The organism is Pedobacter sp. ASV1-7 (genome assembly GCF_040203335.1).
Lineage (GTDB): Bacteria > Bacteroidota > Bacteroidia > Sphingobacteriales > Sphingobacteriaceae > Pedobacter.
Genome location: NZ_JBEHBV010000002.1, coordinates 115,344 through 230,686 on the forward strand (window position 1 = coordinate 115,344; position 115,343 = coordinate 230,686).

Annotated in this window: 80 protein-coding genes and 1 pseudogene (2 of these 81 cut by a window edge); 21 read left to right on the plus strand and 60 right to left on the minus strand. The window is 36.5% G+C overall.

All coding sequences use genetic code 11. From position 1 onward, the window contains the following. The 6 genes in view from ABDJ41_RS05650 to ABDJ41_RS05675 are tightly spaced (at most 49 nt apart) and all read left to right on the plus strand, a layout consistent with a single transcriptional unit that may run on beyond the window. Positions 1 to 225 carry the 3' end of a S8 family serine peptidase gene (locus tag ABDJ41_RS05650; protein ID WP_349784837.1) on the plus strand. It extends 1,386 nt beyond the left edge of the window, so only the last 225 of its 1,611 coding nucleotides appear in the window; its start codon lies off the left edge, out of view; its stop codon occupies positions 223 to 225. Between the two features lie 49 nt (positions 226 to 274). After that, positions 275 to 2,581, plus strand: a complete 2,307-nt coding sequence (locus ABDJ41_RS05655) for a S9 family peptidase (protein ID WP_349784838.1) — start codon at positions 275 to 277, stop codon at positions 2,579 to 2,581. Positions 2,582 to 2,592: 11 nt separating this feature from the next. Then, complete coding sequence (locus ABDJ41_RS05660; RefSeq protein ID WP_349784839.1) at positions 2,593 to 5,976, plus strand: SusC/RagA family TonB-linked outer membrane protein; 3,384 nt, start codon at positions 2,593 to 2,595, stop codon at positions 5,974 to 5,976. Between the two features lie 9 nt (positions 5,977 to 5,985). Further along, entirely contained in the window at positions 5,986 to 7,365 is a 1,380-nt protein-coding gene (locus tag ABDJ41_RS05665) for a RagB/SusD family nutrient uptake outer membrane protein (RefSeq protein ID WP_349784840.1), read from the plus strand. A gap of 11 nt (positions 7,366 to 7,376) precedes the next feature. Next, positions 7,377 to 7,568 (plus strand): hypothetical protein, encoded by a 192-nt coding sequence (locus ABDJ41_RS05670; RefSeq protein WP_349784841.1) that lies wholly within the window; start codon positions 7,377 to 7,379, stop codon positions 7,566 to 7,568. Between the two features lie 38 nt (positions 7,569 to 7,606). Further along, complete coding sequence (locus tag ABDJ41_RS05675; RefSeq protein ID WP_349784842.1) at positions 7,607 to 8,884, plus strand: hypothetical protein; 1,278 nt, start codon at positions 7,607 to 7,609, stop codon at positions 8,882 to 8,884. 176 nt (positions 8,885 to 9,060) lie between these two features. On the opposite strand, the gene ABDJ41_RS05680 is transcribed toward ABDJ41_RS05675, so the two are convergent. Then, a complete protein-coding gene (locus ABDJ41_RS05680) occupies positions 9,061 to 10,926 on the minus strand; it encodes a glycoside hydrolase family 2 protein (protein WP_349784844.1) in 1,866 nt (621 codons plus the stop codon). A gap of 97 nt (positions 10,927 to 11,023) precedes the next feature. Here ABDJ41_RS05680 and ABDJ41_RS05685 point away from each other — a divergent pair, with 97 nt between their 5' ends. The 4 genes from ABDJ41_RS05685 (at position 11,024) to ABDJ41_RS05700 (ending at position 14,397) form a co-directional block, all read left to right on the plus strand. Beyond that, positions 11,024 to 11,686 carry an HAD family hydrolase gene (locus ABDJ41_RS05685; RefSeq protein WP_349784845.1) on the plus strand — a complete coding sequence of 221 codons (663 nt, stop codon included), beginning with the start codon at positions 11,024 to 11,026 and terminating at the stop codon, positions 11,684 to 11,686. A gap of 137 nt (positions 11,687 to 11,823) precedes the next feature. After that, positions 11,824 to 12,642 carry a universal stress protein gene (locus ABDJ41_RS05690; protein WP_349784846.1) on the plus strand — a complete coding sequence of 273 codons (819 nt, stop codon included), beginning with the start codon at positions 11,824 to 11,826 and terminating at the stop codon, positions 12,640 to 12,642. Between the two features lie 83 nt (positions 12,643 to 12,725). Further along, positions 12,726 to 14,183: a L,D-transpeptidase family protein gene (locus ABDJ41_RS05695; protein WP_349784848.1), complete on the plus strand. Its 1,458-nt coding sequence runs from the start codon at positions 12,726 to 12,728 to the stop codon at positions 14,181 to 14,183. 40 nt (positions 14,184 to 14,223) lie between these two features. Continuing rightward, complete coding sequence (locus ABDJ41_RS05700; RefSeq protein WP_349784849.1) at positions 14,224 to 14,397, plus strand: hypothetical protein; 174 nt, start codon at positions 14,224 to 14,226, stop codon at positions 14,395 to 14,397. Positions 14,398 to 14,549: 152 nt separating this feature from the next. Here ABDJ41_RS05700 and ABDJ41_RS05705 read toward each other — a convergent pair whose 3' ends face one another. The 8 genes from ABDJ41_RS05705 to ABDJ41_RS05740 all read right to left on the minus strand — a co-directional run bounded on the left by ABDJ41_RS05705 (position 14,550) and on the right by ABDJ41_RS05740 (position 24,701). Further along, a complete protein-coding gene (locus ABDJ41_RS05705) occupies positions 14,550 to 15,653 on the minus strand; it encodes a hypothetical protein (RefSeq protein ID WP_349784850.1) in 1,104 nt (367 codons plus the stop codon). A 29-nt stretch (positions 15,654 to 15,682) separates the two neighbouring features. Then, positions 15,683 to 16,735: a DUF5017 domain-containing protein gene (locus tag ABDJ41_RS05710; protein ID WP_349784851.1), complete on the minus strand. Its 1,053-nt coding sequence runs from the start codon at positions 16,733 to 16,735 to the stop codon at positions 15,683 to 15,685. A gap of 27 nt (positions 16,736 to 16,762) precedes the next feature. Continuing rightward, positions 16,763 to 18,355, minus strand: coding sequence for a RagB/SusD family nutrient uptake outer membrane protein (locus ABDJ41_RS05715; protein ID WP_349784852.1), 1,593 nt, complete (start codon positions 18,353 to 18,355; stop codon positions 16,763 to 16,765). Between the two features lie 27 nt (positions 18,356 to 18,382). Further along, entirely contained in the window at positions 18,383 to 21,787 is a 3,405-nt protein-coding gene (locus ABDJ41_RS05720) for a SusC/RagA family TonB-linked outer membrane protein (protein WP_349784853.1), read from the minus strand. A 197-nt stretch (positions 21,788 to 21,984) separates the two neighbouring features. Further along, positions 21,985 to 23,205 carry a FecR family protein gene (locus ABDJ41_RS05725; protein WP_349784854.1) on the minus strand — a complete coding sequence of 407 codons (1,221 nt, stop codon included), beginning with the start codon at positions 23,203 to 23,205 and terminating at the stop codon, positions 21,985 to 21,987. 127 nt (positions 23,206 to 23,332) lie between these two features. Then, positions 23,333 to 23,929 (minus strand): RNA polymerase sigma factor, encoded by a 597-nt coding sequence (locus tag ABDJ41_RS05730; protein ID WP_349784855.1) that lies wholly within the window; start codon positions 23,927 to 23,929, stop codon positions 23,333 to 23,335. A gap of 124 nt (positions 23,930 to 24,053) precedes the next feature. Then, entirely contained in the window at positions 24,054 to 24,251 is a 198-nt protein-coding gene (locus ABDJ41_RS05735) for a hypothetical protein (RefSeq protein WP_349784856.1), read from the minus strand. A 225-nt stretch (positions 24,252 to 24,476) separates the two neighbouring features. After that, positions 24,477 to 24,701, minus strand: coding sequence for a hypothetical protein (locus tag ABDJ41_RS05740; RefSeq protein ID WP_349784857.1), 225 nt, complete (start codon positions 24,699 to 24,701; stop codon positions 24,477 to 24,479). Between the two features lie 226 nt (positions 24,702 to 24,927). Here ABDJ41_RS05740 and ABDJ41_RS05745 point away from each other — a divergent pair, with 226 nt between their 5' ends. After that, entirely contained in the window at positions 24,928 to 25,305 is a 378-nt protein-coding gene (locus tag ABDJ41_RS05745) for a DUF6799 domain-containing protein (RefSeq protein ID WP_349784858.1), read from the plus strand. Between the two features lie 70 nt (positions 25,306 to 25,375). Here the strand turns inward: ABDJ41_RS05745 and ABDJ41_RS05750 are convergent, their stop codons facing one another. Both ABDJ41_RS05750 and ABDJ41_RS05755 read right to left on the minus strand, forming a co-directional pair. After that, positions 25,376 to 26,389 carry a hypothetical protein gene (locus tag ABDJ41_RS05750; protein WP_349784860.1) on the minus strand — a complete coding sequence of 338 codons (1,014 nt, stop codon included), beginning with the start codon at positions 26,387 to 26,389 and terminating at the stop codon, positions 25,376 to 25,378. A 41-nt stretch (positions 26,390 to 26,430) separates the two neighbouring features. Next, on the minus strand, positions 26,431 to 26,925 hold the full coding sequence (locus tag ABDJ41_RS05755) for an SRPBCC family protein (protein WP_349784861.1): 495 nt from the start codon (positions 26,923 to 26,925) through the stop codon (positions 26,431 to 26,433). A 194-nt stretch (positions 26,926 to 27,119) separates the two neighbouring features. On the opposite strand from ABDJ41_RS05755, the gene ABDJ41_RS05760 reads away from it, so the two are divergent. Beyond that, a complete protein-coding gene (locus ABDJ41_RS05760; protein ID WP_349784862.1) occupies positions 27,120 to 27,818 on the plus strand; it encodes a class I SAM-dependent methyltransferase in 699 nt (232 codons plus the stop codon). A gap of 220 nt (positions 27,819 to 28,038) precedes the next feature. Here the strand turns inward: ABDJ41_RS05760 and ABDJ41_RS05765 are convergent, their stop codons facing one another. The 40 genes and pseudogenes from ABDJ41_RS05765 to ABDJ41_RS05960 all read right to left on the minus strand — a co-directional run bounded on the left by ABDJ41_RS05765 (position 28,039) and on the right by ABDJ41_RS05960 (position 91,631). Further along, positions 28,039 to 28,629 (minus strand): dihydrofolate reductase family protein, encoded by a 591-nt coding sequence (locus tag ABDJ41_RS05765; protein WP_349784863.1) that lies wholly within the window; start codon positions 28,627 to 28,629, stop codon positions 28,039 to 28,041. 105 nt (positions 28,630 to 28,734) lie between these two features. Further along, on the minus strand, positions 28,735 to 29,592 hold the full coding sequence (locus ABDJ41_RS05770; RefSeq protein ID WP_349784864.1) for an alpha/beta hydrolase: 858 nt from the start codon (positions 29,590 to 29,592) through the stop codon (positions 28,735 to 28,737). A 7-nt stretch (positions 29,593 to 29,599) separates the two neighbouring features. Next, a complete protein-coding gene (locus tag ABDJ41_RS05775) occupies positions 29,600 to 32,488 on the minus strand; it encodes a polysaccharide lyase family 8 super-sandwich domain-containing protein (RefSeq protein WP_349784865.1) in 2,889 nt (962 codons plus the stop codon). A 181-nt stretch (positions 32,489 to 32,669) separates the two neighbouring features. Further along, positions 32,670 to 34,121, minus strand: a complete 1,452-nt coding sequence (locus ABDJ41_RS05780; RefSeq protein WP_349784867.1) for a sialate O-acetylesterase — start codon at positions 34,119 to 34,121, stop codon at positions 32,670 to 32,672. 41 nt (positions 34,122 to 34,162) lie between these two features. Beyond that, complete coding sequence (locus ABDJ41_RS05785) at positions 34,163 to 35,059, minus strand: PorP/SprF family type IX secretion system membrane protein (protein WP_349784868.1); 897 nt, start codon at positions 35,057 to 35,059, stop codon at positions 34,163 to 34,165. Between the two features lie 27 nt (positions 35,060 to 35,086). Continuing rightward, the gene (locus ABDJ41_RS05790; protein WP_349784869.1) at positions 35,087 to 36,931 is read right to left on the minus strand and encodes an InlB B-repeat-containing protein; all 1,845 of its coding nucleotides are present in this window, start codon (positions 36,929 to 36,931) and stop codon (positions 35,087 to 35,089) included. Positions 36,932 to 36,951: 20 nt separating this feature from the next. After that, positions 36,952 to 37,890 carry a DUF5017 domain-containing protein gene (locus ABDJ41_RS05795; RefSeq protein WP_349784870.1) on the minus strand — a complete coding sequence of 313 codons (939 nt, stop codon included), beginning with the start codon at positions 37,888 to 37,890 and terminating at the stop codon, positions 36,952 to 36,954. A 13-nt stretch (positions 37,891 to 37,903) separates the two neighbouring features. After that, on the minus strand, positions 37,904 to 39,727 hold the full coding sequence (locus ABDJ41_RS05800) for a RagB/SusD family nutrient uptake outer membrane protein (RefSeq protein ID WP_349784871.1): 1,824 nt from the start codon (positions 39,725 to 39,727) through the stop codon (positions 37,904 to 37,906). 12 nt (positions 39,728 to 39,739) lie between these two features. Continuing rightward, positions 39,740 to 42,880, minus strand: a complete 3,141-nt coding sequence (locus ABDJ41_RS05805) for a SusC/RagA family TonB-linked outer membrane protein (RefSeq protein ID WP_349784872.1) — start codon at positions 42,878 to 42,880, stop codon at positions 39,740 to 39,742. Between the two features lie 28 nt (positions 42,881 to 42,908). Further along, entirely contained in the window at positions 42,909 to 43,562 is a 654-nt protein-coding gene (locus tag ABDJ41_RS05810; RefSeq protein WP_349784873.1) for a hypothetical protein, read from the minus strand. A gap of 187 nt (positions 43,563 to 43,749) precedes the next feature. After that, the gene (locus tag ABDJ41_RS05815; RefSeq protein ID WP_349784875.1) at positions 43,750 to 45,048 is read right to left on the minus strand and encodes a sialidase family protein; all 1,299 of its coding nucleotides are present in this window, start codon (positions 45,046 to 45,048) and stop codon (positions 43,750 to 43,752) included. 271 nt (positions 45,049 to 45,319) lie between these two features. Continuing rightward, entirely contained in the window at positions 45,320 to 46,627 is a 1,308-nt protein-coding gene (locus ABDJ41_RS05820; protein ID WP_349784877.1) for a DUF3748 domain-containing protein, read from the minus strand. Then, positions 46,627 to 48,627, minus strand: coding sequence for an FG-GAP repeat domain-containing protein (locus ABDJ41_RS05825; RefSeq protein WP_349784878.1), 2,001 nt, complete (start codon positions 48,625 to 48,627; stop codon positions 46,627 to 46,629). Before ABDJ41_RS05825 ends, ABDJ41_RS05820 begins: the two co-directional genes overlap by 1 nt. Before the next feature lie 180 nt (positions 48,628 to 48,807). Then, positions 48,808 to 50,514 (minus strand): glycoside hydrolase family 32 protein, encoded by a 1,707-nt coding sequence (locus ABDJ41_RS05830; protein ID WP_349784880.1) that lies wholly within the window; start codon positions 50,512 to 50,514, stop codon positions 48,808 to 48,810. A 47-nt stretch (positions 50,515 to 50,561) separates the two neighbouring features. After that, positions 50,562 to 52,415: a RagB/SusD family nutrient uptake outer membrane protein gene (locus ABDJ41_RS05835; RefSeq protein WP_349784883.1), complete on the minus strand. Its 1,854-nt coding sequence runs from the start codon at positions 52,413 to 52,415 to the stop codon at positions 50,562 to 50,564. Positions 52,416 to 52,433: 18 nt separating this feature from the next. Further along, positions 52,434 to 55,601 (minus strand): SusC/RagA family TonB-linked outer membrane protein, encoded by a 3,168-nt coding sequence (locus ABDJ41_RS05840; protein WP_349784885.1) that lies wholly within the window; start codon positions 55,599 to 55,601, stop codon positions 52,434 to 52,436. A 23-nt stretch (positions 55,602 to 55,624) separates the two neighbouring features. Beyond that, the gene (locus ABDJ41_RS05845; protein WP_349784886.1) at positions 55,625 to 56,905 is read right to left on the minus strand and encodes a sialidase family protein; all 1,281 of its coding nucleotides are present in this window, start codon (positions 56,903 to 56,905) and stop codon (positions 55,625 to 55,627) included. Between the two features lie 112 nt (positions 56,906 to 57,017). Then, on the minus strand, positions 57,018 to 58,484 hold the full coding sequence (locus ABDJ41_RS05850) for a sialate O-acetylesterase (protein WP_349784888.1): 1,467 nt from the start codon (positions 58,482 to 58,484) through the stop codon (positions 57,018 to 57,020). Positions 58,485 to 58,519: 35 nt separating this feature from the next. Continuing rightward, positions 58,520 to 60,532 carry an FG-GAP repeat domain-containing protein gene (locus ABDJ41_RS05855; protein ID WP_349784889.1) on the minus strand — a complete coding sequence of 671 codons (2,013 nt, stop codon included), beginning with the start codon at positions 60,530 to 60,532 and terminating at the stop codon, positions 58,520 to 58,522. A gap of 26 nt (positions 60,533 to 60,558) precedes the next feature. Beyond that, on the minus strand, positions 60,559 to 61,521 hold the full coding sequence (locus ABDJ41_RS05860; RefSeq protein WP_349784890.1) for a DUF5017 domain-containing protein: 963 nt from the start codon (positions 61,519 to 61,521) through the stop codon (positions 60,559 to 60,561). A 13-nt stretch (positions 61,522 to 61,534) separates the two neighbouring features. Beyond that, positions 61,535 to 63,109: a RagB/SusD family nutrient uptake outer membrane protein gene (locus ABDJ41_RS05865; protein ID WP_349784891.1), complete on the minus strand. Its 1,575-nt coding sequence runs from the start codon at positions 63,107 to 63,109 to the stop codon at positions 61,535 to 61,537. A 12-nt stretch (positions 63,110 to 63,121) separates the two neighbouring features. Next, a complete protein-coding gene (locus ABDJ41_RS05870) occupies positions 63,122 to 66,262 on the minus strand; it encodes a SusC/RagA family TonB-linked outer membrane protein (RefSeq protein ID WP_349784893.1) in 3,141 nt (1,046 codons plus the stop codon). A 30-nt stretch (positions 66,263 to 66,292) separates the two neighbouring features. Beyond that, complete coding sequence (locus tag ABDJ41_RS05875) at positions 66,293 to 67,306, minus strand: nucleoside hydrolase (protein ID WP_349784894.1); 1,014 nt, start codon at positions 67,304 to 67,306, stop codon at positions 66,293 to 66,295. A 49-nt stretch (positions 67,307 to 67,355) separates the two neighbouring features. Continuing rightward, a complete protein-coding gene (locus ABDJ41_RS05880; RefSeq protein ID WP_349784895.1) occupies positions 67,356 to 68,777 on the minus strand; it encodes a sialate O-acetylesterase in 1,422 nt (473 codons plus the stop codon). A gap of 24 nt (positions 68,778 to 68,801) precedes the next feature. Beyond that, on the minus strand, positions 68,802 to 69,830 hold the full coding sequence (locus tag ABDJ41_RS05885) for a nucleoside hydrolase (RefSeq protein WP_349784896.1): 1,029 nt from the start codon (positions 69,828 to 69,830) through the stop codon (positions 68,802 to 68,804). Further along, the gene (gene rbsK / locus ABDJ41_RS05890; RefSeq protein WP_349784897.1) at positions 69,820 to 70,752 is read right to left on the minus strand and encodes a ribokinase; all 933 of its coding nucleotides are present in this window, start codon (positions 70,750 to 70,752) and stop codon (positions 69,820 to 69,822) included. Before rbsK ends, ABDJ41_RS05885 begins: the two co-directional genes overlap by 11 nt. 86 nt (positions 70,753 to 70,838) lie before the next feature. Next, positions 70,839 to 71,837, minus strand: a complete 999-nt coding sequence (locus tag ABDJ41_RS05895; RefSeq protein ID WP_349784898.1) for a GRP family sugar transporter — start codon at positions 71,835 to 71,837, stop codon at positions 70,839 to 70,841. 7 nt (positions 71,838 to 71,844) lie between these two features. Continuing rightward, entirely contained in the window at positions 71,845 to 73,872 is a 2,028-nt protein-coding gene (locus ABDJ41_RS05900; protein WP_349784899.1) for an SUMF1/EgtB/PvdO family nonheme iron enzyme, read from the minus strand. A gap of 9 nt (positions 73,873 to 73,881) precedes the next feature. Beyond that, the gene (locus tag ABDJ41_RS05905) at positions 73,882 to 74,823 is read right to left on the minus strand and encodes a DUF5017 domain-containing protein (protein ID WP_349784901.1); all 942 of its coding nucleotides are present in this window, start codon (positions 74,821 to 74,823) and stop codon (positions 73,882 to 73,884) included. A 17-nt stretch (positions 74,824 to 74,840) separates the two neighbouring features. After that, positions 74,841 to 76,433 carry a RagB/SusD family nutrient uptake outer membrane protein gene (locus ABDJ41_RS05910; RefSeq protein WP_349784903.1) on the minus strand — a complete coding sequence of 531 codons (1,593 nt, stop codon included), beginning with the start codon at positions 76,431 to 76,433 and terminating at the stop codon, positions 74,841 to 74,843. Between the two features lie 2 nt (positions 76,434 to 76,435). Then, positions 76,436 to 79,567, minus strand: coding sequence for a SusC/RagA family TonB-linked outer membrane protein (locus tag ABDJ41_RS05915; RefSeq protein WP_349784904.1), 3,132 nt, complete (start codon positions 79,565 to 79,567; stop codon positions 76,436 to 76,438). A gap of 56 nt (positions 79,568 to 79,623) precedes the next feature. Then, entirely contained in the window at positions 79,624 to 80,796 is a 1,173-nt protein-coding gene (locus tag ABDJ41_RS05920; protein ID WP_349784906.1) for an exo-alpha-sialidase, read from the minus strand. A gap of 309 nt (positions 80,797 to 81,105) precedes the next feature. Further along, a complete protein-coding gene (locus ABDJ41_RS05925; RefSeq protein ID WP_349784907.1) occupies positions 81,106 to 82,134 on the minus strand; it encodes a LacI family DNA-binding transcriptional regulator in 1,029 nt (342 codons plus the stop codon). 62 nt (positions 82,135 to 82,196) lie between these two features. After that, positions 82,197 to 82,838 (minus strand): DUF6266 family protein, encoded by a 642-nt coding sequence (locus ABDJ41_RS05930; protein ID WP_349784908.1) that lies wholly within the window; start codon positions 82,836 to 82,838, stop codon positions 82,197 to 82,199. A gap of 322 nt (positions 82,839 to 83,160) precedes the next feature. Further along, positions 83,161 to 84,099, minus strand: a complete 939-nt coding sequence (locus tag ABDJ41_RS05935; RefSeq protein WP_349784909.1) for a dihydrodipicolinate synthase family protein — start codon at positions 84,097 to 84,099, stop codon at positions 83,161 to 83,163. Positions 84,100 to 84,262: 163 nt separating this feature from the next. Further along, positions 84,263 to 85,555 (minus strand): annotated as a pseudogene (locus ABDJ41_RS05940) (formylglycine-generating enzyme family protein). A gap of 118 nt (positions 85,556 to 85,673) precedes the next feature. Then, on the minus strand, positions 85,674 to 86,591 hold the full coding sequence (locus ABDJ41_RS05945) for an alpha/beta hydrolase (protein ID WP_349784910.1): 918 nt from the start codon (positions 86,589 to 86,591) through the stop codon (positions 85,674 to 85,676). Positions 86,592 to 86,599: 8 nt separating this feature from the next. Further along, positions 86,600 to 88,168, minus strand: coding sequence for a sodium:solute symporter family protein (locus ABDJ41_RS05950; protein ID WP_349784912.1), 1,569 nt, complete (start codon positions 88,166 to 88,168; stop codon positions 86,600 to 86,602). 162 nt (positions 88,169 to 88,330) lie between these two features. Next, entirely contained in the window at positions 88,331 to 90,004 is a 1,674-nt protein-coding gene (locus ABDJ41_RS05955; RefSeq protein ID WP_349784913.1) for a ribulokinase, read from the minus strand. Continuing rightward, on the minus strand, positions 89,997 to 91,631 hold the full coding sequence (locus ABDJ41_RS05960; protein WP_349784914.1) for a fucose isomerase: 1,635 nt from the start codon (positions 91,629 to 91,631) through the stop codon (positions 89,997 to 89,999). The genes ABDJ41_RS05955 and ABDJ41_RS05960 overlap by 8 nt, the downstream gene beginning before the upstream one ends. Before the next feature lie 250 nt (positions 91,632 to 91,881). On the opposite strand from ABDJ41_RS05960, the gene ABDJ41_RS05965 reads away from it, so the two are divergent. Both ABDJ41_RS05965 and ABDJ41_RS05970 read left to right on the plus strand, forming a co-directional pair. After that, a complete protein-coding gene (locus ABDJ41_RS05965; RefSeq protein WP_349784916.1) occupies positions 91,882 to 92,763 on the plus strand; it encodes an AraC family transcriptional regulator in 882 nt (293 codons plus the stop codon). Between the two features lie 78 nt (positions 92,764 to 92,841). Continuing rightward, on the plus strand, positions 92,842 to 94,686 hold the full coding sequence (locus ABDJ41_RS05970; RefSeq protein WP_349784917.1) for a chloride channel protein: 1,845 nt from the start codon (positions 92,842 to 92,844) through the stop codon (positions 94,684 to 94,686). Between the two features lie 2 nt (positions 94,687 to 94,688). Here ABDJ41_RS05970 and ABDJ41_RS05975 read toward each other — a convergent pair whose 3' ends face one another. After that, positions 94,689 to 95,042 carry a DUF2200 domain-containing protein gene (locus tag ABDJ41_RS05975; protein ID WP_349784918.1) on the minus strand — a complete coding sequence of 118 codons (354 nt, stop codon included), beginning with the start codon at positions 95,040 to 95,042 and terminating at the stop codon, positions 94,689 to 94,691. 149 nt (positions 95,043 to 95,191) lie between these two features. Between ABDJ41_RS05975 and ABDJ41_RS05980 the strand changes: the two genes are divergently transcribed. The 3 genes from ABDJ41_RS05980 to ABDJ41_RS05990 are packed head-to-tail and all read left to right on the plus strand — an operon-like array spanning position 95,192 to position 96,362. Then, positions 95,192 to 95,512, plus strand: coding sequence for an ArsR/SmtB family transcription factor (locus tag ABDJ41_RS05980; RefSeq protein ID WP_349784919.1), 321 nt, complete (start codon positions 95,192 to 95,194; stop codon positions 95,510 to 95,512). A gap of 2 nt (positions 95,513 to 95,514) precedes the next feature. Next, positions 95,515 to 95,991 carry an SRPBCC domain-containing protein gene (locus ABDJ41_RS05985; RefSeq protein ID WP_349784920.1) on the plus strand — a complete coding sequence of 159 codons (477 nt, stop codon included), beginning with the start codon at positions 95,515 to 95,517 and terminating at the stop codon, positions 95,989 to 95,991. Next, positions 95,988 to 96,362, plus strand: a complete 375-nt coding sequence (locus ABDJ41_RS05990; RefSeq protein ID WP_349784921.1) for a DoxX family protein — start codon at positions 95,988 to 95,990, stop codon at positions 96,360 to 96,362. The genes ABDJ41_RS05985 and ABDJ41_RS05990 overlap by 4 nt, the downstream gene beginning before the upstream one ends. A gap of 4 nt (positions 96,363 to 96,366) precedes the next feature. On the opposite strand, the gene ABDJ41_RS05995 is transcribed toward ABDJ41_RS05990, so the two are convergent. The 6 genes from ABDJ41_RS05995 to ABDJ41_RS06020 are packed head-to-tail and all read right to left on the minus strand — an operon-like array spanning position 96,367 to position 106,061. Continuing rightward, the gene (locus ABDJ41_RS05995) at positions 96,367 to 97,296 is read right to left on the minus strand and encodes a DUF5017 domain-containing protein (protein ID WP_349784922.1); all 930 of its coding nucleotides are present in this window, start codon (positions 97,294 to 97,296) and stop codon (positions 96,367 to 96,369) included. A gap of 11 nt (positions 97,297 to 97,307) precedes the next feature. Continuing rightward, on the minus strand, positions 97,308 to 98,897 hold the full coding sequence (locus ABDJ41_RS06000) for a RagB/SusD family nutrient uptake outer membrane protein (RefSeq protein ID WP_349784924.1): 1,590 nt from the start codon (positions 98,895 to 98,897) through the stop codon (positions 97,308 to 97,310). A 15-nt stretch (positions 98,898 to 98,912) separates the two neighbouring features. Continuing rightward, positions 98,913 to 102,077, minus strand: a complete 3,165-nt coding sequence (locus ABDJ41_RS06005) for a SusC/RagA family TonB-linked outer membrane protein (RefSeq protein ID WP_349784925.1) — start codon at positions 102,075 to 102,077, stop codon at positions 98,913 to 98,915. A gap of 38 nt (positions 102,078 to 102,115) precedes the next feature. Then, positions 102,116 to 103,759, minus strand: coding sequence for a glycoside hydrolase family 32 protein (locus tag ABDJ41_RS06010; RefSeq protein ID WP_349784926.1), 1,644 nt, complete (start codon positions 103,757 to 103,759; stop codon positions 102,116 to 102,118). Positions 103,760 to 103,786: 27 nt separating this feature from the next. Next, positions 103,787 to 104,698: a carbohydrate kinase family protein gene (locus tag ABDJ41_RS06015; RefSeq protein ID WP_349784927.1), complete on the minus strand. Its 912-nt coding sequence runs from the start codon at positions 104,696 to 104,698 to the stop codon at positions 103,787 to 103,789. A gap of 34 nt (positions 104,699 to 104,732) precedes the next feature. Beyond that, the gene (locus ABDJ41_RS06020; protein WP_349784928.1) at positions 104,733 to 106,061 is read right to left on the minus strand and encodes a sugar porter family MFS transporter; all 1,329 of its coding nucleotides are present in this window, start codon (positions 106,059 to 106,061) and stop codon (positions 104,733 to 104,735) included. Between the two features lie 314 nt (positions 106,062 to 106,375). Here ABDJ41_RS06020 and ABDJ41_RS06025 point away from each other — a divergent pair, with 314 nt between their 5' ends. Then, a complete protein-coding gene (locus ABDJ41_RS06025) occupies positions 106,376 to 109,138 on the plus strand; it encodes a substrate-binding domain-containing protein (RefSeq protein WP_349784929.1) in 2,763 nt (920 codons plus the stop codon). Positions 109,139 to 109,142: 4 nt separating this feature from the next. Here the strand turns inward: ABDJ41_RS06025 and pncB are convergent, their stop codons facing one another. Beyond that, positions 109,143 to 110,327, minus strand: a complete 1,185-nt coding sequence (gene pncB, locus ABDJ41_RS06030) for a nicotinate phosphoribosyltransferase (RefSeq protein ID WP_349784931.1) — start codon at positions 110,325 to 110,327, stop codon at positions 109,143 to 109,145. A gap of 14 nt (positions 110,328 to 110,341) precedes the next feature. Beyond that, positions 110,342 to 110,629: a hypothetical protein gene (locus tag ABDJ41_RS06035; protein ID WP_349784933.1), complete on the minus strand. Its 288-nt coding sequence runs from the start codon at positions 110,627 to 110,629 to the stop codon at positions 110,342 to 110,344. A gap of 151 nt (positions 110,630 to 110,780) precedes the next feature. Here ABDJ41_RS06035 and ABDJ41_RS06040 point away from each other — a divergent pair, with 151 nt between their 5' ends. The 3 genes from ABDJ41_RS06040 to ABDJ41_RS06050 form a co-directional block, all read left to right on the plus strand. Then, complete coding sequence (locus ABDJ41_RS06040; protein WP_349784934.1) at positions 110,781 to 111,308, plus strand: DinB family protein; 528 nt, start codon at positions 110,781 to 110,783, stop codon at positions 111,306 to 111,308. Positions 111,309 to 111,579: 271 nt separating this feature from the next. Next, positions 111,580 to 113,649: a heparin-sulfate lyase HepC gene (hepC, locus tag ABDJ41_RS06045; protein WP_349784935.1), complete on the plus strand. Its 2,070-nt coding sequence runs from the start codon at positions 111,580 to 111,582 to the stop codon at positions 113,647 to 113,649. Positions 113,650 to 113,660: 11 nt separating this feature from the next. Beyond that, positions 113,661 to 115,343: the 5' portion of a surface glycan-binding family protein gene (locus tag ABDJ41_RS06050; protein ID WP_349784937.1), read on the plus strand. The gene runs 462 nt beyond the window's last position; the window shows 1,683 of its 2,145 coding nt (coding positions 1-1,683); its start codon is at positions 113,661 to 113,663; its stop codon lies off the right edge, out of view.

A 115,343-nucleotide genomic window follows, 5' to 3' on the forward strand; every position in this document is an offset into this window, starting at 1 on the left:
GCTGCTTTAATTTGGTCATATTATCCTGAACTATCTGCAAAGCAAGTCAAATCCATTTTATTTACTTCGGTAACCTCCAGAAAGGGACATCTAACCAATACTCCTGGTAAATCTAAAAAACAAGTTCCGTTCGAAAAACTATCAACGACTGGAGGTATTATAAATGCTTATCAGGCAGTTAAAATGGCCGAAGAGCTGACCAAAGCAAAAAATAATCAATTCTAACAAATACTGAATAAACAAATAATCCACGCTGTGAAGCGTAGCTAAAACTATGAATAAATTAACCGTAATGCTGCTTGTATGTTTAATAACGGGCAGACTTAATGCTCAAACCAACCCATTAGACAGTGCAGAAAAATATTCAGGTGATCTACTCGGAAAATATCTGAAAGGAAGTTCAATAAGTCCAAACTGGATAGAGAAAAGCAGTCTGTTTTATTACAATACTACCGAAAATAAGATCAATGTTTGCTACCTGGTAGATGCATCGAAGGGTACACGTAAACCACTTTACGACACTAAAACGCTAGCTAAAAAACTAAGCACTGAAACAGGTACAATAGTTCAACCTGGCAGTCTTTCATTTTACAATTTAGAGATAGACCCTAAGCGTACAAGTAATTTCAAGTTTCAGTTTAAAGGTAAAAACTATAATTATGATGCTAAAGCAGATAAGTTAAAGGAATTACCAAAAGAGATGACGAAAAGTAAAAATACCTTTAAGCCAAACACAGATTATTGGAAAAAGATGTCGCCAGATAGTGCCTGGTTTGTATATGGTTACCGTCACAATGCTTATCTGCAAAAACGTAACGATAGTGCTGCTATACAACTCACTACCGATGCTGAACCTTACTTCTCTTTTGTATCATCCAATGCCAGTAGTACAGACGACAAAAAAAGTAGTCCAATGTTGTATTGGTTTAAAAATTCAAAATCATTGTATGCCCTGCGCGAAGACAAAAGACGTGTGCAGGAAATGACTATTATAAATAGTCTTACACAGCCACGTCCGCAAATTAACACATATAAATTCGCTATGCCGGGCGATAAAGAGGTGGTGCAATATGATATGTTTTTCTTTAATACTGAAACAGGAAAGGCTAAAAAACTTGACATCGCAAAATATCCTGATCAAAAGATCATCATGCAGTCGACCATTACCAACGGACGTACAATGTTGTTTGGTAAAAGTTCAAATGACCCTCAGCAGGAAGTATACTTTTTAAGGAGAAGCCGTACCAATGATCAGATGGATCTATGCCGATTGGATGGGACAACGGGAAAGGTAACGGAACTAATTACAGAAACTACCAAACCTCATTTCAACGACCAGCTATTTAATTGTCGCATTCTAAATAACGGAAATGATATCCTTTGGTGGTCAGAGAGAACTGGATATGGACAATACTACCTGTATGACAGAAATGGAAAACTTAAACACACTGTTACTAAAGGTAATTTTGTTAGCGGTGAGATTCTTTCAATTGATACTAAAGGCCGAAGCATGGTATTTGAAGGTTATGGAAGAGAGAAGAATACAGATCCTTATTACCGGATGTTCTATAAAGTTAAGTTTGATGGTTCAGGCTTCACTTTATTAACTCCCGGCAATGCCTACCACGATATTCAGCTATCTAAAAATGGAAAATACTTATTGGATACTTATTCCAGAACTGACCAGCCAGCTGTTACGGTATTGAGAGATATCAAAGGAAAGCAAGTGATGGAATTGGGGAAAGATGATGCTTCTGCCCTCTTTAAAACAGGTTGGAAAGCACCTGAGTTTATTAAGATTAAAGCAGCAGATGGTATAACAGATTTGTATGGGGTAATGTATAAACCATTTAATATGGATACTACTAAAAAATACCCGATCATCAGTAATGTATACCCTGGCCCTCAGGAGGATTATATCCCTAAAAAATTCACCATAGATGATAATTACAATCAATCTCTGGCACAAATGGGTTTTATTGTGATCAATGTGGCTCACAGAGGAAGTAGTCCGTTACGCGGCCTGGCATTCCATGCTTATGGTTATGGAAACCTGCGTGACTATGCATTGGCTGATGATAAGTATATCATTGAACAGCTTGCAGCAAAGCATAAATACATTGACCTGGATAAAGTAGGCATTTATGGCCATTCAGGTGGTGGTTTTATGTCCGCAACTGCTATGCTTACTTACCCTGAATTCTATAAAGTTGCTGTTGCTGCTTCTGGCAATTACGACACCAATATTTATACGCAATGGTGGGGTGAAACCTATCACGGTGTATGGGAGAAGAACGGTAAATTTGAAAGCAACATCCCCACTACTGCGGCACTTGCCGGAAACCTGAAAGGCAGATTGTTTCTGATCACAGGTGATGTAGATAAAAACGTACATCCGGCAAATACATTCAGATTGGCCGATGCATTGATTAAAAAGAACAAACGATTTGACATGATGGTACTCCCAGGAAAAGATCACGGCCTGGGCGACAAGTATTACATCAACCTGATCAGGTATTACTTTATGGAAAATCTATTGGGTGTTAAAAGCAGTGACACAGATATCGTATTACACAAATAACCTATATAATTATGCACAAAAAGTCTACTTTCAAGAGTTTACCAGCTCTTGGCCTTGGCTTGCTTACTGCGTTGCTCATTGCAGCTCCAGATTCAGCGGTACAGGCTCAGGATGCTAAAAGACCAGTACCAACTAACGACTCAATTCCTGTCGTTACAGTATCTGGCGTAATCAAAGATGAGCAAGGCAATCCGTTACCAGGTGCTTCGGTGATGGCAAGAGCCATTCGCAAAGGCATTAGCACGGATAGCGAAGGTCGCTTTTCAACTATTGTCCCTAAAGGTTCCGTCCTCCATATCAGTTATGTAGCGATGGTAACTAAAGAAATCATTGCAGATAAAACCAAATCTGTAAATTTGGTTCTTAAGTCTTCAGATGCTTCATTGAGTGAAGTAGTCGTAACAGGCTACAATCAAACTACTACCCGCCGTATTACAGGGTCTATTGCTGTAATTGATGGTGAAGAATTAAAAAATAAACCACTACAAAACGTTGATAAATTGCTACAAGGTAAAGTAGCAGGTTTAGCCGTAAGTTCAGTAAGTGGTCGTCCAGGGCAATCGGCAAGTATTCGTATCCGTGGTACTAATACCATTACCGGTAATGCTGAGCCATTATGGGTTGTAGATGGAGTTCCATTGCAAAAAGACATCCCAAACATATCATCCAGCCAGATTAAGGCAGGTGATTTCAATACAATTTTCTCTGGTGGTATTGCTGGAATTAACCCAAATGATATTGCTTCAGTAACTGTATTAAAAGATGCTTCGGCAGCTGCTATTTATGGTTCAAGAGCTGCAGGCGGAGTAATTGTGGTAACTACAAAAAGAGGTGAAATTGGTAAGATGCAAGTTTCTTACTCTACCAACGCTTCTTTAACGATGGCACCACAGCGTGATAATAACCTAATGAATTCCAGAGAAAAACTAGCCTGGGAACAACAGTTATGGGACCAGTTCTCTGCCCCTGGATTTGCTAATCAGAGTTATTATCCTACTATTGGTTTGGTAGGTATGGTCCGTTCTGGTAAAGATCAATACGCTGGTTTATCTAAAGCAGAACAGGATGCTGTAATTGCTAAAGCAGGTGAATCATCTACGGATTGGTTTAATGAGCTGTTTAGAAACTCTTTTTCTCAAAGTCATTATCTGTCATTCTCTGGTGGTACTGATAAAAATACTTATTACCTATCTACAGGGTATAGCAATAATAACGGTTTGGTTCAAAAAACAAGCGCTGACCGCTATAACGTGAATGCTAAAATAAACTTTACACCGAACAGTAAATTATCTTTTGGCTTCATTACAGATCTTTCTTATCAGACTTCCAAAGGTCCATCTACAAGTCAAAACTTGTTTGAATATGCATATTATGCCAATCCGTACGAAATGCCTTTCAATGCTGATGGTACATATAGAGGTGATCAGACTTATTTTAATCTTAAGCAACTAAATGGTGGAGGTTATGATATCAACACTCCTCCAAATGGTGTCAATGTTTTTCGCGAAATCAATGAGACCTCAAGTCTGGCTAAAAACTTTTCTGGTACAGTAACAGGTGATTTTAATTATAAGTTTAACAATAATTTTAAGTTTGTTGGAGTAGGCTCTTACTCATACACAGATAATCAAAATGATAACATTAATGGAAGATACAGCTTTGCTGCATGGAAAGATCGTTTATATTTTGATCCCCCAGCAACTTCAAAAAGAACTTATGGTTCTATAGCGCAAAATACGAGTAATAACAGTAGTTATTTATTGCGTGGGCAATTCCAATATGATGGGGTTTTAGGAGTTAAACATAACCTTAGCGCCCTTGCTGGTAGCGAGATCAGAAGACAACAAATGAAGAGTATCTTCACCAAGCGTTATGGTTATGATGAGATAACCGGAAATTCATCTATGCCCATTAAGCCTAAACCAATAAATAGTGACAAGATCGATTATAATGATATGATTTCTTATGCTAACATGGTTGATGGCTTATCTGGACAAAGTCTTTCAGAAGAAGCATTTGCTTCTTTTTACGCTTCGGTAGATTATGCTTATAATAAAAAATATATTGCCAGTTTAACTGCCCGTACTGATGGTTCTAATAACTTTGGTAGTGACCAACAATTTAATCCGGCATGGTCTTTCGGTTTATCCTGGAATGCTGATCAGGAGTTATTTTTTAAATATCTGGAGCCTGTTTTTAGTTCATTGTCATTCAGATTGTCTACTGGTTACACCGGAAACGTAAACAAAAGTGTATTTCCCCAATTGGTGATGGATTATGATGCTAATTTCCGTAAAACATATGATGATTATTACCGTATGGGAAGTATTGGTAATGCGCCAAACCCTAACTTACGCTGGGAAAAAACACAAGACGTAAAGGCTGCAATGGACTTTGGTTTACTTAAAAACCGTATTCATGGTTTGGCAGAGGTTTATTATCGTAAGAGTACTGATCTGATCACTAAATTAAAAGTGCCTAGCAGTACCGGCTTTAGCGAACAGAGTTTTAACACCTCAGAAACTACCAATAAAGGAATCGAATTTACCTTAAGTACTTTAAATATTAAATCACCAAATTTCTCTTGGAGCACATCAGTAAATGCTGCCTATAATGTAAACAGGTTAACAAAGTTCACTTCTACAATGGGTGCAGGTTTGGCTAACTCCGGACAAATTGTAGGCTATCCATTAGGATCAATCTTCTCAGGTAAGGTGATCGGTATCGATCCTGGAACAGGAATTTATAAATATCAGCTGCGCCCTGATTCTAAAATTACAGGTAATGAAGGATTAAGGGATATTAATAATTATCTTTTCTATGTTGGACAAGGAACAGCTCCATTAACAGGTGGTTTCTCTACAACAGCAAGGTATAAGGAATTCTCATTAAGTATTGGAGGGAACTATGCAGTTGGTGCTAAGGTGATTAATAAGATCAATTCACCTTCAACCTCTAGTATGCTTGAAAACATGGGCTCTATCCAAGAAAGTTTGCCAAACGCACAAAATGACCTGTATGTAAATCATGTTAATATACCAAGATCATGGGCTAACAGATGGACACCTGATAATCCTATTGTAAATGGATTACCGAGATTAATCGATGCTTATGGTACACCATTATTATTGAGCATAAATAACCCTACAGGTACTACCATAACAAATGCAAGTTTAATGGAGAACGTATCTTATTTACGTATTGGCTCATTAACTGGCGCTTATTCATTACCTTCAGATTTAGTTAAGCGTTTAAAACTGCAATCTTTAGGTTTCTCTTTCTCTGTAACTAATTTATTCACCGTTACCAATTACTCAGGCATAGATCCAGAAACACCAGGTGCAGTCTATCCGCTTACCAGGTCTGTATCCTTCGGTATCAATGTTGGTCTATAATTTATAATTATGAAAAGAATTTATATCCTTACCCTTTTACCTTTGCTTGCAACATTTATTTCCTGCAAACAATTTCTTGACATCAAGCCAAATGGTAAAACCATTCCTAAAACTACAGATGAATTTGCCTCCTTGTTACATAGCAGACTTAATGAAATCGATTATGCTGATAATGGAGAACCTCTACTCGGAAGTATAAGCCGTTTAACTGATATTGAATATTTTTCTGATAACCTTGATGCTAATCTAAACATATACCCTGGTGGTAACAATTTACCTGTTTATGTTGGAAAGAAATTAAATGAACAACAAACCCGTTATTCAAATCTTTATCAGCGTATACGTGATTGTAACATCATTATTGACAACTTGAACACGGAAGATACTGAGGAAAGCAAAAATGTCTTAGGTACAGCTTATGCGATACGTGGCGTAGCCTATTTCTTGTTGCTACGTGAGTTTTGCGAACCTTATCAGGGTGATGACCAATTGGGCGTACCATTAGTAACACGTTTTGATATGGAAGAAAAACCATTGCGCAGTACTTATGGGCAAACTATCCATCAAATTGAACAGGATTTAAACAAATCAATTAGTTACCACGTGTCTGATAAATTGTTTCGCTTTACTGAAGATGTAAGTCATGCATATTTGGCTCGTTTACACTTTTGGACAAGAAACTGGGATAAAGCCATCAGTCAGTCTATTCCATTATTAACTACTTACACCATGCTAGATACAGTTGAATATAGAGCAATGATTCAAAGCAAAAATACCCAACTTGGTAATACTCTATTACGTTCTTATGTATTTAGTGAATATAGTGCAGATCTCAGTTACAGCAACGAATCTCAGGCTGTTCAATATCGTCCTACGTCAAAAGAGTTTTTCGATTTGTTTATTGAAAAGGAAGAAGATGTTAGATTCAATATTATTTTCGGTAAAAAACGTATAAACAAGAAAAACTTCTTTGCTGGTGTACGTACAGACGAAATGGCTTTGATACTTGCAGAGGCTTATGCACACAAGGGTAATGAAGATAAAGCTTTAGAATATTTAAACCTGATTCGCAGCAAAAGGATTCCTAGTTATGTAGCTTATACTATTAGTAATTTACCTGCTGTATCAACTACTGCTTTAATCAAAGTTGATGCTAATGGGAAACCATTGACGCCTTTAATACAGGCAATTTTAAATGAGAGAAGAAAAGAGCTTTACGGAGAGGGTGACCGTTTTTGGGAGCTTAAAAGAAATGGTAGTCCAAGTTTTTGGGTAGCATCTAATGGACGTAAATACACAACACTTCCTTACATGTACACTTTCCCAGTTCCTAGAACTGATATGCAAATTATTAACGGTCTGATTCAAAACCCAGGTTACATCAATTAAAATACTGATTCATGAAAAAGAGATTAACATTAGCAACTATTGCATTAGGCGTATTGACTTTTGCGGCTTGCAAAAAAGAGAATGAAGTACCACCTAAACAGAATAATTATATAATAGAATATACTATTCCTGCTCCTACCTTTCTTACTGACGTAGAGAGGGATATTTTGGATGCAAAACGTGATGAATGGGATAATTTATAGTCACCACTATTTTAAACAGTAATTATAAAATAAAAAATATGTTTAATAACAATAGATTATTAAAATTTAGAAATATACTTGGAGCGGCTCTCCTTGCTGCTGTGACACTTGTCTCATGCGGGAAAGACGATGAACTCTCAAAAAGAGGAAATGTACTGGAGTTTGAGACCACAACTTACAGTATACCACAGTCTGGCGAGTTGGTTATGAAAATTGTAACTACAGCACCTGTTTCCTCCGATGTAAGCATTCCATTTACTATAAGTGGCACAGCAGAGAAAGGAATAGATTTTGATCTTTCTGCGAGTGCTTTTGTTATTCCGGCCGGATCTAAAATTGGTGAAGTAAAAGTAACTGCTAAGCCTTCTTTCGATCTGAATAAGTCATTTAAGGTAGTTTTGGGAAGTATTCCTTCTGGAATCAATGCGGGTAATCTGCTCTTTACTGAGGTTTCAATTGGACCAAAAGACATTCTTATTTATTCTTTCGAATCTCAAAAATTAAGTATGACAGAAAATGTTGATGTTAATCTTACATTAACAGCTGCAGAAGGTACTTTTATTTCACCCACTGAAATGAGAATACCTGTCGAACTAATTCCAGGTACTACAACTGCTGTTGAAGGTGTACATTTTAGTTTTGATGGCCTAAAAGAGTTTGTAGTTCCTGCAGGAAAACTAAGAGCTACACTTAAGCTAAAATTCTTAAAACAAGAGGTTGGTAAAACGACTATCGCTTTAAAGGTTGTTCCAAAAAATAATCATTTTGTTGCTGGTAACTTTAATAGGACGAATATTACTATTGATGGTAGTAATTTCAGCAGATTAAAAGGTACCTGGAAATACAAGGCCTTTACTAATAGAAATTGGATTATAGAGAATATCTGGGGCATGGATGATGAAGCTTTGTTTCCAAAAAATAATACTGATGATTTGATTATTATTGATGAGACCACTTTAAATGTACAAATGACCGGAGATTTGAAAAATTATTTCAGAACTGCTACAATTACAGATAAAGGAGAAGTAACCGAACGTTTACAGGAAGCTGGATTTCCTCCACCAGCGGTAAAAATGCAATTGGTACAATTATCTGCGGCCAATGTATTCTTTTCTCCACTTAAACAAAAAATACGTTCCACAGAGTTAGGATTCCGTGTATTTGTAGAGAGTGGCAAGGATATTCTTGAAGTAACTGTCAGGGATTATGAACCAACTGATTTCCTTTCTAATACTTATGAGATGTATAGTTCATTCGGTGATGTTCCGGCAATGAAAACCATGCCTCTACGTTTCCATTTTGAACGTGTAAATTAAGAATATCCAATTTTCAGATACAAAAAGCGACTGGTTCTAAAAAGCCAGTCGCTTTTTTAATTTAATTGCTTTCGGCTACTACTTCCCTATTCAAATCTTCTGCCTTTATGACTAATACTGGAAATGTAAAAGATAAGACCAACTACGAACAGCACACCTCCGATAAAGTGCTTTAATTACCTATAAAGTTCCTTATGCATTTCATTCAATTCAGCTTCTGGAATTTTAACAACTTTCCTATCATAAGTCATCAAGCCATTAGTTTCAATTTCTACATCAGTCGTCTGTGTATAAACAGCGGCAGATAGCCCTTGCGGAATCAATCGTACCAAGTCTTTAACCAGACCAGCATAACGCTTTTTAAGTTCCTCTTTTGTTTTAAAACTCTGATATCCCCAGTTGTCCTTTTTCTGCCATGTATGTCCTTCAATTGGCAAACCTAAACCACCAAACTCACCCAAAACCAATATCTGTTTATCACCAAACAAATCAGCACGAGGCATCAGTGCATCAGGATAATTATGAATATCGAATATATGGCCAGCCGGAAAGAAATTACCTCCACTAGCACTATTCACTAATCTTGATGGATCGTATTTCATAGTCCAATTTGTTATATCTACAGTTTTAAACTGTCCCCAGGCTTCATTAAAAGGCACCCAAACCACAATAGATGCGAAATTGTACAACCCATCCATCATTGCTTTAAGCTCCTTACGATAAATAGCTTCCGATTCTGCTGTACGGATTTTATCATGATTCCGGCCAGAAGTTAATCCGGGTCGCATGTCCCAATGGTTGCCTCCCAAATCACCACTGGGCATATCCTGCCAAACCAATAACCCTAGCTGATCGCAATGATGGTACCAACGGGCAGGTTCAACTTTAATATGCTTACGAATCATGTTGAAGCCCATTTCTTTTGTCTTTTTCACATCAAAAAGTAAGGCTTCATCCGTTGGGGCAGTATATAAGCCATCAGGCCACCAGCCTTGATCTAAAGGTCCATATTGAAATACAAACTTATTATTCAATAACATACGCTGAACACCATTTTTATCTTTACCCATTGCGATTTTTCGCATTGCACAATAAGATGAAATCATGTCTATAACCTTTCCATTTCTCAATACCTTAATTTCAAGATTGTAAAGCTTAGGTGCATCTGGCGACCATAGTTTTGCATTGGGAACTGATAGCGAAACCGCTTCTCCTGCGCTTGCTACCACCCTGTTTACCAGCTGATTTCCATCCAACATATTAACTTCAACTTTATCACTAGTCATTGCATTTTCAACATTTGTTTGAACTTGCATTTTACCCCCATCAATATCAGCAGTATGCTTAGTGCTCGCAATGTACGTGGGAGGTAAACCTTCAATCCAGACAGTCTGCCAAATCCCAGTTACAGGTGTATACCAAATTCCCCTGGGTTTTACTACCTGTTTTCCGTTAGGCTGAGGACCTTCATCAGATGGATCCCATACTCCAAGCACAATTTCCTGAGTATTGGACTTCATCAAAAACCTAGTAATATCAAATGAAAAAGCATCATATCCCCCTTCATGTTCTCCTACTTTTTTGCCATTTACATACAATTCACACTTCCAATCTACAGCACCAAAATGTAAAAGAACGCGCTCCTTGTTAATGTTCTTGTTTATTCTGATTATCCTTTTATACCAAAGGGTATTATCTTTACCAACACTTTTTGCGACGCCAGACAATACAGATTCAACCGGATAAGGAACGATGATCTCTCCATCAAATGAACTTGGTATAGCTCCAAATTTACCTTTTGTGATACTATAATTCCATTTACCATTTAAATTTTGCCAGTCCTTTCTTACTAATTGTGGTCGTGGATATTCTGGTAAAGGTTGATCCGGATTAACTTTGGCCGACCAGGGTGTTCGTATAGGATCAGTATTAATTGGAGTTTCTTTTTCCTGTGCATAAAGCGTTTTTGAACTAATCAATAGTGTTGCAATAAACACCATCACTAATAAACCATAATTCAGTATACTAATACGTTTATTCATGTGTATAGGTTAATCAATATGAAATATTTGGTTGATTTAAAATCACATTTAAATATAATATTAAATTACCCCAATCTTTTATGCATATTGGTTGCAAATGAACAATACTAATCATACTACGGAAATCAAATGTATCATATTCGATTGCGATAACGTACTTGTTGATACAGAATCTACCTTAGTTTCAGTTCTTATTGACATGGCACGAGAATATGGTGCTCAAATGGACACTGAAGAAGCAATCAGATTATTTAGTGGCAGGCAGCTATTACAAAGTATCAGGATCTTAGAGCAAACATCGGACGTTACTTTTCCCAATGATTTTGAAAAAAGATTTAGAGTAAGACTCTATGATGAATTTCGTAAAGGTGTTCAACCCATTACAGGTGTAAAAGATTTATTGGAAAGTTTAAAACTCCCCTATTGTGTTGCCTCTAGTGGGCCTAGAGAAAAGATTGAACTCAACTTAGGACTAACCGGATTAATCGGTTTTTTTGATGAAAGCAGGATTTTTAGTTCTTATGATATTGATAGCTGGAAGCCAGATCCTGATATCTTTTTGCATGCAGCAAGCGCCATGGGCTTTTCACCGTCTGAATGTGTTGTAATAGAAGATAGCCTTGCAGGAATTGAAGCAGCCAGGAACGGAGGTTTTAGGGTATACGGATTGACAAATGGTTATAATCAACAAGAACTATCTGATCAGGGAGCTATAGTATTTGATGAGATGAAGGGCTTACCACAGCTTTTAAATATCTAATCTTTTAACCAGGTTAAAAAGGGTAAATACATTTCAGGAATTGTTTTTTACGGTTCAATCATCAAATAACTCATCTGAGTTGACTTTTTCAAAAACATATAAACATAACTTGTATTATTGGATATAATGATAGAATAATGAAGAAAATAATTGTTGCAACTGATTTTTCAGTAGAAGCAGATAATGCAATGCATTATGCTGCCACTGCTGCTTCCGATGGTAAATATGAAGTGATACTTTTCACCTTGCAGAATATATCCATTCATGCGCTTAATTCAAGAATTTCGCCAGAAGGACTAGACCAGCTGTTAAAAAAGTATCAGGAAAAACTAAATATTGTTTCAGCAAAACTATCGGCCGACTATGGTATCAAAGTAAGCCCATATTTTGCAATGGGTGATTTTTATGAGGAACTTCCAAAATGCTATGAAGAACACAATGCAGATATGGTTGTTTTAGGTATGGCACAAAAATCATTCGAACAGGATTTATTAGGAAATACAACCACCCAATCATTACATCGATTTAAGTTTCCAATATTGGCAATTCCATTATCTGTAAAATATAAAGGAATCAAAAATATACTCTTCGCCTGTGATATTGTACGAGGAGTTCATAAAGAGGTTTTAGAAAGTGTAAAATCCATTTCTCAGGATTTTGGGGCAAATGTTGAAGTATTTCATGTTTCAAATAAAGTTGCTGAATTAAAACAAGAGCAAATCAATAATCACCTGAAAGAGATAAAACAGGAGTTTAAGGGGATTAGCTATCAATATAAAAACGTCCAGTCAAATGAGATTTTAAAGGCTATTAATATTGAAATGCAATCCATACAAGCCGATTTATTGATTATGGTTCCATATCGTTATGGTTTCTGGGCCTCTTTGATACATAAAAGCAGAACCCGGGTGATGGCATCCAGTAATAATATTCCATTACTTTCTTTACCACTGTAGCCTGGATTAAAACAATTGTCAATGGCTAAACGTTTTTATAACAGCAAGTTGAGCTGAATATTAAAATCGAAATAGGCATTACCATGAAAGAAAGCTTGTATAAACCAGCAATAGTTTTATTGTTATGCTGTACAAGCTTGTCTTTATCTTGCGGGACAAAGCGAAACATTATTGTGAATGTTCCGCAAAAAACATCTTTGAGTCTTTCGAATGAAAATAAAAAAGCAAAATATTTAGATTATCGGGAAGAATTTAAAAAGCTTTTAAACAAAAAGAAACTCCTGCTTCCCTTTTCTGAATTAATTACTGAAGCATATCAAAAGGTAAATCATCAGCCAATTCTGGTTACCAAATTCCTTCCAGAAAAAAATCTACAGATTTTACTAGATTATTTAGAAAAATGTGATGAACATGGATTGGATACAACTCTTTTTTATATTCCAGATATAAAGGAAAAACTGGCAGCAGTTAACGCTTCAAAATCCTCAGATTCTCTGAGAGCCTACCAAAATTTAGTAAAGTTAGAATTGGCCACTGCAACTGCCCTGATCAGATATAGCATGATTTTACAATACGGCCTTGTAAATCCGGGTATTATATACACCGAAACGCAATATAGCACTCCTACCTTACAACCAGACAGCATTACCATAATGCATGTGTTTGAAGTAAAAGATTTAAAGAAATATCTGGACAGCATTCAACCCAAAAGTTCTGCTTACATCAAATTGCAAAAAACACTAATTGCAGCAAAGGAGAATAGTTCAACGACTACTGATGAGATCAGAAAGTCATTAGTTGTAAACATGGAGCGGTTACGCTGGAAAAACAGACCGATTGAAGAAAAGTATGTATCCGTAAACATTCCAGGTTTTACTCTTGATATGATCGATAAAGGCAAATCAATCCTCCGGATGAAAGTTTGTGTTGGAGAAAAAGGACAATGGGAAACTCCCCAGCTTGGTAGTAAAATCTTTAGAATACAGGTCAACCCTGTCTGGAATATCCCACAAAGTATTGCTCGTGATGAAATTAGTAAAAATGCTGCTCAGGATCGCTATTATTTATCCAATAGCAATATTAAGGTATATAAAAAAGGAGTGCTTATTCGAAATTCCGAATCTATAAACTGGTCTACGGTCAATCTCGATGAGTATTCATTTCAGCAGCAACCAGGAGCAGAGAATGCATTAGGAAAAATTAAATTTCTATTCGAGAATAAAAGTAGTGTTTATCTCCACGACACCCCACATAAAGTATTTGATCAGCCCATGAGGGCAATAAGCCATGGTTGTATAAGGGTTCAGAAGCCACTTGAACTTGCCTATGCGTTATTCGAAAAAGGCTCGAAATATGAACTGATCAAAAATGCAATGCAAAATGGATATCCCCGTGCTAAGTTTATTGACCTTCCACAACAAATTCCTATTAGAATTGATTATTTTACAGTTGGGCTTGACGCTAAAGGCACTGTTCATTACTATAAGGACATATATGATCAGGATCCTATCCTTTACAAAGCTATTACCAAACAATTTTAGATCTGTTTTGTTTAATTTCTAACACATTAGAATTTATTCCATGAAGAGAAGAAGAAATTTTATTATCTCTGGAGTTCTACTCGTTCTAGCAGGTTTATGTACCAATTATGCCTGGAATACTGCTAATAATTCATTAAGTGTAAATATAATGATTTTTGCTACGGCTCTTTTTATGGCTGCGATAGTAATTTTTGTCCTGAATTTCAGAGAGTAATTTATGGATTATTTAAGCAAAATATCAATTTCAGATGTCAGAAGATCTGATTTATGGAATGGTAATCCTACCAGAGTATCTGAATAATAAACACTCTGGCAGGGATATTATAACAAGCTCGGCTATCATTTCCCGGCTTCTGACTTTAAATATTAAGGAATATTATTAAAGTCTAACAATTGGTACTGATAAGCTCCATTATAGTAAGCTTCAGGTGGATTCTGAGATTCTACTCCAATTAATGCAACCAGATTATTATTATCATCTAAAATCTGCGTTAATGCAACAGGGTGCAAATTTCTCTGGTAGTCAGGAAATTCAGCAGCAGTTGGTAAACAGGCACAGAAAAAATGATAAGCCATGTGTCTTGAATTATTCTGACTTGATAAATGATAAATAATTCCAGTACGTGCTGTAGTGCAACTAGCACCACAGGAAGATGATGTAGGTTGATAATAGTGCGTTGTATTAGCCGGAGTTGGAGATGAAGGTGTGGTAAATGAAGATAGATTTAAACCTGTTGTTGTCCATCCACTAACCGGTGTAATAACTGGTGTAGCTGTACCTGAAGATGCATTAGCTGTTACCCTTCTACTATTTGCAGAAGTAAAATTAACAAAAGGAATCATTTCTGTAATGGTTTTGTATGTGCTAAAAGATGATTTACTTCCATAGCCTCGACCGTGTGTAAGACCATAACTGGAACTCACAAATGAAGCTCTTGCTAAGGAAGAGTTAGGATTGCTTATCGCCCACTCTTCGGTACTCCCGGCAGCTAGTGAAGGACTTGTCCACGTAATTGAAAGTGTGGTTCCACTATAGGTGTATGTTCCACTCCAAGAGACATATTGTCCGGTTGGATATACCCATCCCCAAGGGGTATATGTTGAACAGTTTTTTGATATTCCATCAAAAGTGCACAAATGAGAATTGAAAACAGATTTACCTTTTTTCTCAGAACTGTCCCAGGTCCATACAGTTGCAGCAACGGTTCCTGTGGAGGCTTTGAAAGATAGATTAACAATGCGTTGAGTTGTAGGGCCACTGGTGTCAAAATTACCATTTACCCAAGTAAACCTTTCCTTTCCACCAGGAAGTGGCTGTGCTGAAGATATTATTGAAGACATTTTCCCAGTCATTTCAGGGCGCCTTTCTAATGCGGCTCCTTCTTTACAGGATACAAAGCAAAAAAATATAGTGGTCAAAATTATAGTTAACTGTATAGATATAGCTAGTTTTAATTGTCTATTGTTCATATTGATAAGTTTTATAATTATATTTCATTTTAATCTTCAATAGTAACTTCTATTACTTTAGATTCCTGATGCCTTTCTCCATTACTATCTAGTGTAGTAGATACAAATCCAACTTGGTAAATGCCTGATTTTAGATATACCTGTCCCCAATTACGGAGTGCTGTATTACCTGGTGATTTAATAGGAATGGAAGAACTAAATCCACCTAATGTCTCTTGCACTCCATGAAATCCTTTACTTACAAGCCATAGCTCTTTGCCAAGAGAAGTTGTACCACTTTTTCTTCTTATGGTAAACCTATCATTGTATTGAGGTCCAGCAGTATATACCACTTCAGCTTTTTCATTAACATCCTCATCAATCTGTACAAGATTAATAGTATTCTCACCTGGATTACCAGCCTTAAGATGACCAATTAGCTCCTTTCTATTACCTAAAACAGAATACCAAATTGGTGATTGTATTAAATAAAAAGGTCGTTTAGGGTGATTATCGATCATGCGAAAAGCAAAATAAAAAGGTTTGCCAATAACTGTTAAATCAGATAAATTTATTGGACCAGCTGGTTGGGTACTGGCTAGTATAGGAGGAAATGTAACCCTATTCGTAACATTTTGCCATGTGGCTCGCTTAACACCTCCAAAAGTATAGTCCCCATCGAAATCGGTTGATACTAAAAGAGAGATCTTATCCCATGGAATTGGACCCCAATCCGGATTAGCAATCGGCCAACTTGCAGCAGCTAAATTAAATCTTATAAAGAAATCCAGTTCCATTCCAGAAGGCATTTTCTTTCCGTTTCTAAACTCATATTCATATCCGTAAATTCCCGAATAGTAATCGATTGATTCTGGATTTCCTTCCAGTATGAACTCTACTCTCTCCCCGACTTTATAGGTTTTATTAACTTTTAGTTTTACATCAAAAGGTATATTTACCGTATTTTCAGTTTCATTTGGGTCTTCATCTTTAGGAAAAACTTTGGCTTTAGTACAAGCCTCCATAAGCAGACTTATACTCACAAGCATGTATAACATTTTTCTCAGCATCACATTTTTTTTTATCAGGTTTAAATTCTCCATAATTAAAATCTCTTTAAATAAGCTCATTTACCTCCATAATGGATGTTGCTTCAGTGCTTTGTTTAGTCCAAGTTCATAAGAAGGAATAGGATAAATCACATGCCGTTGAGAAGCATTTTTAAAAGTAAGAGATTGCCATGCCTCAGGACCGAGATCGACGTTCATCTGTACCAATGTTTCTTTCATGGTCTCTACAAATATGCCCCAACGAATAAGATCGGCCCTACGCAATACCTCATAGCACAGCTCTTTTGACCGTTCATCTATTATAGATCTAAAAAAAGTATGCTTTGCTATTCCTTGTGGTAGGTCATTTGCGTCCACATCCGTAGCCCCTGGCATCAATTTTCCGAATCCTCGCCTTCTCACCATATTAATTGCCTCTAATGCTTTTGGGTCGCGTCCCGCTCCATTAATTTCGTTTTCGGCTTCTGCATACATCAGTAATACATCTGCATAACGTAATAATGGGAAATTGATAGGAGTTGGTTGTCCGCTATTTGGCCTGAAGGTTTGGTATTCTCTTCTATATTTACCTGCATTTCTGTTATACAACTGGTTTTCAGCAAATGGAACTTTACCACCAGATGCGTTATAACTGAATGGAGCTATGTTCCAATCTCTTCTTAAATCACCTGGTTCATAAATTCTATAATGCTTTGCAGTTGAATTAATTCTACCTAGTGAATATCCGATGTCATTGGTTGTACTTGAATTCCTTATACCTATCCAGGATCCAACATATCCGCCTTCCGAATTAGCATCTGTATTCGCACCATAGTGCTCTACTTCCCAAATACTTTCTTTAATATCATATTCATCCCGTGCGTATTTTATAAAAATATCAGAATAATCAGGATTTAGTTTATGCCCCGCTCCAAAATCATCCATCACTTTCTTGGCCCAAAATCTTGCTTTTTCATATTTGCTAACATCTTTTACTGGCTCCCCTGCCATATTCAGACACACCCTGGCTAATATCCCTCTAACTGCAGATTTACTAACTCTCCCTCCAAAACCTATTTTTTCTATTGGGTCTACAAGTCCTTCTGCTGTTTCCATATCTGTAATGATCTGTTCATACACTTCCTTTGCGGGAGTAGCAGGTATATCTACTTCTTCATGATTCGAAATAGGCTTAAGATATACGGGTATATTTTCAAAATTTTGAACTAAAAGGAAATAATAATACGCTCTCAGGAACAACGCCTCCCCCCTAACCCTATTTCTATAGGATTCGGCTATAATTTTATTATTGTCTACGTTAGCCAACAATGCATTTGCCCTTCCAACCCCTTCATAAATTGACCTCCAAAACCATAAAATATCCGGATCGCTTACCGAAAAATTGTATCTGTATACACCAACAACACTTGCCTGCACACTATAAAAACCTTCATCAGCTTCCATATTGTGAAGCGTATGCATATAGGCACCATAAAGTCTGTTCATACCTAGTCTATCATACACACCTGCCAAAGCAAAATCAAGGTGATCTTTAGTCTGATAATAAGTAGAAGGGGCAAAAAAATCAACTGGCTCAGTCTGCAAAAATTTCTTGCAAGAACCAAGTGTTATTATCGTAACAATTATTATTAACTTCAAAACTATATTTTTCATATTCTCTATTCTTTAGAAGGAGGATTACTAAAACTGTGCTTTTATTCCGGCTACAAATGTTTTGTTTTGTGGATAAGCAGAATAGTCCAACCCTGGGGTAAGCACACTATTCCGAACTGCTACTTCAGGATCAAAACCTGAGTACTTTGTCCATGTCAATAAATTTTGTCCAGATACCATAACAGATAAATTGCTCATTCCAGCTTTTTTTATCAGTTGTTTTGGTAAGTTATAGCTTAGGGATACTGTTTTTAAACGTAAATAAGATCCATCTTCCAAAACTCTTGATGAGTGATAGCCTTGCGGCCCCCCACCGTTTGTCCTGAAATTCTTACTACTCTGATTCTCATCGGTCCACCGATCTGAGTACGATGCATACTGATTCACATGAGAAAGAGATGTTCCATTTCCCTCAAAAATCAGTCTGTTTGCATTGTAAATATTGTTACCATAATTCCATTGAAAGAATACATTCAAGTTAAAGTTTTTGTAGGAAAAATTGTTGGTAAAGCCTCCGAAATGCTTTGGTAAGCCTCGTCCAATCACCGTCATGTCATCTTGAGAAATTCTGCCATCTCCATTTTGATCTTTGTACTTTATATCTCCCGGCCTTATATCGGCTCTAGGAGTTCCATTATCAGATATCCCGCTTTTAAGAAGATAAACACCAGGAGAAACTTCATCAAAATCAGCATATTGATAATTACCCAACCATTCATACCCCCAGAACTGTCCGGCGGGTTCGCCAATCCTGGATATATTAAAAGCATCTGTATAAAAGTAATGTGTTGAGTTATTTCTGAACATTTCAAACTGCCCACGGGTCAATTCTAACACATTATTTTTATTAAAACTGATATTAAAACTAGTTTCCCAGCTAAAGTTTTTATTGACAATATTTCGAGTATTTAAACTGAACTCCAGACCATCATTGCTCAATTTTCCTATATTCTGATAAACACGTGCAAATCCAGTAGCATAAGGTAAATCGGCATAGAGTAACATATCATGTGTAATTCGCTTGTAAGCATCTACTTCTAATTTGACACGATTTTTAAAGAAACTCAGATCGAGACCAATATCTAACTGTTCAACAGTTTCCCATTTCAGTTTATCATTGCCTAATCCATTTGGATCCGGAATTACTCCTTTAGTTGGCGATTCATTATTGAAAGAATAAGAAGCAGCAAGAGGGAAATCCAGATTTGGTAGATACCCAAAATTACTGATTCTGTTGTTTCCTGTCATACCATAACTTGTTCTTAGCTTGGCTGTAGATATGAATGTTATATTTTTGAAGAATTTTTCCCGATCTATATTCCACGCAAAAGCACCGGAAGGGAAATATCCCCATTTATTTCCATTTGGAAACTTAGAGGATCCGTCACCTCTAAAGGTCGCTGTTAACAGATACTTAGATTTATAATTGTAATTCAACCTACTAAATACTGAAACAATAGAATACAAACCGCTAGAAGATGATGATAAATAAGGAGCACCCTGCCCCACACCAGCCATTCCCAATTCTTCGTTAGGAATTAACATAATGTTTGTACCATAGCTTTTATTGTTTCCACCACCTAATGAGAAACCCAACAATGCATTCATAGTATGATTCCTATTAAATCTTTTGTTGTAAGCAAGTGTATTTTCATTTAGCCAAGTCGATACTGTACCATTCTGAATACCAGCTTGTACACCTCTGTTATTTCTGGGAATAGGCAATCCTTGAGGTGTACTAGAATTATAAAAAGCCTCTCGTTCAGAAGTGTTGTCTCTTATATTTCCAGTAGCTTTAAAGATCAGATTATTAGTAATGTTATAATTAACAAATGCATTGACAGATAATGAACGGTTATTTTGTACATTATAAGTATTTAAGAGCTGCTTGACCGGATTTACTCTTGTCGAGTTAGGATCATCAGGGTTTACGAGATCATCCAAATTCTCATCCGACAAATCAATTTCTTCACGTCCTGTAACAGGCCTGTAGCTAAAAGTAGTGTAGAAAATCCCATTAGAAAGATTAGTTGAAGAAGTAGATGCCAAAGAAGCTTGTGCACCATAAATTCGGTTAAATGAAAAATTACTTACAACACCCACTTTCAACTTATCGGATAATGTGTGGTTCAATGAAATCCTCCCCTGCTTTCTTGAAGTTCCAGTATTTAGAATAATACCCTCATTGTTGAACAATGATCCTGACAATGCATATTGTGTATATAAATTACCCCCTCTTATTGAAAGGTCGTAAGTCTGCATTGGGCTGGTTTTAAAAACTTTACTCTGCCAATCAATCCCATTTACGGACCGATAATCATCTAGTGTCTTTCCATCTTGCAAATAAGTAGTTCTTGCTATCGATGCTCTGAATTCATATTGGTACTTAACAAACTCATAAGCATTCATCATTTCAACTTTTTTTCTTATTTGGTGGTATCCGAAGGTTGAATTAAACGCGACTTGTGGTTTTCCAGATTTTCCTTTAGCAGTCTCTATTACAATTACACCATTGGCAGCCCTGGAGCCATAAAGAGCTGCTGCTGAAGCATCTTTTAATACACTGATAGATTCAATATCATTAGTATTGAGTGTAGAAGGATCAAAATCCTCTATTGGGAATCCATCGATTATATACAGAGGTGACGGATCTTGGGAAAGAGAACCTGGACCACGTATAATAATGCTTTGCATCATGCCTGGTTGCCCTTCAGCTGTAGAAACTTGTAGTCCGGCAACACGTCCTGCCAACGCTTCAGTAAAAGTTGTAACAGGTGCCTTTACTACATCTTCTAAATTTACTGTCCCCACAGACCCAGTGAGGTCTCTTCTGGAAACAGTACCATAGGCAACAACTACTGTTTCTTCGAGATTAATATTGCTCTGTTTTAATTTAACATCAATTTTAGACCTCTTTCCTACAGATATTTCCTGAGTTGCAAACCCAACATAACTAAATACTAACACAGCAGTTTCACTTTGAACAATTATTTTGTAATTCCCTTTTACATCTGATACAGTACTAGTCTGAGTATTTTTAACTTTTACACTTACTCCTACCAATGGTTGTCCATTTTCATCAGTAATATTTCCTGTAAGAGTTATAGGAGACAGAGTGGTAATTTTTGTATTGCTGTTATTTTTAATAACAACAATTTTATCCTCATTATTAAAAAACATTTTAACATCTTCCCCTTCAAAGCACTTATCAAGAACTTCTTTAAGCATCGCATTATTCATGTTCAAAGTAATCGGCTTGATTTTTTTCAAAAGTGCCCCATCTGAAGTAAAAGTATGCCCCGTTTGTTGAGTTAACTTGTAGAAAACCTCATTTATTGTGGCATTCTTTACCTTAATATTTACTTTTTGAGCATAAGAAGATGCATTCACTTGTAAAAAGGCAAGCATCAGGAATATAAAGCTGAGTTTCATGATTAACAGTAATTTATAGGAATAGCAGAATTGCTTCCTACATATTAATGCAGTAAAATTTTTATACATTTGGTTTAGTTTAATTAATTAGCCTCAATTAGTTAGTTATTCTATCCGGCATCATTAGTTGCCGGGAAACCGGGAGTGCTTGCAACGCTCCTGGTTTTTGATAACTGTCATTATCCTATAAATTTTGATTAGTTATTTTTCTCTTCTATTACAATTATCCTCCTTCCTTTACCAAAAGCATCCTGAGGATAAACTTTGAATTTTACTTTATTAGTTAACTCTATTGACTTTAAAAGTTTTAATACACTCCTGGATCTCAGGTAATTTCCATTAAAATAGATATTTGACATATCTCCTTCATATTCAACCTGCAAATCATACCAATTAGACAGATCTGTCATTATTTCTTTAATATTGGCATTGTCGAAAACAAAATATCCATCTTTCCAGGCTATTTGATCAGCTGCATAAGGTATCTCTTTTATAGTTATCTTATCATTATTATTTAAAGCCATCTGACCAGGCTTTAAAATTATCGACTCCAGAGTGTTTTTATCTTCCTTTTGAAGGGAAACTTTTACAACTCCTTCAAGTAAAGTCGTTTTAATTATTCCGTGATTATAAGTATTAATGTTAAAATGTGTACCCAAAACTATAACCTCCTGTTTGTTCGTATGTACAACGAAAGGCTTCGTCTTATTTTCTGAAACTTCAAAATAACCTTCCCCCTTTAATGTAACTTTTCGTTCTTTTGATGGAGAAAAAGAAACAGGATATTTTAAAGAAGAGGCTGCATTTAACCATACCTTTGAACCATCAGGTAAATTAATCTGATATTGTCCTCCCTTGGGAGTTTCTATAGTATTATATTCTATAGAATTTACATTTTCATCACCAGAGATTGAATAAATCAACTGCTCTTGTGCGCCCTTTGTTATTGTAACTCCTGATTGCTTAGCTATTTGTCCTTCTTTTATATCAGATAAAGCTATTCGATTTCCATTTGCTAACGTGAGATAAACCTTATGGCTATCTTCTTTAATACTATTATTCGCCGCAATTCTAGTTGTTAATTTCTTATTACTTGATTTATGTATATAAAAGCCAATACTTAAACACAAAAGAACAGAAGCTGCAACAGCAATCCTTTTCCATAAATTGTAATTCTTTCTTTCTTTAGATTCAGTTTCGCTTTTACGTAGAACTTGACTTAAAATGCGCGTACGACTACTGACACTCAAGCTTAGTATTTCTGTTTGACTATCGAATTCCTCCGAGAGAAGATCCAGAATTTGTTTATTATACAATGGATCTTCCAAATAACCGAAAAACTCTGCCAGTTCAAGCTCTGTACATGCGTTAGACATATATTTCTTAAATAGTTCTAAAATCCGACTTGTATTATTCATGAAATAAAACAGCTTAAATTCTGGCCTGTGGTTTATTATATTGACACACAATTAAAATGTTCAGGTAGTCATTTTCTTTAAAAAAGAAAAAACAATTCATAAAACACTATAAATCAATTAGTTTATTTTACGTCCACGAATCAAAAAAGAATAAAAATATCTGGTAGGACATTCCATTTTTTATTAAATGTTCCCGAATACTTTTAAGGGCTAGTTTCATATGATAATGGACAGTAGAAACAGAAATATTCATCCTTTCTGCAGCTTCCTCATATTTCAGACCATCTATATGACATAAATTATAAACCATTTTTTGTTGTTCTGGTAAATGATCAAGCACTTCATCTAATGTTTTAACTACCTCTCGATAATCTATTATATTTTGAGTACTATTATCTTCATCAGATAAAGAAAAAATCAATTCTTGTCCTATCTTTTGCTTATGAGCTAATTGCCTAAGTAAGTTGAATGAATGATTCCGAACTAATATATTTAAGTAGGCACCAAAGTTGTTAATCGTTTTTAACTTATCTCTACCTTCCCATACTTTAATGAATATATCCTGGACAATTTCTTCGGCTATTTCTTCTGATCGCATCAACTTCCTGCCAAAAGAAAAAACATATTTTTGATAGTAATCAAAAAGTGAACAAAAGGCAAGCTGGTCTCCTTCGGCAATTTTAGCCAATAATAGTCTTTCGTTATCAAGAGGTTTAATTGCCATTATTCTAGCCAATGAACTTCAATAATAGTCATATTTTTTAATAGACTCAATGTATTTGCCTTTAATAAGTTAAACGATCTGCTACTATTGGGAGCTTATCTCCATTCTCAGTTAGGTATTGCCATTAATCGTCTGTCTTCACAGCTATAGGGAATAGCTGTCCCGAAGAAGAATCGTTATAAAAATCATGCTCCCTCAATCCAAGGTCATCATATTGCAAAGGAACAAGCCATTTACCCCTGGCATCGGTAAGTCCATATTTATGCCCTTTCTTAATTAATAAATATTGATCTTTACCAACAGCACTGATCTGATCATACAACAATTCCTAGTTTTAATTCACCGTTTTCTGGATTATATTTAGACAGCAGAATTTTTCCCAACAAAAAGAAATTGTCATAAAAGGCATTTACATGACAACTCATTAAGTGGAATAATAAAATCACCTTTTTTGTTAAGAAAACCCATTTTGGAATAATTCGTATAAATACCTGAACTATCTCTTACCACTGCGGCTACTCCAAGGCTATCAAAAGCGGCAGCCTTATCAAATCTTGCCGGTACAATTATCCATTATTATTCCATAATGATCTATAAGCCCATATTTTCCGTTTTTCCTGACCTTTGCAAACTGATAATTGTAAGGAATTCCAGAGTACCATTGTCCGTTATACTCTGTAAGTAAATCAATTTCATCGTAATCAAAACTGCTTAGTGGCTTTCCATTTATATGGACTATTCCGTAAGCGCCATCCTTTACTATATATTGCATGCTCATAATTTTCATCTCCATATGCTTTAAGAGCCCGATCATAAAAGTGCTGCCAATTCATATATATTATAGTTTAAGCATTTAATTTATAGGCATTAAGATAAATATATTAGGCTTAAATTTCTGCTTTTATAATTTGATAAAAAAAAGCAAACAAACAATCATAATTCACTGTTATTCAGCAACTACGTTTTCATAACATCTGTTTACTATAAAACTAAAAAAAATGAAAAAGTTAATTATTGCATTTGCTGTTGTGGTATTCTCAATGGTAAGCACAGTAAAAGCACAGACAACAGAAAAAACATCTAAAGAACAAACTGCGAAACATCACAAATCCTCATTACATTGCTACATGATGAAGGATGGTGCAATGATGGAATGCTGGGGCAAAACCGGAAAAGCTATGACGAAAGATGCAACCTTAAAAAATGGCACTACAGTTAGTATGGCAGGAGAAATAACAACTAAAGACGGCAAAAAAGATGCACTGAAAGATAACCAGTGTATCATTGCAAAAAATGGTGAAATAATGGATTTTGCAGCAGCACATCCTAAAAGCAAAATGCATAAGGATGAAAAAATGATGGATAAAACATTGTAATGTAGCATTTTTTAATCTGACAGTTGGTAGAGTAAGTGCCAACTGTCAGATAGAATTTCCAGATATGCTTCTAATTAAAAGTAAAGCCTCTGGCTTTTAATATACCTTCCTTCTTGATCGAAAGAAGAGCTTCAACATACGCCCCTCTTAAAGGAAGAGCTTTATTATTATTAATCTTAAAATAAGGCTCTGAATAATATTGCTTTATGTAATTAGGATGTTTATCTGTGATATCAAACGTAAGTTCATCTTTAAACTTTAGAGGGATTGCATCTACAATTTTAGGTTGGCGTTCATCAAACTGATATGGATCTCCTGGACGAGCCCACCTCCCTTCTACAGTTTGATAAACGTCGAAAAATTGATATTTCTCATGATAAAGCTTACCACAGTGCTCACTTACAAATAACATAACATATCTATAATTAGAGAACTTTGGAATTCCGGAATGATCAAAAACAGTAAAATTTACTGTGTCTTGTTTAAGATCTCCATATATATTTTCTACTCTTTTATATTTTGCTAGAAACCTACTATCAAGAATACTAACATTATCACAATAGTAATCACCTAATATCTTTAAATCGATCTTTTCCCCTATAAAAACATACAACTTAGGATTATTTTCCTCACACCGAACTAATTTCTCACAAACTTCAGGTTCGAGTTTAACATTTATATGCTTCATTTTTATTAAATCTGAAACAGCATGTTTTTGTGTGATAAACCTAAATGAACTAAAAAATAAAGTGTCAGTTAACCTGGCTCTGATTTTAAATCGGCCATCTTTATCCGGCACTACCACATAATTATTATTCTTATAAAGCTTATCTATTTCTATGGATTCTTCCTCGTTAATTTGTAGCGCTTTAGCAAGGTCTGGTTCTTTTCCGTTAAGTACTTTTAAGAAAAGACGATTGTTCGCTTTCTGAAACCTGGAAACTGTATCATTTAAAATCACTCTAAACGGAAAATCCTTTCTTGCGATAGAACTAGTATCTTTTGCTATCCCTTCTACCAATACAGTTTGTGAAAATACTTTGGTACTAAAAAATAATGCAAGAAGCGCTAAAATTGCTTTCATATTATTACTAATCTACTATGCTAAATAGATTTCACTAATATTTAATTGTTAATCATTGGTTGCAAACGTTCATCTTTATTTCTAAGATCAAGTCCACCTTCATAAACAGACTTTAGGTTAACCAAGTAAAATGCCCATCCACTAGCACAACCAAGCCTAATGAACTGTTTTGCATGGTCATTTTGAGGTATATTGTAATGCTTTAGGCTTACGATAGTATGATCAGCTTTCTCAGTTAAAGTCACATCAACAAGACATTCACCCTCAAAGCTGAACTGCAAAAAGTCTTTTCCATTTGCTTTTTTTATCACACCAGGCATTGAGTCCTCATATAAGTACCAAAACCAATTATAAGTACTTCCAGCCGTAACGTTAGTCTCAGAATCAATGACCACCCCAGCTTCATTAGTAAAAATCACTTGCTTGAGAAACCATTTCTCCAATTCCCCAGCCTTAGTCCAGGCATTATAAATATCTGTTAAAGAAGCCTTAACCGCAATAGTTTTGGTAAAGGAAGTCCAATCAAAATCTTTCATAAGTGAGCAATAATATTTTGTAAAACAATGTAAAATATCCTTAAGCCTATTTCAATATCATTCGGCTATAATAGGAATCTAAAATATATAAAATCCAGTCTTGTTTGCCCCGAAAGAAGGAACAAAAACTATAAGTTACTGATTTACAATATTATTTATTATCTTTAAACAACTAGAATAATAAATCCTCCCTTTTGAAAATTCATTTTTTAATTAAAGTTAAATACATGCTCAAAATAAAATCTTATTTTCAAAGACCTGAAAAGGGTTATGACCCAGTGCCCTTAGCATATGCTCAGAAATATACTGATTTCGAGTTTAAAAAAGTTGATAGTGAATTGGTAAATAAAATTGGAGCTTTCTCTAATGGATTTGCAAATAAAACATTACTTGATCTTGGAGCTGGGCCAGGTCAGTATAGTATTGAATTTGCTAAACAAGGGGCTCTTGTAACCTGGCACGATATCAGTAAAAACTATTTAGAAATAGCCAGTCAAAAATCAAGGGGTGAAAAAATGAATATCAAATTTTCATTAGGCTACTTAGAGAGTGCTCAGGGCAAATTTGACATTCTGTTTAATAGAATCTGCTGGTATTATTGCATCAATGATTACAAGTTCGCTGGTTTAATATATTCATTGGTTAATTCGGGAGGATATGGCTATATAATCGTTAATAACGAGAATTGGTTATTTAACAAGTTAAAAACAGAAAAATGGATAAAAAGAGTCTATTTAAGCATCAATTTCTGGCTTAATGATTTTTTTGATATTAAATTTATCCATATTCATCCATCACATAAAAAATTAAAAAAAGTCTTTTCACAATTCCACTTTACTTACATTAATATAGAAAAGGAAAAGTTAAATACAGTAATATCCTTCAAGAAATAGTACTTCAAGTATCACCCCAACTGAATGCCTTATAAACCTCGCTTCAATAAACCTAATACCTGGTCGTCACTAAAATCTCCAAAATGTTGATAAGACTGTTTGTCGAGAATTTCTACTTTAAATTCCTTATGATAATCAAACTGCGTCCCCCTTGCGTTCAAATCGAGGTTTCCAACTCGGAGTTTAATATTAAATTATTTTATGGACCTACGTCTTTTACTTATGCGACAGTACCTGTCTTAACTTCTCCAGCCCTTTTATAATTGACCATTATCACTCCACTTGGACTAGTAAAACTCTCTACTACTGTAAATGCCGCCGGAATTGCATCATTGTTAAACAACTTTTTTCCCTTTCCAAGAAGAATAGGGTGAATATTGAGCCAAAATTCATCTACCAGATCATGCTTTAAAAGCAACTGAACCAATTCGCTACTACCCCAGACTTTGATGTCAGTTCCTTCGGAATCCTTAAGCTCTTTTATATCTGCTATACTTGTAAGGAACACGCTATTTTCCCAATCTGACTTATTCATAGTGTTGGATATAACATATTTTGTAACCTCATTTACCCCCGGCCAATAATCTGCATGCTTAGGCCAGTAGTCCGCAAAGATTTCAAATGTTTTTCTGCCAAGAAGTAAATCGGCAGGTTCCATCTGTTTTTGCATGAGCTTACCAGAAACTTCATCAGCATAAGGTGCAGTCCAACCGCCATAATTGAAACCGCCAGATGTATCTTCATCCGGACCACCGGGAGCCTGCATCACTCCATCTAAAGTGATAAATGATAGAACAGTTATCTTTCTCATATTATTGGTGTTTTATTAAGATATAAATTTCACCAATAAATATGTTATTATTGATGTGCGAATACGACAATCACAGTGGGTAATCGCGACATTTGAACGAGTAAACTAAAGATTTCTTTTCAAAAAAGCATCAATTTCGCCAGTTTTCTCATCCGTAATAAAGCCATATATGGCATGTCCTTTTCCTTCGTATATATTGGTGATAACTTGATTGCCCTTTTCTTTCATTTTTCTTTCTAAATCATAAGCATAATCAACATGGATCAGTTTATCCTGATCGCCATGAAAAGTTAGTAAAGGTGCTGCTCCCTTTTTTATAAGATTTGAATCTTCTAAACCTCCCCATAGATTAACTACAGCTTTTATAGGTAATACTTTCTGATTGGAAGCATAAGCTGTATATAACGCTGTCATCGCTCCGGCAGACCCTCCAGAAATAGCTATTGAACGTGTATCCAGTCCATATCCTTTTCCATTATCCTTAATCCATTTAAGTGCTAACTGAGTATCATCTGAAGCATTTTTAATTGCCTCTCCCAGTTTAGGATGAAATCCCTTTACAGGTAGTCCTTTTGACATATTTCCGGAACAGCTTGCACCTGAAACCTTTTCATGCTTTAAGGTGAGGTAATAGTTTATTGAAATTACTGCATACCCATATGAAGCTATTTTTGAACACAATGCTTTGGTGCCTGATTTATCACCACCACTAAAACCTCCTCCATGAACAAATACAAATACTGGTAACTTCTCCTTTTTAGCTAATGGCAGATATAAGTCTAAAACCCTGTCTGAAGTAGAATCTTGTTTAATATTGGTTCTCTGGTCTCCATATCTGATATTTCTAAGAACTTTCATGTCTGAAGAAGAAGTGCCGTTAGTCTGAGCAAACCCAGTACTTAATTTAACACCAAGGCCAATAAAAAGTATAAGGCCGGCTAATTTAATCTGATAGTGTTTCATATTTTTATTAGTTATCTTTTTTAAGGACTAAATTATTGGAAAACCCATGAATAAGACTGAAAGTAATATTCAACCCCTCCTTATTGCTATGAATTTCCGCGTTATTTTTATTTTCTAATACTTTCCATCTGCCTTTTAATTGCAAACTTATTTTACTTATTGTTGATTTCCAGTAAGATTGCTGATCAGCAACTGCATTTAAATCAGGACTTGCTATACTCAAACTAACGGTGCCTGAAACATCTTTTATTCCTAATAAACAAGGTTTTGAAATACTTTGAACATATCCTGTTTTCACGTTTTTCATAGGCTCAAAAAACACATAAGAAGTTAAACTTTCAGGAATGTACTTAACAATGTGAATAGAATCTGTTTGTTCTAACACCGTATAAATTTCGTTCCTTTCTATTTTAGAACTGATTGATTTCATCTCGTCTGAACTTGTCTGAGGCACAACAACAAAATGATATTTAACGTTCACTGGCTCCTTTCCATGATTGATCCATGCTTTACTTGTCAATGCTTTATTTTTCTTCTTCCCGTCATGAGAACTATAATCAGGAGTTTCTTGTTCACCTGTTAATATTTCCACTTTATCATTTCCTTTAGGAATATAATAACCTGTTTTTACTCCATTAATTAACCATAATCCATTTTGCTCAACAGCTATGGAATAATGATTGTTCCCTTCAGAAATTGTGTTAGCTGATACTGCTTTATCTGATATAACAACTTCAGGGGTATGTTCTACGAAGACACTTTGAAACAAATTCGTAGCTACATTGCCAACATCAGTCTTTGCATTTATATGGCTTCCAAGGCACACTAAAATATTATTAAATGCAAAGACTGATTTACGAAACACCAGGTTATCTGGTGTATACTTACCTCTGGCATCTTGTTGAAAGTCCATTCCAAAAATTCCATTCTTTCCTAATGACAATGAGCCAGCAAAGTTTTTCTTTTGAAATTCAGTTGCAGTCAGCGACCTGGTTGTGAGCTTATTCCATGGCAAATGTATTGTTGTAGTTCCAGGAATAACGTTCCAATCCCAACCTTTACCTTTGGCAAGATATCCGGTTGAATTTACATCTCCATTATATAATACCTCCAGACTGCCATAGCTTTGATAGCGACCATATCTGTTCTGTTTATCATAAATTTCAGCTCCAAACATTCTACTTGTAAACCCACGCATTGCAGCGATCCAGTTATCCTTACGTAAAATGCCTAACTGGGCATAATTTAACTGATAAAAGCCATCCAGATCTTCCTTTTTTACAGGGTACTTATTCTCTTTATAGAGATAATTATAAAATGCTTTCATATCATTACTTTTGATATTTAAGTCATCTCCTATTTCTATTAATTTAGCAACACTTTCTTTCTTCACAGTAGAGGATGAAGAGAACGGATTTCTCCCGGTTAAGGAATGGGGGAAAAACTTTCCGTCAGAAGTTTCCGATAACAAAGTTTTTATAGCATAACTCATATTTTCATAAGCTGCCTTACTTACTCTGAATGATGTTCCTTTTAATGAATAGGCTCGATTAATCCAGGTAGAAAATGCGACCATATAATTCATGTGAGCTGAATGATGATGAAAGCCTGCTCCATCGGGTTTAATCCCATCATTTCCTCCCTGAGATATCGCTATACAACGTTCCATAAATTTGCTTAGGTATCTCAGATCTCTAACAACATCTTCCTTTACAGGATTTGCAAGAGCAAGCTTAAAAAGAGTTTCGAGCTTCAGATGGATAAAATCGGTATTTACACCCGGTAAAAGATTTTCATTATATATTTGGTTGTATTCATGCGACCATTTTAACATCGCTAGCACCTTGGCTCTCATTTCAGAAGGATATGCATCCAAAGCATCCAGAAAACCTAAAGGAAACTTCCTGGCATTTTCATAAGAATTTGTAGGTAATACATTCCTCCCTCCTTCTGCTAATCCCTGATCCAATAAATATTCCGTAAAAAGTACCAATGCATCACGCGATTCTTTATTTTTATCCATTAGATATGATCGACCTAAAACTCCACAATACCCGGAAATCTTAACCAGAGTATCACTTTTAGAAATAGCTAGTATTCCCTTTCCTTTAATGGAATGATCATCATTTCTTTTTAGGTTAGCATGCCTGATATACTCCATTGAAGCTGCTAGTTCCGTTTTATCAATCGTTTTATTTAGACTTGCATATTTTTTACGGAGTTCTTCAATATCTTTAAATTCATTTTCAGATACTTGAATAACTTTACCTGAAGGCTTGTTTAACCAACTCTCTAATGGATTCCCACCTGCTAAACCTATCTTCTTAAATTGAACACTGTCAATTTGTGTATGAGGTGCAGTTTGTCTTCGCAGATCCTTATTTCCTGTAAATCTTACAGCATCAAAATAAATCGTATTACTCTTACTTCCTTTCCCCGACTTATAAATTATACGACACTCATTTAATTCAAATGGTTCACTATCCGATCCTTTATTATAATCAAAGCCAAAACTTCGATGATATTCCCTCCACCCGCTATAATTTAACATCATTCTACCTGATCTTTGTACTTTACCTTTAGGATCAAGAAACTGGAAAATAAGCGTGTCTGAACTTGCATACTTACTGTATACAAATATTTCTGAGGCTAAAGGTCCTATTGTTTCCTCTTTTGGAATGCTTAATGAAGATATGGTGATAACATCTTTATCCTTTGGCTCCCATTTCAGGGACTGATTGCCATCTTTATAGTGCTCAGAACTTAATGATAATGGAATTTTAGAGGTGGTACTCCATTTTTCAGGTAATCCCTTATTGAAATTTTCGTATTTGTATTGAGCATATGAGGAAATACCATAACCAATACTGAACAAAAGGATAGCAATGGATTTCATTATAAATAGTATTTAGCTTTCGGTTACGTACACGAAAATATAAATATTTCTTATACTTTAATGTAGTTTATAAAGAAAAACTATTTAATCACAATGAGGTTATGTACTGAATATTAGAAAATTGTACTGCCATCTCTATATTAAAGATGGCAGTACATAGTAAGAGTGATATTTTACTGCCTTATTTTATTTCCCAGCTATCTGTTCTGAATGATGATGCTGGCAAATCATATTTATTAAAAAGATCACCTACAGTCCATGCTTTAAATGCATAGCGAGCTGCTACAGGTTTATTTACTTCAGTAGCCGACACCACTATACCGTCTTTGGTAATTGAAGCTTTTGCAGGATAGAATATTTTATCACTTCCTGCTATTTCAAAGTTAGTACTCTCATTTCCACTGAATTTTAACCCCTCTGCAGCGGTAAATTTCAATAGAATTTTACCATCTTGCACTTGCATACTTTTGTAAGTCGGACCAGCCCAGTTTACTTTTTTATCTCCATAAGTTTTCGCCAATGCCAAATATGACAAACGCTTAGCTACATTCTCTTTATCAGGTGGGTGAATAGTGTTCTCAGCACCAATATCTGTAATAACTGCCATTCCAGAATTGGCTATACGGTTTAACGACTGTAACTGAACCTCTCTAAGTACTGGTACTTTTGGTTCTAAAGCCTTTAAAGCTGGCGACAATGGAGTTGAATTAGATATGTATGGTGCAATTTGTGTATAATAGAAAGCAAAATCACCAGCTTTCCAGTCAGAACGCCATTGTTTCACCATTGCAGGAAATAACTTAGCATACAAGTCAGGCTTGTTCCTGTTTGATTCTCCCTGGTACCAGATTACTCCTTTTATACCATATCCCTGGATAGGCTTGATCATCGCATTATACAAACCCGATGGTGTATTTTTGTTTTTATTTACAGCATCTTCCTCTGCTGGGACTTTTATTTCATCAGAGAATTTACTTAAACTTTCATTACTCATCCAGGCTTCAACAACTGTCCCGCCCCAATCTGCCTGAATAATGCCAATCGGGACATTCAGTTTTTCATTTAAAATCTTAGCATAAAAGTAAGCCACGGCACTAAAGTCTCTTGCAGAAATAGGTGTAGTATTTACCCATGCACCCTCACAATTCTCCAAAGGCTTTTTCCAGCTTACATTCTTAACCTGAAAAAATCTGATCTGTGGATTCTTTGCCGCAGAAATTACCTGATCTGAATTTAGCACAGGTTGGTTTTTAAAGCCTTTTAAAGGCATTTCCATATTGGATTGTCCTGATGCAAGCCAAACTTCACCAATAAGTATATTGTTTAATTTATAGGTATCTCCGTCATTAAAAGCAATTTCATATGGCCCTCCTGCCTTGGGTGTTTTAACCTTAGCACTCCACTTTCCATCAGCTGACACTGAGATCTGATATACTTTTTTATCCCATGATGTAGTGATACTCATTTTTTTTCCAGGTGTAGCTTTACCCCATAGTGCGGCATTACTGTTTTGTTGCAATACCATTCCATTACTAATTACAGCCGGCAACTCTACTTTTGCCATAGCTGACTCTGATGTTAAGAATATAAGCAGACAGAAACAGGCTGCTATATTTTTTACTGATCTAATCATTTGATTTATTTATCTGGTTAAAATTTTAATTTAGTAATTTCTTATAACAAACCTAATGCACCTTTGCCGAAACGATAATTTAAGCCAATCTCATGTGTATTATTTCCGATGATACGACTCAAAGGATTGTTACTCGTATTGAACTGATAGCTATAGCCAAAGCCTAATCTTTTCACATTAAAATAAGCCATACCTGCTACCTCGCCATAATTACGCACATTTAAACCTAATCCTATAGCTTTATCCATAAAAATCATAGCAGATAAATCTGCCTGTAACTTTAGCCCTGATGACCAGCTGAGTAAACCTGCAGGCTTAAGATCAAACTTATCATCTAATTTAATCACACCTCCCAGGGTAAAATGATATTGATTAAGTTGACTGTAGTTTTCTTCACTGTCAGACAATCCCAGCTTTGAAAAAGCCAGCCTTGGTATAGAAATACCTGCATAATACTTATCAGGGCGATAAAACATCAACCCTACAGACAAAAGTCCGTTTGTTTCTCTGATATCATCCTTAAAAGCAGGATCTGTATTGCTTAAACCAGAATAATTGCCTCTATAATTGCTTATTCCAACACCAATAGACAAGGCAAGATGTTGGTTCTCTGTAAGGCGAACAGATTTACCTCCGAAGGCCACAACTTCTGTTAAGCGTTCTACAGACAGACTCTCGTGCCTGACACTTAATCCTCCGTTTAAATCTGCTTTCCATAAGGGCATATTTGCCGACAAAAAATAACTCTTCGGTGCCCCCTCCAGACCCGACCATTGTTGTCGCCCGATCAGATTTAAAGCACCTTCCGCATTTAAAAAGCTACCTGCATTGTTCAAGGGTACAATATTACGCCCATAATGACTGTAGGTACTGCCCTGTCCAAAACTATTTAAGCTAAAAAACAGTGTTACTACGATATATATGTATCTTAAATTCATTCTCTTTAGTTTTATTTTCAGAAATCGTTAATACCTAATAACCAGGTAGCCTTTCTTTTGAATCCACTGCCCACCAGTTTTTACTTCTACAGAATAATAATAGGTACCTGCACTGAGTTTATCACCGTTGCTATTACGGCCATCAAAAACTACTTGCTCATTGTCGTACCCTTTTTTCTTAAATACTTCTGCACCATTTTTATTGACAATTATAACCTGATTATCTGGATAGGTTTTAATCCCATCGATCACAAATAAATCATTGATACCATCGCCATTAGGAGACAATGCAGGATTGAACAAAACTTGCAAACTACTGGCTGTATGAATGGTGATTACTCTAGCTAATGGTTCTGCTGCCTGGTAATTCTCATTTCCTTCTTGTGTTGCTGTAACAGTTATATTTCCTAAAGAATGTACCTGAAGTTTATTGCCATTTATAGTTGCTATATCAGGTCTGTTTGCTGTAAAAACTATAGGCAAACCAGAACTACTGGTTGCTTTTAATTCAACTTCTCCTATGTAACGGCTAAAAGGTCCGACCTGTTTAAAAGTTATGGTCTGAGCTGCTTTTTCAATGTTAAAGCTAACTTCAACAGGCTGAGCCGGAACATAAAAATTATCACCTGGTTGTGTAGCTTTTATGGTAGCCAATCCCGCCCCTATAATGGTAACGGTATTACCTGTTATACTTATATTATTGGTTAACGCTTCGTAACTTACAGGAAGACCTGAACTTGCAACAGCAGTTAAGACAAATGCTGGAGCGCCATAAAGCTGATTAGCAATCTGATCGAAAGTAATGCTTTGTGAAGGGTCATTCCATTTAGCGTATAAACTAAGGTTGCCTTTAATTAAATCATCATCAAAATTCCAGAGATTGGTTAAAGTAGCTTCTTTATACCAGCCCGCAAAGAAAAAACCAGGTCGTACAGGAGCTGTCGGTGCTAAAATATGACTGTCATATGCAGCCTGAAGTGCTGCAACTCCACTGCCACCGTTACTCTGGAAAGTTACCGTATAATTAATTGCGGTCCATTTTGCATAAAGTGTAGTAGCTTTGGTGATTACATCTGTCTCAAAATTCCAGAGATTGGTTAAAGCAGCTTCTTTATACCAACCACCAAATGTGTAACCAGTTCTTGTAGGTGCTGTGGGAGTAGTTACCAGGGACTTGTACACAATGTCAAGATCATCAATTGATGATCCTCCATTACTATTAAACATTACTTTAAATGATGGTAACGTATTAACTACTGATCCTGAAAATGCCAAGGTATTTACACCAGCACTTGATTTACCAAAGCCAAAGTTCGACGTATTGTCTCCAACTGTCGCCCCCCATGCATACATTCTTAAGGTTATGCTAACATTAGATGGCACATATTGTAGTGCTTCTACACCAGATAAATCTATTGATGCTTGTTTATCACCGTTCAAATTAACCATCCCTGACATATCTACATCTCCAGGTCCTAGATCGGTAAATGTTGCCCCATTTAAACTATAAGTCCACCTGTATTGGTTAACAGCTGATGGTAATGCTCTGCGAACTGTAGCGTTTATCGTAGCCAGAGACGCAAAGTAACCATTTTTTGCCTTGATAACGACCTGATAATATGAACCATTTGTAACAGATTCAGACTTTGTTGGCTCTACTTTAAAAATTGATATATAGGAGTTTGTAGAAGAGTTACTATAACTTATTCCCGGGCCTCGACTTAGCACTGCTGATTCTAAATTGGCGTCACTTGTTGTAGCATTATATGCCCCACCCATACCTGCAGCTGTTTGCCAGCCAGCTATAGGGGTCTGACTAAAAGCAGTTATACAAAAAAACAGGAGCAATAATAAAGATGATATTCTTTTCATGTTCTTCGTTTTAAAAATAATTATTGTTCAATTGTTATTTCTAATTCCTTTACCACTTCTTTACGATCGTAGATATTTGAATTAACCGCAACAAACACGACTCTATACTTGCCAGGTTTTTTATATGCATAGGAATAATTAGTTAAAGGAGCGTCTGATACTCCTTTAATCCCTGTAGCTACAGCCGGTCCCAGATTAATCTTCTCCGCTGAATAGATAGGTGCCGAAACTGCCCAGCCTTCTTTAAATGAAGTATTGGCAAAAATGCCATCCCAATAGATATAAGTAGAGGTTACACGTGGATATTGCGTAGGACTACTTTGTATTGAAAAACCTTCTCCTTCTACCATTTTAAAAGCACAGTTTACGAAGTTGTATTTTACACCAGACAAATCCTCTTCATTCTCAACCAAGCCCCTGATTTCAAAACGTTCTACCTGGTAACGCGTGCGACTTGAGTTTTCTCTTGTTGTAAAAAACCAGGCAAAATGGATCGGTTTATCTGCAGCAGGAAAAAGATCGGAAATATCCTGTTCTCCCGAATTTTCGTAAACAGCAGAGGTGCCCAAAGTACTAGCCAAATGAAACCTATCGGAAATATCGATCCAGACAGCCTTACGAATAGAGGCAATATCATAGCTACCATTAAAATCGGTTGAATACTTTAATCTGGCACAATCAGGATTGTTTCCTGCATATTTTGTGCTTCGAAAGGATAATGCTGTTTTTGCAGGAAACACAAGATCTTCATTTAAAAAATCATAGTCAGATGTTCTTTCTCCAGAATAAAAAGAAAGAATATCCGGATCACCCGATAAATTGAATACAACAGTATCTCCAACTTTATAAGTCATTTTTTTTGACGATACCTGAAAATCTGGATTTGATACCTTCTGCTCTTTTTTGCATGCTGAAAATCCAATAATTCCTAAAATTAATATTTGATATATTTTTTTCATAGTCTAATAGATTTTACCACCCTTCATTTTGAACAAGTTTTCTGTTTACCCCAATTTCATAAGATGGAATTGGCCATAATATGTCCCTATTTGCAACATTAGAGTAAATAAACTGAGCTGAGGTAGCAAAGACCGTTGTTCCACTAGGCACTTCCAATAATATTGTTTTCATATTTGCCATCAATAATCCCCATCGTACAAGGTCGTTTTTACGCAAAGCTTCGAAGCTCAATTCGCGTGCTCTTTCGTCTCTTACTGATAGTCTGAAAGCCAGCTGACCATCAAGATCTGCAGGATCAAAATCTCCTTCATTAAAGGTTGAAATTGTTGCCGAAGCTACAGCTCCAGTACCTCCACCTCCAGAAAAACTAATTGTTGGTGCAGCAGAGAAAAATGATCCAGGATCGGTAATGGTTACAGAGGTAACTTTACCAGTTGTCGTTGATATTACAGCTGTAGCTGTAGCTCCAGTTCCACCACCTCCACTAATGTAAACTGTAGGAGCAGAAGTGTAATTGTTACCTCCATTGCTGACAGTAATAGTCCTTACACGTTCGCCATATAGATATTTCCCAAATGCTCTTCTGCGTACACTATTTACTAAATCTTTGATTTCATCATTTGGGCCACTTACCTCATTTACTGCTTCAGCATACATCAACAAAACATCTGAATATCTGAGCAATGGAAAATTCTGTGGTGTACGAGATTGACTCTTAGGTTTAAGTAATTCATATTCTCTTCTAAACTTACCTGCATATCGCTGATAATAGGTTTGAGTTGTCCAATAAACCTTTGTAGCAGGATCTCCACTGTAAGCGAATGGTGCAATTGACCAATCGCGGCGCAGGTCATTAGCAGGATAAAGATTGTACAACCATGCTGTTGGATGGATAACACCAATTGAATAACCGATATTATCGTCAACAGTGTTTGCTATCCCGTTATTTCTTCCTACCATACCTCCCGTTGAATTATAAGCACCCAATCCATTACCCCAGAATTCAACTTCCCAGATACTTTCTTTCATGTCATACAAATCCTGTGCATAATTGATAAAAATCTGAGAGTAGTTTGCATTTAATTCATGTTTACCACTGCTTATTACCTTTCCGGCCCATTTTGCAGCTTCCGCATATTTACTTGCATCATTAATAGGATTGCCTGCCATGTACAAGCAAACTCGGGCCAAAATACCCCATACTGCAGATTTGCTAACCTGGCCAGCCGATTTAACGGCATCTGCATCAGCTACAAGGTCTGCCGCAATTGTCATATCGACAATGACTTGGTCATAAACTTTCTTAGCAGGACTTTTTGCTATTTGTACTGCATCACTATCTCCTGAGATTGTTTGCGTAAGAATCAGAGGAACATCTCCAAATTTGTTAACCAGCATAAAATAATAATATGCTCTTAAAAACAAGGCTTGTCCTTTAATACGGTCTCTTTTAACCTCATCCATTACTGGTCTGTTAATATTGTCCAATACAGCATTTGCATTGTTGATCCCTTCATAAAGAGATTTCCAATACGCCAGGATTTTTACATCTGCAGGTGATGCTGCATAATAAGCAACACTTCCTTTATCTGCACTGTAACTACAGAAGCCTTCATCTGCTTCAAGTCCCATACGTCCAAGCATATTGTTGGCATAAAGACCATCGTCTGCAAGCTTTGCATAAACACCTAACAGAGCTGTCTCTAACTGAAGTTCTGTAGAATAATAGGTTTCTGACCTGATGATGTACTCATCCGGATTAATTTCTAAAATCTTCTGACAAGACGCAACAACCATTGAAGAGGCAAGCAGACAAATAAGTTTTATATGTTTCATCGTTGTTCTAAATTAAAATGTTGCTTTAAGACCAAGAGTAATGGTACGCGCTCTGGCATAGGCGGAGTAATCTAAACCCGGTGTTAGGTTTGAATGGCGGACTGAAACCTCTGGGTCAAGCCCGGAATAGTTCGTCCATGTATATAGATTTTGTCCAGCCATATAAACATTTATTGCATTCATACTTAATTTCTTCATTAAACTTTTAGGAAGGTCATAGCCTAGCTGTACTGTTTTTAATCTTAAATAAGAACCATCTTCTATAGTTCTTGAAGAATATACACCTGATGGTCCCTGACCACCTATTCGAAACTGCGTATTGCTGCGATTCTCCGGTGTCCAACGATCAATATAGGTTGCAAACTGATTCAGATTACTTCTGTTGGTAAAATTACCTTCAAATATAATCCTGTTGGCATTGTATATATCGTTACCATAGTTCCATTGGAAGAAAATATTAAGGTTAAATCCTTTAAAAGTGAAATTGTTGTTAAAACCACCTGTATGAATAGGTAGAGCTCTTCCTATAACCACCCGATCCTGGTCACTTAAAATACCATCACCATTTTGATCAACATATTTGATATCGCCCGGTTTAATAACAGAACGGTCATTACCATTTGTAGGAACCCCATTTTTTAAATAATATGTTCCGTTTGCCTGTTGATCAAAATCTTCAAACTGATAAACGCCATCCCATACATAACCGTAAAAGGCTGCAGCTGGTCCACCGATTTTAGCCAGATAAAGAAATGAATTTGCAAAGTCGCCAGTCCAATTTACGGTCGACTGTATATTCTTCTCCCCATCTGCCAATGCCAACACTTTATTATTGTTAAAGCTGATATTAAAATCACTTTGCCAGCTAAAATTCTTGTTTTTAATGTTTATTGTACTTAGAGATATTTCTAATCCATTGTTACGGACTTTCCCTACATTTTTATAAAGATTGGGACGACCGGAGCTTAATGGTAAGTTGGAATTGAGCAATAAATCGCTAGTAGTTTTAGTATATACATCTACAGTTAAATTAACCTTGTTCTTGAACAGAGAAAGATCATATCCAATATCTGCCTGTGCTGTTTTTTCCCACCTCAGGTCTTTATTTCCCAAATTGTTAATCAATGCCGCATAAGCTGGTGTCTCATTACCAAATGAGTAATAATCGCTCAGATCAATAGAATGATACCTGGCAAAATCACCCACTCTATTGTTTCCTGTAATACCATAACTTACTCTCAACTTAGATTCAGATACAAAGCGCAGGTTCTTCATGAATTTCTCTCTACCCATTTGCCATGCAAAAGCTCCTGAAGGGAAAAATCCCCATCTGTTTTCAGGAAAAAACTTTGAAGATCCATCTGCACGAAAGGATGCAGTTAACAGATATTTAGATTTAAAGTTATAGTTTACTCTTCCTAAATATGACATCAAAGCATTTTTAGATTTATAAGAAATCACAGAAGAAGGTATTCCAAGTTGAAGCGCTACCAAACCGAGTTCTTCATTAGGTATATTGGTCGATTCAAAACCATATGTAGAGGCTGAAGTTCCCTGAACTGTAAAACCCGCAGTGATATCAAATTGGTTGTCTTTATTAATCTTTTTCTTGTATGTCAGTGTATTTTCATTCATCCAATCGTTCAAATCGAGATCGCTAAATGAACCGTTTACTCCTTTTAAGTTACCTGCTGATGGATAGCCTCTAAATGTTTTAGAGTTATTGAAACTTTCATTACGGGTAAGCCTGTTATTTATACCTGCCCTTACGTTAAACTTCAGATTATTGCTGATATCATAATTGATATTTGCATTTGCCGAAAAATTGGTTCTTTGTTGCTGTCTAAGCTCATTTTTTGTTCCGATTATAGGATTCATAATCCGGTTACTATCATCATCCGAATCAAATAAGTCCTCGAACACATCTAATTCATCTCCAACCGCTACAGGTCTGTATCCCCATGTTCTATACATTAAATAAGTAGAGTAAGCTCTGGTACCAGCTGCCTGTGAAGAGGTTAAGGCTCCATAATTTTTATCTTTTGTATAATTAATATTAAGCCCAATCTTTAATTTTTTAGTTACTGTTTGATCTATTACCACTCTACCCTGATGTCTGCTGTAACCTGAATTTATAATTACCCCATCCTGTCCCAATAATGATCCTGAAATGGAATACTTAGTTTGCGCATTCCCACCACGTATGGATAAATTGTGATTATGCATCAATGCAGACCTGAAAAGCATATCTGTCCAGTCAATATTTTCTGCATTTTTATAATCTTCTAATGTATATCCGGGTCTTGTAAGGTAAGTCTGTACCATCTTATCAGGATCACGTTCTGTCTGATATTTAACAAACTCATAAGGATTCATCAACTCGATACTTTTTGTAACCTGTTGTAGCCCTGCATAGCCGTTATATGCCAGAACGGGTCTGCCAGCTTTACCTTTTTTGGTTTCAATAATAATGACACCATTGGCTCCTCTTGACCCATAAATAGCAGTGGCCGAAGCATCCTTCAATACAGAGATAGATTCTATATCATCTGTGTTTAGTGCTGCATTTGAAAAGTCTTCTATCGGAAAACCGTCAATTACATATAAAGGGGAATTGCTTTGGGTAAGTGAATTCCCTCCGCGGATAACAATATTAATTTCAGAACCAGGCTGTCCTTCATTGGAATTAACCTGGACTCCGGCGATACGACCTGCTAGAGCCTGATCAAAAGAACTCACTGGAGCTTTTGCCAAGTCTTCCATCTTAACTTCAGCAACAGCACCAGTAATATCTTTACGCTTAACAGTTCCATAACCAATTACTACAACTTCGTCTAATGCTGTCTGACTTGGTTTAAGCTTAATGTTTTCTTTGATATTACTGACCAATACCTGCTGTTTTACATATCCGATATAATTAAATATCAATGTTTCATTCTGACCGGCCCTGATGCTAAACTTACCATCTTTATCGGTTACTGCAGATCTTTTCAAATCCTCTTTTACCTGAATATGAACACCAATTAAGGTTTCATTATTCTCATCGATAACAGTACCTCTAACTAACTCTCGGTCGGTTTGCTGGGCATAGAGTTGACAGAAAGGCGTAGCACATAGCAGCAGCAACACAAAAATTGTGTATATCTGTTTCATTCTTATTTAGTTAATTTTCTTAGCTTAATTATTTAGCGGGAATTACTTTTCCGTCGACTGCAATTACATTGCTGCCAGCGGCATTGGATTTACCAAAACCAAACGCTATAGCAGATCCTGTATTGCTTGTACCACCCCAGGCATATAGTCTAAATGAAATTGTCACCTCTGATGGTACGTTCTGTAGATCTTTATAACCTGAAAGGCTGACGGTTGGTTGTTTAGCTCCATTATTATGAAGGTTACTGATCGTTACATCATTTGTACCAAGTGATTTGAAATTCTTTCCATCAAGACTATAAGTCCAACGATAAATATGTGCAGATTCCGGTTGTCTTCTTAAAACAGCATTTAAACTAGATAAGGAAACTTTATGTCCAGCTTTTGCTTTTATTTTAAATTCATAAAAAGCACCTGAAGCTTTAGCTTCATCCATATTTGCATTTGCAGGGAAATTTCCGCTAAACCCTCGGCCATTACCCTGTTTTGCAATAGCACTTGGACCGCGAGTCAAAAGAACTGGCTCAATATTTTCATCATTAGTCGTTGCCTTAGCTGTTCTTTCTCTTCCTGTTGAAGGTTCAGGAGTAGCAAACTGCCATGCAACAATTTGTGCAAAACTAAGTGTTGAAACAAACATAAATAATGAAAAAGTCAGGGCACGTAAGTAAATTAATCTCATAATTATTGTGTTTAATTTGTAAATGATTTATAATGTGATCTTTGTATTTAATCAATCATATTTAAAAATGAAATTAAATTACAATTTTAAATAAAATATTACCAATATGATTATAATCAAGCAAAAATAAGTATCAAAACTAACCAATACTACAATCTGATATTAACTAATTGTTAATTATCGTAGACTATCTTGCTATATCATGAAAATCTGCCAGGTCTGGTGGAGAGTCCCCCATAACTATAGTCCTGAATCCTTTAAATCTGTGAAATGTAATGTAATTAGAATCGTGATAGTTAACTGAATTCCAAGCAGTTCTTGATACGGCAATGATATCGTCTCCATCAAAAACCCAGTCTAAATACTGAAAAGCAAATTTATCCTCCATTGTGATGGTTTTACCTTCATTCCAGCGCAATAGTTTTGCATGCTCTGTCCAGTTTACTAAATCAGGAGAAGAGGTAAGCATTACAACATTACGTTGGTGATGAGGACTGACCTTGAAATCAGATCCAGGCTTGTTTGAAGTGATCTTGTTCACCAGACTCCAATACCTCTTTGATACGGGATCATATCTTACACTAAATTTGGTTTCTGCACCAGGGAAGCGCACTAAGCCCTTTTCAGGATTAAATGATACAGTTTTGCCATTATCCGACACATCGATCTTTCCAGCAATTTCATATCGTGTCATCCCTTCCACAGCACCTTTAAGTTTATAAGTATCTTTAGGTTTTTGCCTGGACTCCAATCTTATTAAATTTACCATATTACCATCTGGTCCCGGCACCATATTTCCTTCTCTCCATCTCGGAGCTCTTGCATTGATTAAATTTACATCGAACTCTAAACCATTGCTTTTCACCCAGTTTTTTGCATCTAAAAGATCTGAATTCTCTGGGGCAGACAATACAAAAGCCTGAAAATGACGCGGATTATTAGGGTCAGGATCTTCTTCATATGCCCTCCAAACTCTTCCTTTATGAGCTACAAAAGTCGTTGGAGCAGTATGATATCGGCCTTCAAACAACAAACCTTTTTTTGAACTAACCGGTTTTGTCCAGTTTAAGCCATTATCGGAAGATTTACAAATCACAATATCTCCGATTGATTGTGATGTCCCCATCAGGTAAAGATCTTTATTCAAAACCAAAAAGGAAGCCCAATATAATCCTTCTATTTCTGCCTGCTTTTCCCATGTAATCCCTTTATCTTTTGATCGGTAAACTGTAGTTATCTTAGGTTTTCCTTTAAATGCAACACCATACTGGTCATGAGATACCACATAACTACCATCTTTAAGAATAGCAATAGCTGGTGAAGCAACAAAACTGCGATTAACAATAGGTGCTTTCCCTACAACTACACCCGGAACATCTTGTGCAAATGAATTACTATACGTACAAAATATAAAACCAATAAGAATAAAGTATCTTCTAAAAATACAAGAGGCTACCAACTTTAAATGTTCATTCGTAAAAATCATGGATGGTTTGTTTGGTTAATATTTTAAAACTACATAAGATTTAAAAGCTTCATATTACATGTATTATCAGATATATGTACTTTATTACCATAAAGAAACCACTCATTATAAAATGAAATAAGACGAAAGACATATAATTCAAAAAACAAATAAAACAATAGAATTATGATAAGAAACGAACATATATATAGGTTATCTGGAAATATATTAAACCAAAAAAGCCAGCAATTTATAGTTGCTGGCTGTTCAAAAATTCTAGTACTATTTTAGTTTACAAAAGTTCCGAGATCACTGGAAGCAGAAATATCTGCAAATTCTTTCCTTCAGAATTTTCTACGAACCGATTATAAGCAAGGAGATTACCATCAGGGCTCCATAAAACCGCACTAACTGGCTTATTATTTTCTGTTGCACTTGGCGTTAAGGCAATAGTCTTACCTGTTACAACATTTGTAATATAGATAGCTTGCTGAGCGACATAGCTAATGTATCTACCATTTGGACTAAAGTTTAGTCCACTTTGTATATCAAATTGATTGAAGGTTACCTGTTTTACCGTTCCTCCATTCGGAGAAACCATAAATGCATTGATAAAACCAGTCTTATCTTTAGAAAGAAATGCAATATTTGTTCCGTCAGGACTGGATCTTAACCAATGACGCGGACCTAATATACCTTCTTTTGTGAAAGTAATTCTTCTTTGCTTTACTCCATTTGGAACAACAGGTCTGCTATTCGCAGTTCCTTCAAGTTTTTCTCCTGTTATTGCCGTGCTTAGGTCTGCAGACAAATCCACTACAAAAACCTCTGTCTTTTGTACTCCATTTTCATCAATTACATTCCCCTGAAATGCAATTGCTCTTTCCTGCCAGTTTCCATCAGCTTTTTTATATCCTTTTTTTCCAATCCAGCATTCATCAAAAGCTTTGTCAATATCATCACTACCAGGCTTTCTGTTTTCAGTAACTTTAGTAACCACTACAGAAAACATTTCACCGCTATTGTTTTCACCTTCCAAATCGTCAGCAACATTCACTTTTCGAGGAAACATTACACCTACAGTTCTAAGATCCTTAACATCGTGATTAGTTTTACTCAATTGCTCAATCACAAAATCATTGTAAGTAAAACTAATCCATTTGCCATCTCCACTCCACGAATGCGCATGAGTACCTCCACGCAATGCACCTGCTGTAAATGGTTCTGTAATATCCCTTGCATCCATATAAATAGGTTGTTCAGGTTTATCTATATCGATTGCTACTCCTGTTCTACGGGTAAATCCATAAGGATTTTTTTCATTTGCATTTCTTATTCCCTGGATAAAAATCACCCTATTGGCAACAGGAGAAAAAGATACTGCACCAACTCCGGGTCCATATTCAGATTGATTTTTAGTATGATAAAGTGCTTTGATTTCTCCTGTTGCTACATTTACCATTTCAATACTTCCGGTACTTATAATTTTACTATCATCATTACGCGTATCGTAAACAAGCCATTGACCATCTGCTGAAAAACCTTGATTCGTATTTAGGAAATGACCTTTTGCATCAGTTGTTAATTGTTTCTCTTGCATTACTTTTTTTTTAAAGGATTAGGCAAGTAATATAAATGGCCATCTTCAGCGCCGACTAAAAGATCAGGAATACCATCTTTATTCCAATCTACCATAGTTGGACTGGTATCATGACCCGCAAGTACTAATTTTGCAACTGGTCCATCATTCTTTAACTGAACCTGGCCATTCTTTGTACCCATATTTTTCATGAGGGTTACATTCACACTGTTTACAAGCAGATCCGGTTTACCATCTAGGTCCCAATCTGCAATAGTGAATTTTCGTCTGCCACTAGCGCCATACTTATTGGTGTTTAACCTTAAAGGACCAGCCAGACTATCTGTAATTTTATGATTCCCATTATATCCGGCAAAATCAACTGCATCAAATATTCTTTTAGGTGCCTTTAACAATAATTCGTTCCCTTTTTTAAAGCGTTCAAAATATGAAAGATAACCACCTGTATCCAGCATAATCAAATCCGTTAATCCGTCCTTATTCCAGTCTAAAGCATAAGGAGTTGTACGCCATTGAGTAACCAGTTCTTTTGCTTGAGGAGTCCACCAGTTCCATGATGGTTTCGGAATATTCGACTTACCCCAATCAACATTAACCTGCTGTTCTTTAGCTAATTTTGGCGACTTCTTAGTGCCAATATTTTTATACCAAATAACTTTTCCCCATATAGAATTCACAATAAGATCTTTTAAACCATCACCATCCCAATCTGCAACAGATAAGGTCGTATAACCCCATTTAGCTTCAGCCGGCCCTTGTATAGAGGCATTATTTCCAGCTTGTATTCTGATTTCCTTTCCGTCACTATTCAATAGTTTTGGAGCAGCCCATCTAGGCATTCCATTAAAAATACCAAGGTTCTCTATGAAAGCAATATGACCTGCAGAATTACCACAAATGATATCTTCGTCTCCATCACCATCCCAGTCTACACTAAAAGGAGTTACTAATGCACCAAACTTCACATTGTCTGCTTCTTGTTTGAAATATACTGGTGACTTAAACTGTGGCATTCCATTCTTCACCTTTCCTGTATTCTCAATAAAGGCTACTCGGCCATCCTCATCTCCTACAATAAGATCAATATGTCCATCTTTATTCCAGTCGACAGAAACAGGTATGATCATTTCCAGATCCATCTTTATAATACCAGAACCATTACTCAAATGTCTGCCTGCTGCATAAACTGGTTTTTCTTTAGTCCCGATATTTTCAAAATAGTTCAGTTTATCTAAAAACTCCCCACAAATCAGATCCAGATCTCCATCGCCATCAAAGTCAGCAAAGTTAGGTGTAGGTGCTCCATAAACATCAAGTTCCTTTCCACCGGCTTTAATCCTACCTTTATTTACGTAGTTGCCATTAACATTTTCAATGAGATAAACATATCCATGAAGCGGACCATTTGTCCAGTTTCCTTTCTTATCATAGGCATTATCCCAACCATAATCTCCCCAGTCATCTATACCTACTACAATATCAACATCTCCGTCTCCATCAAAATCAACAAGTTTCCATTGGTTAAAACGGTTTTTCCCTTTAAGGTCTTTCATAATAGACTCTACTGGGAACAGTTTTTTCTTTTGCTTAGCAAAAGTCTTTGTAAAATTGAGCAGTTCTGCACCCGGCACAGTATAACGTGGTTTTCCATCGATATAAGAAACCTGAATATCTTTTATCGATTTAGACAACAATACCGGTTTTGCAAACACAGGATTGATATCACCACTGGTATTTTCAAACAAATAAACTCCGTTAAATGGTTTACCCTGACTGGAAACCAAAAGGTCCATATCACCATCACCATCATAATCAATAGGAATTGGCCATGCCCATAATCCTACGCCCAGATCAACTTTTAAACCCGGATTATTATACTTAAGAAACTGAAGGTCAGCAGCATTTGCATCTTGTGCAAATACATCTCCGGGGTTATTAACTAAAACAATAGCAGCAAGACAATTTGCAAGAAAAAGCCTTTTTACACTTCTTATATTCATATTTTTAAATAACTTGTTTAGTGCATCCTTTTTAATACAATACATAATGTAAAGGATTAAAAATTACGAAAAACTAAATTAACCTTATACAGAGATAGGCTTGTAATAGTTTTTCTCCATTTAGTGTACTAAATTATCATATTCTGAATTACAGTTCCTTTTTATTTCATTATATCTGTATTATTTTTCAGTCCATGAGCTTTTCAGCGTATAAACATTCAGATAATCAAATACAGCATTTCCACCACTTACATTAACATTCAGCGACTGTTCGTCCATATCCAGGTTCTTATTCAGCGGTACAAATATTAATCCGTTATTTACAAATATTTCAAGCCCTGTGCGATCTGCATATACAATCAATTCTATCTTTCCATTCACCAAAGGGGCTAGAATACGTCTTCCATCTACAATAATTTCACTTTTTACTACATCATATACTATTGGGATATTTCTAATTTTAAAAGAAACTATTTTCGAAGCACCCGGATTAAAAGAAGCACGCAATTCCAGTAATTCTGATCGGATATCTGCTAATGGATTTTTTCCATCAGGGCTTATGGTAAGGCGGCCTAAATTATACTTCCTATCTCTTAATAGTTTGAGTTCTTCAACTGGCATTTTTGTTACCCTTAAACCTTCGTAAGCATTTACCAACTTAAGTTCCATTGGAATACTCATAGATTGATTAAAAAATGCTCCTTCTTTACCTGTCTCAGTTTGCCACCAGCCCATTTCTATACGTCGGCCTTTAGGTTCATTACTAAATGTCTGGGCAGCATAATAACCTTTACCATTATGCCCCTTCAATCTTTCCTGCTCTGGATGAAAAGTTTTTCCATCAAAAGTTCCAATAGCATACTGACCATTTGCTCCAACCAGTATCCATTTTTTGATACTTTCATTTCCTGTAACTGGTAGCTCAAAAAATTCAGGACATTCATAAAGGTACCGGCCTTTTCCTACATCACCTTTCATTACGCTGGCACTAGTCCAGTCAATTAAATTCTTTGAGGTTAAAAAATGCATGGTGTGCTGCCCTCCCCGTTCTGTGACATACACAACCATCACCCAATGCTTAGCAGGTTCATACCATACAACTTTAGGATCTCTGTTTCCCCTTGTTATTTCATTAACAAGAGGTTTTGAAAATTTAGTAAACTGTCGGCCATCATTAGAGTATGCTAAATTCTGAGTCCGTACTTTACCTGCTGCTGTATAAAAAACAAGCATGGGAGCTTTATTATTTGTACCCAATCCACTCACATTATCGTTGTCTACTAAACCGCCACCACTATATATTGTTCCAAATTCATCTGGGTAAAGAGCTATATCCAACTCTTTCCAATGGATCAAATCGGCACTTACCGCATGGCCCCAGTGCATATTTCCCCAATTAACTCCATAAGGGTTATGCTGAAAGAATAGATGATACTCCCCATTATAGTATACCAATCCATTCGGATCATTCAGCCATCCATTTTTAGCTGAAAAATGAAACTGTCCTCTCTGCTTTTCTGTATAAGGAGCAAAACGATCTATCTTTTTTGAGGTTTGTATAATTGGTTTTGCAGAACCAGTAGTCTGAACGACTGAATCAATTCGGATTTCCATTAAATTGCCTTTCCACTTTGCAGCATCTATATAAGCATACCAATCTGGATTTTTCGCATCCAATTCTACATTCAATCCATAAACCTTTTTTTCGTTTATATAAAGATCTACATTTCGTTTAGCAGCACCATTCTTAATCGGGATTTGCAGATACTTGTTGTTGATTTTAGTTGTAAACTTTATCTCCTGTTGATTCTTAATTGCTGCCTCCTGGGAAAATCCATGAAAACATAATGAAACAAGTATGGCTACATATATAATTTTGTTCATCATTAAACATTTTAAATTTTAAAAAAGTCACCGTTCATTTAACTGTATGATTATTTCCAATCCGGATTTTGTTCCAGTGCCCGGTTCAAAGCCAGTTCTTTTTCTGGAATCGGCCATAAAAGATTTTTCTCTTTCACATTCACATATGGTCTTGTATAAAAATACTGATTTGTGGCAATCTCTGCTGTCATTACCGTTCTAATGTCCTCCATTCGCTGTAAAAAGATTCCCCAACGTATAAGATCACTTTTTCTTAATGATTCAAACCCCAGCTCTCTTGATCGCTCATCCCTGATCAGATTTCTGAAAGCTTCAGGTGAACCAGTTTCTAAAGCCGTTAACTTGTAATCATCCTCAGTATAAATCGTTGCAGTTGCAGTAGCTCCTGTCCCGGCACCTCCTGTAATGGCAACAGTTGGAGCACTGGTATAATCTTTACCATTTAACTGACCAATCACGGCATCCTTGACAAAGGTAATTCCTGTTACCTTTTTAGTGGTTCCATTAACAACTGCTACTGCAGAAGCCTGGCTTCCGTTGCCCCCTGAAAAAGTAATAATTGGCAGACTTGTAGTAGTATAGCCAGTTCCTCCGTTTGTAATTGAAATAGTTTTTATACCCGTCGACCATGCTCTCTTTCTGATCTTATTCACTGCTTCAATTGCATCTTGCGTTGGACCATTCACTTCATTCTCAGCCTCTGCAAACATTAATAAAACATCTGAGAATCTAAGTAAGGCATAATTAATAGGTCCTGCGCTCGAGCTTTTAGGTAATACCGTTTCATATTCTCTTCTATATTTAGCAGAATGTCTAAGATATAACTGTTGTCTGCTGGTAGAAGTGATATAGTTTTTTGTACCAGATTCGCCTGTGGCTGCATAGGTGAAGGAAGCAATGGTCCAATCTCTGCGCAAATCACCAGCTGCAAATTTCTGATAAAAATCTGCCGTGGCCCTTATAACACCTAATGCAATACCCGTTAAAGGATTTGTTGAACCAGGACCATTCTGATAACCTACTAAGCCTGTTTCTGCAAATGCATCACCGCCATTTCCTTTGAACTCAACTTCCCAGATACTTTCGCTTACATCATATTTATCTTGAGCATAGTTTATAAAAACATTTGCAAATGAAGGATTTAAACTATGTGCCGCTGCGCCATCATCCATAACCTTTTTTGCCCAGAATCTTGCATCTTCATATCTTGCAGTCTCATTTAAGGGATAACCGGCCATGTTAAGATATACTCTTGCTAATATTCCCCTAACAGCTGATTTACTAACCCTCCCACCAAAACCAATTTCTCTAATATCAGCGACAAGTCCCTCCGCTTCTGTCATATCCTTAACAATCTGATCGTATGTTTCTTTTAAAGTTGCTCTTGGCTTTTCTACATCAAAAGGAGATGTTACTGTCTTCAGTATTAATGGAACTCCTCCAAAATTCTGAGCTAGTAAAAAGTGAAAATATCCTCTTAAAAACAAGGCTTCTCCTCTGATTTTATTTCTGATTGAAACATCTATTGCCTCATTTTTATTCACATTTTCGAGTAATAAGTTTGCACGACCTATCCCCTGGTATAGGATAGACCAGTAATTCGTGGTATACGTATTACTTGCAGTAAAATCATAAATATGTGGCCCGGATGCCGGACTTGTACGTGAATGGAAGCCTTCATCGGCCTCTAAAGCATACATATGCAATAAATTATTGCCATACAGATTACCATTTTGTAAAATATCGTATACCGATGCTATACCATACTCTAACTGTTCCTTCGTATTGAAATAAGTTAGAGGTGCCAAAAAATCAGTTGGCTTGGTATCTAAAAATTTCTTGCAGGAAGTTGCTACCATCATTACGAAAATCAATACTGTGGTATTTATAACTCTGTTTTTCATATCATGAATAATAAATGGTTAAAACGAAGCATTTAATCCGAAAACAATTGTTTTAGACATCGGATATGGTGAAAAATCAAAGCCAGGGGTCAAAATACTGCTATTACGAACCGACACCTCGGGATCTATGCCTGTGTAATTTGTGATCGTAAATAAATTCTGTGCAGATACATTTAGTCGTAGGTTTGAAAGGTGCAGTTTATTGGTAATTGTTTTTGAAAAGCTATAGCCCAAAGAAAGTGTTTTTAACCTCAGGTATGATCCATCTTCTAACACATTTGAAGAGTAAACACCATTCGGACCTCCACCTCTGGTTCTGTAATGCGTATTCGAAGGATTATCCGGAGTCCATCTATCATTATAAGTAACATATTGATTTAAACCTTCTGTAATAGCTCCATTCCCATCAAAGATGATCCTGTTTGCATTATAGATCTGATTACCATAAGACCATTGCATTAAAATATTTAAATCAAAGTTCTTATAGCTAAATGTGTTTGAAAAACCACCAGTATGTTTAGGATGTGGGTTACCCATAATTACTCGATCATCGGTATTGACAACCAGATCACCGTTAATATCTTTGTATTTAATATCACCCGGCTGTATGGTTGTTCTGTCTGCTCCATTCGTGGTGATGTTGTCTTTCAACAAATAACCGCCTGTTGGTTTCTCCGTAAAGTCTTCCAACTGATATATACCATCGAAAATTACACCGTTAAACATTCCATAAGGTTGTCCGATACGAGAAACATACAAGGGGTTAGTATTGTAACTGGTATCAAACGACACAAAAGAAAACATCTCTTTCTGGCCTGCTTCAAGTGCTGTTATTTTATTTCTGTTGAAGGAAATATTGAAATTACTTTCCCATGTAAAAGAATTGGTTTTAACATTAAGTGTAGTCAATGATAGCTCCAGACCTTTATTTTCTATTTTACCAACATTCTTATAGGCAAATGTAAAACCAGTTGTAGTAGGCAGCTCTGCTTTCAATAGCAGATCGTATGTATTTTTCTTATAAGCATCCACAGTAAACTTTATTCTATCTTTAAAAAGCCCTAAATCATAACCTAAATCTATCTGTCTGGTACTTTCCCATTTTAAATCAGAATTCCCCATATTCGTTGAGATTACGCCTTTGGTAGGTATATCGTTATTAAATGAATAGGAAGATGCCACTGTATATCCTAATGATGGCAAATAATCAAAATCACCCACTCTATTATTTCCAGTTACACCGTACGACAACCTCAACTTTGAAAAACTAATTACTTTGATCTCTTTTATAAAATCTTCTGAGGTCATATTCCAGGCAATAGCTGCAGAAGGGAAATACCCCCATTTATTACCTTTAGGGAACTTAGATGAACCATCTCCTCTAAAAGTTGCCGTCAGTAAATATTTAGACTTGTAGTTATAATCAAACCTTCCATAATAAGACACCAAGGTCCTTGAGGATGATGATGCTGAAACGCCATATGGGATACCTTCATCCAAACCGTCCATCCTCAACTCTTCATTAGGTATACTTTGCACTGAGTGCCCACTAATTCTTGCTTTTTCAGACTGCATGGAAAAACCACCCATCAATTTCACTTTATGCACTTTATTTATCATTTTATCCCAGGTCAGGATATTCTCATTAGACAATAATTCTGTTTGATAAAGACGGGTATTAGCGTTAACACCTCTTAAGTTTAACAAATTAAATGGGCTACCCTGTGGGGTTTTTGAATTGTAAAACACATCATTTAATCTGGATAAGGATTTAAGGCCTCCGGTTACTTTTAAAACTAAATTGGGCTTAATCTTGTAGTTGAAAAACCCGTTTACCAGCAAATCTGTTGTTTGCGCTTTGTTATAATCATTCTGAGTAGAGATTAAAGGGTTTAACCTGAAATCACTGGTAGTCTGACCAATGATCGCATTGTCATCCATCTCTTCCGTCAGTAAGTTTTCGTTATTACCACTTACAGGTCTAAATCCCCAGGCCCTTGACATAAGATAAGTTCTGGTTGTACTTCCTACACCAGAGGCAACTGGCTGACCATTAGTCTCTATTTTACTATAATTTGTATTGATACCAACATTGATCTTTTTATTTAAGTATTGGTCTAGAGAAAACCGTCCTTGATATCTTTTATAGCCAGAATTTATAATCGTACCGGCCTGATCAAAATACGAACCCGACAAGGTGTATTTAGTATCCATAGTACCTCCTCTGATAGAAATATTATTGATCTGTGTAGAGCCATTTCTAAAAAGATTCTCCTGCCAGTTAATACCTTGCACATTTCGATAGTCCTCTAATGTTTTTCCATCACTCAGATACATGGTAGTCGCCGTAGTTGGGCTTAATTCTAATTGATACTTTACAAAATCATAAGGATTCATGACTTCCATTCTCTTTTGTATCTGCTGATGACCGTATGATGTACTCAAATCAATTACAGGCTTACCTAACTGACCCTTTTTAGTTTCAATAACAATTACACCATTAGCTCCTCTTGCACCATATACGGCTGTTGCAGAAGCATCTTTCAATATATTTATAGATTCTATGTCGGCCATATTAAGAGTAGAGCCATCAAAGTCCTCAATAGGAAATCCGTCAACCACATACAACGGTGTATTACTTTGAGTCAGGGAATTACCACCTCTAATAATAATATCAATTCCAACACCAGGCTGACCATCAGGAGAAGAAGCGGTTACCCCGGCAACACGACCAGCTAATGCCTGGGCAAAGCTCGCTACAGGGGCCTTGTTCATATCAGCTACCTTCAATTCTGCAACTGAACCAGTTAGATCCTTTCGCTGAACAGAGCCATAACCAATTACTACCACCTCATTAAGTGCTTTATCATCAGGACTTAATGATATAGAAGCCCCATTGGCTTTGCTTGCAGGTATCACTAATGGTATATATCCAATATAAGACAGAATCAGAATATCTTTTGGTTTTACTTTGAGGGTAAATTTCCCTAATTGGTCTGTTGTGCTACCATTCTTTATATTATCCTTAACCCTTACATATACACCGCTAAGAGGTATACCAGAAATGGATTCAACTACGGTAGCATTAACTACTATATCCTGAGCTTTGAGTTCGAAAGCGCATGTACTCAAGGCCATAAACAGGCCAATAGAGTATAAATAATCAAGTAATCGTTTTGATTTCATATCGTTATTATTTAAGTCCACTGTTATTTGGTATTTTGCTGAAATGCCATATCCGGTCGGTCATTTGCTTTGGTTAGTTTTCTGAATTTTTCAAATCTGTGAAATGTAATCAGGTTGGCATCGTGAAAATTCTTTGCTTTCCATGCAGTTCTGGAAACGGCAATAATATCATCTCCGTCAAATTGCCAGTCTAAGTATTGAAACCCATATTGGTCGGTCTGCACTATTTTTTTGCCTTCATTCCAGACGAGTAATTTTGTATGTTCTTTCCAATTGATCAGGTCTTTGGACGAGGTTAACATGATTACATTCCTCTGATGCATAGGCAATGTCTTTAAGTTTGAACCAGGGAAATTATTGGTGATCTTATTTACTAAGCTCCAATACCTTTTTGAAACTGGATCATAACGAATGCTAAACTTTATTTCAGCACCTGGGAAGTGAATCAACCCACGCTTAGGATTAAAAGTTGAAGTTTTTCCATCATCAGAAACATCAATTTTACCAGCGACTTCATATCTTGTCATGCCTTCCGCTGCACCTCTTATTTCATAAGTATCATTAGGACTTTGCCATCCCTGCAATCTGATGATGTCTACAATTTTGCCATTTGGTGCGACTACAGCATTTCCTTCAAGCCATTTTGGATCACGCGCATTTAGCCATGTACTATCAAAGCGAACAGCAGTACTTCTTGTCCAGCTATCCGACATTAGCAAATCAGCGTTTAGTGGTGCAGAAAGCATGAAAGCGTAGAAATCCCGTTTTTTTATTCCTTTATTCTCTTCATAAGCTTTCCAGATCCGCCCATTATGAACCACTACAGGAGTAGGTGCAGTATGGAGCCTTCCTTTGAACAATATTCCACTTTTATCATCAACCGGTTTTGTCCAAACCGTACCGTTATCAGTTGATTTTACAATAACCACATCCCCGAAAGACCTGTTCACTCCCATCAGATAAATAGATCCCTGATGAACAAAAAGGCTTGCCCACATTAAGCCCTTTATATCTGTTACAGGTTTCCAGGTAATCCCTTTATCCCGGGATCTGTAGACGGAAGTAACAACCTCTTTCCTTCCTGCACCATACCAATCATGTGAAACGAGGTATGAACCATCAGGAAGAATAACAATACTTGGAGAGGCTACAAACTGATTCTCGGCATCAGGGCTTTCAACCACTATTATCCCTGGAAATTTAGTTTGTGCCTGTGACTTTTCTACAAACCCTAAGGTCAAAAAAAGGGCAATAAAATAGATGTAGGCTATTTTTTTTGATAGCCTGATTTTATACAGTATCATATCTAATAATTATTAAGTACTTGTTTTACAAATTATTAATTGGATATTTTAACACACCATATAAATGGGCAACGTATAGCTTCTTATTTTTACGGGAACCGTATCTACTAAATCAATTTATTCCTTCTGTAATTCCTTTCCAGTTATCAGTTCTGAAAGGAGACGCAGGAAAACCACCCTCATTAAACAGGTTTATATCCGGACAATTATTCCAGCAGAACCTTACCGCAACTGGCTTTTTCACTTTTTCACTGGAGACTACAATCTCTTTTCCTTCTATCTTAGCAATCGCAGGGTAAAACACCTGATCTTCACCAGCAATGGTAAATTCGCGCAAATCTCCATTCTTAGAGATAAGTCTTGATTCCGTGTTAAAATAGATCCTGATCTTATTCTTTTCTTCTTTCATCCCATCATAAAGAGGACTTAAATAAGCTGTTTTTTTATCACCATAGGTTCTATTTAAAGCAATTTTTGATAACCTGATCCCTACCGTTTCTTTATCTTTAGGATGAATATCTTCACAATCACCTACGTCCATGGTTACAGCCATTCCAACGTAATCTAATGTTTGTAATGTAATCAATTGAGCTTCCTTTATTTCCGCCTTAATTTCAGGTTTAGCTCCTTTAAATGGTGCTAATTGGACATAATAGAAAGGTAGATTTCCGATTCGGAATTCATCTCTCCAGTTTCTGATTAGTGCCGGAAATAATTTCCTATACTGATACGCTCTTGCTGCATTTGCTTCTCCCTGATACCAGATTACACCCTTTACTTTATAGTTTAGCAAGGGCTTTACCATGGTGTTGAATAAAAGATTAGGAGACTTGGCGTTTATACGCGGGTCAATATCTTTTGCTGTATGTGTCGTCTTCTTATCATAGTTAATCAGACTATTATTATACCTGGTTAAAATTGGACGGAAACTTTCATCAGCTTCCAATACTTCTTTGCTTACCCATGATTCTGCAGGAGTGCCACCCCATGATGAGTTGATTAAACCAATAGGAACATTTAGTTTTTTTGACAATTCTAATCCGAAATGATAAGCTACGGCAGAAAAATTGCCAATACTTTGCGCATTACAAACAGCCCATTTACCACGGACATCATCAGTTGAATCAAAAGTGATGTTTCTCACATTGAACATTCTGATCAGCGGATTTAAATCTTTACTGTTTGCCAGATCAGCTGAGCTGGACCTTGAAATTGTCATTTGCATATTAGACTGTCCGGAGCAAAACCAAACCTCACCTAAATAAACATCCGAAACTTCTATCTTATTCTTTCCTATAAAGGATATGGTGTAAGGCCCACCAGCTTTAATGGTTTCTACATTTAATTTCCAGTTTCCATTCTGATCAGCTTTAACTCTCCTGCTTTCCTTTAACCAGGAACAGTTAACCTCAACCTGTTCATCAGGACTTGCCCAACCCCATAAAGCAACTTTTGATTGCTGCTGCAGAACCATATGATTCGTTATTATTGCAGGCAATTTCACCTCAGCAGATGCCCTGAATCCTATCAGCTGAACAAATATCAAAACATAAAAGAACCTCATTTTTCTCATTTTCATCTTTATATTTAATATCATTTTTACTTTAATAAGCTTTAATTTTTTGTTGTCTTTACAGATTTATGTTCAAAGAACATCAACTTACCACTCTCTACTCCAACCAGTAAATTAGGACCTTTTGATGTATCACCCAGACCACAAGGAGTTGGCGAGTTTTCATGTATTCCCATATAAAACTCGTTCCCATCAATTTGCACCTGCTCAGGATATTTAAACTTCATATTTTCGTTGGTTCCTGCATTTATGAAAATCAGCACCTGTAATCCGTCTATTTTATTCCCCATAACATCTTTACGAAAAAACGGCAAACCATCCTTTGGTCTTGGAAATGATGCTCCACGCATACACCCCAGCAAGATATCCAGTTTTCCATCACCATTCCAATCAACTAGTGCAAGCTTAACACGACCAAAATTATTTCCCAATCTTTTCTCCACTGTCTGATGCCCTGTAATATAATTCCCGTCTACCAACTTTAGCTTACCCCCATCTTCAACATTATATTCATCAATCTGATTATAAAGATGCAATGCATTATCCTGATCAACTGTAATCATACAATTCTTCCCATTAATGCTTGCCAATCCCGGTCGTACTCTCCATGGCCCCCATAATTCAAGATTATCGATGGATAATGCTTTTGGAGCATCAAGCATCGGTTTCGTTTTAGTTCCTCGATTGATCATAACCGCGAATCTGGCATCAGATCCAGAAAAAATAACATCTGGTAAGCCATCACCATTCCAATCATAAACAGTTGGACCTAAATAACCCCATGCTCCTTCTAACGGTCCCTGAACAATTTGATAACCGGGACGAAAGCAAATAGGCTTTCCTGCTGAATGTACTTCCTCAGCCATTGCGAAATCAGGTTTCAGGTTGGTTCCATTGTTTTTGTAAAACAATAACCGGCCTTCTGAATTACCGACTACAAGATCCAGTACATGATCACCATCCCAATCTACAACATTAGGAGAAGCAACAGTTCCGGCAAATATATCTCCCTTCTCCATTAAGACTACTTTAGGTTGATGAAAAATGGGTTCCCCTGTATTTTTATAACCATTGGATTCATAATGATAAAGAGATCCTTCTCCACCAATAATCATAGACGTCACCTCCTTTTTTGCATTGGTGAAAGGTATAGCAACAGCACCTTGTGTAGGGTGAACCAATAAAGATTTTCCATTTGCTGTCCACAGGTATTGAGCGCCCCCCTTATCCGTAAGATATTTCATAGCTCCTACACTATTGGTCACAACATTACCGTACCCCCCATTGCCTGTCTTTAATTTAATTGCTGATGTTGCAGAAATGATAAAAGAATCATCTTTAGATACCCTTTTGCCACTACCCTCTGCCTTTAACTTTTCTATATTTAATACGATCTCCCGTACACCTCCACGTGGAAACACTCCCCTGAATAGACCTGCCCCATCATAATAAGATTGCGTGTCAATATTACCACCAGCATCTGTCGGGAGATAAATAGCATTGTCACGGGTCGCAAATGTCAACATCACATTATGATCCGCGAGAACACTTACAGACATAGATGTGAACCTACCCAGGCCAGATACTTTTACATTTCCTATCTCCTTTAATGCATTGACATCAGATTCATATTCAGTAAGCACCAATGTTCCATTGCTTCCGGTCATTAAAGCCATTGTTTTTCCTTTATATGGAAAAAAAGCAGCCTGAAAAACATTCAATCCTTGTGGGTAATCAACCTTTACCGGACTTTGATAGACTAAATTCCCATCCTGACTCACATGAGAAAATCTGGATATGTATATTCCTTTAAACGAATCCAAACCATTGTTTGTACGAAGAAATATACTTGGATATACGGTTTTTTCCGTATAGCTATATCCAATAGGTACATCGCTTATCGTATACCCTATTCGCAAGGGGGCATAACCCTTAGCCCCACCTGCTTTTAAAGGGCTCGCATTAAGCAACTGCGCCTGCGTTTTGAGAGCACAAAGGGTTATCGAAGTAACAATTAATAAACAAAGTGATATTCTCATGTTATATGTTTTCATATCATAGTTTAAACCTTAAACTATAGTTAATCAGTAATGTTAAGTTTTATTCTATACTCCTTTGCTTTGATATTTTTACCGTAGGCATTAGAGGCTACAAAAACAACTTCATACTCACCCGCCGTTAGAAACTTGTGTGAATAGGAGCTGATTTTTGAAGCCTGAAAATCCTTTATGCTTATTCCCCAATCGGGCCCTTGATTTATGAGTTTTGGAACATTAATAGCTGGAGTTACAGCGTAGGCTATTTTATCCACTTGCGGGCTTGCACCACAAGAAAATAAAATTCTGGTGGGATCACTGGTTATTGCATTAGAGGCCTCATTCTCATAATTGGTGTGTCTGATTAATTTCCATGCAGCGGTTGATTGTTCCATCAAAGAGTTTATCTTGTCCTCATCATCCTTATAACTGATTTTAAAACCGGTGATTATTGCATTGGTACGCTGTCCGTAAACACCTGACGGGCCTTTGATATGATATTTAAAGGCAAAATATACCACCGTTTCTTCGTTAGGGAAAAGATCGTAAATATTTAAGTTGCTGTTTGCAATACCCAGAGGATTATTATTGTTTGATATCGCTGTGGGCATCACACATCTACTTGTTATATCTACCCAGGTTGCTTTATTTATTCCCGCAGCAGAATAATCACCATCAAAATTTGTCGAGTAAACTAATCTCAGTAAATCGGAAAATTGTCCGCCATTCTGATATTCAGTTCTAAAAGCCATGTTTACGTCTATTGTTTTGACAACACGATCTGTTGAGTTATATCCATAATCATTGCCTTTCTCGCCCGAAAAGAATTTTATATAATCAGCATTCCCTTCAATATCAAATTTTACATCTTCACCAACTTTAAAAGTCGATGAAGATGTTGTAATGTTTAAACCTGGTTCAGGGATATTTTCGTCATCATTACAAGCATTCAAACCACAGGTTAACAATGATATTGAAAGCAGTATTATTGATTTAGTAAGTTTCATATTATTTAGTTTATTACCAGCCTGCATTTTGTATTAATTTTCTATTTACACCCATTTCATAAGAAGGAATTGGCCAAACCACACCTTTTGCCTCTGTGTTATTATAATAAACTACCGCTTCTGCATAATTTGCAGGTACGGTATTTTTCACAAATTGCATCTGCGTATAGTATTTACCCCATCTTACTAAATCATCTTTACGGAGTAACTCAAAAGCTAGTTCCCGTGCTCTTTCATCCTGAACTTCCTGCATAAAACTTTGAAGATTGGTATATTCATAATCAACCGAGGCATTAGCTGTCTTTACCGGAAAACCGGCACCGCGACGACGAACTTGATTAAAACATTCTAGTGCAAACTGATGATCTCCAGCATTGGCATTCATGTTATTAAAATGAGCTTCAGCATACATCAGCAAAACATCTGAATACCTCAGCATAGGGAAATTAATAGGAGTTGCATTGTTTTGTTTAGAGCTGCTAAGCTCTTTCTCCCTCCTGAATTTAGCACAATACCGGTTCCATATCTCAGTACCGGCAACTGGCTGAGGTACTAAAGTCGTAGAATTATAGGTGAAACTCCCAATACACCAGTCTCTACGTTTATCATTTGATTTATAGAGCTGGTATAAGTATCCGCTAGCTCTTAAAAAACCTTGGCAAAAGCCTATTGAAGATCCCGCAGGCGATGCTATCCCTGTATTTCTCCCTACCATTCCGGCACTGTAAAACACTGTATTATCACCGTAATATTCAAGTTCCCATATACTTTCTTTTATATCGTACTTATCTTGAGCATAATTAATAAAAACATTCTCATACACAGCATTTAGTTCATGTATACCAAAGCCTATGACTTTTTTCGCATAGTTTTCTGCCTTTTCATACATATCCTTCCTGTTAACAGGGGCTCCGGCCATCGTTAGACAAACTCTGGCAAGAATACCATTCACAGCAGATTTATTAATTCTACCCCCACCATACAATCCTTCTGCAGAAACAACAAGGGTTTCAGCTTCTTCCATATCCTTAATAATCTGCTCATAAACAACCTCTGGGGCAGATTGGGCTATTTGTGTATACTGTGGTTCTGCAGACTTAGCAGATTCAAGTATTAAAGGCACTTTTTGAAATTGCTTTACCAACATGAAATAATTATATGCTCTTAAAAAAAGAGCTTCTCCTTTTATATTTCCACGCTGAACTTCATCCATAGGAGCTTTATTAATGTTTTCAAGTAAAAGATTGGCTCTGCTGATTCCTATGTACAGATATTTCCAATAATTGGCAATACGCTCGTCTGTAGAGAAAACATAATTATAACCAACAGTAGTTCTGTCCCTGTTATAACTTTCATATCCTAAATCTGCACTCAGCCCCATTATTCCCTGCATGTTCGCTCCATAAAGAGAATTATTTGAAAGCGCCCTGTATACACCATTTATGCCAGCCTGTACCTCTTTCTCTGTTTTGTAAAAATCAGATGTAGGAAAAGTGCCTTTTGGCTCTGTCTCCAGATAGTTGCAGGAATTTAGTAATAATGTAAGGCTGAATCCTATAAAAATGTTCTTCATTATTTTCATCTTCATGATCATATTATGTTAAAAATCAAGCTTTAAACCAGCAGTTATTATTCTGTTTCGCGCGTATGCGGAATAATCAAAACCGGTAGTCAATGTTGAATTCCGTACTGACACTTCCGGATCAATACCAGAATAATTACTCCAGGTGAATAAATTCTGACAAGCGATATTTAAGCCGACATTGGCGATGTTAAGAGATTTTAGCAGCTTCTTTGGCAATTTATAAGACAACTGTACTGTTTTAAGTCTAAGGTAAGAGCCATCCTCTAATGTGCGGCTGGAATAAAACCCTGTCGGTCCTTGAGCTCTGGTTCTTGGAATATTACTAATTTGATTGTCCTCAGACCATCTGTTTATATAAGAGGCATATTGATTGATCGCTATATTCTGATAATTACCTTCTAATGCAATCCTGTTTGCATTCATAATCATATTACCATAATTCCATTGAAAGAATACGTTTAACGACCAGTTTTTATAATCAAAATTATTATTGAACCCTCCCGAATGTATAGGTAAAGCCCTGCCAATTCTGGTATTATCGGCATCGGTTATATTTCCATCACCATTAAGGTCAATAAATCTCGGATCACCCGGCTGTATATTTTCTCTGGCCACACCATTTGCCGGAACAGAAGGTTTCAATTCATATTTACCATATTTAAAATCAAAATCAGAAACCTGGTAAACACCATCATAAACTAATCCATAGAATGAAGTAATCGGCGCCCCAACTTCAGTAACATATAAATTAGTAGTGTTAAAATCACCGGTGAATTTAACACTGGAGAATAGTTTCTCTTGTCCGTCATTAAGTCCTAACACTTTACTTCCGTTAAAACTTATATTAAAATCACTACTCCATTTAAAATTCTTGTTACTAATATTTACTACATTCAAACCTATTTCAACACCATCATTTCTTACTGAACCCACATTCCTGTAAGCTTTTGCTTGTCCTGTGCTGAAGGGTACATCAGCATTCAACAATAGGTTGTTTGAAGTTTTTCTGTAGACATCAAATGTTAAAGCGATTCTATTTCTGAATAAAGACAAATCGTAGCCAAGGTTAACCTGGCTCGTTTCTTCCCATGATAACTTATCATTTTCCAGACTCAATATTGTTGCAGAGTTCAGTGGAGTACCATTATTAAAAGAAGTATATTCTCCAACCCCCATAGTTCCCCTGGCGGCATAGCTATCAATCCTGTTGTTTCCTGTCACACCCCAGCTTGCACGTAGTTTAGCTTCATCTATAAAACTTAGTGACTCCATAAACTTTTCTTTATTCATGTTCCATGAAGCTGCTACCGATGGAAAAATTCCCCAACGATTATTTCTGGAAAATTTAGATGAACCATCTGCCCTCAGAGTTGAGGTTAAGACATACTTCGACTTGTAACTATAATTTACTCTTGCAAATGCGGACATTAATCTATTCTCATCAATTATAGAGACAACGCTATTTGGCCTGCCATTTACTAAACCTGCCATCCCAAATTCTTCATAAGGTATTTGCCACACGGTATGGCCTTTTCTATTGACATCATAGCTCTGCATGCTAAATCCACTTAGTAATGAAATGGAGTGATCTCTGTTAAAAGCTTTCTTATATTCTAATGTACCCTCTCCAAGTAGCTCTTTCCTTTTAAACAAATTGTATGAGCCATTTACTCCTCTACTATTATTTGCCGAAGGAAATCCTGAATATGTTCTTGAGTTATTAAAAAGATCTGTTTCAGTTTGAGTTTGAACTACTCCTCCCCGAATCACAAGGGATAATGCAGGAAGTATCTGATACTGTAGTTTAGCATTTAGTCTTAAGTTATTTTTCCCAACTTCTCTATGATCATTGGCATTAGACATTATGGGGTTCAAGCTAGATAAGGAAGAAACATCTTCAAACATATCGTCATAGGAAGTTTGCCCTACAAGGACAGGTCTATATCCCCATACACGAAACATCAGATAGGATTGATACTGCTGACTTTGAGGGCCGCTTTCTGATAATTCAGAAGCAACAGCCCCTAATGTGCGGTCAGATGAATAAGACAGGTTCATATCAACGCTTAGTTTTTTTGATATTTTTTGATCCAGCCTTATTTGTCCATTGTAACGTGTATAACTTGAATGATCTATCACACCCTTCTGATCAGCAATTGAACCTGAAACCCAGTATTTGGTCTGCTGTGTTCCACCCGACATAGAGACATAGTGATTCTGCATCGGGGCCGTTCTAAATAATTGATCCTGCCAGTTGATAGCTGGCTTTTTCTTATAATCATCAAGTGCTAATCCCTCAGGCGTAAGAAAAATACCTTCTGAATTCGGGTTTAATTCCAGCATATATTTAACATAGTTGTATGGATCCATGACATCCATCGTTTTCACAACATCCTGAATACCGAATGAATTAGAAAAAGAGAGTTTTACTTTTCCTGTCTTTCCACTCTTAGTTTCGATAATGACTACTCCATTCGCTCCTCTTGAGCCATATATGGCTGTTGCCGATGCATCTTTTAATATGGATATGGATGCTATATCATTGGGGTTAATCGTTGCAGCTGAAAAATCTTCTGTAGGGAATCCATCAATAACATATAAAGGAGAATTATTCTGGGTCACAGAGTTTGCCCCTCTGATCACGATATTCATATCTTCTCCTAACTGACCGTCGTTGCTTGACATACTTACACCGGCTACTCTTCCCTGCAATGCCTGATCAAAAGAAATAACGGGAGATTTCGTTAAATCATCCATTTTTACAATCCCGACAGATCCGGTTAAATCCTTTCGTTCTTGCTTACCATATGCAACAACTACCACTTCGTTTAAGCTTTCGGCAGCAGGTTTTAATTTCACTTCCAACGATTTGAATGTAGAAACAAGGATTTCCTGACTTTCAAAACCTATATAGGAGAACACCAGAATATCATTATTCTGAGCCCTTATCGTAAATTCACCCTTTTTGTCAGATACTACAGAGTTCTTGATATTACTCTTCACTCTTACAACCACCCCGATTAACGGACCTCCATCTGAAGCGTCTACGACTTTCGCCTTTACAACTTTTTGCTGCGCATATAAGTTGTCAGAAAGAAAAAATACGCCCAGATATACTATTGCTGATAGCAACTTTACTACTCTATTCAATTTCATATTACATTGATTTCAAAAAATATCCTTAATTTATTTTCCAGGCTGATGCATCATTGTTTGCTCAATCAGTTTCTCTACGCCTTTGTAATCAGCTTTCTCCACTAAATAAGCATGATTGCCTTTTGGGTCATCCTTCCATTCATTTCTACCATCACTGTAAATAATGAACTGACCTTTCTTTATCGAATAATAAGGATCGTAGCCTTTTACACCTACCAAAACAGCTGTCTGATCCCAACTCATACGTCCCTCTAAATCATGTTTACTTTTTGGTATGCAAATTCGAAATACATCCTTAACCGGACTGTTGACAATACTTTTATCAGCAATCAGTGTTAAACCTGTTTTAATTTTTTTGCCTATTTCAAAACCAGTAAATAAAACAGGTGGTTCCCAATTTTTAAAAACATAATAAGAGGCTGTTGAATCTCTGTCTACATTAAACTCTTTGCCTTTCGGAAAGGCCCCGGCCATACTTACCATTAACTTTACTTTTTTATTAATGAGCTCTTTTCCATTTAAACGAGAGTACCGATCAGGTTTGGATTTTAAGAGATTTGAAATGTTTGAAAAGAACCCTACGGTTATGAGGGTTACACTCTTGTCCGGTTGAGCAGCAAGTAGCTTTCTATACAAATCGATTGCATCAGAAGCTTCATTATTCTTTTTGATTTTATGCGGATATTTGATACATACAGTATCTGTCCAGAACTGCCAGTCTCTTCTGTTCAAAGCATCTTTTGGTACACCGATTGGAATATTGGGTTTATTATAGTAGGTGTTAAATGCATCTAGTACACTAGCTACCCCTTCATATCTTGTGCTGGCAATTGTACCTAAAATATTAACATAATTACTATCTGCATAAGCATGCAGCATGGCTATTGCACCTACATCATCGTAATCCGGTCCCATGTCGGTGTCGAAAATAACATTTAGCTTTTGACCTTTTGGGGGTTGAAATTGTGCGTTCACTTTTGTGATAAAAGAACTTAAGATCACACAGATTGCAATAGTTAAAGTATGATTTTTAACGTTAAGCATATTCTATTTGGTTAGTTGGTTTAATCGAAAAAAATGAGAGCGTTGTTATTTAATAAGTATCGGTCCTAAAGGGTAAAAGTCCTACCCCATAACTGTTGTATATATTACCATAGCTATAGTTTTTAAAGCAATACCTTGCTGAAACAGGTTCTTTTACTTTTCCACTTTTAAGTGCTATTTTACTTTTTGCACCTTTTATAATCTCTGCATCTGCTTTATGATAAACTTTATCAGCGCCGGCTATTTCAAATCCTTCGATTTCTTCGCCATAGGCAGACAATCCATATCCAGCATTTTCCATCTCAACAATTATTTTCTGGTTATCCCGTGCATAGGAAAGATAAGCTGGTGGTACTGCCCCTATTCCAGTTAGATTATAAGTTTTTGATAAGGCATAATAAGCCAGTCTTTTGGCTACAATACGTTTCTCTGGAGGGTGAATTGTTGAAGCTGAGCCAATATCAGCAGTTCCGACCATTCCTGAATTAGGGATTGCCGACATTGCCTTTTGCTGAACTTCCCTAAATATTGCTACTTCAGTACCATTAGCATTCCACCCCATATTCTCATAGCTAAAAGGTGCAAGCTGCACATAGTAAAAAGGAAAATCATTATTGAAACTCTCACGCCAGTTACGCACCATTTCCGGCAATAGCTTTAGATATGCACCCGGATTGGTAACATTTGCCTCACCCTGATAAAAAATGCATCCTTTAATGGTGAATCTGGAAACAGGTTTTAACATCCCGTTATACAATAACGTGGGGGCTCTGTTTGCCTTAGCTGGTGTTAAACTTTCAGGTTTGATATCTACTTTAATAAATTGCTTTAATTTATCTTCGCTCATCCAGGCTTCAATCCTGGAGCCACCCCAGTAACAACCTATCAGCCCTATCGGAACTTTCAAGGTTTTATTGAGCATTTTAGCAAAATTGAAACCAACGGCACTAAAAGTCTCTACCGATTGTGGGTTAGATAGTCTCCAGACACCCTTACAATCGTCTTGCGGTTGTGTATTAAATTCCCTTCTTACTGAAAACAATCTGATCCCTGAAAAATCAGAATCCAGCATCTCATCATTCGCGTTGTATAGAGGCTGATTGGTAAATCCACGAGTGCTCATTTCCATATTGGATTGCCCACCACAAAGCCATACTTCGCCTAGTAAAATATTGTTCAGGCGTTTTTCTTGTCCATCACTAATGGAAATGTTATGAGCTGTGTAGCTTCCTGCAATGCTATTAACTTTAACCTCCCAGTTACCCTCTCCATTGGATTTAGTTTTATAAGTTTTATTGTCCCAGGATGTTTTTATGATAACATCAGTATTGACATTTGCTTTACCCCATAAACTCACTGAAGCATTTTGCTGCAATACCATGTTGTCCATTAGTAATGAAGGCAGTTTTATCTCTGCCTTTGCAGCAGAAAGGAATAAGCATAATAATAGAATGTTGGCAATTGATTTCATCAGCATATAAATTTGAAGCTACTATTAACGATGTTTAGGTTTTTGTTTTACCAACTCTTTAAATCTTAACAGCATTCTTTCTTGCTGTTGTTTATCTGCAGTAAGTATATATCTATTGCCTTTTTTAGCCTTGTTAAAAAATGTAGCCCCTTTATCATCTGTATTAATAAATCCAGCTTTTGACACCGTAAAATATCGTTTCAAAGGTTCTACAGCATAAAGTACAGAGGTAAGATCCCATGTTGGCCTATCATAAGGCATCTTTGAATAATATTCGTATGCATATTTTAAAGGATGTGCAGATGTATAAGCAAGATCAGTTTTTATAACCTCTCCAGGAAACAAAACATGTCCGCCAAGTTCCCATGGACTTACAAAAATATTACCGGGCCAATTATCAAAAACATCCTTTGCCGAAGCAATATCATAGCGTATGTTAAATTCTTTCGTTCTATTCTCAACTCTGAAATCTCCCCCCATCAGACTCATAAATCTGACTTTTTTACGGACTAATTCTTTACCATTAAGAGGACTGTATTTATCAGCCGGAGAATTAATTAATTTTGAAAGGTTTGTTAAAAAACCAACAGAAATAACAATCACCGATTGATCTGGCTGTGCAGATAAAATCTTTCTATACATTTCTACAGAGCCTTGTAATGTTGAAGATGTGTTTAACTCCTTTTCAAAAAGGTCAGACTGTTGCTCGTTTTTTAAATTAGATACATATTCTACATAAGAAGTCTTCTTACCTTCCTTAACTTTAGTATTTTGTACATTTCCCAAAGTTATATTTGGATAGCCATACCAACGATTCAGCATATCAATAAAAGGAACAGAATAAATATTTCCCTTATTATTGGAGATCGCAGCTATATTAACTATTCCGGCATCCTGATACTTGTATAGCATATCCAATGCCAGTACATCATCAATATCATTTCCCATATCCGTTTCGAAAATAACGGTCAGCGCTTTCTTCTGTGCAATTGCACTACTATTGAAAGCAAATGTTGCAACAATAGCCAAAAAGAAAATTTGTTTAAATCTCATATGCTGATTGTTTAATTAAAAAACTATCTACTTCTTCTTTGACAGGAATTGCGGTTTGTGCGCCTAGTTTTGTAACGGCAATTGCCGATGAAGCCAATGCAAACTCTACAGATTTGACAAGCTCATTGCACTCCATATATTTACTTGTAAAAGAGCCGCAAAAGGTATCACCCGCACCGGTTGTATCCACCACATCAACCCTATATCCTCTAAAATACTGGTCTACGTCTTCAGACAACACATAACATCCATTCTCGCCAAGTGTAATGATAACTATGCCAACCCCCTTTTCCTGAAGTTTTTTAGCAACAACATGAATAGGGACTTTAGTATTTTTCAACTCGGCCAACTCATTTGCTTCAATTTCATTCACGATTAAAACATCCGTATATTTCAATAGATCAATTGCAGAGCTGTTACATGGTGATGGATTGAATATAACTTTCACCTGATTTTTATAAGCTTCCCTGATAATTGCATAAACAGTTTCGCTAGGGATTTCGAGTTGTAAAATGACCGCCTGATAATTACTGATCGTAGCCATAAAATCACTAATACGTTCTACCGACATTTCTTTATTAGCACCGGGTGCAACTACAATACAGTTCTCCCCATTCTCTGCTACAAAGATGAATGCTGTACCGGTCGGAACACCCGCATTCTGTACAATGTAAGAGCTATTTATATGATTCTCCTGAAAATGGCTAATAAGTGAGTTTCCATAACTATCATCCCCAAGGAAAGAAAAGAAAGTCACCTCTCCCCCAGCTCTCGCTGCTGCAATTGCCTGATTGGCACCTTTTCCACCGTATTTTATAGAAAAGGTTGCATCCCCGATTGTTTCTCCCGGAACAGGAAGATGAGATACCGATGCTACCATGTCTATATTTGTACTTCCTATAACTAAAATTCCATTCTTCATTCTGATAATGTTTGCATTAAGCGTTTGTATATATTTTTAAAGTTTGTGCTAAATATTAAGGGCATATGCCTAGTTTTTTTCGATTCTTAGGATCCTGAATAAATGATTAAGCCAATACCAATGAAGAACAGGATAAACATCATGGTTAGATAAGCATTATTAACTTTTGGACCACCTTTAAACTCTTTCCAGATAAATACACCCCATAGTGCTGCAACCATTGTTGCTCCTTGTCCAAGTCCATAAGAAATAGCAGCTCCTGCCTTGCCGGCCGCAATAAGATTAAGAGAGTTACCTAATCCCCAGACAGCACCTCCAAAAACACCAATCATATGTGTTTTGAAGTTCCCATTGAAATAATCTTTATAAGATACTGGCAAGCCCACAAAAGGTCTTTTCATTACAACAGTATTAATTATAAAATTGCTGACAAACATGCCGAACGAGAATATAAATACTGCGGTATAAGGAGTCATTTTGCCAAACTGCGGATTAGCAAAATTGTCTACATCCATAGATGCAGCAATGAATCTATAAAACACCGACATTAAAATACCTGCTACAACTGCTACAACAATCCCTTTTGTAGCTGAACTGTTATTGGTACCCATATTTTTATAAGCCTTAGCATTCAATAATATGGCGATTGTAATTAAGGCTACACCAATAAATAGAACAACCGGATCACCCTTAGGTGTACTGATGTAATTGATGACTACCCCTAATACCAATGCCAAACCTACGCCTAAAGGAAAGGCAACAGCCATTCCTGAGATTGCAATTGCAGCAGACAATAAAATGTTTGAAAGATTAAATATGATACCTCCAATAAAAGCAGAAGAAATATTAGAGAAATCTGCCTGCATCAGATCAGGAATGAAACTACGTCCCTGACTTCCGATACTGCCCAATGTGAGGGCTGAAAATAAAGAGAATAATAATACCCCAATAACATAGTCCCAATAAAAGAGTTCAAACCTCCATGTTTTTGCTGCTAATTTTTGGGTGTTGCCCCATGATCCCCAGCATAACATGGTAATGAAACAAAAGAGAACGGCGAGTGGATAGTTTTCAATAATGAACATATTTTTATTATTTAGATTGGTTAATTTTTTGTGTTGTTTCCAGCCATTTAAGGTTAAATCTGTAATGATTTTTACTGCTTATAATGTGTATCATTCCGTCTGGGGACTGTGTACCAGCAAAATAGCCTCTTGGTTCTGAGTGAGTTTCATCCATGATAAAGTTTCCTGTCCATGCACCTCCATCCATAAATCGATGCTGACCGTCGGATAATAGCTTTTTTACTGGCCAGGTTTTACCATCATCGTAAGAAATTGCTGCGAATATTCCATAAACTTTTTCACCGTTCAGCATCATCCCGGCTTTATCACCTACTGATCTTAATGGATGATGACTAAAAGACACCACCAGTAAAGGACCTTCTTTTAATCGCATAAATACCAAACGTTGTCCACCTGATATTGGAGGAAATTCCGAAGCATGATAACTCCATGTTTTTCCTCCATCTTTTGAAATACTTAATGGCATTTTTTTTACACCATCCGGATTCTCAATATCATTTCCTCTTCCGAGGGCCATCAGATCCCCATTCTTTAATTCTACAACTCCTGCATGTATTCCAGCTATACTTCCTCCTGTCTTACCTGCTTCAAATAATGGCATTTCCTTTGTCTCAGCCGGATCACTCCAGCTTCTGCCTTGATCTTTACTGATGTACAATGCTGAACCATCTGCAACACCCGGACCAGCATCACAGGCTTGAACAAGCCAACCTTGTTTGTTTTTAAACATTCCGGCAATCACCTGATGTCTTTGACTATGTTCGGGAGCGATAATATTACTTTTACTCCAGGTAGCTCCATTGTCATTTGATGTACGTAAAACCAAAGCCATGTTTTTCCACCATCCAGATGGCGACATGCCATTCATATGAAATAATGTTCCACTTTCCTTATCATAAAAAAGAGAAGATCCTGTCATATTTCTATCAGGCACTTTATAAAATAAAGAAGCTTTATCCCAGTCCTTCTGGCCTGCTCTTAGTCTACTTGCCCAGATAGCCATTTCAGTACCAAATTCACTTTCTGTAGAAAACCAAATGGCCAGCAGATCACCATTTTTACACCAGGTAATAGCAGGGCAATGATTGTGAGCGTACAAGTTAGGCTGCGTTTCGCAATCCGGACTCTTAATGTATTCAATCGGTTCCAGAAACACTGGTTGATTATTGGGTACCCATTTAAAAGCAGTTTGACTAACGTTCTGCTGATTTAATTGAACTGTATTTTCCTCCGAATAATATTGCTTGGTACTATAAGTAACTTCCACAATCCTAAACCCAGTCAGATAATTTCTATCAGCAGGAATCAATCCTGAACGATTAGCAGATCTTAATGAATTCATAAAATTATTGTGACTTCCGCCTCTGGTAACTTTATAATTTCCTGAAGCATATCCACCAGGATTTTCTATTGACTCTTTTTTATAAGGACCATACCAATCCATGCACCATTCTTCAACATTACCATGCATATCATACAAACCAAAACCATTTGGTTTAGACTTTTTAACCGTTAATTTCTGCACAGATATGGACTCTGGCTTATCTTGCCATTTTAACACATTTGCCGGCAATTTATCACCATTTGAAAATGTAGAATAGGTATTTGCCCTGCAGGCATATTCCCATTCTGCTTCTGTAGGTAATCGATATGTTTTACCTTCTTTTTTTGAGAGCCACTTACAATAAGCTATGGCATCATCCCAACTTACATAAACAACAGCTTCATCATCGTCATTTGAAAAGCCATTTCTTCCTCTATATTTTCTATGACCAGGGTCAAATTCTTCGTACTGTTTATTAGTAATCTCTGTAGCCGACACTTTAAAGGCATTAGTTAGATTTACTTTGTGAATGGGTTTCTCATCAAAATTTTCTTTTAAACCATTAGAGCCCATATAAAAAAAACCTGATGGGATATTTACCATTTCTATACCATCTGAATTCTTTTCCTGAGAAAAAGCAGCACCAGGATTACCTGTATATGCTATTGCAGACAGCAATAGTATTTTTACCTTACAAAAATTAATAGTCATGAGCTCGAATTATTTTATACTTACACGAATGCGTTTTACATCTACCTTTTCACTTTCAAAATTTGAATTCTTCGCAACGAATACTACTTCGTAGTTGCCTGCTTTGGAGAATGTATAACTATAAGAAGTCTTTCTTTCTTGTATACTTTTAACAACAATACCCATATCAGGAGCTGTTTGATTCAACATAACAGGCTTGGAAATTACCCAATCTAAATTTGATGGTTTTGTTAAACCTGCCGCAGTACTTGCTAAAACCATAGTGGTTTGAGGGAATGAAACATTCCATCTACCCTCTGTAGTTCTATTGGTGTATGGTGTCATTTTATCTAAGAAATCAAAGGGAACAAAGCCTCTTCTTGTAGAATCCAGACTTTCTACCTGATCTCCATCTGGAGACTTTAGTATAATATGAAAATTAGATATAGTCCATTTGGGTTGCTTTCTAGTTGCATTGGGTACTGCCTCATATTTAAAAGCAATAGACGTTGGCTTTGACAAATACTGAGTAATGTTCAGATTAACATCACTTTCTCCATTCTGAGCAGTAGGAAACAAAGCCTGTGTCGTCAAATCATCCCACTCAGAATCAACAATTGCTGTGGAATCTGCCTTATAGCTTTTAGTTGTTAAACCTGTAAAATTATCTGAGATCAATAACTTCAAAGTATTATCTCCTGTAGCATCTTCTACTTTTACCTTAAACTGAATAAATGCTTCAAGTCCTCCGGCAACAACCATATTCCTATTTATGTTCTCATAGTTATTACCTGATTCACCAGAATAGAAAGTCAGATAATTAGGATTACCATTAAAATTAAAAGTGATCGGTTTATTCACTTCATAGCTATTGTCAGCATCTAATGAAACCGAGAAATCAACATCAGCTGAGAATTTATTACATGAAGTAAAGAGAATCACAGCAAAAATCGTATATAAAGAGTTTTTCATTATTATAATTTTATTGATTACCAAAGAGGGTTTTGTTTCATTTTTAGATTCGTAGCGAGCTCAGCACTAGGTATAGGATATAATACATGTCTTTGTGAGGTATAATTGGCAATCGCAGAAGCGTATTTCTTATTTGCATGCCATCTTGAATCAGCTACCATCGTAGTTCTTCCATTTGTCATGGCCTCCACATAAATACCCCAGCGAATCAGATCATTCTTTCTTTCTCCTTCAAAACAAAGCTCACGTGCCCTTTCATCTCTGATCATTTGTCTGAATGTTCCTTGTGTTAATCCAGCAATTGCTGGAGCTGAAGGCATTGCTCTCTTCCTTACTAAATTCAAACATTCATATGCCAGCGTTGATGGTGTCGAATTAACTTCGTTATCAGCTTCTGCAATCATCAATAACACATCTGCATACCTCAAAACCGGGAAGTTTATAGGTGTATAATCTTTAGCTTTAGGTGATACCAGTTCATACTCTCTTCTGAATTTTCCGGCATTTCTATATACTAATTGAGCTGTTGTCCAGTTGGTCTTAGTCCTGACTTTAGTGGTAGTATTATAATTGTAACGATAGGGTGCTACATTCCAGGCTTTTCTTACAGCATCCTCTGGAAGTTTGTATAAATCTTCTAATTTTAATGTGCAGGACAGATAACCATAACACCAGCCCGGGGTATCTTCACTAATGTTATCATTATTGTAGATACCATTATAGCTTCCCAGTAGTCCGGCAGTTTCATGGCCGTCAAGTCGATTGCCCTTAAACTCAATTTCCCAGATACTTTCCCTGAATGTTACATCAGTAACATCCTGAGCATAATTGATGAAAACTTTTGTATAATCTGTATTCAAACTATGCTTAGCACTTTTCTTAACTTCATTTCCCCAGAATAATGCTTTTTCAAAAGCCGGCTTACCCAGATTTAATGGATACCCTCCCATCTTTAAGTATACCCTGGCCAAAATGCCTTGTACAGTAGATTTAGAAATCCGCCCTACTGCAGTAAGCTTATCCGCATCATATACCTTTGTTACGGCTGCCTCCATCTCATGTACAACAAAACTAAATATCTCACTTGTCGAAGTTGCTGCAATCTGTGATTCCTGAGATACAGACTGAACAGATTTATCTCTAAATGGTACATCACCCCACATACTGGAAAGAATGAAGTAATAATATGCTCTTAAAAACATTGCTTCACCACGATAGGCTTCTTTTAACGCATCGTCTTTAAAAGATACACGATCAATATTCTCTAAGAAGGAATTTGCACGGTTTACACCTGTATACAGGTTTTTCCATAAGTTATTCACTCTGGCATTGGTATAAGAAAAGTTGTTTAGAAATAACTCCTCATTGGTATAATTACGATCGTAATAACCTAAATCATCTTGTATATTAAATGCATAAAACCAATCTCTACCATAAAAAGATTCATTAGCTAAAGGATTATAAACTCCGGTTAAAGCCATGAAGGCTTCATTCTCATTCTTATAAAATACTTCCGGTGAAATAAAACCTTCCGGCTTTAGTTCTAAAGTATTACAGGCACTAAGTGATGCAATTATAATGATCACTATCAGGTTTCTTAACTTTCTCATGATTAAAAAATAAAGTTTAATCCAACATTTAATACGTATGCTCTTGGATATGACGAACCATCAAATCCGGGTGTTAGCGCTGTGTTCTTGGTTGAAACCTCAGGGTCATAGCCTGAGTAATTTGTCCAGGTAATTAAGTTTTGTCCAGAGGCATATACGCGAATCTTTCTTGCAGATAGCTTTTTAGCAATAGCATTTGAAAATGTATATCCCAACGCGACAGTTTTCAACCTTAAAAATGAACCGTCTTCTATCTCATAAGAAGAAAATACACCAGTTCCCCAACCACCAACTCTTGGAATATCACTATCAGGATTCTCTGGAGTCCAGCGATCTGCATAGGTAGCAAACCTGTTATAATTAACTTCTGGCTTACCTCTGGCAAAAAACATTTTATCTGAGTTGTAAAGATTGTTTCCATAAGACCATTGGAAGAAAATGTTCAAATCAAAACCTTTGTATTGAAAATTGTTAGAAAAACCACCGGTATGGATTGGAATGCCCCGGCCAATCTCTGTTGCATCAGCATTATTCACAATACCATCCCCATTAATATCCTTAAATCTGATATCTCCCGGAAGAATACCATTACGATCAGTTCCATTATTAGGTAAATTTGATTTTAATACGTATTTGCCATCTGGCATTAAATCAAAATCATCATACTTGTAAGTACCTTCATACACATAGCCATACATTGTACCTAAGGGTTGGCCAATTCTTGCTATATATGCATTAGAATATGAGATCACGCTAACCAGACTTTCTTCATTTCTTGACAAAGCAATAACTTCATTTTTATTAAATGAGATGTTAAAACTTGAATTCCATTGAAAAGATTTTGTTTTAATATTCTGACTCTCCAATGTCAACTCTAATCCTTTATTGCTAACCTTACCAATATTCATTAACGAGGAACTAAATCCAAAAGATGGAGGAAGATTAGCATTAAGCAACAGTCCATCAGTAACTTTTTTATAAACATCTGCTGTAAAAGAGATTCTTTGTTTAAAAAAGCTTAAATCAAGACCAATATCAGTCTGTGTAGTTGTTTCCCATTTTAGCTCCTCATTGCCTGGAGAAGTAATTGCATAACCGGTAGAATTGACATTATTAAAAACATACTCTGAAGAATAAGTATCTCCATCTTTTGAAATCAGAGATCTCATTTGTGCCCAGTATGAATATTCCGGAATGCGGTTATTTCCTGTTTGTCCCCAGCTGCCTCTAAGTTTTGCGCTAGACAGGAACTTAACATTTTTCAGGAAGGATTCCTCATGCATATTCCATGCTGATCCAAAAGAAGGAAAATATCCCCATCGGTTTGCTTTAGGGAATTTAGAAGAACCATCTGCTCTAACTGTAGCAGTAAAATAATATTTTGACTTATAATTATAGTTAAATCTCGACAAGAAGGAAAGTAATCGCCATTCCGTATTAAAAGCATTTGTTTTTTGTGTTTCTCCCAGGCTCATACCTGACATTCCAAGATCTTCATTTGGGATTCCAATTACACGCTGATAAAGATAATTTGTCTTCCCTCCCTGCAAGGTTTCTCCTATCATTAAATCAAATGCATGTTCTTTTTTTGCATCAAATGCTCCCTTATAGGTTAATGTATTTTCATTTAGCCAGCTAAAGTTTTTGCGGTTTTCAACAGAAGCATTTACGCCATCCTGTCTGTATAGGTTTCCACTTCTGGTGCGGGTACCGTTAAATTGATCATATCTTGATGCCAGGTTTGAAATTCCTCCTGAAACTTTAAGGCTTAATCCCGGAATAATAGCATATTCCAGATTAGAGTTTATTCTGATGTCATCATTAAATCGCTTTTTGTATTCATGATTTACAATATCTAAGGGATTTATTCTCAAATCTGATGAGGAGGCAATTGACTCGTCAATAAGATCATTAATCAAATCAGTATTATTTACACTTGCCAATGGTCTGTAACTCCATACATTTCTTAACAAATTGGCACTATTTGAATACAATACTTGTGATGGTGATTCTCCTGTTTGTGTAAACCTGGCAAAATTACTATTCACGTCAAATTTGAATTTCTCGCTGATCTTCTGACTCAGATTTACTCTAGCCTGGTATCTGCTATAATTAGAATTCTTTATAGTACCATCCTGATCGTAAGCAGATAAGCTAACACTGTAACGTGTTTGCGGATTACCTCCGGAAACATTTACGTTATGGTTCTGAGTACCTGCGGTTCTGAAAATAAGATCCTGCCAGTCTATAGTTCTTACGTTTCTGTAATCTTCTAAACTTTTCTCGTTACCTGCTAAATACCTTGCGGCAAAATCAGCGGGCGTAAAGTTCTCTGACTGCAGTTTAACAAATTCATATGCATTTAATAAAGGAATCTTTTTGGTAACCTTAGAAACGGCATAATTAACATCATAACTTACTCTTGCTGCACCTACCTTACCTTTCTTGGTAGTAATAACAATAACTCCATTTGCAGCTCTCGCTCCATAAATTGCAGTTGCTGATGCATCTTTTAAAATTGTATAAGACTCAATATCCGAGGGGTTGAGCACATTGCTTGCCGATTCTTCTGAAGGAAAACCATCGATTACATATAATGGAGAATTTTGCTGCGTAACAGAGCTATTTCCTCTGATTACAATATTCATCTCACTCCCCGGCATACCTTCACTTGATATAACGGAAACCCCTGCTACCCGTCCACCTAAAGCTTCATCGAACCGACCTACAGGTGCTTTTAAGATATCATCCAGATTAACTTTACCTACTGATCCTGTTAAGTCTTTTTGCTTTACCTCCCCATATCCAATTACAACGACTTCATTCAGGCTGTTTAATTCCTTTTCTAGAACTACATCGACAGTTGTTTTATTCTGAATCGGCAAAGACAGTGTTTTAAAGCCTATGTACGAGAAAACCAATACATCATCTTTTGATTTGCTATTAATCATAAATTTCCCGGATCTGTCAGTAGAAACTTTTGTAGTTGAATTTTTTACCGATACAATTACACCAGGCAGGGGTTCTTTATCGTCACTATATACAATTCCACTTATTCTGGTTTGTGCCTGTACAAATGCTAAACTTAAAAAAGTATAGCAAATCATTAAAAAAATGCTCTTAATTGGTTTCATCAGTATATTTGGTTTATTTGGTTATTTAAAGTTTAGAGCGGTTATATTATCATCTTCTAGGTTTTCTTTCGTTTTGTGCCAGTATCACTAGCTTTTAGCTGACTAAGTTTAAAGCGTATGACTTCCAGTTTTTCCTTTTGTCTGGACAATATCACATACATACTGCCATCATGTATAATTGTATATGGATAACCAAACTGACCATCCTTGTAACGACCTGCATACAATTTTGTATAATTATCACTAGCAATAATGTAATTCTGGTTAAAATTAAAGCCATCAGTAGAAAGGGATAATACAAGAGGTGTGCGCTTCCCCCTGTTTACTTTTAAAGTATCAGGCGTTCCTACATAATAATATCTTCCATCAGGTAATCTTCCTAAATGAGATTTAGTATTATTATCTGTAAAATTGGTTTTCTTTGGTGTGGTCCATACTGATCCATCCTTACTTGATTCCTGCCATAAAAAACCATCATATGTAGCACCAGTGCTCCTGAATAATGTGTATACACTATCCTGATGTTCAATTATTGAACCTTCAACAAGTGTAGCCGTTTCTCCTGGTTTAAAAGCTGGCTTAGCAGCTGCTTTCCAGCCTGAAGTCCCCGAAGCATGATCAGTATAATAAAAACTCCTGTTTCCGGTAAGTATAAATCTTCCTGAAGAAAGTCTGGTAGGCCTGTGACATGGAAACACTGATATCCCCAGGTCAATGGGATCAGACCAGGTGGTCCCATCCAAAGAGTTGATAGCGTAGAGCTTAACATTAGTCCGTGCATTTTTTGGACCAATGCCATTTTCAGTAAAATAAGCTACCAGTTTATGATCAATAACATACACTCCTCCGGGAGTGAGCACATTTTCAGATAAGGTTGAACTTCTTAGTATTGTTGGATTTGACCATGTCTTAAAATTTTTTGATTCAGAAATCATGATTCTTTGTCCAGCCTCATCTTCCCCTTTAATACCGCTGGAGAAGATAGAAATAAACTTATTATTGAAATAAACGATAGATGGATGATGAGTGTAATGCCAGTTTGATGCATCAGCAGTATAAATTGTTGACCTTTCAACAACTAGCTGTGGAATGGAATTTTTCGAATAGTATGAATTTGTAAAGATCTGAGCGCTGATTACATTAATCAATACCAGCTTACAAAAAATAAAAACAATTGCTCTTTTCATTTCCGAATATACCTTAGGTGTTGAAGCCTGATAATGTGACATTACCTGACTTAATATTTGGTTAACACGTTGCGATAACGTTTGTGCAAGTTAGATAAGATTAGAATCATCTACAATAGCTGTCCATAACTATTGTTACAGGTGAGATAATAAACAACTAATTATCAATTAGTTAATAAAAATAGATGATAATATTATATACAGACATGAAAATATTATACAGATATAGAACCGCTTGCAGGATAGTTATTTTGAAATTAAACATATCGAAGATAATTGAATATATCCTGATCTATTCCCCCTTAATATACTACTACAATGAATTAACGTTTGTGCAAGGAGTCTGGTTTTCTATAAAAGATTTTTAACAGATTTGCGATGGATGATGGATGGTACGATCAGAATTTTTTCTTGTTCATCTGAAGGTTTGGCGTGATTGCTTTTTTGGTTTATCTTATTCAACAATAATCTGATTGCAATATGAGCCACATCAGCAATAGGTTGAGAAATGCTGGTAACAGGACAGGCCAGAAAATCCAGATATACAGAATTATCAAAGGTTGTAATAGAGATATCTTCCGGAACATTATAACCATCTTCGGCTAATGCTTTTAATACACCTAAAAGAATGGTATCACTGAGTGCAAAAATGGCTGTAGGTTTATCCTTTTTCTGCATTAATAATTTTGTTTCCAGATAACCGTCTTCATATGTAAAACTACTACCTCCAATATAAAATTCGGGTAACTTTTTACCTTTCATGGCCTCACTATATCCCCTTACCCTTTCCCGGTTGGACATTACATGATGAGCTCCCTGAATACAGGCTATTTTTTTATGTCCGGAAGCAATCATATGATTAACCATCAGAAATGCTCCTTCATAATGATCTGTAGACACGTAAGAGATTGGAAGGTTATCAAAATAACGGTCAATAAAAACTACAGGAATTTCCTGTTTAAGTAGCACTTCCAGATGTTTTTTATCTTTTCCGGATGGAATAATGATCATTCCGTCGATATTACGGGCCACAAGTTGTTTTACTGCCTGAATTTCCGTTTTCTCTTCTTCGTCACAATCAGTAACCAATACAGAATACCCTTTAACATGCAGCGCCTGATTTACAATACTTGCTATATTAGAAAAGAATGGATTGGCAAGTGTAGGAATGACAAGTCCGATTGAGAAGCTCTTATTTAGCCTTAAATTAATAGCGGTCTGGTTTGGTGTATAACCTAACCTTTCAGCCGCTTCTAAAACTCTGGCTTCTGTGGCTGCACTTATCCTAAATTTTTTTGATACTCCATTCAGCACCCTTGACACAGTTGTTAAAGAAACCTGGGTTGCTTCTGATATAGTTTTTATTGTTGTATTTTTCAATTTGCGAATCTGAGATGCTTACCCACAAAGTAAAGAATTTTGTTTAACAATTAATGATTTCATTACTTAATTGGTTCTATTCTTCTAACATAAATACTATTCGCTACATTTTGTCGATCTGCAGATATAAAAGAAATATAGGTTTCAAGAGGTTCTTCCTGCATTTTGGAACTGAGCGGTAGGATCGCTTCACCTTCTATTCTCTTTGGACCATAAAGAATGCTTTGCACTTGCCCGGATGTTGTTGCATAGGCCAATATCATCGCCTGATCCTGGCCGACTTGTGAGTTGGATTTAGGAAGATCCCAGCTAAATCTAAGTCCTTCAGGTACAACTTCAGTTAATGGATTTTGAGCTTCAAGGAGATCACCCATACTTAATATAACCTTTGGATAGTCCATTTCAATATGAGGATATTCACCTTTTACTGCATTTTTCTTATTGTAAGAAGTAGCCAGGTTGTGATAATTTTTAGTTGTACCCCTGGCAGCTATATCAAATCCTACTTTTAAAAAATCTCCCATAAATCTAAAAAACTCATTAACAACCAGCATCTTCTGTTGATTTGCCAATTGCTTTATACTAAAATGATTTATTTTCCTGGCTTTAACCCGTGTTACATTTTGACCATTTAACATATAAGCAGTCACATTTCCCATTGATCCGATTACTGAACCAAGTATGCCATTCGGTATCTTTCCCATATCATATTGTTAAGATTAATTTTTAAACTGATAACTCGTTTAACCAAATAACATTACTTGTTAGAAATAGTTTTATCAGCATAAATATTTATTAGCATATTAACTTAGCTTTACTTAAGTATTAATAAAGCTTTTCTAGGTCATTTAGCCCTAGAAAGGCCCTAGTACCCCCCTAGTAACTCCCTAGCAAAGCTCTTGTAATAAACTTATGATATTGGCCACAAAAAAGCCCCCATAAAGTATCTGACTTTAAGGGGGCAGCGCAGGCTTGTGTGTGTGGTTCTTTATTATTACCTGTTTATCGCGTTATTGTGTATCAGGATTAAGCTACTTCAAACTTAATTTCCAGTTCATTTTTAAGTACATCATACCTTTCAGACAATGCATCGATACCCGTTTTAATTTTTGCATCGAAAATCCCGATATCATTTCTTCTTGTGAAGGTAGAAATATGAAGTCCTCTTTTTTGCAAATAATATTTTGAAATAGTAGGATATACATTATGCATCACATCCATTTCATCAATAAAGAACTGTTGCACTTTGTCTACCTGCTCCTTCAAATCATTGTTATTATAGTTATTACATAACCATACTATCAGTTCAGGGAAGAAGTTGCCTTGTATACAAGAAAGACCAGCTGAACCTGCTTTTAAAGAGGCTACTGCATGGGCCATATAAGCATCGTACAGTCCAAATTTATGTCCTTGTGTGGCAGCAATTTTAGCCTTTACCTGATCAATATCCAGACAAGTATCTTTGTGATAAGTTACCCTTCCTGTAGCTACCAGCCGTTCTAATTGCAGTGGAGAAATCAAACGTTTATAAGGAACAGGGCATTCATAAAATCCCATTGGAATCTGCTCTGTAAGCTCTAATAAACGTAATACATTTTCATCAAAAATATCATCAGCATCATGTTCTCCAGCAAGTAAACCGGTAATACCAATTACTGCTTCCACTCCACAACCGTATATTTGTTTTACAAAATCAGCCTGCTGTGCTATTGGACCACCAAAAGTTCCTGTAGCAACCACAGGAACTGAACCTTGCGTTGCTTTAACTACATGCGCAACTACTTTTAGTCTTTCTGCTTCAGAAAGCTCGAACATTTCACTTGATAAACAATTGGCAAATAACCCCTTAGCACCAGCTTCAATATATAATTCCGATAATTTTGTTAATCCGTCAAAATCTACTTCTCCATTATCTTTAAATGGGGTAAGCATTACCGGAATAAATTCTTTCTCTAATTTGTTCATTATTGATTTTTTGTCTTTAAAATATTTTTACGCAACTCATTATGGCCATATCTTAAACACATCTGTTTGGTTAGTAGCGATAGGCGTTTATACAAATGTATTCCCGTAAAATCTATTTCGTATGATGCATTTTCTCCAGCTTGTGTATTAAATTATCAATAATTTAGTTTTTCATCGGCCAGGGTAAATTAAATCGATAATGGATATTGCTACTAACTACATGTATCAGGTTATCAGGAGTCTGCGTTGCAGCTAAATACCCCATAGGCTCCGCATTAGTCGAATTCATTTCAAATATACCTGTCCAGCCTCCACCATCAAGATAGCGTGTTTCAGCGTCGGATATTAATTTCTTAACCGGCCAGGTCTTTCCTTCATCAAAAGAGACAGCAGCAAACATTCCATTCATATGAAATATAGTACCTTCTCCATCATAAAACAATGATGAGCCTGTCATGTTTCTATCAGGCACATTAAAAAATTCAGAAGGTTCTTCCCATTCTGTCTTTCCCGCTTTTAACCGGCTCGACAATATGGTCATCTCTCTTCCTGATTCATCATCGGTAGAAAACCAAATAGAGAGCAGATCACCATTAGGGCACCATGTGATGGCTGGACAATGATTGTGCAGGTAGAATGGTGTCTTATTTTCACAAGATGGTTTCTTCACATAATAGATTGGCTCCATAAAAACAGCTTCCTTTTTTGGAGATGGCCATTGAAATTTATTTTGTGAAATATCCTCCTTTGGCAGCGATCTTTTCAAAGGTATTGCAGAGGGCAAAGCTCCTTCAACAATTCTAAATCCCACTAACCAACTTTTATCCTGTGCAATCATACCCATCCTATTTGCTGATCGCAAGTATTCAGGCAAAGTATTGTGACTACCTCCTCTGGTTACTCTGAATTCTCCTTTTTCATATCCAACAGGATCTTTTTGTAGCGCTGCTAAATAAGGTCCATACCAATCGTAACACCATTCTTCAACGTTTCCATGAGTATCATATAAGCCTCATTTATTTGGAGGAAACTGTCCTACTTTCAAAGAAACCGGAATTGGATCGCAGTTAAATTCTTGCTTTTTATATAGTTCTTTGGGTAACTTATTGGCCATAAAAAGACCAGATAATGTTCCTGCTCTACAAGCATATTCCCATTCTGCCTCCGTAGGTAAACGATAGGTTTTACCTTCTTTTGCAGATAACCATTTACAAAAAGCTAAGGCCTCCTCATAATTCACAAAAATTACCGCTTCATCATCTTCCTTAGAAAAACCTCTTTTACCACGATAAGCCTTATGAGCAGGATCAAAGAGTTCATATTGCTGATTGGTAACTTCTGTGGCAGACATTTTAAAAGATTTGCTGATATCTACAATATGCGCCGGACTTTCATCAAAATTCTCTCCATTACCAGCAGATCCCATATATAATCTTCCAGCTGGAATGGTAACCATCTCCTGATTAATACTATTTAATTCACCGGTTACTAAGAAAACAATGAAATAACAAACGTTACCAAACGCAAAAAACCCGGTATAAATACCGGGCTTCCCAAAACCATATCATTTGTTGTTATTTACCAGTTCGTGCTTTTATCCATCGCATAAGTAAAGGATAAGTATCCTCCGAAAACTTATATCTCTCTCTCATCCACCAGCCATGATTACCTGTTGGATAAATGTGCATTTCAGCAGGGATACCTTTTTCTTTTAATGCCGAATAAAACTTAATGCTATGAGATGGTGTAACCACCTTATCATCATCCGTTAAGACAATATACATTGGTGGTGTCTGGTTCTCAATGTGATTGTTACTAGAATATTTTTCTATATCAGCATTTGCGGGCTCTTTACCTAATAAGTTTTGTCCGGTATTAACGTGGCCCTTTAGATCGATAACTGGATAACCCAACACACCAAAGTCAGGATGAGAAGAAACATCAATAAATCTTGTTAATAACAACGATGCAAGATGTCCCCCCGCTGAAAACCCCATAACCCCTACCTGGGCAGGATTGATGTTCCAGTTCGCTGACTGCTCCCTTATTATCCTCATTGCTGTTCTGGCATCTTCCAATGGAATATCTTTATGTCCATTGGGAAGTCTATATTTGAGTAATATCCCGGCGATACCATGCGAATTTAACCATTCAATAGACTTATAACCTTCGTGAGAAGCTGCAATCACTCCGTATGAACCACCGGGAATCACCAAAACAGCTTGTGTAGGTTCTGATACTGTCGATTTAGAAGGAAGAAAAATCTGTATTTCTGGAACAGATACATTTCTAATATATCTACCATCATAAGACTCCATCATATTTTCTAATCCATTCTTAGTCTTTGTTCCTTTTGGATATAATTTAACTCTGATTGTGTCTTTATAACTAAGTTTTTCAGCGCTTTCTATGTGCGCTGAAAAACTGTTTAAAGAACTAAAAAAAGAAACAGCTAAAGCTAGCGAGAGGATATATCGTTTTGATTTCATCATCTCAAAACTTAGCTGGCTTTTTCTAATTTACTCCCCTTTAGTTTTGTAAGGATTGTTCCTGTTAAGAAGATAGAGAGTGTACCAATAACTATAATCATGTTAGCATTTAGCGGATTTTTCAGATAACTATACTGCTCCGGAATTAAATAAGAAAGAGACATCCACACAATAACCAATAGTCCAACTACCGTAGCTGCAAATGCTTCCATATTTCCTGATTTCTTACTCATAATACCTAAAAGGAACAAGCCCAGCATACCACCAGCGAAAATACCAGACAATTGCCACCAGATGTCCAGAATACTTTGTACTCCAATCATTGCAATACCGCAAACCATTCCTATTAAACCGAAAACAACGGTCGAGATATGCAATAATCTTAAGTTTTGCTTATCATTTATATTTGGTTTAAAATAACGTTTATAAATATCTTCTGTAAAAACAGTAGCTGAAGCATTCATTCCTGAGCTGATGGTACTCATTGCAGCTGATAGAATAGCTGAAACAATCAGACCAATTAGTCCAGTAGGAATCATAGTTACCATAAAATGTGGCATCACCTTATCTCCATAGTCTGCAGGCTGAAGTGTTGCAGCCAAATTCTGTATGTCTATAGCTGACACTCCTGCGCCTAAACGTTCAGCAGCAACCTGTAGCTTGATAGGCTCTATCATTTCCGGGTTAATCTGATAATAGGCGTATAAACAAGTTCCAATGATAAAAAATAATAAAGAGGCAGGTACATAGATCCATACACAAAGCCATACAGATTTAGCAGCTTCTTTTGCTGATGATGCAGTATGGTATCGTTGTACATAATTCTGGTCCATCCCAAAGTTATTGAGATTAATAAAAAAGCCGTACAACATGATGACCCAAAAGGTAGCTTGTGTGAAGTCAAGATTAAAACTGCCAAAACTAAATTTGTTATCGGCCTTACCAATTTCAATAATTTTAGAAAACCCGCCAGGCATATTGGAAACCACCAGGTATATAATTAAAATTGCACCCAGGGTTTTTAATACCCCCTGAACAACTTCTGTCCATATAACAGCTTCAATACCACCCATTACCGTATAAATAATGATACAGATACCTGTTACAATCATTATAATCTCCATACTATAACCTGTTAAAGCTTGTAGTGTTAAAGAGATACCAAAAAATATGGATCCCATACGCGCCAGTTGTGTAAGCAAGAAACAAGCTACAGCATAAGTACGCGCCCAGGGTCCAAAACGTTTTTCCAGATTGGTATAAGCTGAGACTTCTCCCGTAGCACGGTAAAACGGAACAAAGTATTTTGCGGCAACCCAGGCTGCAAGTGGCATCGACAAACTGAATACAAATGCATTCCAATTTGAGCCAAAAGCTTTGCCCGGTACGCCTAGAAAAGTATTGCTACTCAAAAAAGTAGCATAGATAGAGAGCCCAATTGCCCATCCCGGTATTGCACCAGAGGCCTTGGAATATTGATCAGAATTTTTATTCCTGCGAGAAAAATAAACTCCAACCATTACCATTGCCACCAAATAGGCAAGTATAATAGCTAGGTCCAATATTGGAAGGTTTTTCATTATTCGTTTATATGATTAGTATTTGGTTTCGCCAGGAATTTACCTTAGCAGTGCTTGTTATTTATACAAAAGTATTCCAATAGGGACTTCATGCTGTTATAGATTTTTTCTAATATATATATTATCTTATCAATAACTATACAATAGCATCTACAACAGTTTTTATCCAAAAACTTCCTCTGGTAAGACAAAGTTTTCTATCAGATTACCAAGTTTTTCATATTTATCGTATAGTTTCTCATAAACTAACACACGGTCCTTATCCGGATAATATGTTTTATCAAAACCGCTGTTCATCATTTTTTGTGCAGTGCCAATATCTGCATGTATTCCACTAACTGTGGCTGCAAACATAGCCGCACCTAATGCACATACCTGCTCACTGGTTGCAACAGCAATCTTAACATTTAATACATCTGCAAGGGTTTGCATGATGTAACTTGACTTTTTAGCAATTCCTCCTATAGCAATAACCTCATTAATAGGAATATGCTCTGCTTCAAAACGTTTTACAATAGCTTTTGAACCAAAAGCAGTAGCTTCTACAAATGCTTTAAACAATGCTGCAGCATCTGTACCCAGACCAAGCCCCATTATGCCAGCTTTTAGTTGTTGATTAGCGTCGGGTGTACGACGACCGTTGATCCAGTCTAATGCAACCACATCATTTTCAGTAACCGGAAGCTCACGTGCTTTCAATGTTAGTGCAGGAAGTATCCCTTCAATAATCCGATCAATATCTGCAGCAGACAAAACACCTTTAGTCAGCTCTTTTACTGGGAATGACAATATCTGTTGAAACCAGTAGTAATAATCTCCAAATGCAGATTGTCCGGCCTCCATACCAATCATCCCAGAAACAATAGATCCATTTACCTGTCCACATATTCCTTTGATCAGGCTACCATCAAAACCTTCAGCAGGAACTGTCAGCATATCACAAGTAGACGTTCCCATTACCTTTACCAAAGCAAAAGGCTGTATGGCTGCACCTACAGCTCCAAAATGAGCATCAAGTGCACCAACACCTATCACCACGTCAGCAGGCAAGCCCAATCTATCCGCCCATTCCGCAGAAATAACACCAGCACTTACATCAGAAGTATAAGTTTCCGAAAACAAGCGACTACGGATTCCATTTAATCTTGAATCTAATGCAGTTAGAAATTCCTGTGAGGGCAATCCATCAAAGTCTTCATGCCACATTGCTTTGTGACCAGCTGCACAACGACTTCGTTTTAATTTAAGTGGATCAGTATTACCTGTTAATAATGCCGGCATCCAATCACAATGCTCAACCCATGAATATGCATGTTGTGCTATTTGTTCATCAGTTCTTAGGATGTGAAGTATTTTTGACCAGAACCATTCAGAAGAATATATCCCTCCTGAATATTTTGTAAAATCAGTTTCCCATCTTTTAGCCAATGCATTTATTTCATTTGCTTCAGCAATTGCAGTGTGGTCTTTCCACAATACAAACATTGCATTTGGATTTTCTTCAAACTGAGGTAATAAAGCTAATGGAGTTCCATTTTTATCAACTGCTACTGGTGTAGAGCCTGTGGTGTCGATGGAAATGCCTTTGATATTTTCACGAACTTCAGGGTCGACCATGGCCAGTACCACTTTTATCGTAACCTCCATGGCCTCGATAAAATCTTTAGGATGCTGACGGAACTGCGATACCTTAGTATCGCAGTATTTTCCTTCTTTCCAATTACTATATAAATGGACAGCTGTAGCCATTTCCTTCCCTGTATTTGCATCAACTAACAATGCACGGGCAGAATCAGTCCCATAGTCCAGGCCAATTACATATTGTGGTTTAAGCATATTTTTTTCCTTCAGCATCTACGTTTCCACAAAAATGAACTTGTATACCCATTTCTTCAAATGCAGCAGCTTTAATACGACAAGCCTGATGTGCAGTAGCCTCATCTGTAGCATAAACTACCTGAATGTGATTAGACTGATGACGTGCCATCATCTGATCACGAGATACACCGCTTAATGTAGCATGCATAATTGGCCATTGTGGCGTAGTATTTTTCCAACGCCTTTCTGTTTCTTCATTTGGAAGAAATACAACCTCACCTACTCCCAGGTCACAATGTAACGCATCATTCATTATATAAATTCGACTCCAGACAAGGCTACCTGGTTTACTGATACCTTTAAGACTTCCTCCACCAAGATGGAAAAACATTGGTGGTTGTCTTTCACTGCTGGCACCACGGTACCCGTCAATAAAATGTGCTGGAGGTGCAGCACCAGAAATCAGAAATAACCATACATAGTCATCAATTCCATTACCTTTGTAATGCTCACCCCATCTGATGTCATGCAAAGTATTTTCTCCAGGCATGCCTAGTTCTTTCCATAAATGATAGGTCACTAAAGCGTCAATACCTGCACACTGGTCTACCTCATTAAAGTGAGGCAAAGCCTGGTTTGGATACAATTCTTTACCTGATGTTGAAAATACAGGCGGACGATCCTCATTATTCAATAAGCCTTCAGCAAGATCACTTGTTGCAGTAAGGTCTTTCAAACCCTGCTGATATTGAATACCTATCGTATCACATCCAAAATCATCTGAAATACGCATTGCAGCTATGTACATTTTGCACTGATTCAATGTCTGTTCTCTCGTAAGTTCAGTCAAGGTTTCAGTACCCCACTTAAATTTCATCCCTTTATCTAATAACCAGTTAAGTACAGCTTCTGCCTCAGCATCCGTAACAGTAAGCATTTTTGCATACAGTGCAGACTGACTTAATCGTTCTTTAAATATTCCTGTACTATGTAGTAAATCGTCAGGAACAATTGCATTAAACATACCCATGCAACCTTCATCAAACACACCCATTATTGCCTTATTGGTCTTTAAAGTACGACCAAAATTCCTTCCTTTTTCTTCATCTGCCGAAGGAAGAGTAACTGCACTAAAGTCTGTTACATGACTAGTATCATGGTTAATTGTACCTGTAGTTAACCATTCTGCCAAACCTTTATTAAAAAACTCATCAGTAAAATCTTCACTCCACAAACTGCTGTAAACTACCTCAGCTTTGGTTAATGAACCGTTAAGGTTCAACATTCCTACTAATCCTGGCCATTGTCCACTCCAGTTGGCTACAGTTAAAATCGGACCTTTATGGGTGGTTAGTCCAGCCAACACATGATGCGAATACTGCCATACACTTTCAGCTACAATTAAAGGCACATCAGCAGGTATTGTTTTAAACACTTCAATACCCATACGTTGAGAATCTATAAAACCATGTTTTTTCGATTCGTCATAAACATGCGCTCTTTTAATTTTCCATCCTTGTACAGCTAATGCCTTTGCCAGTAATTCTTCCATTTCCTGCTGGGCAGCCCAGCAATCTAAATTGGCCGATAAGCGCAGATCTCCACTGCACACCAGATAAACTTGCTTTTCAGTATTTGTTATCATCTTTATTAAAGGTTTAAATTATACTTGGTTAATATACGTCATATTGACGGATAATATATTGCATACTATCTTTCAAAAATGTAGTATAATGCAAATATGGGGAGCGAATAGTAGAAAACTCTACGAATTTTTGTCTACTTTGTATGATATATTATCATTAACTGTAACTTTCATATATTTTAATTTATTTTAGTTAACAGAATAAACCGGCGTTCCTTTATCAGAACTTCCACCAAATAAAAACTTGTATATGAAACCACATTTTCACAAAGTTCCCGTTAAGCTCGAAACTTCTTTTAGTATACGAAATGACGTTGTTCCTAATTTCGGAACGCTTTGGCATTATCATCCTGAACTGGAACTTCATTACATTAAGAAAGGCGAAGGTGTCCGTTTCATCGGAGACAATATTAGTAATTTTTCGGATGGTGAAATGATATTGCTAGGTGAAAATCTGCCACATACCTGGAGGTGTAAGGACAAATACTTTGAACAGGGTTCTGATTTGAACGTTGAAGCTATAGTCATTCATTTCCTCCCCCATTGTCTTGGACACGATCTGCTGAATTTACCTGAAGCTTATAAGATTTCAAAGCTTTACGAACGGGCGAAAAGAGGATTGGTTATTAAAGGGGAAACAAAAGAAAAGCTGTCAGAATTAATGAGTGCAGCTATTCATGCAGAAAACTTAAGCAGACTTACCATATTATTGTCCATCCTAAGCACACTTGCAGAATCAGACGAATATGAAACGATCACCAATTCTCATGCTTTTTATCAAAGCAATAAAATCGATACAGACCGGATCAATAAGATTTGCAACTATACATTGAGCAATTATAAAAGAGAAATTAGTCTGGAGGAAATATCTTCATTAAGCAATTTAAGCATCACATCATTTTGCAGATATTTTAAATTAATGACAAAAAAAACATACTTCGACTTCCTGACGGAGATTAGGGTTAGTCATGCCTGCAGAATGTTAATTGAGGATAACCTCACTGTTGAAACGATATGTATGGAATCAGGATTTAACAATGCGTCTAATTTTTACAGGCACTTCAAAAAGATTATTGGCAGCACTCCTGTTAAGTATCGTAGTAAGTATTTAAATAAATATATGCTTCAGTAATAGAAAAGAACACTATTAATGGCTTTCTCGATTTTTTAATTTTTATATTTGGTGCAATCCAGCTACCCTAAATAAAAAGTGAGAATCAGCAATAGAAAAAAATACTATAGTTTTCTCAAATACAAAAGAGATTTTCAAAAGTACAGCCTAAAAAAGGTAAGAAGCTATGAAATTGTTTTACACTGGTTAAAAGACAGACTTAGCCGTAATCAATTTTTGATTTTATCTGGTATTCTGGTAGGTTGTACGGCTGGATTAGCAGGTGTATTATTAAAAACTTTAGTTCATTATATACACTATATCATTACCAGTAAAGTACATTTTGAATATCAGATTCTCTTTTATTTTATATTTCCTTTCCTGGGTATTGTCCTGACAACAAGCATTGTACTTTCTGTATTTAAAGGTCAGGACCGTAAAGGCATTGGTGCCATATTACATGAGATTGCGCGAAACTCAAGTATTGTTTCTTCAGTAAAAATGTATTCTCAGATCATACAAAGTGCTGTTACTGTTGGTCTGGGTGGTTCTGCTGGACTAGAAAGTCCGATTGCCGTAACCGGATCTGCCATAGGATCGAACTTTGCACAAACTTACAAGCTTGATTATAGAGAACGAACTCTTCTTTTAGCTGCGGGTGCAACTGCAGGTATAGCCTCGGCATTTAATGCACCGATTGCGGGGATGATGTTTGCATTTGAAATCCTTCTTACCGGCGTTGTATTTTCAGACTTTATTCCACTTGTTGTTGCGGCAGTTTGCGGGAGTTTAATTTCCAGAATTGCACTCCAGGAAGATGTTCTTTTCCATTTTCAGGCACGGGAGGCATTTAATTATCTTAATATTTTATATTACCTTCTATTGGGACTACTTACTGGATTATACGCACGTTATTTTGTGGTAATTTCTCAAAAAATTGAGCACTTTTTTCATAAACTAAAATACTCCAGATTACAAAAAGCAGTTATTGGAGGTCTTATTCTATCACTACTGTGTGTACTTTTTCCTCCATTATTTGGAGAAGGCTATGAAACAGTTAAATCATTTACCAATGGAAATGCGGAATCAGTTCTCCATAATAGCCTATTCAGATACCTGGAATTTAAGGAATGGACGGTTATCGTATTCCTTGGGTTAGTCTGTTTACTTAAAGCTTTCGCAACATCAATTACAATTTTTAGTGGTGGTAATGGTGGAAACTTTGCTCCGGCATTATTTGCAGGTGGAACACTTGGTTATCTGTTTGCTATGACTTGTACTTATCTTGGCATACCCGATGTTCCGGTTACGAATCTGGTATTGGTGGGGATGGCCGGGGTCATGAGCGGTGTTTTATATGCGCCTTTAACAGCTATTTTTCTCATTGCAGAATCCAGCTCTGGTTATGATCTTTTTATTCCGCTCATGATTGTATCAGTTATAGCTTATCTCATAGCAAAATGGTTCTCCCCTGTTTCACCTGAACTGAAAAAAATGGCTGATGATGGTAAAATCTTTACAAGAGAACATGATAAAAACCTGCTTAACCTACTTAACACTCAAATACTGATCGACAAAAATCCACAGATTGTTCATAAAGATGCTCCATTGACCGAGTTATTAGAGGTGATTAAAAATGGGAAGAAAAACATGTTTGCTGTTCTGGATGCTGAACAGCATCTTGTGGGAGTGCTTACGTTAGATGATATGCGTCCATTTCTCTTTGCTAAAGACCTTCAGGCCTCATTAGACATATCAAAAATGATTAAGCCACCAGCAGCTTTAATCCACCCGCAAGACCAGATGCCTGAAATCATTAAGGCCTTTGATGAGACAGGGGCCTGGCACCTGCCTGTTATAAATGATCAGGATGAATTTATCGGGTTTATATCAAAATCATCTATTTTATCGAGTTACAGGCAACTTTTAAAAGAGTATTCTTAACCTTACTTTCTTAAAATCTTATCCATTGCCTTTCCTTTTGCTAATTCATCAATCAGTTTATCCAGATAACGAATCTTCTGCATCAATTCATCTTCAATTTCTTCAACACGGTAACCACAAATTACGCCTGTAATTTTTGAAACATTCGGATTTATCTGTGGTGCAAGAGCAAAGAAATTCTCAAAATCAGTTTTATTCTCGAGATGATATTGAAATGCTTCCTGATCATATCCAGTCAACCAAAATATGATCTCATCTACCTCTTCTTTTGTATGTCCTTTTTTTTCCGCTTTTTGAATGTAATGCGGATAAACGCTGGCAAAAGACATTCTGTAAACTCTGGTATTATTATTCATATTAGCTGTTATTGATTCTCAAAGCTATTAATTTTGCCTTTGAACATCAACATTAAACTTTATCTATTCAATGTATAGGAGCTTAAAATATTATAAAAATTTGCGTAGTCAAATAACTACACTTAAATTTGTAGTCAAATAACTACATAATGAATGTAAGACGAGATGTATTTCAAGCAATAGTAGATCCTACACGCAGGGCTATATTGTTATTAGTTGCTTCACAGGCAATGACTGCCGGCGCCATAGCCGCAAACTTTGATACTGCCCGACCAACTGTTTCAAAACACCTGCAAATACTTACAGAGTGCGAATTACTTAAACAAGAGCAAAAGGGCAGAGAAATTTACTATAACATTAATGCAAAAAAAATGAAGGAAGTAGCTGACTTTATTGAACCGTTCCGCCAAATGTGGGATGACAGGTTTAATAAATTAGAGTCCATCATGAAGAACTACAAAACAACCTGACTATGGAACAAAAAACAAAAATTAATGCCCTGGAGGACAAACAAGAAATCTTGATTACCAGAGAATTTGATTTACCGGTAGAATTACTTTTCAAAGCCTACATAGAACCAGAGATTGTGGAACAATGGATGGGGACAAAAGTCCTGAAGCTGGAAAACAAAAAATATGGTTGCTATCAATTCGAAACAAGTGATCCCAAAGGAAATGTTGTGTTAAAAATGAATGGGGTGATTCATGAATTTATTTCAAATCAAAAAATCACCCGTACGTTTGAAATGGAAAATTCACCTTTTGACGTTCAACTTGAATTTCTGCAATTCGAAAGACTTACTAAAGAGACAAGTAAACTTAATATGCATGTTATCTACAAATCAGTTGAAGTTAGAGACCAGATACTTAAGCTTCCATTTGCCCAGGGTATTAATATGGCACACAACCGCTTACAAGAGATCTTAAACCAAAAAAACAACAAATCATGACAACAAAAACAACCAAAATAATCTATTGGATTGCCACCCTTTGGCTTGCATTAGGAATGCTATCAACAGGAATAGTTCAGCTACTTAAAATGAAGGAAGAAGTAAATCTGATGACAACTTTAGGCTATCCATCCTACTTATTGACTATCCTCGGTATTTGGAAAATATTAGGAGTTATAGCAGTACTTATTCCTAAATTTCCTTTACTAAAGGAATGGGCTTATGCAGGTTTCTTTTTTACTATGACAGGTGCCGTTATTTCACACCTTATTGTTGGAGATAGTGCCAAAAATCTTTTTGGACCAGTATTATTGCTAGTCTTAACAACAGTTTCATGGTATTTCAGGTCTGCGGATAGAAGAATTAATTAATCGGTTATTGATCTATAGTAATTTTTAATTCCTTAATCATTTGCTTCCGACCATAAACGCTACTATTTGCGACTACAAAAGTGGCAGTGTATTCACCTGGTGCTGTATAAATATACTGATAAGATGGAGATACAGCATCAGAAACGATCTTGATGGGCAATGATTTATCCAAACCTAAATTTACCTCTTCAGATTTATATATTGGTGCACTTATAGCCCACGCCTCTTTGAAAGTGTCATTTAAAAGAATTCCGGTTAAATAAATCCTTGTAGCATTGACATTAGGAACAGTTGTTGCACCATCAAATCCTTCACCCAGCACTACTTTATATTTAAAATCTACGAAGTTATACTTGACACTTGATAAGGCGGGATATTCTGCTATTACATTTTGAAGTTTAAAATCAATGACCTGAAATAAAGTTCTGGACGAGTTTGCTGCTGTTTTATAAAACCATGCGAAGTAAACAGGTTTATTGTCCAAAGGGAACAATTCAGAAATATCTGACTCACCGGAATCAAAGAATGTTGCACCTGTACCAATATCTGGAATAAAAAAACGAGTAGAGATATCATTCCAGTTAGCATTTCTGACAGACTCCCTATCATATTTACCATTAAAATCTGTAGAATACTTTAAGGCGCAGCAATCGGAATTTGTACCTGAGTATTTAGCAGACTTAAAAGTGAGTACTGAATTTGACTTATAAATTCTCTCTTGATCATGAAATTTATATTGAGATCCAATTTCACCAGAATAGAATGAAATAAAATCTGATTCTCCTTCAAAGTTAAATACAACAGTATCACCGACCTTATAATTATTCTTTTCAACAGTAACTTTTAAGGTGGGCTCATTTATATCATAATCTTTTGCACAGGAAAAACATAAAGAGAGCGCGCAAATATTGAGTATTAAATATCTTCTTTTCATTGTTATTAAATTTACCATCCTACATTTTGAACTAATTTCCGATTGACGCCCAATTCATAAGTAGGAATAGGCCATATCACATCTCGTGGTTTTGCATTATTGTAATAGTCCCTGGCGGAGACCAAATAAGAAGTTGTTCCTGCAGGAACAAGGCTGGCTACATATTTGAAATTGTTATAAAAATCACCCCAGCGTACCAGATCATTCTTACGTAAAGTCTCAAAACACAATTCCCTTGCTCTTTCTTCTTTTATTTCAGCTTTAAAGTCAACATATGACAAATTAGTAATGTCAACCAAAGCATTAGGCTCCTTTACTTTCGCACCGATAGCTCGTCTTCGAACCTGGTTAATAGCTTCTTTCGCTTCTAGTGTCGGTTGACTTAAAGATTCATTAATAGCTTCTGCATACATCAACAACACATCCGCATATCTTAATAAAGGAAAGTTCTGAGGTGTATTTGTTGTGCTCTTAGGTAAAAGAATTTCACTCTCTCTCCTAAACTTTCCTACATACCGTTGAAAAGGTGTTCCTGTAGTCCAATTGACTTTTACTCTTGGAGTTCCAGAGTAAGAATAAGGCGCAATTGCCCAGTCTCTTCTTAAATCGTTTGCTTTATATATGCCATACAACCATGAGCTTGATCGTGCTGCACCTACTGAATACCCTACATTTGAATTATCTGCAGGATAAGCTACACCATTAATTCTCCCTACCGATCCACCAGTATTGACATAAATACCGCTTCCATTCCCCCAAAAGTCTACTTCTAAAATACTTTCTTTTGTATCAAATTTATCTTGAGCATAATTGATAAATACACTTTCATAAGACTGGTTCAAGTCGTGAAAATTTAACGACATAACCTTTTCAGCCCATTCTGCAGCCTTTCCATATTGGGCAGTTTCATTTAATGGTTGCCCCGCTCTATATAAACATACTCTAGCCAATATTCCCCAAGCTGCCGACTTACTGATCTCAGCCCCTGATGATATAGCTGTAATTGGTTTCAGTAAATCTGCAGATAATTCCAGATCTGCGACAACCGCATCATATACTTCTTTTGTCGAAGATCGGGGTATCAACAAATCTTCTGTTTTGGCAGACCTTGTCGCCCTTAAAGTCAATGGTACACCACCAAATTTGTTGACCAACATAAAATAATAATAACCCCGTAAAAACAATGCCTGCCCTTTTATATGATTACGATCTACATCATTTATATCGATATCCTTATTGTCAACATTCTCCAGCAACAAATTAGCCCTATTGATACCACGATAAAGTGTACGATAATAACTCAGTATCCTTAAATCAGTTGCAAATACCGTGTAATCTCCTACCGAAGCCTGATCAACACTATAAGATTCATAACCTTCATCTCCATCAAGGCCCATCCTACCAATCATACTGCTTCCATATAACAATGGATCTGCTAGTATAGCATAAACACCACGCAAAGCAGCATTCAATTGTGTTTCATTATTATAGTACTCATCAGCCACCAGCTTATATTCTTCAGGCTTAATATCTAGAATTTTATTACAGGACATACTTAGCATCAAACTAAATAGTACTAAGAATTTAAGTTTTGTTTTCATATCTGATAGCTGAATTTATAAAACGAGTTTAACTCCGAAAGTCAGTATTCTATTTCTAGCATAAGCAGAATAGTCAAACCCAGGAGTGAGTATAGAATTTTTAGTAGATACTTCCGGATCTAATCCCGAGTAATTGGTCCAGGTATATAGGTTTTGTCCTGAAACATAAACATCAAATTCAGACAGGCCACGAATTATTTTTTTTGGGAAAGAATAACTGAGTTGAACTGTTTTTAGCCTTAAGAATGACCCATCTTCTAATGTTCTTGTTGAATAAACACCTTTTGGCCCGCTTCCATCAATTCTAAAGTACTTATTATTTTGATTTTCGGGTGTCCAGCGATCATTATAGGTAGAAAACTGATTGAAGTGACGATCTGCAGGGTTTCCTTCCAGATTTAATCGGTTTGCGTTCATAATATCATTTCCATAACTCCATTGAAAAAACACATTCAGACTCAGGTTTTTGTATTTAAAATTATTATTGAACCCTCCAAAATGCAATGGCAAACCACGACCAATTATAACCTGATCCTTTTCATTGACAATACCATCACCATTTTGGTCAATATATTTGATATCACCAGGTTGAATAGTAGAAGCATCATTACCATTTGTGGGAACTGTAGGTTTTAAAACATAACTTCCATCAGACTTTTGATCAAAGTCAGAATATTGATAATTTCCATCCCAAACCACTCCATAAAATGAAGCGACAGGCATTCCTACTTTAGCTAAATAAAGACTTGTTCCATTATAGTCTGTGCTAAAACTCACTGTGGAAAGCAAACTAGATTCACCTTCAGTTAATGCGAGCACCTTATTCCTATTGAAGGAAATGTTGAAATCACTAATCCAGGAGAAATTTCTTGTTTTGACATTAGTAGTATTTAATGACAATTCCAGGCCTGTATTCTGAACCTTCCCAATATTTTTAATTACTTTGTTAAAGCCACTACTCGAAGGTATATTGGCATTTAGCAAGAGGTCCCTGGTTACTTTCTTATAATAATCTATCACAAGATTAACTCTGTTTTTAAATAGCGATAGTTCATAACCAATATCTATTTGTGAAGTTTTCTCCCATTTGATATCTTCATTCCCTAAATTATCTATTACAATAGCGTATTCTGGGGCCCCACCATTAGCCGAATAATAATCTCCAATATCCAGAGTCATAAACCTTGTAAAATCATTTATCCTATTATTTCCAGTAATGCCATAGCTAAATCTCAGTTTTGAATCTGATACAAAGCTCAGTCTTTTCATAAAGTCTTCTTTACCCATTTGCCATGCAAATGCTCCTGATGGAAAATATGCCCATCTATTTTGTTTAGAGAACTTGGACGATGCATCAGCCCTGAATGATGCAGTAAAAAGGTATTTTGATTTGTATGTATAATTAGTTCTTCCCAAAAATGACACAAGTGAATTACTGGAAGCTGAGGATGTAATCTTATTTGGAATGCCCAATTCTAACGCTCTAAGACCTAATTCCTCATGAGGAATTTTAACGGATACAAAACCATAGTTATCTAACTTACTCCCTTGAGCCGTTGCACCAATCATAACATTAAACTCGTTGTTTTTGTCTATACGATTCTTATAAGTCAGTGTATTTTCACTTGCCCAATCATTTAACTGTAAGTCGTTGAAGGAACCATTAACGTCGTTAAGATTATTAGGCGATGGAAATCCCCGATAAGTTTTAGAATTGTTAAATGCCTCATTCCGTGTTAATCGAGATGCATAGCTACCTCGGATGTCAAGTTTAAAATTCTTTAAAAAATCATAAGTCAATCCTGAGTTAAGTGTAAATATTGTTTTGCTTTGTTGACGGATTTCATTTTTTGTAGATATAACCGGGTTCATGGCTAATACTGATGTTGTACTGACATCATCATCAAATAACTCTTCTTCTATATCAACTCCGGAGTTCGTATTCAACGGTCTGTACGACCAAACCCTATACATTAAATAAGTAGCATAGGAATTGGCCGTGGATGCAGCAGAGGCAACAGTTTGCCCAAAATTATCATCTTTTGAATAGCTAACATTAATTGAAGCCTTTAATTTAGGAGTGATAGTTTGACTTACCGTTGCACGCATTTGTTTTCTATTAAATCCAGAATTTAGAATCACTCCATCCTGATTTACAATCCCTCCGGAGAAAGAATAACGTGTTTGTTCATTTCCTCCGCGAAGAGATAGGCTGTGATTCTGATTAAATGCATCTCGGAAAATTTTATCCTGCCAATCAATCGATTCAGCATTTCTATAGTCCTCTAATGTCAGATTTGGTTTCGTTAGATAAATGGTAGACATATTATTATAATCTCTATCAAGTTGATAACGAACAAAATCATATGGATTCATTAGCTCCATCTTCTTTGTTGGCTGATGGATTCCAACAAATCCATTATAGGATACTACAGGCCTACCAATTTTTCCCTTTTTAGTTTCAATAATAATTACGCCATTAGCTCCGCGGGTACCATAAATTGCAGTAGCCGAAGCGTCCTTTAAAACACTAATAGATTCAATATCATCTGGATTTAGGGCATTCGGATTAAAATCTTCTAAAGGGAAACCGTCTACTACATATAATGGGGAGTTACTTTGGGTAATAGAATTTCCTCCCCGAATGACAATATTCACCTCATCACCAGGTTGTCCTGAGTTTGAAGATACCTGGACTCCTGGGATACGGCCGGCCAATGCCTCATCGAAAGAAGATACAGGAGCTTTGACCATATCTTCCATTTTCACCTCAGATACAGAGCCAGTGATATCTTTGCGCTTCACCGAACCATATCCAATAATAACAACTTCATTTAAACCCTCAGAGGATGGTTTAAGCTTAATAGTCCCGCCTTTTATAGCACCGACTTTGACCTGAAAGTTCTCATATCCAACAAAGGAAAGAAGAAGCGTTTCAGTATCTGAAGCTCGAAGATTAAACTTACCTTCCCGATCAGTAACAGTAGCTCTTTTTAATTCTTCCTTTATCCTGACATGAACTCCGACTAACGTTTCATTGTTTTCATCAAGGACGGTAGCCCGAACCAGCTTTTGAACTGGTTGTTGGGCCTTCAAACTGGATCCAGCAAGTACCGATAGCAATATTACTAAAACCTGTAAAGATCTTACTAATTGCTGGTAGCAATGTTTTGCATTCATAAAAGAAATATTTGATTGATTTAGTAAATCCTCAAAGTTTACTTTTTGCTAAAAATATTCTCCATTTGCCAAGCATCAAGTGATTTCAGCAAAGCATCATTTCCGCGTGCCTGAATCGACACTCCTTTGCTATCTTCTCTGTCAGGATAAGTACGAACTGCAATACATTGACGCCCATTTACAAAGACTTCAACAATACTACGGTCTATAAATATCCTCATGTTCACTAGCTCTCCTTTTTTAATCTCCACATCAGCAGTTTCTGTTACACGGGATTTCACAGAGTTTAACGTAGAAGCCATAGAATTATCAATAGATATCGCACTATATTGTATCTTATGCTTCACATCTGAACGGCCATTGTATCCTCCATCTTTATAGAATAAAATACGCGTATATTCTTCCTTATTTGGCGAACGCAGAACATTAAGTTCTAAAGTTGTTGCTTTTTGAAGATCAATAGCTAGGTTTAGCTCCATTGCATTCCCGGACACATTTTTAAGGACAACTTCTTTATTAGCAGGTAAAACAGTCTCAGCTATGGATACTTTCTCTCTTCTTAATGACTCTACATCACCTGCAGGTTGTATCTGTAATTTATCTCGTTCATCAAGTGTAAGCAACCAAGGTAAAGTCATCATTTCCGTAAAATTACCATTACCTATAGGCTTGCCGGAGTTCATATTAAATATTGCTACTACTCCCCCTTTACCATCAGGATAAGCAGATGGGGCATGTACTCCTCCTTTAGAAACTGGACCATGGTTAAAATTCCCACCATCGGTAACAACAAACTTATCTCTTTTCTGATCGTAATCACCGATCAAATACTTACCTCCACTCATATGACTAAAATGGAGTAGAATGTATTTACCTTTATCGCCTATTGGCCAAAAATACGGACAAGCGCCATCATCACCCACCAATCCATAATTATCTTTTTCTACAAATGGGTGCAGGTATTCCCATTTGCTAAGGTCTTTGGATCTCATAAGAAAATTAGTTCTGATGTTTCTTCCACCTGGTCCCACAGGACGAGTACCTGCAAGCAAGCTATAATAATGATCGCCTTTCTTCCATATGTTTGGATCAAATATGTTATAAGGTACTTTCTCTCCTGCTTTAGGGTAAGGAATCACAGAATTACCTGTTACTTTTTCCCAGTTAAGTAGCAGAGGATCATTAGAGGTTGCTACCATAGTACCTACCTTTGTTCCATGATACATTGCGATCACTCTATCCTTTTCTACGAAAGTAGATCCAGAAAACACCCTCTCCTCAGGATTAGGATAGATTGCATAAGGCAAATCACGCCAATGAATTAAATCCTTGCTTACCACATGCCCCCAGTGCTGGCGCGGATCTTCTGGTGGATATCCCTGATAAAATAAATGCCAGTTACCTCCCCAATAACATAAGCCATTTGGATCATTTAAACGTCCTTCAGGAGTAATATAATGATAAAAAGGACGGTGTTTATCGGCTGCTAAAACTTTCCTGGAAGCCTCGAAGCGCTTTATCAAAGGATTGTTTTTCAGTTGTTTTTCTTGTTCACTTAAAGTAGTACCAAAGGTATATTTCGGTACTTTAGAAGTATAATCAGTCTGGGCCTGGACAACCATCACAGCTGACACAGTCAGCAGAGCCGAAAGAGCTGTTATTTTAATTAAAATTCGTTTCATATCTATTTGGTTAAATTAAACAATACTTTATATAACATTCACTGGATTTTGCTGAATAAAAGAATCTATTTCAGATGGATAATAAGATGGGCATGCACCTGCATTCATAGTTACAAAACCACCAAGGGCTGTAGCATATTCAAGAGCTTCCGAATCACTTTTACCGTTCAGCCTTGCTGCAATAAAACCGGAAAGAAATGCGTCTCCACTCCCTACAGTATCCTGTACTACAACACTATAGGCTTGCTGATGTATTTCTTTACTTCGGTTATAATAAGAAGCTCCGAAACTTCCTTTGGTTACAATCATCTCTTTTATGTCAAAACGAGTTAGCAAAAACGATGTCTTCTGCACCTCAGTATGGTTTTCCAACTCATACCATCCAGCAATGAGATCGAGTTCCTGGTTATTTAGTTTCAGTAAATCTGCCATCTGTAACAAATTTTCCAGTTTCTCCTGATCGATAAATGGTGGACGAAGATTAATGTCAAATATCCTATAGGAAGCATTCTCCAAAAGCCTGTACAGTGTATTGGAAGTCATTTCAGCTCGTGAAGATAAGCTTCCATATACAAATGCATCTGCATATTTAACCATCTCCTCTACCTCAGAATCAAAGGAAATGAAATCCCAGGCAACGGGATATAGTATCTCATAACTAACCTCTTTATTTTCAGAGATATGTACAGCCACTTCTGAAGTATTATATGTTGTATCTTTCTGTATAAACTGAACTGGTATTCCTTTTCCATTGATAAAGCTTTTGAGATCCTTACCATTCTGATCATCTCCTACACGGCTCACTATACTGCTTTCAATTCCGAGTTGATTGAGATGATAAGCCACATTCATTGGTGCCCCCCCGGGCTTTCTGCCTTCTGGTAAATTATCCCATAAAACTTCCCCAAAACATATTACACGGCTATTTTCCTGTTTCATTTTTCTTTCTAAGCTTAAGTATTGGTATTATAAATTAATGGACAATAATATTGTGTTCAATCTGCTCCAGCGATTTACCCTTGGTTTCAGGCATGAGCTTCCATACAAAAAGTAACTGGATGATCATCATGACACAAAAGAAGAGGAAAGTATTGCCCCCTCCCAGCTCTTCTGCGAAGTAAGGAAAGCTAAAAGCAATAATTGCTGCCATTATCCAATGGGTGAAGCTCCCCAAAGTCTGCCCCTTTGCCCTTACTTCATTAGGAAAGATTTCAGAGATAAACACCCAGATGACAGCGCCTTGTGAAAAAGCGAAAAAAGCAATGTAAAGCATAAGATAAAAGGTGATCAGTAAGCCATTGAAATTACCGGTGTAAAAGGTGTATGACACGAGCGCTAAAGATATAATGAGTCCGAAAGAGCCGATAAACATCAGTTTCTTACGACCAAAACGATCTATAAAACCAATGGCAATAAGGGTGAAAGTAAAGTTGACCAATCCAATTCCTATTGTAGATAATAAGGAGGTATGAGCGCCCAAACCTGCCATTTCGAATATCCTGGGTGCATAATAAATGATGGCATTGATGCCAGATACCTGATTGAATACAGCAAACAAAATGGCCAATAAAACCGGTCGCTTATACTTTCTGGATAAAAGTGGCTCTTTGGCTTGCTCCTTTTGATGCTGACCTGATTGAATAATATCCTCTAGTTCCTTTTCAAAATTGATTGGACTAATTTTTCTAAGTACTTCTTTCGCATCACTGATCCTATTGCGTTGCAAAATCAACCATCGTGGGCTTTCTGGAACCAGTGGAATCAAACATAAATAGATCAATGATGGAAGAACCTGAATTCCCAGCATCCACCTCCAGGAGGATTCTCCACTATTGCCAATAAGGTAATTGGATAAATAGGAAATCAATATACCAAGTACAATATTGAATTGAAAAAGAGCAACCAACCTTCCCCTGGAATGTGCTGGGGAAATTTCAGATATATAAATCGGAGCTGCTACGGAGGAAATACCTACACCAATGCCTCCTAAAAAACGAAAACTGAGAAACACAGCCCAATCCTGGGCAAGCGCTGTACCCAATGCAGATAATAAATAACAGATTGCAATTAGATATAAAGTGTTTTTACGACCGAAATTATCTGATGGTATAGCACCTATAAGAGCGCCTAAGACAGTGCCGATAAGTGCAATTGATACTGTAAGGCCATGTTCAAAGACATTTAAGTTCCAGTAATTCTGGATGGCTTTTTCAGCGCCTGATATGACTGCTGTATCAAAGCCAAAAAGAAAACCTCCTAATGCTACTACTAGCGACCACGCTATGACAAAATTTTTCTTCATGAAGTTTATACTTGGTTTTTACATCACAAAGAAGAAGAAATACATGTCTATTGATGTTAAATTTCAATTCAAATGCATTTACAATTATAAATTGCATCATTTTTACACATAGACCTGTAAATCAAACAATTAATTTGCATGACATTAAATCTGATAATCCGTTTATATAGATTTTGATACCTGAATTTCAAAAAATGATACATATCGTTTCAAAATCAATACAAATCTTTTAACCTCCGGCATCTGCTTCATTTTAATAAGCCGATTCCTTTTGGTATTTTTCCTTACCAAATTTTAAATCTGCAATCCCAGACATGAGAAAATTCATTTTATTCTTTATTATCATTCTGTTTTTTGGCTGTGGCAATAAAGAAAGCAAGCAGACTGAATATGTAATCGGTTTCTCCCAATGTATTGGATCAGACGAATGGAGAAAAACTATGCTGGATGAAATGAAAAGAGAACTTTCTTTTCATCCCGAAGTTAAATTGATCTATAAAGATGCAAATGGAAATAACCACAATCAGATAAACCAGGTTAAAGAGATGATCAGAAAGAAAGTAAATCTCCTGATTATATCTCCAAATGAGGCCAGACCGCTTACGCCAATTGTAGAAGAAGCATTTAATAGTGGAATACCAGTAATTGTGATCGACAGAAAAACATCTTCCAGCCTATATACAGCCTATGTCGGGGGAAATAATTATGAAATCGGTCGTTTAGCAGCAGAATATATTGCCAGTAAAGCTAATGGAAAGACAAACATTCTAGAAATTATGGGGCTTCCGGGCTCATCTCCTGCTATAGAACGACAAAGAGGCTTTTACGAAGGGCTAAAGCCTTATCCTGATGTGAAAGTTGTGAAACAGGTATATGGTAATTGGCTCAAAGAAATAGCCCAGCAGGAAGCAATGCAATTAGCTCAGTCGAAATTGAATATTGATATGGTCTTCGCCCACAATGATCAAATGGCACTGGGAGCTTATCTGGCTTTTAAAAAGGTTACACCAGGAAAGAAAATAAAGATCATGGGGGTAGATGCACTTCCAGGGGCTCAAAATGGCCTGCAACAAATAGCGAACGGCACCTTACAGTCATCCATGTTGTATCCTACTGGCGGAAAAGAGGCTATAAGAACAGCTTTGAATATTTTGAATAATGAGCCTTTCAATCGGGAGAATATTCTAAAAACTCTTGTTGCAGACTCCAGCAATGTACAATTGATGAGGCTGCAAGCTGACAAAATGAATAGCCAGCAGAAAGACATAGAAAGGCAACAGAAAATGTTGGAAGAACAGATGGAAGTATATAATAACCAGCAGATCATTCTCAATATCCTGGTCATCAGTCTGGTATTTGCCATTGTTTTTGGAAGTGTAGCCTTGTATTCTCTAACTGAAAACTGGAGAAACAATAAGGCTCTGGAGGCAAAAAATGAAGAAATTCTGCTTCATCAGCAACAGCTTATTGAAATGTCTGCCAAAGCCAATGCAGCCTCCGAAGCCAGATTTAATTTCTTTACTAATATATCACACGAGTTCCGTACACCACTTACATTGATCAATATTCCATTGGAAGAGCTTCTGGAAGACCGCAAACTTCCGGAAACGGCAAAGAAGCACCTGAACATGATTCATAAAAATTCATCAAGGCTGTTACGACTAGTCAATCAACTCATTGATTTTAGAAAAATAGAGTATGATAACCGAAGTGTCAATCCATCTGAAAACGATTTTATAGCTTTTGTTAAAGACATAGCAAATGCTTTCAAAGACATTGCAAAAAAGAGAAAAATAGATTTGAGGGTCATAAGCACAGAAAGAGAGCTAAGAGCCTGGTTTGATGTAGACATGCTGGACAAGGTACTTTTTAATCTACTTTCAAATGCTTTTAAATTTACAAATGACCATGGCAGAATCCATATAAAAATCGAAAAAGACGCAGAGACCAATACGATTCAGATTTGGGTGGAAGACAATGGAGCAGGCATGTCAGAAGAAGATGCGACCCATGCTTTCGACCTTTTCTATCAAGGTGAAAATGACCGTTCTAAAGGTTCTGGAATCGGCTTATCTTTATCTAGAGAAATTATCACATTACACCATGGTAGTATCCAATTAAAAAGTGAAAAATGGAAAGGAACAAGCTTCCATCTCATACTTCCATTAGGTAGCGGGCATTTCGGAATAGATGAAAAGTCTGACAATACAACCAATCCTTATGTGATTGATGATGATACCTTTAAATTATATACGATTGAACTGGAGCCTACAAATCATACAGAAAGCAGCCTTACACCTGTTTTTAACACTTTAAAGGAGCAATCTATTCTTATTATAGAAGACAATGAAGATATGCTGACATTTCTAAAACAGCGTTTGTCTTCAGATTATGAAGTTTTTACGGCCGACAATGGAGAAACCGGATTGAATGAAGCATTGGAGAAGGTTCCCGATCTGATTATTTCAGATATAGTAATGCCAGGTAAGTCTGGTATTTCATTGCTGAATTCTTTAAAAAATGACATCAGGACATCCCATATCCCAGTTATATTACTCACTGCTAAAACAAGTTACGAGCATCAGATTGAAGGGATGCAAGCCATGGCTGATGCTTATATCAGTAAACCATTTAACATGAACTTTCTGATAGAATCAATCGCAAGCCTTCTGAACAATAGACTATTGATTCGTAGTCATTATAGTGCAGAACTACCAGTTGATTCCAGAATAAACATGGTTGGGAAGCTAGATAAGAAATTCCTTAATGAATTTTCGGGAATTGTAGAAAGCAATATTGCCAATGAAAACCTTAGTGTCGAGAAAATATGTAAGATGATTGGCATTTCGAGGGTACAGCTGTACAGAAAGGTAAAGGCTCTAATGGGTTGTGGCGTATCTGAGTATATCATCAATAAGAGATTGAGAAAAGCAAAGTACTTGTTATTAAATGAGGACTTGTCTATTTCCGAAATCACCTATATGGTTGGAATTGCCTCTCCTACCTATTTTTCTACCTTGTTTAAAAGCAAATACGGATGTACTCCAACCGAATTTAAAAAAGAAAAAACGACATAATCAATTATGGAATATTCAAAATAACTTTTGCCAGATTAATTGTTGCTTCGGTTCCGGTATGTTTTCCAGGTTCATCAGATAATTTTACAACTTCGGTCCATTCACCATCTTTTGGATGCGCTTCCGTCATTTTAATCACAATGTTCATTGCTTTAGGTCCTGCATCATTTGTGAAGTTTGTTCCTATACCAAAAGACATTCCTACGCGGTTACGACAGTACTCTGCAATCCTTTCGACCTTCTCATAATCCAATCCATCTGAAAATATGATTGTTTTACTTCTCGGATCAATCCCCATATGCTGGTAATGTGCAATAACCTTATTAGCAAATTCAAGTGGATCTCCGCTATCATGCCTTACACCATCGAATAGCTTCGAAAACATTTTGTCAAATTGACGAAAAAATACATCAGTTGTGTAAGTATCAGATAGCGCTATACCAAGATCACCACGAAATACCTGAACCCAATGTTCCAACCCCATTGCATTAGCCATTTTAAAACCATAATATGCAGCATGGAACATAAACCACTCATGTGCATGGGTACCTATTGGCTTGGTCTGATGTAACATTGCCATATGTACGTTGCTGGTCCCTATAAAAGAACCAGTTCCATATTCAGATAAAGCCTGCAAAACCAAACGATGAACCTGATAAGAATAACGACGACGTGTACCAAATTCTGCTACTGTAATCCCAAGCTCTCTATATTTTTCAATTTTTTCTCTGGTCCTGCTGATGATCGCCTCTTTACTTATGCGTTCAGAATGATTCATCGTATAGAAAAGCTCACAAATCAAACTCATTAAAGGTACTTCCCATAGGATGGTTCGGTACCATAGTCCTTCTATATGTACACTTAGCTGATCTCCCTGTTGTTCAATATGGACTTCCTCAGGATTAAAACGATAGCCTTCTAAAAAATCAAGATAAACAGGATCAAGATATGGACAATTAACTGCGAGGAATTGCTTTTCTTCTTTACTGAGCTTAAGAAGCGCCATCTCATTCACAGCTTTGCGAAGTGCAACAGAGAAACCATCAGGAAAGACGTGCTTGCCGCGATTGATAAATTTATATCTTGCTTTTGCAGCAGGAAACAAACGGATTACACCCTGCTGCATTGTAATTTTATAAAAATCGTTGTCTAGTATCGAAGAAATCAAGGCGCTGGGTATTGTCTGCATAAGGATATTCTTATTTAACAAACTTCATTAACCAAATAATTACGATCAACAGGCTTCCATATCTTAATTGTATTGTCCAAAAGCCTGTCCTTGTTTCTAATAATAATTGTTAAATCTTCATTCCTTTGAGGAATGTTTGTCTCTACAATATGATGAATACGTGATACAAATACTCCCATATACTTTTCAAAGTCCTCATTACTAATTTCAAGGATAATTTGATTATTATCAAGTAGAACCATGCAATTAAGACTGGTTTCTGCTTTGAGTAACTTCACAACTTTCAAATTGAGTGCTTTCATTAAGATATTATTTTTGATAAGTTGTATAACACTTCAGAACAGGTTTAGTTCGAAAAAATTAAACAAAAAGATTAACTAGCTGTTTTAAAAACATTTAAAATTTAAATTATACCATAGATAAATTTACCACCCTTATTTAAAACCTAAAGAAATGAAATTTAAAAGTTTAGTAATTGTACTATGTTTAATCATAGGCAGTCAATTGGCAAAAGCACAGGTAAAAGTGGCCGACCTCGTAAAAGAATGGGAAAGAGCTAAAGCTTATACCAAAGAATATCTGGACGCTATGCCAGAAAGTGGCTATGCTTTAAAACCTACCCCAGAAATGCGATCGTTTTCTGAACAACTATTACATCTGGCAGATGCAAACTACGGTTTTACATCAGCAGCAGCTGGTACTAAGAGCCCTTTTGGCCAGGGAGAACTGGAAAAAACAGAGGATAAATCTAAAACTAACGTTAGTAATTTAGTGCTGGCAAGCTATGATTATGTGATCGATAATGTAAAAAAGATGACACCTGAACAATTGGAAGAACCTGTCAAATTGTTCGGAAGATTCGATATGTCTAAAAGAACAGCTCTTGAAAAGGATTTCGAACACCAGACACATCACAGGGGACAAACAACTGTATACCTTCGATTGGCTGGTGTAAAACCACCACAGGAAAAGCTCTTCTAGTAGTTAACAGTCTCTATCATTTTGAATCCTGGTACATACCCAAATAGATGTTGGATATGCACCAGGATTCGTTGTTTTTATCATGTCTGAAAATTGTAGCCATAATCCCTCCTTGAAATAAAAAAGGCATTTATCAGTACTTAAATCATCATCATTAGCCCATATCTAAAGGATAATAATCAAAATTGAAATCCTAAAAAAGATATATATGCAATCTTTGCTATTCAAAGAGGGATAAAAAAACTAAAACCAGACTAACCAAATTATAAACATGAAGTATTACATTTACGTATGTATCACTTTCTTACTCTTTTCTTGCAAAAAAGAGGATAATAGAAAAACTATAACTAACTCAGGAAATTCTGGAGTTGTAAAGCCAAACAGCGTTATAAACTCTAAGATTTTTGAACTTATTAATCTAAACTATCCGGGACTGGAAAAGGCTAAAAGCCTATATGAGGCCGACAAACAATATGAAGCAGCTAAAGCTATTCTTGAATATTACAGATTACGTACAAATGTTGTTAACCCGAGCATTTCATTAATAAATGTTACGGCTACAGAAGATGATAAACTTAAAGCGGATTTTGCATTAGACAATTTCCGTTTTTCAGTAAACAATTACTATGAGGATGCTAATAAAAAAATGCCATACTCACTAAATAATGGAGGTAAAATAAACTGGCTGTTTCAACCAACCGGTGCTGATAATGAATACCAAAAGCAATTACACAGACATCAGTGGTTCGTTCCACAGGCAAAAGTTTACCGTACCACTCAAAATGAGAAGTACATCCAGTCATGGATTAACGTATATAAGGATTGGTTAATACAAAACCCTATGCCAGAAACAGGCACTAATACAACTACCTGGTGGCAACTTCAGGTTGCAGAACGGGTTATGGGGCAAACCCAGCTGTTTGACTATTACAAAAACTCTACGAGCTTTACACCAGAATGGTTTTCTGAATTTATGGTTCATTTTGCTGAGCATTCTGATTTCCTTGTAAAATACCCTTATTCTGAAGGAAACATACTTATATCTCAGGGTAGTGCACTGGCTTTTGCTGGCGTATTATTTCCTGAATTCAAGAAAGCTTCTGAATGGATGAATACAGGCTTTAATATATTAGATAAAGAAGTTAAAACACAGTTTCTGGAAGATGGGATGCATTATGAACTCGATTTCAGTTACCATATCAGCGCCATAGCTGATTTCTATGAAGTAATGAAACTGGCCGATGCCAATAAAGCTATTGTGGGCAATGTTTCAGCAAACTTTAACAGCTATTTACACAAGGCAGCACAAGTAGTAATGAATTTTACTTATCCCAATTATTTCACAACTACTGCTTCAAACAGCCAATTCGTACCTGGCTTCAATGATACGAGACAAAGTTCATGGTCGAGATCTGTACTTAATCGGAATTTCACAAGATATGTTGAAATGTTCCCTGATGATAAAGAGTTATTATATATGGCTTCTTATGGGAAAAATGGAAAAATGCCTGCTGCTTCTCCAAAAGCGTTCACTACATCTGGTTATTATATGCTTCGTAATGGCTGGGATAGACTCTCAACCATGTTAATTCTAAGCAATAATTACTCAAATGATGCGATGCAGATATGGAGCCATAAGCAACCGGATAACGGAACTTTTGAACTTTATCACAAAGGAAGAAACTTCTTCCCTGATGCTGGAGTATTCGCTTATACAAGCGATGGGAATAACAGCGCCAGAGAATGGTATCGCCAGACAAGGGTACACAATACGATGACATTAGATAATAAGAACATTACAAATGCAAAAGGCAAATCACTTGCTGTTGTATCCAACAACCAGGCTGAAATAGTAGTAACAGAAAATCAGGGTTATACTAATCTGAAACATCGTCGATATGTATTTTTTGTAAACAAAGCATTTTTTGTATTGGTCGACGAAGGTATAGGTGCTGCATCCGGAACAGTAAATCTTAATTTCAACTTATGTGAAGGTGAGAATGAGGTTATTGTAAGTGCCGATAAAAATGGTGCACATACCAATTTCAGCGATGGCAATAACATGATCATGAGAACCTTTGCCAATGAAAGTTTAACTACCCTTCTATTCAATGGAAAAGTTTCATACGCCCCTGGCATTGAATTTAATCGTAAAGCTTATACAGTTAATATGACAAAAAGCGCTGGACAAACAGCTCGTTATATTACTGTGTTGTACCCAATCAGCCAGGCAGGCACAACACAAATCAACGCTTCATTTACACAGCCATTTCAAGAAACAGGTGTTGCTCTGGAAGTTAACATCGATGGTAAAATATATAACCTTAATTGTAATCTGTAAACTCATATATTATGAAGTCAATAAATACTAAACTAAAATTAAACCGATATCTATACTGGATATTTGCATTGCTGCTTGTTACTGCAGGGTGTAAAAAAGAAGAAGTGATAGATAGTACATCTTTCACAATTTACTATACAGGCATGACTGATATCGGCCCATCAATGTCTGGAGTAATTGCCTCTCCATCTTACATCGGAGCCAAACCTGGTTCATTTGAAATTGTAAGCATTACATTAGATGGTGCACCCTACTCTGGAAATAGCTTTGAAATCAATAAGGATGATGGAAGTATCAGCATAAAGGAAACAGCTGGTATACCTGTTGGTGAATATAAGCTTACGATTAGTTGCATATCAAACGGTGCCAGACATGAGTTTAAAGATGCCGTTGCAATTAATATGATGAAACCTGTGCCAGATGGGATTACAGTAGAGCCAAATAAGCTGACAGTCAATTATGCTGACATTATTGACCCCCTAAGCACTGTTGAATTACCTACCGCCCAAGTAACCACGAACAAAAACCACGTTTCAATTAGAAAGTATGAAATAGCTAAAAGTGATTTTTCTAAATACTTTGCAATATCATCTACCGGAGTTATCTCAATTGTAAAGGGTGATGCGACTTTAGTACCTGGCAAATATGTTCTTTCCCTTAAACTAACTACAGGAGCATCAGGAGAAGACGAAGGAATATTTCAAAATGCAATAGAGATAGATGTTATTTCTAAGCCATTGGGATTAACCTACACACCTTCTTCAGGTAAGATAGAAGAAGAATCAGCACTAAGTGGTAAAACTTCATTTATAAGTACTGTACCAGCGCTTAAAGGTTCATTAAATGACTTGTCATATTCAATAAAGAGTATTAGTCCGGCAACAAATAAAATAACTATCAACACACAGACTGGTGTTATTTCTGTTGCAGAAAACCATGGCTTTACTGCAGGACAAAAATATAAAGTTACGGTAAATGCAAAGAATGCATATGACCAGACGGGTGTTGATTTTACAGATGTTTTTGTACTTGATGTTGTTGAATTTATAGAACCTATACAGCAATTTACTTATTCAAATAAGAATGCGATACAAGCAGTTGCTTTTGATATAAGTCCAGCCGTAGGTTTTAAAGGCGATGAAGTTCGCTTTGAATTTGTAGAATTACCAGCTGCATTACAAGGTAAAATTAACTTAAATGCACAAGGACAAATCAGTGCTGTTAAAGGCAATACAATAGCGAAAGGAACTTACACGGTAAAAGTAAAAGCTACGAACCCTAAAAATGAGGTTACAGCAACCTTTACGTTAACAGTTGGTGCAAATCCAAATTTTTTCACATTCATAAAATATGGAAATAATCTTGGCTTAGCACCTGTAGAAAACTATGCGAACCAATTCCGTATCCCGGTAGGTACTGCCCTCTCTAGTGTAACTCCTATCCCGACAACTGATGCTACAGTAAGTTTAATATACGAAATTAGAAATATTCATCAGGGAGCTGGAACAACAATTGACGCAAGTACAGGAAAAATAGCATTCAGTGGTATTGCTGCTCCTCAGTGTGGGATTTTTATGGTAACTGCTACGGCTGGAAAAGGAACACCTGAAGAGTATTCAGTTCAAACTCCGGTTTTTGTTCATAATTCAGAACCTGTAAAAGCCCCTAACGGTGAAATGGCAGTTGTTGAATAC

What these genes read in the sequence shown, in the direction of transcription:
- ABDJ41_RS06015 (WP_349784927.1), bottom strand. Translation starts at nt 104,698, where the DNA reads ATGAAACAGGAAAATAGCCGTGTAATATGTTTTGGGGAAGTTTTATGG.
- ABDJ41_RS05985 (WP_349784920.1), top strand. Translation starts at nt 95,515, where the DNA reads ATGGAACAAAAAACAAAAATTAATGCCCTGGAGGACAAACAAGAAATC.
- ABDJ41_RS05870 (WP_349784893.1), bottom strand. Translation starts at nt 66,262, where the DNA reads ATGAAATTGAATAGAGTAGTAAAGTTGCTATCAGCAATAGTATATCTG.
- ABDJ41_RS05880 (WP_349784895.1), bottom strand. Translation starts at nt 68,777, where the DNA reads ATGAAATCAATTGCCAACATTCTATTATTATGCTTATTCCTTTCTGCT.
- ABDJ41_RS05835 (WP_349784883.1), bottom strand. Translation starts at nt 52,415, where the DNA reads ATGAAAAACAGAGTTATAAATACCACAGTATTGATTTTCGTAATGATG.
- ABDJ41_RS05785 (WP_349784868.1), bottom strand. Translation starts at nt 35,059, where the DNA reads ATGAATTTAAGATACATATATATCGTAGTAACACTGTTTTTTAGCTTA.
- rbsK (WP_349784897.1), bottom strand. Translation starts at nt 70,752, where the DNA reads ATGAAGAATGGAATTTTAGTTATAGGAAGTACAAATATAGACATGGTA.
- ABDJ41_RS05855 (WP_349784889.1), bottom strand. Translation starts at nt 60,532, where the DNA reads ATGAAAACATATAACATGAGAATATCACTTTGTTTATTAATTGTTACT.
- ABDJ41_RS05900 (WP_349784899.1), bottom strand. Translation starts at nt 73,872, where the DNA reads ATGACTATTAATTTTTGTAAGGTAAAAATACTATTGCTGTCTGCAATA.
- ABDJ41_RS05745 (WP_349784858.1), top strand. Translation starts at nt 24,928, where the DNA reads ATGAAAAAGTTAATTATTGCATTTGCTGTTGTGGTATTCTCAATGGTA.
- ABDJ41_RS05725 (WP_349784854.1), bottom strand. Translation starts at nt 23,205, where the DNA reads ATGAATAATACAAGTCGGATTTTAGAACTATTTAAGAAATATATGTCT.
- ABDJ41_RS05770 (WP_349784864.1), bottom strand. Translation starts at nt 29,592, where the DNA reads ATGAAACACTATCAGATTAAATTAGCCGGCCTTATACTTTTTATTGGC.
- ABDJ41_RS05845 (WP_349784886.1), bottom strand. Translation starts at nt 56,905, where the DNA reads ATGATACTGTATAAAATCAGGCTATCAAAAAAAATAGCCTACATCTAT.
- ABDJ41_RS05675 (WP_349784842.1), top strand. Translation starts at nt 7,607, where the DNA reads ATGTTTAATAACAATAGATTATTAAAATTTAGAAATATACTTGGAGCG.
- ABDJ41_RS05775 (WP_349784865.1), bottom strand. Translation starts at nt 32,488, where the DNA reads ATGAAATCCATTGCTATCCTTTTGTTCAGTATTGGTTATGGTATTTCC.
- hepC (WP_349784935.1), top strand. Translation starts at nt 111,580, where the DNA reads ATGAAGTATTACATTTACGTATGTATCACTTTCTTACTCTTTTCTTGC.
- ABDJ41_RS05875 (WP_349784894.1), bottom strand. Translation starts at nt 67,306, where the DNA reads ATGCTTAACGTTAAAAATCATACTTTAACTATTGCAATCTGTGTGATC.
- ABDJ41_RS05955 (WP_349784913.1), bottom strand. Translation starts at nt 90,004, where the DNA reads ATGCTTAAACCACAATATGTAATTGGCCTGGACTATGGGACTGATTCT.
- ABDJ41_RS06025 (WP_349784929.1), top strand. Translation starts at nt 106,376, where the DNA reads ATGAGAAAATTCATTTTATTCTTTATTATCATTCTGTTTTTTGGCTGT.
- ABDJ41_RS06010 (WP_349784926.1), bottom strand. Translation starts at nt 103,759, where the DNA reads ATGAAACGAATTTTAATTAAAATAACAGCTCTTTCGGCTCTGCTGACT.
- ABDJ41_RS05815 (WP_349784875.1), bottom strand. Translation starts at nt 45,048, where the DNA reads ATGATTTTTACGAATGAACATTTAAAGTTGGTAGCCTCTTGTATTTTT.
- ABDJ41_RS05825 (WP_349784878.1), bottom strand. Translation starts at nt 48,627, where the DNA reads ATGAATATAAGAAGTGTAAAAAGGCTTTTTCTTGCAAATTGTCTTGCT.
- ABDJ41_RS05670 (WP_349784841.1), top strand. Translation starts at nt 7,377, where the DNA reads ATGAAAAAGAGATTAACATTAGCAACTATTGCATTAGGCGTATTGACT.
- ABDJ41_RS05765 (WP_349784863.1), bottom strand. Translation starts at nt 28,629, where the DNA reads ATGAGAAAGATAACTGTTCTATCATTTATCACTTTAGATGGAGTGATG.
- ABDJ41_RS05990 (WP_349784921.1), top strand. Translation starts at nt 95,988, where the DNA reads ATGACAACAAAAACAACCAAAATAATCTATTGGATTGCCACCCTTTGG.
- ABDJ41_RS05685 (WP_349784845.1), top strand. Translation starts at nt 11,024, where the DNA reads ATGAACAATACTAATCATACTACGGAAATCAAATGTATCATATTCGAT.
- ABDJ41_RS05830 (WP_349784880.1), bottom strand. Translation starts at nt 50,514, where the DNA reads ATGATGAACAAAATTATATATGTAGCCATACTTGTTTCATTATGTTTT.
- ABDJ41_RS05995 (WP_349784922.1), bottom strand. Translation starts at nt 97,296, where the DNA reads ATGAAAAGAAGATATTTAATACTCAATATTTGCGCGCTCTCTTTATGT.
- ABDJ41_RS05935 (WP_349784909.1), bottom strand. Translation starts at nt 84,099, where the DNA reads ATGAACAAATTAGAGAAAGAATTTATTCCGGTAATGCTTACCCCATTT.
- ABDJ41_RS05960 (WP_349784914.1), bottom strand. Translation starts at nt 91,631, where the DNA reads ATGATAACAAATACTGAAAAGCAAGTTTATCTGGTGTGCAGTGGAGAT.
- ABDJ41_RS05915 (WP_349784904.1), bottom strand. Translation starts at nt 79,567, where the DNA reads ATGAAACCAATTAAGAGCATTTTTTTAATGATTTGCTATACTTTTTTA.
- ABDJ41_RS05730 (WP_349784855.1), bottom strand. Translation starts at nt 23,929, where the DNA reads ATGGCAATTAAACCTCTTGATAACGAAAGACTATTATTGGCTAAAATT.
- ABDJ41_RS05720 (WP_349784853.1), bottom strand. Translation starts at nt 21,787, where the DNA reads ATGAAACTCAGCTTTATATTCCTGATGCTTGCCTTTTTACAAGTGAAT.
- ABDJ41_RS06020 (WP_349784928.1), bottom strand. Translation starts at nt 106,061, where the DNA reads ATGAAGAAAAATTTTGTCATAGCGTGGTCGCTAGTAGTAGCATTAGGA.
- ABDJ41_RS05795 (WP_349784870.1), bottom strand. Translation starts at nt 37,890, where the DNA reads ATGAAAAAAATATATCAAATATTAATTTTAGGAATTATTGGATTTTCA.
- ABDJ41_RS06035 (WP_349784933.1), bottom strand. Translation starts at nt 110,629, where the DNA reads ATGAAAGCACTCAATTTGAAAGTTGTGAAGTTACTCAAAGCAGAAACC.
- ABDJ41_RS05865 (WP_349784891.1), bottom strand. Translation starts at nt 63,109, where the DNA reads ATGAAGATGAAAATAATGAAGAACATTTTTATAGGATTCAGCCTTACA.
- ABDJ41_RS05710 (WP_349784851.1), bottom strand. Translation starts at nt 16,735, where the DNA reads ATGGAGAATTTAAACCTGATAAAAAAAAATGTGATGCTGAGAAAAATG.
- ABDJ41_RS05695 (WP_349784848.1), top strand. Translation starts at nt 12,726, where the DNA reads ATGAAAGAAAGCTTGTATAAACCAGCAATAGTTTTATTGTTATGCTGT.
- ABDJ41_RS05910 (WP_349784903.1), bottom strand. Translation starts at nt 76,433, where the DNA reads ATGAGAAAGTTAAGAAACCTGATAGTGATCATTATAATTGCATCACTT.
- ABDJ41_RS05655 (WP_349784838.1), top strand. Translation starts at nt 275, where the DNA reads ATGAATAAATTAACCGTAATGCTGCTTGTATGTTTAATAACGGGCAGA.
- ABDJ41_RS05705 (WP_349784850.1), bottom strand. Translation starts at nt 15,653, where the DNA reads ATGAACAATAGACAATTAAAACTAGCTATATCTATACAGTTAACTATA.
- ABDJ41_RS05805 (WP_349784872.1), bottom strand. Translation starts at nt 42,880, where the DNA reads ATGAAACAGATATACACAATTTTTGTGTTGCTGCTGCTATGTGCTACG.
- ABDJ41_RS05740 (WP_349784857.1), bottom strand. Translation starts at nt 24,701, where the DNA reads ATGCAATATATAGTAAAGGATGGCGCTTACGGAATAGTCCATATAAAT.
- ABDJ41_RS05920 (WP_349784906.1), bottom strand. Translation starts at nt 80,796, where the DNA reads ATGTCACATTATCAGGCTTCAACACCTAAGGTATATTCGGAAATGAAA.
- ABDJ41_RS05850 (WP_349784888.1), bottom strand. Translation starts at nt 58,484, where the DNA reads ATGAAAATGAGAAAAATGAGGTTCTTTTATGTTTTGATATTTGTTCAG.
- ABDJ41_RS05820 (WP_349784877.1), bottom strand. Translation starts at nt 46,627, where the DNA reads ATGCAAGAGAAACAATTAACAACTGATGCAAAAGGTCATTTCCTAAAT.
- ABDJ41_RS05945 (WP_349784910.1), bottom strand. Translation starts at nt 86,591, where the DNA reads ATGATGAAATCAAAACGATATATCCTCTCGCTAGCTTTAGCTGTTTCT.
- pncB (WP_349784931.1), bottom strand. Translation starts at nt 110,327, where the DNA reads ATGCAGACAATACCCAGCGCCTTGATTTCTTCGATACTAGACAACGAT.
- ABDJ41_RS06040 (WP_349784934.1), top strand. Translation starts at nt 110,781, where the DNA reads ATGAAATTTAAAAGTTTAGTAATTGTACTATGTTTAATCATAGGCAGT.
- ABDJ41_RS05965 (WP_349784916.1), top strand. Translation starts at nt 91,882, where the DNA reads ATGAAACCACATTTTCACAAAGTTCCCGTTAAGCTCGAAACTTCTTTT.
- ABDJ41_RS05975 (WP_349784918.1), bottom strand. Translation starts at nt 95,042, where the DNA reads ATGAATAATAATACCAGAGTTTACAGAATGTCTTTTGCCAGCGTTTAT.
- ABDJ41_RS05840 (WP_349784885.1), bottom strand. Translation starts at nt 55,601, where the DNA reads ATGAAATCAAAACGATTACTTGATTATTTATACTCTATTGGCCTGTTT.
- ABDJ41_RS05750 (WP_349784860.1), bottom strand. Translation starts at nt 26,389, where the DNA reads ATGAAAGCAATTTTAGCGCTTCTTGCATTATTTTTTAGTACCAAAGTA.
- ABDJ41_RS05950 (WP_349784912.1), bottom strand. Translation starts at nt 88,168, where the DNA reads ATGAAAAACCTTCCAATATTGGACCTAGCTATTATACTTGCCTATTTG.
- ABDJ41_RS05800 (WP_349784871.1), bottom strand. Translation starts at nt 39,727, where the DNA reads ATGAAACATATAAAACTTATTTGTCTGCTTGCCTCTTCAATGGTTGTT.
- ABDJ41_RS05715 (WP_349784852.1), bottom strand. Translation starts at nt 18,355, where the DNA reads ATGAAAAATATAGTTTTGAAGTTAATAATAATTGTTACGATAATAACA.
- ABDJ41_RS05690 (WP_349784846.1), top strand. Translation starts at nt 11,824, where the DNA reads ATGAAGAAAATAATTGTTGCAACTGATTTTTCAGTAGAAGCAGATAAT.
- ABDJ41_RS05810 (WP_349784873.1), bottom strand. Translation starts at nt 43,562, where the DNA reads ATGAGATTAATTTACTTACGTGCCCTGACTTTTTCATTATTTATGTTT.
- ABDJ41_RS05980 (WP_349784919.1), top strand. Translation starts at nt 95,192, where the DNA reads ATGAATGTAAGACGAGATGTATTTCAAGCAATAGTAGATCCTACACGC.
- ABDJ41_RS05790 (WP_349784869.1), bottom strand. Translation starts at nt 36,931, where the DNA reads ATGAAAAGAATATCATCTTTATTATTGCTCCTGTTTTTTTGTATAACT.
- ABDJ41_RS05660 (WP_349784839.1), top strand. Translation starts at nt 2,593, where the DNA reads ATGCACAAAAAGTCTACTTTCAAGAGTTTACCAGCTCTTGGCCTTGGC.
- ABDJ41_RS05700 (WP_349784849.1), top strand. Translation starts at nt 14,224, where the DNA reads ATGAAGAGAAGAAGAAATTTTATTATCTCTGGAGTTCTACTCGTTCTA.
- ABDJ41_RS05885 (WP_349784896.1), bottom strand. Translation starts at nt 69,830, where the DNA reads ATGAGATTTAAACAAATTTTCTTTTTGGCTATTGTTGCAACATTTGCT.
- ABDJ41_RS05780 (WP_349784867.1), bottom strand. Translation starts at nt 34,121, where the DNA reads ATGATTAGATCAGTAAAAAATATAGCAGCCTGTTTCTGTCTGCTTATA.
- ABDJ41_RS05860 (WP_349784890.1), bottom strand. Translation starts at nt 61,521, where the DNA reads ATGAAACTTACTAAATCAATAATACTGCTTTCAATATCATTGTTAACC.
- ABDJ41_RS05905 (WP_349784901.1), bottom strand. Translation starts at nt 74,823, where the DNA reads ATGAAAAACTCTTTATATACGATTTTTGCTGTGATTCTCTTTACTTCA.
- ABDJ41_RS05895 (WP_349784898.1), bottom strand. Translation starts at nt 71,837, where the DNA reads ATGTTCATTATTGAAAACTATCCACTCGCCGTTCTCTTTTGTTTCATT.
- ABDJ41_RS06005 (WP_349784925.1), bottom strand. Translation starts at nt 102,077, where the DNA reads ATGAATGCAAAACATTGCTACCAGCAATTAGTAAGATCTTTACAGGTT.
- ABDJ41_RS05755 (WP_349784861.1), bottom strand. Translation starts at nt 26,925, where the DNA reads ATGAAAGATTTTGATTGGACTTCCTTTACCAAAACTATTGCGGTTAAG.
- ABDJ41_RS06000 (WP_349784924.1), bottom strand. Translation starts at nt 98,897, where the DNA reads ATGAAAACAAAACTTAAATTCTTAGTACTATTTAGTTTGATGCTAAGT.
- ABDJ41_RS05680 (WP_349784844.1), bottom strand. Translation starts at nt 10,926, where the DNA reads ATGAATAAACGTATTAGTATACTGAATTATGGTTTATTAGTGATGGTG.
- ABDJ41_RS05665 (WP_349784840.1), top strand. Translation starts at nt 5,986, where the DNA reads ATGAAAAGAATTTATATCCTTACCCTTTTACCTTTGCTTGCAACATTT.
- ABDJ41_RS05930 (WP_349784908.1), bottom strand. Translation starts at nt 82,838, where the DNA reads ATGGGAAAGATACCGAATGGCATACTTGGTTCAGTAATCGGATCAATG.